This is a genomic window from Campylobacter concisus (assembly GCF_002913045.1).
Classification (GTDB): Bacteria; Campylobacterota; Campylobacteria; order Campylobacterales; family Campylobacteraceae; genus Campylobacter_A; species Campylobacter_A concisus_AP.
Map to the genome: position 1 here is coordinate 57,672 of NZ_PPAF01000008.1, position 110,626 is coordinate 168,297.

Consider the following 110,626-nt stretch of genomic DNA (forward strand, 5'->3'; position numbering starts at 1 on the left):
ATCTCAAATGTATCGCCGCTAAGGTCATTTGCTTCATTTAGCGAGATTGTAGCCAAATTTACATCTAGTCTAGCAAGATATGTTAAAAATTCAGCCAACGCGCCTTTTCGGTTCTCAAGATTTAATAAAATTTTATATCTATGTGGGGCATTTCTAGTCCATTTGACAAAGATGATTTCATTGCCCTTATCCATAAGCTTTCCAGCACGCTCACAAAGTTTGTGGTGCACTGTCACATTGTGCCCATTTTTAAAGCCAACTATACTATCGCCTCTTTTTGGATTACAACAATAGTCAAACTCGACATTTGAAATTTTATGATTTGAATAGATTACGATATTTTCAAATTTTTGCTTTTTAACCTGATATTTATCGCCCAAAGAGATCATAAAAGGACGCTCTTTTTTTATATACTTTTTAAGCATATTTACGACCTCTTGCAAAAAATCGCTTTCAGTTGCAGCACGAAAAACTTTTTTGCCTAAATTTTCATGCTCTATCCAGTCTAAAATTCTATCTTTAGAAACGCCAAAAACTGACTTTAAAATATCAACTGCGATTTTATAATTTATATCTTTTATCTTTTGCTTGCAGTATGTCCTTATCGTAGCTCTTGCTTTACCAGTTCGAACGCTATTTATCCACGAACAGCGAAATTTTGCCTCTTCACCAGTTACGATCCTTACAATATCGCCGTTTTTTAGCTCTGTTAAAAGTGGCATTCTGACGCGATTTATATAAGCTTCTTTTGCGTAAAGTCCGATCTCTGTGTGAATCTCATAAGCATAATCAAGTGCAGTAGCCCCACGTGGAAGCGTAAAAACTTCACCTTTTGGCGAATAGACCGCAATATCTTCTATATAAAGACTATCTTTTGCATATTCATAAAGCTCTTCGACGTTACTTTCAGCTTCATTATTTTGCATACCAATGTCGTTTAGCCAGTCAAGTTTTGGATTAAGTAAACTGCCCTCGCCGTTTTTGTATTTCCAGTGAGCTGCGACACCGTATTCGGCGGTTTTGTGCATATCGTAAGTACGAACTTGTGCCTCAAAAATACTCTTATTATCAAAAATAGTTGTATGTATCGTTTGATAGCCATTTTGCTTTGGAAGTGCAATATAATCCTTAAATCTCGAAATAAGAGGATTAAAATTTATATGCAAATTTCCAAGCGCAAGATAGCAATCAAGCGGTTTTTGCACAAGAATTCTAATAGCAAGCAAATCAAGCACCTCTTCAATCGAAATACCTTTTCTTTGCATTTTTAAATAAATCGAATAGTAATGCTTTATACGTTTTTGAATCTCGAAAGTACCCTCAATAAAGCCATTTTCAAGCAAAATTTGATTTACTTTCTCGTAAAAAGCATTTAGCTTAAGGCTAAGCTGCTGTTTATTTTTATTTAAAAAGCTATCGATCTTGGCGTATTCTTCTGGCATCGCATATTTAAAGCTTAGATCTTCAAGTATATTTTTAATCGATGAAATTCCAAGCCTATGAGCGATCGGAGCATAGACCATAAGCGTCTCTTCAGCAATACGTTTTTGTTTTTCTACTTTTAATGCATCAAGGGTTAGCATATTATGAAGTCTATCACAAAGCTTAACCACAAGAACTCTAACATCTTCAATGGAGATTAGAAGCATTTTTCTAAAGGTTAGTGCCGAACTTGCTAGTTTTTCGTTACTACTTGAGCTTGCAAGCTTGTTTTCTCTTATAGCAACTATCTTTGTAAGCCCCTCAACCAGCTTTGCCACTTCATCGCCAAATTCAGCCTGGACTTCACTAAGCGTAACTTCAGTATCTTCAACTACATCGTGAAGTAGTGCAGCTATGACCATGCTCTCATCTCCACCCATATTTGCTACTATTGATGCTACCAATATTGGATGGATTGCGTATGGCTCGCCACTTTTGCGGTATTGACCGGCATGAGATGTGACACAGCTATCTATAGCTTTATCTAATTTCTCGCTTCGTTCGCAAAGAGAAAAGAGCAGCGTTATAGCTTCTGAAACATTTTTACAAGGTAAAATTTGTTCTATTAGCTGCTCTAAAAAAAGACTATTTTCCTTCAACTATTGCCTCTAAGCCTATTTTGCCCTCAGCTACTTCAAGTAGCGCAATGTCAGCAAATTTCATCTTTGAAGTATCGGCTTCTACAAGCACTACTGCTCCATTTGCTAGTGCTTCTGCACGCTTTGCTACGATAAGTGAAAGTTTATATCTATCATCACCAACCTGTTTTAACGCTCTTGCTGTTATTTGTTCTGTTCTCATATTTATCCTTTTTAAAATTTATTTTACTACTGAGTATAGGGCTGCTTCTTCTTCATTTATTATTTTTAATAAATTTCCAGCCTTAAACATATTACAAACCAAAATCGGCAGTGAGTTATCTTTAGCTAAAGCTATGGCAGTATCGTCCATAACCTTGATATCATCACTCATCGCCTTTTCGTAGTTTAGTGATTTTAGAAGTTTTGCATCTTTGAATTTTTTAGGGTCTTTATCATAAACGCCATCAACTTTTGTCGCTTTTATGATCATATCTGAGCCGATCTCAATAGCTCTTAAAGTTGCTGCTGTATCAGTTGTAAAGAAAGGATTGCCGGTACCTGCAGCAAAGATGACAACTCTGCCTTTTTCCAAATGGCGCTGCGCACGTCCAACGATGAAAGTCTCACAGATCGCCTCCATCTTGATCGCGCTTTGCACTCTTACCTCTAGCCCGCTTCGCTCTAAAGCTTCACGCATCGCGATTGAGTTTATTACAGTTGCTAGCATGCCCATGTGATCGCCACTCGTTCGTTTAATGATACCATCTTTTGCGGCACTCACACCGCGTATAATGTTGCCACCACCGATAACGATGCCAACCTCGATACCATTTTCGACAAGCTCTTTTATCTCATTTGCTATAAATTTAAGCACCGCCGTATCTATGCCAAAACCATTTTCTCCCGCTAAAGCTTCGCCTGAAAATTTAACCAATACGCGTTTTCTTTTACTCATTGTCTTGCTCCTTAAAATTCACGCATTCTAGCCAAAAAGGCTTTAAATTTAGTTAATAGCACTTGCAAAGCGGCTATTTTGAGATCATCTCAAGTGGATCGATGTGGTAGTTTCTTTGCGTCACTTCAAAGGTTAGATCACTTCTAACTCGGCCTATAACGTAGCCTTTTTGCACAACTGAGCCGACTTTTACGGTTGGTGCAATTTGACTTAGGTGAGCGTAGATCGTGTGGATGCCATTTTCGTTTTCTATAATGACTACATTTTCAAGCATTGGAGTTGCTTTTGCAAAGACCACTTTACCATTTAGCACGCTTTTGACCTTGGCATCTGGCGTGGTTGAGCGAAGTATGACTGACTCGTTAAAAATTTTGATGTTATATATTGGATCTACATAGTTACCAAATTTTTGCTTTACAGTGTAGCTATCAAGAGGAGCGATTGTCTTTGCACCTGAATATTTTTTAACTGAGCTTGTTTGATAGCCTCCACCCATTGGCTGGCTTTTTTCGCCTTTTTTACCACCTTTGCTTGTGGCTGCTTTTTCTTGTTTTTCTCTAGCAGCACGTGCGGCTTCATCTTCTTGTTTTTGCATGATAGCAAGCTGCTCCAGCGTCTTTCTTAGCTCATCTTGCTGAGCTTGAAGCTTGGCTAGCTTTTTGCTGTAAATTTCCTTATCACGTTTTAGTCCGTTTATAGTATTTTTCTGCGTACTCTCTAAATTTTGCAAGTCACTTTGCTTGCGTCTATAGTTTTTGATGCTTGAGTTTATCTCGTTTATTTTGTTTGATTTATTTTTTATCTTTTCGATCGTATCTTCATAGTTCTGGCTAAGTCTTTTAAAATCCTCTTTTGCAATAGCATTTAGCTTGGTTAAAATTTGAGATGAGATGATGCTCTCCTCGCTTTGCTTGTCCTCAGTTGCAGACATCAAAAGATCAAACGACAAATCTTCTGCGATGATCCTTATCATATTTTGCTCAAGCTCTTTTTGTGTGCGCTCTAGCTCTTTGTTTTGCTTAGTTAGATCATCAAGCTCAAGAAGTGCCTTTGAAGCATTTGTTTCAAGGACTGAAATTTGACCCTTTAAATTTGTGATATCGCCACTTATACCGCGAAGTTTTTTCTCGCCATTTACGATATCACCAGCCAAATCATCTAACTTTTTACTAAGCTGCTCGCTCATCGCTTGACTCGATCTTAGCGAGTTTTTGGAGTCTTTGATCTTCTCTTTGGTATTTGACGCAAAAGCTAAGCTAAAAGCTAGCAAAAATGTAAAAATTCCTTTTCTCATATCGTGCTTTTTCTAGCCTTGCTCATCACCAAACTAACAGCAAAAATGCTTAAAAACATAGCCACGCCAAATAAAATAAAAATATCCCTTGAAGGATCAAGGCTAGGCAAAACTACATCGATGCTTGCAGCATTTTCTCTAAAAATTTCAATACTAGGCAAGAAAAAGAAAAATGCACCGACTGCAACGGTAGCAACTAGGCTATCAACCATAGCCGATTTGTAAAGCATGGCTGATTTTAGCCAAAATGGTGCTCCAAAAAGCGTCATGATCTCGATACGCTCCCTATGCTCAAACAGCCAAATTTTAGCCTGCTTTAGCATAAGCATAAGTCCAACAACACAAAGTATCGCCATAAAAGCATACGATATGCTTTTTGCTAAATTTAGCATTTTAAAGACCTTGTCATGAGTCTTTGAAAATGTCTCGACCTTTGTGATGCCATCAAATTTTAAAAGTTTTTGCTTTAGCTCATCCATGTACTGCGGTGTCGGAAATTCGCTAAGTTTTAGTGAGTAAAATTTAGGTAGCGCATTTTGCAGTATGGATAAATTTTTAGCAGAGATGTCATTTGATAGGCGGTCGATTATTTTTTGCGGACTTAGTGGCTCGAGGCTAGATAGATTGCTAACCACCGGCTTTAAAATAGCATCACTAAGCTCTTTACTTGAAACTATGACGATGTTGTAGTCATTTCCCATGAGTCTTTCATAATCTCTCACAATCTTATCGGCAGTTAGACTAAACTGCACTGAAAACAAAAGCGCGATCAGCGGCAGGATGAATCCAAGATGATTTTTAAGCGATCTCATGTACGCCTCCATTTTCTATGACGAAGTGGCGGTATGGGATACGAAGTGTCGATGGGATATGGTGCGTGACAACTACCACGCTCGTGCCTAAAAATTCCCTAGCTGATTTTAAAAGTGACCAGATGACGTCGCTTGAGTATTCGTCTAAATTTCCAGTTGGCTCGTCGCATAAGAGCAAATTTGGATTGTGCGCTAGAGCTCTTGCCATGGCAACTCTTTGCTGCTCACCACCACTTAGCTCACGAGGATATTTATCGGCTTTATGAAGCATATTTACATGTTTTAAAAGTTTAGCCACTTGCTTTTTGCTCACATTTTGATTGATGCCTTTGATGATGAGGGGCAACATAACGTTTCTTTCCACATTCCATTCATTTATCAAACGATAATTTTGAAATATAATGCCAACTCGCTGCCTAAGCTCACAAAGTCTTTTATCATCGATGTCGTCCATTTGTGTCATGCAGACATTTAGCTCTCCAGCAAGGGGTGAAATTTCTCCGTAAAATGATTTTAAAAGCGTGCTTTTTCCACTTCCACTCTTGCCTGTGATAAAGACAAAATCATTTGCATAAATATCTAAATTGACACTATTAATTACAATTTCATCGCGTTCATAAGCTAGGCTCAAATTTCTTGCACTAATTATCTCTTGCATCAGCCAAATACTCCTTCAAAAGCTCGTGTGCAGCTAAATTCTCACGAATTAAGATCGGTTTTTTTATAAAATATTCGCTTTTTTCATCGCTTATTTTGATAAAACATTGCTCAGGTTTATTAAATGCTCCAAAAGCAACTTTTAGCAAAATTTCACCTTCGTTTATGGTGTAAATTTCTTCAAAATGTAAAAAATAATCTTCTTTTTTGATGATAAAATTTTTAAAATTTTTAATGATATTTTTTACGCTTGTCTTTTCTTTAAAGCTAAAATCTCCAGCTAAAACACTCTCGCCACTTTCAACCTCGCAAGTATAAACGACATCGTAAATATCCTTATCTTGACGTCTCCAGCGGTCTTCGTACTTACTAGTTACTTCTAAATTTCTATTTTTGAAAGCTTCTATTTTTGAGTTTGTAGGCTCTAAAAATTTACTCAAGCTAAAGTCGCAATACTCCTTGCTATCAGTCCTTAGCTCAAATTTACCGCCTACTTTTAGTATCCTCTCGCACTCAAGTGCAAACGCCGATGAGACCACACGTCTATGCTCTGCTTTGTCCCATGGCACTGGAAAGTGTAAAAAGACTCTATCAACTAAATTTGAGCCAATAAGTGAGAGTAAAAGTCTGGCGTCAGTGTTTATTAGACGCACGTTTTCTAGACCATTTGCCCTAGCTAGCTTTGCTACTTGCTCGATGCTTGGTTTATAGACTTCTATTCCGATAACTAGGGCATTTGGATTATTTTTAGCTTGATAAAGCAAGTGTCTGCCAGAACCAAAGCCGATCTCGATGAAAATCTCTTTAAATTTATCTTTTAGCTCGCAAAATGCTGGCGCAAATTCTTCAAGGCTTAAAATTTCGCTCACTTTTTTGGTTAAATTTGTCTTTTTTACAGCAAATGCTTGACTGATGATGCCGTTGCAATTTTGCTCTTTAAAAAGCTCCAGTGCCTCTTGCAAAAGACCAACTTTAGCTGGCTTTGTAAGCTTCTCCCCCTTTACAACAACGCCATTTTTACCGGGCTTTACAACTAGAAAAAAGCTCTCTTCTTCATTTTTTGTGTAGATGAGCCTCTCGTTTCGCCCATTTGCCTGCCAAAGAAATTTGACTTTGTCATTACCAAATGGAAATGAGAGCTCTTTTAAAGACGAAGCGATGAAATTTGGCATTATTTTATGCTAACTTCTGCTTTTGATGACTTATCAGAGGCGATGCCGTACTCATCGATAGCTACGACGCTGTAAGAATAGCTAGCTCCTTTTTGCACGCTATCATCTCTAAGTCCAGTACCATCTATGCCACTAAAAATTTTCTCACTTGCACCACTTCTATAAACCGTGTACGAACTGGCTCTATCAACTGCACTCCAGTTTACATTTACGCCGACACCATCGTAGCTAGCGCTAATATTTGGAGTCTTTGGTGCACTAAGCGTTATCCCCACGATTGGCTCTTCTTGTTTTAAGCTCTCAAGGCCGTCTTTATCGACTGCTGTGACTCTGTAATACCTTGTTGCCGCATTTGTATTTATGAGATCTTCATAGGTGTTGCTAGTCGTTTTTGCCAGATATGTGTAAGGCAAAATTTTACTCACTGTTCTATAAACCTTAAAATAAGCAAAATCCTCAGCTGGCGCGTAATCCCAAGTTAAAATTATCTTTTTTGGCGCATTTTTGGTCGCTTGGACGTTTGTTACTGATTTAGGGTAACTCCTTTGTTGTGGCGCTTATGTTTTGGCTTGGTTTTGAGATGACGCCAGAAGAAGTTTTAACTAAGATCCTATACTCATAAGATCTGCCAGGTTTTACCTCAGTGTCGATATACTCGGCATTTAGTCTGCCATTTACCTCTGCTACTTGGCTAAATTTATTAGCTCCTGCATCGCTTCTTTGGATGATGTAGCTAGCTACTGTGCTATCAGGATGTGGTCTCCAGATCACTTTTACGCGGCCTGGAAGTCCGGTGATAGCTTGTGCAAATGGCACAGAGTCAAGTAGTGGCTTAGTTGTCGCAGTTGCGATCGCACCTGGTTGAGAGATGGCGTTGCTTGAGTAGGTTCTCATTTGGTACGAGTAAGTCGTTTCTGGCGCTAGGTCGCGATCCACATAGTGCGTAGCAAAGCGGTCTTTTATGTTTGCAACTAGTTGCATTTTTGAATTTGCATCGTTTGGATTTGAGCGGTAAAGGTAGTAGCCAACGACGCTCTCATCGGTCACTGGGTTCCACTCGAAGCCAACTTCTGTCATATCTGAAATAGTTTTTAAGCTTGTAATAGTTGGCAGTGACGTGCTTTGCTGAGTCGGTACGCTAGAGCCGCATCCCGCTAAGAAAGCTACTAAAAATGGTGTCAATATGCGTAGGGCAAATTTTTTCATCAAAAATCTCCTTGGGAATTTTTTTGTAAATTATTTGGTTAAAGTCATCATACGTTTTTGCGGTAAATTCTACCCTTTTGCCAGTTCGCGGATGGATAAAATAGAGCATATAAGCGTGAAGCATAACCCTGCTTATTTTATCGCCTTGGCTCTTAAATCCGTATAAATCATCACCTAAAATGTGGCGATTTATGCTAGCAAGATGCACTCTTATCTGGTGCGTCCTGCCTGTAAAAAGCTTTGCCGCTATCAAATTTACTCCGCCTTCGCTTAGCAAATTTACAAAGGCGCTTTTTGCAAATTTAGCGTCTGCAACGATCGCTTTTTTTAGGCGGTTGTTTGGATTTCTACCGATTGGCTTATCGATGATGACGTCCTCTTTTAGAGGCAGGTCGGTCAGCGCTAGATAAATTCGTCCCATGCTCTTATCGCTTAGCTGCTCGCTTAGTTTTGCGTGGGCGAAGTTGTTTTTTGCAACGACGATAGCGCCACTCGTGCCCTTATCTAGGCGGTGGACGATGCCAGCTCTTACGTCGCCGTTTAAATTTGAGAGCATAAAGCCCTTTTTATTTAGCCACTCAACAAGTGTCGCCTTTTTGACGCTTGGGGCTTGGTGAACGACGATTTGAGGGGGTTTGTTTAGCACTATGAGATCGTCGTCCTCGTAGATGATCGGGATGTCAAAATTTACTTCGTATTCGTTTTGCACCTCTTTTTTTGGGGCAAAATTTACGCAAACTTCATCATTTTCGCTTAGAGCAAAGCTTGGTTTTGAGACTGGTTTTAAATTTACGCTTACGAGAGAATCTTTTATCAAATTTAAAGCTTGATTGCGTGAAATTTGAAGCTCATGCGCTACTGCTACGTCGAGTCTTGAGCTGTTTAAAACATTAAATTTAACCAAAATCAAAGCCTTGTTTGTGATATAATCTAGCCCAAAAATTAAGGTTTGCTTCTTGATAAAACTAGATCGGCGTATTTTAACACATTTTGATTTTATTCAGCCGTTTTTAATAATCCCAATAATCATAATTTCATATATCCTAGTCTCCGAAGCAAACGACATTTTAGCAAACAAACAACTTATATATTTTGGTATAGGTTTTGCATCATTTTGCGTAGCATTTTTACTGCCCATTAGACGTATAGACTGGATCATTCCGATGTTTTACTGGGTCTGTATCGTGCTACTTTTAAGCGTCGATCTCTTTGGCGTTAGCAAACTAGGAGCTAGGCGCTGGCTAGAAATTCCCTTTGTTCACTTCACACTTCAGCCATCAGAACTGATGAAGCCAGCCTTTTTGCTGATGCTAGCCTATCTCATCAAACAGCGTCCTCCAGAGGCTAATGGATACGGAGTAAAAGATTTTTTAAGACTTAGTTTTTACATACTTTTGCCATTTGTACTCATCATGAAAGAGCCTGATCTTGGCACTGCACTCATACTCTTAATAGTTGGCTACACCATCCTTTTTGTAATCGGCGTAAATAAGAAAATTTGGATCACTATCATCCTTGCGATAGGCTTTTTGGCGCCAGTTTTGTATGAAAATTTACATGACTATCAAAAAAAGAGGATTCACGATTTCATCGCTGAAGAGCCAAGCTATCACGTTAAACAAAGTATCATCGCCATAGGCAGCGGCGGATTAAAGGGCAAGCCAAAGGACGAAGCGACACAGACACACTTTAAATTTTTACCAATCGCCACTAGTGACTTCATCTTTGCCTACAATATCGAGCGTTTTGGCTTTTATGGTGGATTATTTTTGCTTGGACTTTATGGAGCACTTATAACACATCTTTTAAGTTTAAATTACGGCCTAAAAAACGACTATTTTACACAAGTTACCACCACGGGGATTGCTGCGCTAATCTTCGTTTATGTGGGTGTAAATGTCTCGATGACGATCGGTTTTGCACCAGTTGTAGGTGTGCCACTGCCATTTTTTAGTTATGGCGGAAGTAGCTTTGTTACATTTATGGTGCTTTTTGGAATTTTGCAAAATTTGCTAACTTTTAGATTTGATAGAACCTATAGCTTTATAAAAATTCACTTCTAAAATTTTCTCCACAAATATCCAGCATATAGTTTTACCCTATCCTTCTTTGTATTTTTTGATGCAAGATTTTATGGCATTTATAAGATATTTTATATCCTCTTTTGTATGCGTGTAGTGAATGCTAACACGTACCCAGCCAGGTTTTGCTTCAAAAATGGTATTATCTTTTAAATTAAGCAGATCATGTCCATACGGCCCAGCGCAATCACAGCCTGCACGCGTTTGTATACCAAAATCACTACTTAGGCTCGCAGCAAAATCATAAGGTGAAATACCTTTTACATTAAATGCAAAAATAGGTAATCTGTCTAAATTTTCAGGGCAATAATTTATCACCTCATCTATCTTTTCTAGCTCTTTGCAAAACATCTCACCTAGCTCACATTCAGCCTCTTTTATATTATTAAGTCCGATTTCATTTCTTAGTTTATAGGCTAAATTTGTACGTATTAGCTGCATTATCGGCGGTGTACCGCCCTCCTCTAAATTTTCAACTTCATTAGTAAAAATATGCGATGTCCTGCTTACGTACTTGACTGTGCCTCCTGCTGCAAATGTAGGCAAATTTTTACAAAGCTCTTTTTTGATAGCCAAAAGCCCGCAACTCCCAACTCCTCCAAGTAGTTTGTGAGGCGAAAGAAACAGTGCGTCAAAATATCTGCAATCAACATTTTCATAAGCACTAAGAGTGGCCACATCAAGTACTAAAATGCCATTGTATTTTTTGATTAGTGAGTAAATTTTTTTATAATTAGTTTTAACGCCAGTGACGTTTGAGGCGGCACTAAAACTAGCTATTATCTTTCTTTTTGCATTTTGCTTTAATGTATTCTCAAGCATCGCGTAATCTATCTCATTATTTTCATCAAGCTCTATACGTTTTATATCACAAAGCCCTTCTCTTAAGCTAACTTCAACAGAGTGATGCTCATAAGGGCCAATGATCGCTAATGGCAAGTTTAAACTTCTTAAATTTGCATCGCCGATCAAGGCTCTTGTAGCTGGTGAGATATAAATTCCCATTATCTCCTGAAATTTCTTTATCGCAGCCGTTGCTCCTTGACCAGTCGCGATAAGATAAAAACTATCGTCAAGGCCTAATAAGCTTTTTAACTCAGCTCTTGCATTTTCATAGCATTTTTGCGTTAACACCGCGCTTGAACTACTATCTGAGTGAGTGTTTGCGTAGGTTTTTAAAAATTTTAAAATTTCATCTTCAATGGGCTTATAAGCAAGACCTGAAGCCGTGTAATCAAAATAGTAAAGGCCTTCTTTTAAAATGATATTTTTTCTTACTTCATCGATATTTAGCAATGTTTTCCTTTTTTAAAGCAGGGATTATAATTAAATTTTCATAAAAAAGCTTGCAAAATAAGCATCTTTTAAAGCAATAAATTTCTTTGTAAATTTTCTATATTTTTCTTTATTGTGCCATCTTTATAGATAGCGGATATTAAGGCGATCATGTCTGGCTTTACTCTAGCGACACTTGCAATGTTGCTAGAGTTTATGCCACCTATGACACACACATTCATTCCCATTTCTTTTGCTTGTGATATAGTTTGAGCCTTGCAAAGTGGCGCATTTGGTTTTGTTGGGCTTTTAAACATCGCTCCAAAAGCTACGTAGCTAGCGCCATTTTGTTTTGCCCTAATGGCAAGCTCCAAGCTATCATAGCAGCTAACCCCCACGTAAGCATCATCTCCTAAAATTTCAAACGCCTCTTTTATGCTCGCATCATCTTTTCCCAAATGCACGGACTTTGCCCCTATATTAGCAGCAAATAAAATATCATCATTTACGATAAATCTGGCTCCAAATTTTTCGCATAAATTGAAAATTTCACTAGCTAGCCTCTCATCTTTGGGTATTTTTTTAGAGCGAAATTGAAAAAATTTAACCCCACACTCTAAAATTTCTTTAGTGTATTGCAAGGCTAAATTTTCAGGCATCAACACATCGTCGCTAATCGCGTAAATTTCAATCACTTATGCCAACTTTATGATTTAGTAGACGTTTGCCAAATTTTGTCGTAATTGCATTTTTAATAGCATTTAAAATGTATCTTTTGGCTAGTTTTATGGCCTCTTCTTTGGTGTGTCCATTTGCCAGTAAGCAGGCCAGCGCACTTGCAAAGCTACACCCAGCCCCATGCATGATCTCTGGTTTTATTAGTGGCTCTTTAAATTTAATTACGTCACCATTTTTTTTAAAAAGAGTATCTTCACAAATTTCTGCAACCGTGCTTCGCTTTAAGATCATATCGCAAGGTAAATTTTTACTATCAAGCTCCAAAACTTTGGCTTCATCGATATTTGGCGTGATAATGTCTGCAAATTTAAAAAGTTTTTTTAAGCTTGCTATCGCGTCATTTTCAAGAAGCTTTGAGCCTGATTTTGCTACGCAAACTGGGTCTATTACTATTTTAATGCCTTGCTTATAAAATTTTTCAAGCCAAAAACCAACGCAAGATATAAGCTCTTTATTAAAAAGCATTCCAACCTTGATAGCGTCTATATTTAGCTCCTCGTCTACCATTTTTATTTGTTCATTTAGATTTGTAACATTTGTAGCAAAGATATTGCTAACGCCATTTGTATTTTGTGCTGTAAGAGCCGTGATAGCCGTCGCTGCGTAGCAAGAAAACGCCTCGCATGTCTTTATGTCAGCCTGCACGCCAGCACCACCAACACTATCACTTCCTGCAATTATTAATATATTTTTCATCTATCTCCCATACAACCTGAAATTTTATCAACACTAAAAGGATCATCGACCTTCCAACTACTTGAATACTTCTTAATGCTATTTTTTAATGCGTCCACTAGATAATTCACATCTTCTAGTGTATGCGTATAGTGAAGTCCAGCTCTGACCCAACCTGGCTTGCGAGTAAAGAGTGAGTCCTCTTTTAAATGAAGCAGATCATGTCCATATGGCCCAGCGCAAGAACACCCTGCACGCGTTTGAATGCCATATTCTTTGCTTAAAACTTTGGCTAGTTCATAAGGCGAAACACCAGTCACGTTAAAAGAAAATATCGGCAAACGCTTTGCATTATTTGGATGATAGCAGGTAAGCTCAGGAATTTCTGCTAGTCTTTTTTCCAAATACTCTCCAAGCTCGCTCTCGTTTTCATATATTGCCTCAAATCCTATCTCATTTCTTAGTCTATAAGCCAAATTTGCCCTTATAAGTCCTAAAATAGGCGGCGTACCGGCCTCCTCTAGCTGTTCACTATCTTTTACAAATATAGCATAGTTTTTGCTAACATAACTTACCGTTCCACCACCAGCAAATGTCGGCTCATCTGAGTTTGCAAGTATCTTTTTTATAGCAAGAAGCCCACAACTTCCTACTCCACCAAGCAGTTTATGTGGCGATAAAAAAAGAGCATCAAAATAGTCACAGTCAATATTTCCATAAGCGCTAAAGCTTGCAGCATCAAATGCCACAATGCCACCATAAGATTTTATAAGAGTATAAATTTTTCTATAATCGCTCAAAACCCCAGTCACATTTGAAGCCACGCTAAAAGTTGCGATAATCTCACGACCAACATTTATCCTTAAAATTTGCTCCAAATGATTAAAGTCGATCCCTCCATTTTTATCAAGCCTGATATGCTCAACCTCACAAAGGGCTTGCCTAAAGCTTATCTCATTTGAATGATGCTCGTAAGGCCCAAGTACTACAAGCGGAGAATTTTCATTTGGCTTTAACGCATATCTTTTTTTTAATGCTGGCGGTGCATAAATTCCTAAAATTTCTTGAAATTTCTTTATCGCACCGGTAGCTCCATTGCCACAAGTAAAAAGATAAAAGCTCTCATCAAGTCCTAGTAAGCTTTTTAATTCACGTCTTGAATCTTCATAAATTTGAGCAGTTTTATAAGCATTTGATGAGCTGATAGAGTGCGTATTTGCGTATGTTTGGAGTATTTTTGCCATCTCATCTTCGATAGGTTTATAAGCTAGCCCTGAAGCTGTAAAGTCAAAATAATAAATGCCATTTTTTAAAATTATATTTTCTCTAATATGCTCTAAATTTACCAAACCACAACCCTTGTTTTTTGCGTAGCATTATAGATTACTTTAGCTAAAATATACTACAATGCCCAAATAAAGGAGCCAATATAAAAGCTTTAAAATTAACATTTGAGCGAATGAAACACCTTGATATAAATGAACTTATTAAATTTCATCTCGTCTTTGATGAGTTTGATTTAAAGCACTCATACTATGATGTTTTTGAAGCGATCGAGGCTGAAATTTTAAACAACTTCTTAGCTTTGATGCCAAAATTTTACTTCGAATCCGATACAAACGATGCTATAAAATCTGCCCTCATAAAACTTGCGCGAAGTGATAGAAAAAAATTTAACGTACATAAAATTTTACCTCAAAGCCTAGCTAGCAAAGTCTATGCAAAGCTTTTTGAAAAGAATTTTTTACTGCTTGAAAAAAGTAGAGAAGTTTTACCAAAAAGATCAAAAAACCAAATGCTAAAAAAAGAAGAAAGAGGCTATAAAATTGAGGATAAAATACATTTTAATAGCCATTTTTCAAGGTTTTGGTTTAGATTTATAGAGCCAAATTTAAGCTTGCTAAAAGCTGGTAAAAATGATGAAATTTTAGCCATCATAAAAAAGGAATTTGACGAATATGCAAGCCTTGGATTTGAAATTTTATGCGGTGAGCTTATGGCAAAAAAATTTCTGATTAATGGCATATTTTTAAGTAGCTTTTGGAGCAAAAACATAGAGCTTGATATGCTATTAAATATAGGTGGCAAGATCATAGTCGGCGAGGCAAAATATAAAGAGAGAAAGGTTTGTAAAAACGTGCTAAATTTACTATTAAAAAAATGCGAAAAACTAAATATCAAGCCAGATATTATTGCTCTTTTTTCAAAGAGTGGATTTAGTAGCGAGCTAAGAAATCTAAAGGATGAAAGGCTAAGACTTTATGAAATTAGCGATTTTGAGGAACTTTTAAAATGAACGAACACGATATCCAAGCTGGCTTAAAAAGCCTGATAGAGCAGACTTATCTGATAGAAAACGAATATAAAAATTTAACATCATCTTACGCAAACTTGCAAAATTTCATTAAAGATATTGTGGAAATTCTGCCAAATGCTATCTGGGTGTTAGATGAGAATGATGAGATCTTTTTACAAAACTCAGAAGCAGTAAGACTTGGTAAAATTTTTAAAGAGATACCAAAAAAAGAGGGCGAGATAAATGTAGATGGGCAAATTTATCTTTTTAAAACAAGCTCTAAAGACAATAAACTAATAATCTCTGCAACAAACATAACAGTAGAAAAACGCACCGAGCGCCTTGCCTCTATGGGCCAAGTAGCAGCTCACCTAGCCCACGAGATCAGAAATCCAGTAGGCTCTATCTCGCTTTTAGCTTCAACTCTACTTAAAAGAGCTGATGAGCGCACAAAGCCTATCGTAAATCAAATACAAAAAGCTACATGGCGAGTCGAACGCATAATCAAAGCCACTCTACTTTTCACAAAAGGCCTTAACATAAATGCACAAATTTTTGACTTTTCGCAGCTTAAAAAAGAGTGCGAAGAGGCTATAAATTTTTACGACTATTCAAAGGATATTAAATTTAGCCTAGAATTTCCAGATGGCAAATATATGGGCGACCTTGATCTACTAGCCATTGTCTTTCAAAATATTTTATTTAACGCCATTGATGCCATTGAAGAGAGCGATGATGATGAAGGAGAGATCATTTTAAGCTATGAAAAAACACCAAGTGAGCATAAATTTATCATTTATGATAGTGGCGAGCCTATCAAAGACAAAGCCATAGTTTTTGAGCCGTTTAAAAGTAGCAAGCTAAAAGGAAACGGCCTTGGACTGCACCTTTGCTTGCAGATCATAGAGGCTCACAAAGGCAGTATCGAGATCACACTAAATCCAAAAACATTTTGCATAAATTTACCAATAAAGGAGTAAGAATGAACATACAAAACGAACTTGAGGCTTTTAAAAAATCTCTTCAAACGCTTGATTTAAGAGAAATTTCAAACGATGGAGCAAAAAACGTTGCATTTATCTGTATCGATATGATAGAAGCATTTGCTGGAAGTGGTGCGCTCGCTAGTCAAAGAGTGGCCGCCTTATCAAAAGGGATCGCGACACTTTTTGATAGAGCGTGGAGAGATTTTGGCTTTAGAAATTTTATCCTTATAGAAGATAGGCACACCAGTGATTCAAAAGAATTTGAGAACTTTTTGCCACATGCCATACTTGATACAAATGAGATAAAAACCGTAAAAGAGATAGAAAATCTAAGCTTTTTTAAAGAGTTCAAGACATTTTATAAAAACTCTTTAAGCATTGCGTTTAATAAAGAATTTGAGAAATTTTTAGAACAAAATCCACAAATTGACACTTTTGTTATTACTGGAGATTGCACTGATATGTGCGTTTATCAGTGCGTTAGTTATCTTAAACTACGAGCCAATGAATATAATAAAAAAGCAAGAGTTATCGTGCCGTTTGATCTTACGCAAACATATGACATACCAGGACACAATGGCGATTTTTACCACGAGATGTTTTCTCTTCATATGAAGCTAGCACTTGGCGCTGATGTGGTAAAGAGTATTAGATTTTAAAGCTTACTTGAAATATTTATGAGCCTATTTAGCTCATCAAATTTAAAACTAAGCTCGTTTTTACTCACTACGATCTCATTAGGACTTTCGCTAAATTTTATATCGCAGCTTAGCAAAAGTCCTTTTATAAAGATTTTGTGATCTAGCTCGTAGCTACTTATACACTCATTTACTATGCTCAAAAGCTCATTTGCTAGCACTGGCTCCTCAAAGACCACATCTGATCTAAAAGCCACATACGCCGCTCCGCCCTCGTACTCTATCCTATAATAATTTTGCTCATCAAAAGTGGTGCAAAGAACCATGCTAATCGTGTAACCATTAAAATTTTCATCCAGCTCAAATCGTGGCGTGCTAAATGCGCTAAGTCCAAATTTCTCGCCAAACTCACGTGCTTTATTTGCAAGCTTGAGCAACTGCTCATCAAAGCCATTTATATTTTCATAACCCCAAAGCCACGTATTTGACGATAAGCTTTCAGAACCAATAAACTGTATGTCAAACTCACGCTCATCAAAGTAAATTTTACCACTATCAAAATCAACCTGCCAGTTGCTACCTTCAACAAGTAGCTTAAATGCACGTTTTTGAAGTAATGTCGCTTTGCCAACACATGCGCTAAAAAGCTCGCTCCAGTTACTTTTATCTACGCCAAGCTTATCTAAAAACATCGCTTCACCAAGGTCTTAGCAAGCTATTGCTTGAAGTGCTTTTTCTTTAAAGCTGTCATTTACAACAAATTTTGTCTTATAGACAAAAATTTGAGCCGTACTTTCATTTTTTATCTTAATAACAAGACGTTTATCGTTGTTTGTGCCACTTTTTATATGTTCGTTATAGCCAAGATTATAAAGGCTAGTTATCTTATCTTTGCTAAGCTCACTAAGGCATAAAAGTACCTCTAGCTCAGCATACTCTCTTGCTTTTTGAGGGGCGCTCACCTCTTCATTTTTAGAAAATTTAGAGTTTTGTTTTAGCTTTCTTGTTTTAAAGTCTAAATTTTGCGCATCTTCTAGGCTATAAACCTCGTTTAAATTTGTCCTTACAAATTGATCATCTTTTGTGATATTTATCCTAAAAGCATAAGGCAGGTCGCGCTTTGCTTCATCTTTTACTATATCTTCGATGTTGCCAAGCTCTCTTTCAAAGACTGCGATCTCGATGTTGCCGTGAAAATCAAGCACGTTTATAGTGCCCATTTTCTTGCCACTTTTGGTTATCCTTGTGCTAAAGTCTTCGATCTTGCCAACGACTAAAATTTCAGCGCTTTGCGGCAAGCTCTCAAATTCTGAGCTTAGAGTGTATTTTATCTTGTTGATCTCGTCTTTATAATCATCAAGCGGGTGGCCTGAGAGGTAGATACCAACGCTCTCTTGCTCAAATTTTAAAATTTGCTTGATGTCAAATTCGTCATTTATCGTGACAAAATTTATCTTCACATCGTTCATGCTCTCATCTTCGCCAAATAAGCTCTCAACTGCATTTTTACGGATCTGAGCAGCACTCTTGCAAGCTTCTATGATATTTTCTACATTTTGCATAAGCATCTTACGACTAAAGCCAAACTCATCAAAGCAACCAGCTTTTATAAGGCTTTCAAAGACCTTTTTATTCACTTTAAATGGATCGATCCTTGAGACAAAGTCGTCCATACTCTTAAACTCACCATTTGCTTCACGCTCAGTGATAATGTTTTCAATAGCCGCTCCACCAACACCTTTAATCGCCCCAAGCCCAAAGATAATGCCGTCATGATCGCCATTTTTAACAACGCTAAATTCTTTAGCTGATTTGTTGATAGATGGTGGCAAAGTGTCTATATTTATGCGTTTTATCTCATCAATATAGCGAACGATCTTATCGACGTTGCTCTCCTCGCTTGTTAAAAGTGCCGCCATAAATTCAGCCGGATAGTAAGCCTTAAGATAAGCAGTTTGAAAGGTGACATAAGCGTAAGCTGCGGAGTGAGATTTATTAAAACCATATCCTGCAAATTTTACAATTAGCTCGAAAAGATCGTCTGCTTTTTGTCCATTTAACCCTTTTGCCTCAGCACCTTTTACAAACTCACCCTTTAGTCTGTCCATCTCTTCTTTAATCTTTTTACCCATCGCACGGCGCACAAGGTCCGCCCCACCAAGGCTAAAGCCGCCTATGGCTTGAACGATTTGCATAACTTGTTCTTGATAGACGATGACACCGTATGTTGGCGCGAGGATTGGCTCAAGCTCTTTAAATGAGTAGGTTATCTCTGCCTCGCCATGTTTTCTTTTGACAAAGTCATCAAGCATGCCACTCTCCATCGGTCCTGGGCGGTAGAGCGCTAGCATCGCGACGATATCCTCAAAGCAGTCTGGACGCAAGCTAGTTCCTAGCTTTCTCATGCCCTCGCCCTCGATTTGGAAAATTCCTATCGCTTGGCCGCTTTGTATCATTTTATAAACATTAGAATCGTTTTTATCGATCTGCTCCCAAATGATATCCTTGCCAGTTCGTTGTTTTACCAGCTTTATGGCATTATCGATAACCGTTAGTGTTTTTAGTCCAAGAAAGTCGAATTTAATTAAATCCACATCCTCAAGATACTTAAGGCTATACTGTGTAACATAGCGATCTTCTGGGCTGTTTGGCTGACGAAATAGCGGAGTTTTATTCCACAGCTCCTCATTTGAGATAACGACACCTGCTGCGTGCTGACCGGCGTTTCTATTTAGCCCCTCAAGATCAAGTGCAAATTTCCAAATTTTAGCTGCCTTTGGATTTTGGCTGATGAGCTCAGCTATCTTTGGCTCTTTTTCATAAGCATCTTTTAGCGTAATACCAAGTTCATCAGGTATTAGCTTTGCCATCGCATCGGCTTCGGCGTAAGGCATATCACAAACCCTAGCAACATCTCTTATAACACCTTTTGCGAGCAGTTTACCAAATGTAATAACGCCAGCAACGTTAAATTTTCCATATTTTTGCGTAACATAGTCGATGATCTCGCCACGCCTACTTTGGCAAAAATCCACGTCTATATCTGGCATGCTGACACGCTCTGGGTTTAGAAACCTCTCAAAAAGTAGGTTGTATGGGATAGGATCAAGGTCGGTGATCTTTAGCGAGTAAGCGACCAAGCTACCAGCCGCAGAACCACGTCCTGGACCAACTGGCACACCTCTACTTTTAGCCTCATTTATGAAGTCCCAAACTATCATCATATAGCCTGGGAAATTCATTTTATTTATGATGCCAATCTCTATCTCAAGACGCTTTTTGTATTCGTCATGTAAATTTTCAGGGACAAATTTTAGCCTCTCTTCAAGCCCCTTTCTACATTCATATTCAAAAAATACAGCATCATTTTTAAAACTATATCTATTTTCAGGCTCTGGAAGTGTTAAATTTCTCTCTTTGGCATACTCAAGTGTAAATTTAAAATTTGGAGGAGTTGGGTTGCCAAGCTTGATCTCAAGATTGCACTTATTCACGATCTCTTGGGTATTTTCTATCACTTCAGGGATATCTAAAAATAGCTCACTCATCTGCTCTTTGCTTTTTACAAAAAACTCATGAACGCTGTGGCGAAGTCGGTTTGGATCATCTAAAGTTTTGTTCATCGCGATACACATAAAAACCTCATGCGCGTCGGCTCGCTCTTTAAAAGTGTAGTGAGTATCGTTTGTGGCGATGACCTTTATGCCAGTCTCTTTGGCGATGCGTAAAATATCATCATCAATACGTTTTTGATCGCCGATGCCGTGACGCATGATCTCAAGATAAAAGTCATCTCCAAAAATTTCTTTATACTCAAGTGCGACCTCTTTTGCTCTCTCGTAGCCTTTAGCGCCAAATTTCACATTACGGTCACTTAAATTTAGATGCCAACTCACCTCGCCCTGCAAGCAAGCAGAGCTACAAACCAAGCCCTCGCTGTGCTCTTTTAAAATTTTTTTATTGATACGAGGATAGTAGTAAAAGCCCTCGATGTAGCTCATGGAGCTAAGATACATTAAATTTTTATAGCCAGTCTCGTTTTTGGCGATTAGTATGAGGTGAAAACGCTGCTTGGTGCTCTTATCATCAAGCTGCTCGCCGTTATGCACGTAAGCTTCGATGCCAATTAGTGGTTTTATCCCCTCTTTTTTCATCGCTTTGTAAAAATCTATCGCTCCAAACATATTGCCGTGATCAGTAATCGCTGCTGCTGTGTCGCCTCTATCATGAAGCACATGAGCTAGCTCTTTTATCTTGTTCGCTCCGTCAAGCAGGGAGTATTCGGTGTGTAAATGTAGGTGCGTAAAGTTAGATTTTTCACTCATTTTTTATCCTTTTTTAATGAGTGGATTTTACAAAATTTTGGCTAATAAGGTGCTTGATGAAATCTTAATGGGAGCTTTAAAATTTATATAATTTGTAGTTTGTGGCTAAGAACGAAGCGCGCTGCCATCTGACGCACTATGCTATTAAGGTCTTGTAAATTTTAAACTAGTAATTTCGGCTCTAAAATTTGAGCTAAGCGGTCAGTGAAGCCAAAATTTAGTAGTCAATTCTTGCGAGTGAATGGAATTTTAAAATTTGCAAAAATAGTAAAATTCTATTTTTGAAATCCAGATTTTAAATTTATAAATTCTTTTATTCAAAAGGGAGACAAGGGGACTCGAATTACGAGGCCGTCCCCTTATCCCCCTTTTTAAATCCCCCAAACCCCTCGCACGTTCAAGGTGCATGCAATGGTGCTGGCGCACTGCATGCGTTCTATTCAAAAAAGCCTCCCTCGAATTTTAAAATTTCGTAAACAAGTAATTTCGGCTCTAAAAGTTGAGTTAAGCGGTCAGTGAAGCCAAAATTTAGTAATCATTTCTTTAGAGTGAATGGAATTTTAAAATCTATAAAGTGAAAAAGAATTAGATCGCGGACTAAGCCGCAATCCATTATAGATAAACTGGGATATTTGTGTGTTCTAAGAAAAATCTCGAAGTGCCACCAAGCACCATTTCCATAAGACCATTTTCACCATATCTGCTAGCAACGATTAGATCAGCATTTCTATCAATAGCTGCTTTCAAAAGTGCTTCACCAGGTATCATCGTAGTAGCGATTACTTCAAAAGTGGCTGATATGCCATGAATTTTGAAGTACTCTTCAAGCTTTTTAAGATTTAGTTCAGCATTATCGCCAAGGCTTGCTTTTGAGGTAATGCACTGAACCTTTTTTGCCTTTTTTAAAAGATCGATCGAGCCTGTTAATGCCCTTGAGCTTTGTGTCGTACCAGTCCAGCTAACAAGGATATTATCAGCTTTAAACTCACGCATTTTTCTAGGGATTACAATCGCATTTTTACCGCTTTTTAGAACAGCTGACTCAAATGTGCCAGTGATCTTTCCATCAAGTGGCACAGCAGCCACTACAAGATCGCAAAATTTACTCTCTTGCTCCACTATCGCGCTTCTTTTACCACTGTGAATCGTAAAATTTGCAGTGCAAACATCTTCAATGATTTCACTAGTTACTTTTATGCCAAGCTCAGCACAAATTTTATTAAAAATTTTCTCATTCTCTTCATGCTCGACAGCTAGTTCAGATTTAGCTGATTTTAGAAATTCTTCAAAAAGCACTCCTCCACGAAGCGTCATTTTCATATTATAAACTACGCTTGGGTCAAGCTGACAAGTCATAATTTCCATATGTGTGTTAAACCACTGAGCAACCTTTAGGGCACCATAAATTCTTGGCTCGATATCGTCTCCTGCTCCTATTGGAAAAAGCAACTTTTTGTATTTCATCATCTGTCCTTTAAAATTTATTCAACCAAAGAGAGCGAAATTTTATTTCCTTTTTGCTCGCTCACACACACTTTGACCTGATCACCTACATTTAATGGAGTTTTTATCTTTGAGATATGAAGCAAACCATCAATGCCATCTTTTAGCTCGATAAATACACCAAAATCAACCACACTCTTTACGGTTCCTAAAAACTCATCACCGATATTAAAATTTGGTTTTGAACGCTCTTTGTCGTGTTTAAACGGCTTTTTGCCAAATGAACGTCCATTGTCTTTTGAAGTGATAGAGATGATGTAATCTTTTGCGGCATCAACATTTTTCTTTGCACCACCTGCGATTTTAACTTCACCTTTTTCTCTATCAAGATCGATTGAAACTTCAAATTTCTCAATGATCTCTTTTATGGTTTTTCCAGCTTGTCCGATGATGTCTACGATCTTGCTTGGATCAACACTAAATAGTTCAAGCTTTGGAAGCACATCTTCATTTATTTTTATATTTTTATCCGCTTCTGCCATCAAAGATAAGATATGCTCTCTACCACGTTTTGCTTGATAAAGTGCCTCTTTTAGCACTTCTAAACTAATGCCACCAAGCTTAATGTCCATCTGAAGTGCTGTGATACCATCACTTGTACCTGCTACTTTAAAGTCCATGTCGCCGTCATGATCTTCAAGTCCCATGATATCTGTTAGCACTGCATGCTTATCGCCTTCAAATATTAATCCCATAGCGACACCTGCAACAAGTTTTAAAGTATTTACGCCAGCTGCTCTAAGTGCGAGCGAGCCACCGCAAACGCTAGCCATCGAGCTTGAGCCGTTGCTCTCTAAAATTTCTGAAACGACTCTTATTGTATATGGAGAAGCTAGATCGATACTTGGTGCAAGGGCACGTTTGGCTAAATTTCCATGTCCAAGCTCACGTCTACCAGGAGCTTTTAGTGGGCTTGCCTCACCTACGCTAAAGCCTGGGAAGTTGTAGTTAAACATAAATTTCTCTACAAAAGGTACTTTTTCAGTGAGGATGTCATACATTTGAGCATCACTATCAGTGCCAAGAGTAGTGACAACTAGAGCCTGTGTCTGTCCTCTTGTAAAGAGGCATGAGCCATGCGCATTTGGAAGCACATTTGTTTCGATACTAATAGGTCTAACCTCTTCAAGCCCGCGTCCGTCGGCTCTAACGCCCTCGTTTATGATCTGCTCTCTTACTATTTTCTTTTTATATTTACCAAGGACATTTGAGATGACGGCCTCGTCCCAGCCCTCTTTTTGAGCTACCTCATCGCTTGAAATTTGTTTAGCGATCTTGCTAAGTTCGCTCGCTCGCTCGCTTTTTGCCATTTGATTGATCGCGTTTTTGACTTCAGCTTTATAAAATTTATCGATATAAATAGCTATATTTTCATTTTCTATCTCAGGTTTTAGCTCAAGCGTAGCGTCCTCTTTTTTATGCTCTTTGAAAGCTTCTTCGTAAGCACTACTAGCTCTTAATATCGCCTTACCAGCAAAATCAATCGCTTCAACCATCATATCTTCGCTAAATTCGTTCATTAGCTGTTTTTGAGCCATGCTATCACTTAAGCTCGGATCTATCATCGGCTCGATCGCAACCATCGGGATAAGCTGCGTAGTTTGCTGAGGCAAGCTTCTCATCTCGATCATCAAAAGCTCATCTTTTGTACCAGCTACATAAAGATCTATCGCACTTTGTTTTAGCTCAGAGTTGCTTGGATTGATCACAAATTTTTCATCTATATAGCCAACTCTCACGCCACAAACTGGGCGATTTACAGGGATGTCGCTAAGATATAGTGCAACTGAAGCCGCATTTAGGCTAACAACTTGCAAATCAACCTCAGGATCAGCTGAAAGCACCATTACAACTATTTGAGTTGGATATGCGTAACCTTTTGGAAAGAGCGGTCTAAGAGATCTATCGATGATGCGAGCTGTTAGCGTTTCAAAGTCGCCTGGCTTTGTCTCGCGCTTAACATAACCGCCAGGAATTTTTCCAGCGGCGTAAGCTTTTTCGATGTACTGCACCGTTAGAGGTAAAAAATCCTCCTCAACTTGTGTGTCTTCTCTGGCAACAGTTGCTAAAACGACGGTATTTTTTACCCTTAAAAGCACTGCTCCGCTAGCTTGTTTTGCTACTTTATTAAGGTCAAAAATTTCAACCTGATTATTGACTTCTATACTATATTGCATTATTTTTATCTCCTTGTTGTTTTTGTAACGGCAAATAATAAGGGCTCTCTTCTAATATTGACATGATACGCTCACTCGTAGCTTCGATCTTTTTCTCGTAATATGAATCCACATCGATAAAATCGACTATCTTATTTATCGTGTAAATTTCATCGACCATATCATTTAAATTTGTAAAGACATCAGTAGCAATCACTGGCGTTGCGTATGAGATGGATTTTACCTTCACATCAAGCAACGTCTTTATGCAAATGAGTGCCGTCATACCAGTCTCGCACCCCTCATCGATTAGTAAAATATTTTTATCTTTTAGCTCTCCTATCAAATTTCCTTTTCGGTATTTATAAACATTTTTTAAAATTTTCTCTTCATATTTTCTATGTGCTTCGCCGTAAATATAGTCATAGCTTATACCAAAAGCTTTTATAAGTTTATCATTTAATACTATATCTTCTGTCTCGCTAACTATTGCAACGTCGCATTCGCTATTATTTGGCGCAGGTATTGGCTCGCTAAAAAGCATCTCGTAGCTTAAATTTAAACTTCTACAAACTGCATCTGTGAGTATAACTGACTCAAGCGACATACAAACGATTATCGTCTTTTTATCTACGAGCTCTTTTTTTGGCAAAATTTCAATTAGTTTGCTAGCTGCTTCTAATTGATCCTTAAATTTAGCCGTTATCATTTAGTTGGCACTCGATTTTGTGCTGCTTTGCGAAAAGTCATAGTGCAAACCGCCCATTGGATAGAAATTTATCGTGAAATAGATACCATTTTTTCTAGTTGACGCTGAGCCGTTTATTGTTGTTGTTGGCTCTACATCTTGTTGATAAATTATCCCGTAATTCCAGCATTTTCTTTGATGAAGCACACCAACTCTCCAGCTTTTTGTGTAGCTTCGCTCAATATCATATTGCCAGCCGCCAATAAGGCTGTATTGATGAGGTAATTTTACTCCAAGACCGCTTGTAAAATAGCTATCTTTTGTTGCGCTATTTTTTATTTTGCTATCATTTTTCTTCATAGTGTGAAGCATATTTAGCCAAAATAAATCATTTGTGTATGAAAATCCACTTTGTATCTTTTTAAGCTCTTTGCTCTTGTGTGAATACTCAAGCTTATTATAAAGGCTTAAATTTTCAAATGGATATAGATAGATAGCATTTTTTAAATTCGAATATTCATCTTCTTTTGTGTAATATCCTTGAGAAATACTATGTTTTATAATCTTTCTACCATTAGAGTTAAAGAAATACTGAGTCAAATAACCAGAAATTTCTTCCTTACTCTGCTCTTGAGTCAAGAAATTTTCATACTCATTTAGATTTTTATCATAGATAAACTCATCATCTAAATTTCCTTTTCTATAGCCTGGTAGTAGGTATTCAGCTCCAAAATTTAGAGTGTGATAAAAGCTTTCATACGCTTTTGCAAGGTCAGTGTGAAGGGCAAATTTATGGTAATTATTTACAAAATTTGTATGCTTATCTTCTCTTTTATCATCAAATGAATTTATCTTATTCTCGTAATTTATTCTTGAAGCGTATAGGTACTCGTAAAATGAAAACGTTAAACTATCATCAAGCAGTGGCACATGCACTGAAGCTGGAAGTGTAAATTCATACTGAGTCGCTCTAACGCCTATTTTTCTATCATATCTATGTGACTGAAGATCGAGTGAATATAAGATATTTGGCAAGACAATATCATCTGTAAATTTATGATACTGAAGCGATGGAAGCTCTTGAAGCGTGTCTTTGTTCTCATTTTTTGAGCCAATTTTTTCAGTATCTATGTAGTATTTTGCATAAGCACCAAAATAATGATCGTCACTTGCGATGAAATAGTTAAATTTAGAAGTTACAAGCGAATCATAATCATCATCTCTGCCCTTTAAATTTAAATAATCTATATCATTTAGCTTCGTTGCATCTATCCAAATTCCCTCTTGTAAATCTGCTTCGCTAAGGTATCTTATAAGCTTATCTCTTTCGTATTTTAGTCCAATGCCTTTATGTGTTTTATTTTTTAGTTCGGCCTTATTTGAAGTCTCTCCTTTTTGCTTGGCTTGGTAGCTGTTTTTATCAGTAAATGAGCCAAAGCTGATTTCGCCCCTTGAATCAGGCGACTCAGTAAATCTAAACGCACCATAAATTCCAGCACCTCTGTTTGTTCTTATCTGCGGATCAAGCTCGAAGTCCCACTCATTATAAGGTGCAAAATAAATCGGCTGCTTGTAATAAAAACCTTCAGATTTTCCGTATCCAAGCTCAGGCGGCAAAAGACCTGTTCTTCTTGTGGTATCTGTTGAAAAACCAAAATATGGCAAATAAAAAACTGGCACATTAGCTATACGAAAGACTGGATTAAAAAGATGTAAAAATTTGCTTTGTTTATTTAGCATAGCTGAGCTTGAGGTGATACTCCAGTCAGGATCTTGAACATTACAGCTTGAAACCATCGCTTTTTTTACTCTATAGTACTCACTGTCAGAGCTGCTCTCATCGCTTCTCATCCATACTTCCATGTCTTTATTCATCATAAAAAGCGATTCAAAAGCAGTGTCATTATTTTTTAAATTTAGCTTTGCATAGTTTGAGCGAGAGACTTCACTTTTGCCCTTCATCATATTGACGTTACCAAATAGCTCGATAACCGAATTATTTTGATCATACACAGCACAATCAGCTGTCACAAGATAATCTTGTGAATACACAACAACATTTTTATTAGCCGTTACGATGCCTTTATCTTGCTTTACATCATCAGCCAAAAGCTGCACATCTTGCACAGCTGCACTTAGATTTAAAATACAAACCGGAACTAAAAATAAAATTTTACGCATTTATCACCACTGTTTTTGCTATTTTGTCTTGCCAAGTCTGCCTAGCTGAATTTGCAAATGCCCATGCAAAACCAAGATAAAAACAAGCTTCGCTAACCAACCTAAAAATCGCTCTTACCAAGCTTGAAATAAAATTTGGTCTATCTAAAATTTCTACATTAATGCACATCGTCTTTGTTAGCATTTGCCCAAGACTCGCACCATAATACCAAACAAAAAATGCATGATATATAATCTTTAATGCGACTATTTGCCAAAAGAAATTTAAAGTCAAATTTCTGGCTTCATCATAGCTCATAACCGACAAAAAGGCATCCCAGTAAATGATCAAAAACAAAAAAGAAACGATACATTCATCAATTGAATAGGCTAGCACTCTTTTTGAAAATGGTGCTAGCGAAATTTCTTCTTTTTCAAGTTTTTCAACTATCTGCATACTCATTTTAATGCCTGCCAGGCAATATCTTTTCTATAATGTGCTCCGTCAAATTTTACATTTTCGCAAAGCTCATAAGCTCTATCACGTGCCTCTTTTATACTCTTCGCAGTGGCCACGCAGACTAATACTCTGCCACCATCTGCATAAATTTCTCCGCCTTGCTCACTAACACCAGCATAAGCGATGTGAGCATCTTTTACATCATTTAAAACTGAAATTTTAGCTTTTGGACTACTTTTATACGGATAGTCCTTACTAGCCATTACGACACCAACTGCAAATTCATCTTTTAAACTAATAGGCTTTAGTTCGCCCTTTGCAGCATTTAGTAAAATTTCGCTTAAATTTCCGTCAATTAATGGCATCAAAACCTCGCACTCAGGATCGCCAAACCTCACGTTAAACTCAAGCACATAAGGCTCATTTTTCACGATCATCAGTCCCACAAAAAGTACTCCACAAAACGGACTGCCCTCGTTTTTCATCCCATTTAAAGTTGGCTTTACAATCTCTTCTTCGACCCTTTTTATAAGTTCTTTTGAAGCAAGCGGACTTGGAGCATAAGCACCCATACCGCCAGTATTTGGACCTTCGTCATTATCAAGCAAGCGTTTGTGGTCTTGTGCCACTGGCAAGCTTACAAAATTTTCGCCGTCACAAATAGCAAAAAAGCTCAGCTCAAAGCCATCTAAAAACTCTTCAACCACCACAAATTTACCAGCCTCGCCAAAGCTGGCTCCGCTTAGCATGTCACTAACTGCCTCTTTGGCCCCCTCTTTAGAGTTTGCGATTATAACGCCTTTTCCAGCACAAAGGCCATCGGCCTTTACGACCATCGGCGCGCTTAGGGTATCAATAAATTTAAATGCTTTTTCTTTATCGTCTGTGTTTAAATATCTTGCAGTTTTTATATTATTTCTAGCTAAAAAGTCCTTCATATAGGCCTTGCTAGCCTCGAGTCTAGCAGCTGCTTTGCTTGGTCCAAAGATGAGCAAACCCTCTTTTTTAAATATATCCACCACGCCTTCGCTAAGAGGTGCTTCAGGTCCCACGATAGTTAGCTCAATACTATTTTTTTTAGCAAATTCAGCTAGTTTATGAAAGTCTTTTATGTTTAAATTCTCGCCAAGGCGTGAGGTCGCACCATTTCCAGGCGCAAAGTATAAATTTATATTTTTTTCGCTTTTTAGTTTTAGAGCAATGGCGTATTCGCGGCCGCCACTTCCTATTATGAGAATATTCATTTCATCTCCGTAAATTTAAAAAACCCGAGTGGGCGTCGCATAGAAGAGTGGCCCATAAACAAAGCCAATCTTGCAAATAGATGGATACCAAACGGTTGCAACTTCTCGCCTTTTCAGACTCAAACGAAGCCACATCACAAGGCACCCATACCTTTTCGCTAACAAAAAAGTGTTGGACCCCGTAAAATGCTGACTCGCTTCACTCAGGCTTAGAAATTATATAAATTTTTTGCTTAAAATAACGTTTTGGCAAGTGCGATACAAGCGTTTATATCTTGATTTTGGCTTACTATTGGCTTAGTAAATTTTAACTCTTTTGCGGTAACCCTTCCGATGCTTATCGTCTGATAGCTCTCGTCCCAGCCAAAATTACTAAGGAAATTTCTTACATTTATCGGAGATGCAAATATCAAAATGCTACCCTTTGGCGGTTTTAGCTCTATTTTACAATGGTTTAAAACGTTTTTATAAGCAACAATTGCTTTTATATTTACGCCACCATCTTGCAAAATTTCCAAAAAATTTGAAGCGCTATCTTTACCTTTTAGATAAAGAACCTTTTTGCCCTTTAAAAGTGGTAAAATTTCTCTTGCAAAGTCATCCCCGTGAGCATTTTGCCCAGTGTAAATTTGAGTAAAACCGAGCCCCTTTGCAGCCGCCGCACAGCCACTTGCTATGGAAAAAACTGGCAAATTTTCTAGCGCGCTGATCTCATTAAATTTTAAAGCATTGAAGGCATTTTTTGAAGTTGCTACAAGCAGGTCAAATTCACTCAAATTCAGATCAAATTTTAAAAATTCAATCCTACTAACACTTAAATTTATGACGCTCTCATCAGCAGTTTTTGTGTTTGAGACAAGATAAATTTTACGCAACTCTTTTTAACCTCACAAATGATGTAAAAGCAAGCAACGTGCAGGCTAAAATGACAATAGATGTCGAGTAAAATATATCGCCAAGCCCAACTAGTGGCGAGACAATGCCTCCTAAGAAAAATGGGCAAAATCCAAGCACCGCCGAAGCCGAGCCCGCATACTCCCTACCCTCATTCATCGCTAGTGAGGAGGCTGTTGGCAGGATAAATCCCATAAAAAGCAGCAGCAAGAAAAATGCGATGATGACGCCGACCACTTCAAATTTAAAGCAAAGCATGAATGCTATTAAAATACTTGCAAACAAAATACCAAATACGCCTGTTTTTAGGGCTTTTCGCTCATTTAGCAAGCTCGCTAGCCTAGCTCCTATGACTATGCCTAGACCATTTGCCGCAAAACAAAAGCTGTAGCTTACTGGGCTTAGCGAGTAAAAATCCTGAAATATAAATGACGATACCGCGATATAAGCAAACATCGCGCCCATCGCAAATGTCTGAATGCTTACGAAAAGCATAAATTTTTTCTTTCTTAAAATTTTGCCAAAAACACTATAAGTCACTAGTAAAGGCATTTTTAAGCGATTTGACTGACTTAAGCTCTCTTTGAAATAAAAATTTGCGATAAAAAGCAAGATACCAATGATAGTAAGTGCCATAAAGATGCCACTCCAGTCGGTAAATTTAAGTAGAAAACTACCGCCAATTGGTGAAAGTATCGGAGCAAGGCCATTTACAACCATCATAAGACTAAAAAATTTAATCATTTCATGACCCTTATAAAGGTCGCTCACAACAGCCCTTGAAATAACCAAACTGCCAGCACTTGCTAGCCCTTGAATGATGCGCATAAAGATAAAAAACTGGATATTTTGTGCAAAAAATATAAAAATCGTACTTATCGTATAGACGATGAGTGAGATGGTAAGGGGCAGTTTCCGGCCAAATTTATCGCTTATTGGACCAACTATGAGCTGACCTATGGCTAAGCCTGCCATCGATGTCGTGATCGTTAATTGTGTAGCTGTGACGCTTGTTTTAAACCACTCAGTAATAGCCGGAAGTGCTGGCAAATAAAGATCTGTCACAAATGGTCCAAAGGCAGAGAGAGCACCTAAAAATAGCAACAAAAATAGTTTGGAATTTTCTTTTTTCATAGTTTTTCTTTAAATTTTAAAAGAGATTATATTATGACTTTGCTTTTTAGGTTATTAAGGGTAAATTTAACGTGATTTATAAAATGTAAAAGCCCTAAAAATAGGGCTTAGTATTACATTTTGTCTTTGGTTACGATTAAGAGCATTTTAAATTTATCTTTTATCTTTAATCCGTGTGGTATTTTGCCTGGTAACACGATGGTATCGCCTTTTTTGATATCAAAATGCTCATCACCAATAGTTAGCTTCATCTCGCCATCAAGTGCGATAAGTAGTGCATCGCCTGGAGCTGCGTGAGTTGAGAGCTCTTGGTCTGTGTCAAAACTAAGCAGCGACATCGAGCCGTTTTCGTTCTTTACGAGCGTTTTGCTCACGATTTTGCCTTTTTCGTATTCGACTGCATCAACTAAGCTAAAAATAGCTGCCTTAGGTAAATGATCTATCATTAAATCCTCCTTAAAATCTATTAGTAAATATTTTGTTTTCTTTGTAAATTTGAGTTTTCGCCAGGTTTTTGCCTCGATAAGGCAGGCTTCATCGTACCCAAGCTTCATCTGCTTTTTGCCATACTCGAGCTGCGCTTCGCCGTCTATCACCCAGGCAAGGCTATCTATAAAAAGCATCTCGTGGTCTAGCTCCTCACCTTCGTCAAATGCGTATATATCGACGCTTGCATTTTTATTTTGAAAGAGCCTTTTACTAACGACGCTTTTTTCAACTATATTTGTATCTTTGGTGAGACTATAAATTTGACTCATTTTATATCCTTTTTTGCAAAATTATAAAAGGTTAAGAACTAAATTTCATTGACCAATGTTAATAAAAAGATAAAATATATCCTAATTAAAACCAATGCGTATAAAGAAGTTCCATTTACAGAAAATTTCATAAAGGGATTTTTGTGTCTACTCCCACTCAATAATTACCATATCATATTTGTTTCTTTTATTCTATAACGGTATCTTTTTAGTTTCTGTTTTTAATATGCGTAACCCGACTTCCTTGCCATAGTTTTGTAAGCTTCGTTAAGTACTGATCCAACACCCATTTAATGGAATTTCTTTTCTATGCCAATTACAAAAATATCTGCGCAATCCTTGCCGGTTGTATTAATACAACAAAACCAACCGACTCATCATTCATATGGCAAGCAAGAAAAGGCTTTTACCGTGAATCACGAATATACTCTTCTGTGCTTTCTGGTATTCCAAACCATTCTGAAAGGTCATATAATATTTCTTTTGACACAGCTTACTTTTCTAATTTATCTTCAACTTCTTTTATTTTTATATCAATTTACTCTTCCACAACTTCTATACTTTTAAATGTATACCTTTGTTTCTTAAATTTTCTATGCAATCAGCTAGATATTCGATATTGTGCTCTTTGTAAATTGGACTGCTTATAATTTCCTCTTTAAGATTATCGTACTTTTCTGCTGTCCTTCCTCTATAATTTTTATCTTTCCATTCCGCAGAAACTTTATATCCTCTTTTTTCCATCTCCTCCATAACCAATACATGGTAAATAAAAAGATGGTACGGAGAATATGAAAACACATAGTCCACAGTTTTATGTTTCTTTTTCCATCCATTGCCCCTCAGAGCACAACATTCCCTATGTTGCCCAAGAAGCTGACTTTTGGGCAATAAGTGGATAAGTTTTTCATGCCATAGTCTCATATTTTTCTCCTGTTAACAAGGTTGATTTTTCTAAATATTCATTAGGGTATTTCTTTAGTAAAGTGTTAATGTATTCAATTACAACCTTCTGACTATTTTCCCCTTCCATATATCCATTTAATATATCAAATAATACCTGTTTTTCAATCGTACTTGCGTCTTTTTTAAAATATCCCCATATATGAAGAATGGCATTACTAAAATCTTTTTTGCTCTCCTTCATATCTCTTGTTTCCTGTATTTTTTCATTTAGCCATACAACATCCAGTTCTTTTTCCCTCAAATACGCCCTTATCTCCAAATATGCTTTATGCGATTTGCTTAGTACAAAATATTTATTTTTTGCCCATAACTCTTCACATTCTATTCTTGTATCTTTGTGTCTCATGTTGACGCTTCTTTCAAAAAATTCAAACCAAAACAAATCCCATACAATGTATCACCATTTAAGCATTTATTAATAGCATTTAAATTTTTGTTTAGGTAAGGTATAAATGAATATCCTGCATTATTAGTATGTTAAAGTGGGCTCAGATACAAATAATTTTTATTACTATAACCTATTCAAATTTATTAACCGCTTTTTCCACAAAAGCCTCCCAGCAAAATAATGGGAGGCTCTCTAAACAATTTATCTAAATTTAAAACTCTCTTTTAAACCTACTTTTTCTCATTTTTAGTATAAAAAGAGCTTTTTGCTTCCGTAAACCGTTGCAATATTGTATCTTCAATGATTTTACAGCAAAAATATTTTTTACTCTATTCCCACTCAATAGTTGAAGGTGGCTTACTTGAGATATCGTAAACTACGCGGTTTATGCCGTTTACCTCGTTTATGATGCGGCGGCTTACGTTTTCAAGTAGATCATAAGGAAGCCTTGAAAAACTTGCAGTCATGCCATCGCTCGCATCGACCACACGCACACAAACAGCGTTTTCATAAGTACGGTTATCCCCCATAACACCAACAGAATTTACATTTAAAAGTACGCAGAACGCCTGCCAAGTTTTGTTATACCAGCCACTACTTTTTAGCTCATCGCGTAAGATCACGTCCGCTTTTCGAAGTAGTTCTAGGCTTGGTTTATTTACTTCACCCATTATGCGGATAGCAAGGCCTGGTCCTGGGAAAGGATGGCGGAATACTAAATCACGGCTTAGCCCAAGCTCAAGACCTAGCTTTCTAACCTCATCTTTAAAAATTTCTCTTAGCGGCTCTATTAGCTCAAATGTCATCCAATCAGGCAACCCACCAACATTGTGGTGGCTCTTTATCGTCTTACTTGAGCCAACTACGGAGCTTTCAATAATGTCGGTATAAAGAGTGCCTTGAGCTAAAAATTTCACATCGCCGTGCTTTTTAGCCTCTTGCTCAAAAATTTCTATAAAGGTCTCACCTATGATCTTGCGCTTTTTCTCAGGATCAACCACACCAGCTAAGCGACCAAGAAAGGTCTCGCTCGCATCTATGCTAACTAGCTCAACGCCAAGCTTTGTTCTAAATGTAGCTTCAACCTGCTCTCGTTCATTCGTTCTAAGAAGTCCGTTATCAACAAAGACAAGGATCAAATTTTCAGGTACAGCAGCCGCTAAAAGTGCCGCAGTCACAGAGCTATCCACACCACCGCTAACTGCACAAAGCACCTTATGAGTGCCTACTGTTTTTCTTATCTCTTCTATCTTATTTTTAGCGAAGCTTCCCATGTTCCATGTGCTCTCACAACCGCAGATATATTTAGCGAAATTCTTTAAAATTTGCGTACCGTATTCGCTGTGTTGCACTTCTGCGTGAAACTGGATCGCATAAAATTTGCGTTTATCATCGCCAAAAGCACAATAAGGCGAATTTTCACTAATAGCGATCACTTCAAAGCCCTCTGGCAAGTCCTTTACATAGTCACTATGACTCATCCATACGATTTGTTTTGAAGGTGTATCTTTAAATAGCTCATGCTCTTTAATAACGTTAAGCTCTGCTTTGCCATACTCTTTTTGATCAGCCGCTAAAACCTCAGCCCCATGTGTGTGAGCAAGTAGCTGCATGCCGTAGCAAACGCCAAGTATAGGGATATTTAGCTCAAAGACGCCGTTATCGCAAAAATAAGCATCTTTAGCATAAACGCTAGCTGGACCGCCACTTAAAATGATACCTTTTGGCTCTTTTGCCTTTATCTCACTAAGCTTTGCATTAAATGGCAAAATTTCAGTATAGACGCCCTCTTCTCTTAGCCTTCTTGCTATTAGCTGAGTGTACTGCGAACCAAAATCCAAAACTATAATCGTATTGTTCATTTATAACCTTTTAAAAATAGATATGAAAAATTTCAAACTGCACATACCAAACAATGATCGATACGATATATCCTAAAACCACCATCCAAGCGTATTTCATATGTGCACCAAAGGTATAAATTCCTTTTAATTTACCCATTACTCCAACACCAGCTGCTGAACCAAAGCTGATCATCGAACCGCCGATACCAGCAGTTAGTGTCACTAGTAGCCACTGACTCATCGCCTCGCCTACATCAGCTCCCATTGCTGGATTTGCTTTTAAAACAGCTGACATAACAGGGACGTTATCAACGATCGCTGAAAGGAAACCAACTCCGATATTTACAGCAGTTGAGCCAAATTTATCATAAAGTGATACAGCGTAATTTAAAAATCCAGCAAAATGAAGAGCGCCAACTGCAGCTAAAATTCCAAAGAAGAAAAATAGTGTGTTGTTTTCGATCTTTGACATATAGTGAAATACATGCATTGGCTCTTCATTTTTGTGAGCTTTTTTGAAATAGTAAGTATAAAGACTAAGTAGCGAGAAGCCAAACATCATTCCCCACATCGCTGGCAAGTGGAAAAGCTGATGCATCATAACTGCACAAAAGATAGTAAATGCACCTATAAAAATAACCGCTTTACCGCCCTTTTTCATAACCACTTTTGGCTCGTTTGCCACATCAAAATGCGGTGCAGTACTTGGCACCACGCGAGAAAGTAAAAATGCCGTTACAAACCAACCTACGATAGATGCTGGAAAAAGTGCGAAAAAGTCGACAAATGGTGCTTTTCCAGCAGCCCAAGCCATAAGCGTAGTGATATCGCCAAATGGACTCCATGCTCCACCTGCATTTGCTGCAACGACGATGTTTATCGCACCAGCAACTAAGAAATTTGTATTATTTCTATCTATTGTTAGAAGAACGGTTGAAAGAATAAGCGCTGTTGTTAGATTATCAGCTACTGGACTTATAAAAAATGCCAAAATACCAGTTAGCCAAAACAGCTTTCTATAAGTATAGCCTTTTGATACAAGATTATATTTAAGTGCATTAAATACGTCTCTTTCGATAAGTGCTTCGATAAATGTCATCGCCACCATCAAGAAAAATACGATCTGAGCAATCTCTAAAATCAGGTGATTTACCTCATGTTCAAGCGAATGCACATCCATGCCATTTATAAGCATATAAACACCGATAAGTAGGAACATAAACGTGCCGATAAAGATAGCAGGTTTTGCTTTGTCGATATGGAAATTTTCTTCTGCTGCTATGAAAAAATATCCAACAACAAAAATTATAAGCGATAAAATTCCTGCCCATGTAGTAGTTAAGTCAATAGCTGCGGTTTCTCCATCAGCACCAAAAGCCATCGCGAAAAACAAGCCTAGAAGTCCAAAAAACCTCATTATACTCTCCTTGTAGAATAAAAAATCTTGGTATATTACTTAAATGAGCCTAAAAATTAGGTTAGTTAAAATTATTAAGCTTACATTACATTTTTATTTAAATACGAAAATTTACTAGATTTTGTTTATCTTGTCAGTTTTCTTTTCTTTTACGGGAGCATTTCCATAAAATGGATCATCTTTATAGCCACAACCGCTAAATGCAAAAAGAGTAAAAATTAAAATAAAAAATGATAAGATAAGCCCATGAAAAACGCTAAATTTTTGATAAATACTATTCACGAAAATCCTTTGTATAAAGAAAAATTAAGCATGGCAAATGAGTGCCAACAGCTTTTAGAGCTTATGGGGAAAGCAAAACGATTTTATATAGCTTTTTGCTACGTTAGAGAAGGTGTTTTGACCTTTGTTCTTACTCATCCCACTGGGCTTTTAGAGCTTAGGCGTGATAGTAGTATAAATGATATAAAAAGGTTATTAAAAACCTTTTGCAAATTTAATAAAAATAGCGTTTTTAACAGTATTCTTGCTCCAAAGCCTATTAACGAAATCAACTATACAAAAAACAAAAAAGAAGAAAATATAAGATTTGTCGTGAGCAAATTTTTAAAATTTTTTAATCAAAAAGAGCAAAGTGCCATCTTTTATGCGCCAGCTAGCAAAGGCGAGTTTAAAAATTTAGCAAAAGACGAGCAAATACACCAGAAATTTGAAGAGCTAAGAGAAATTTTGCTCAAGAAAAATGAGCAGGCAAGATGCTAATAGACGAGATAAGAACGCTTCCAAACGAGCCTGGCGTATATCAGTATTTTGACACGCAAAATAGGCTCTTATACGTTGGTAAGGCCAAAATTTTAAAAAATAGGGTCAAAAGCTACTTTAAATTTACCCCAAGCCTAGCTCCGGCTGAAAAACTAAGCCCAAGAATTTCAAAGATGATAAGCGAAGCTGTGCATCTTGAATACATCGTCACACCAAGCGAAGCAGACGCGCTCATACTTGAAAATTCATTCATAAAGCAGCTTAAGCCAAAATACAACATCTTGCTTCGTGACGACAAGACCTATCCTTATATCTTTATAAATTTAAATGATGATTTTCCAAGATTCGAGATCACTAGAAAAGTAGTAAAAGGCTCGAATATCCGCTATTTTGGGCCATATTTTAGCGGAGCTAGCGAGCTGCTTGAGGCGCTTTATCTAAATTACAATCTCGTTCAGAAAAAGTCCTGCATCAAAGGCAAAAAAGCCTGCCTTTTTTATCAGCTAAAACGCTGCTATGCCCCGTGTGAAGGTAAAATTTCAAAAGAAAACTACGCTAAGATCGTAAACGAAGCTATCGCGGCCTTACAAAATCCAAATTTGCTCATCGCTCGCCTTGAAGAGCTCATGCTAAACTACGCCAGGGCCGAAGACTACGAGCAAGCAGCCACGACTAGAGATAAGATACAAACACTTAAAAACATGCAAACAAAGGTTGAAGTTGATCTAGCCAAGCTTGAAGACTTTGAGGCATACTCGGTCGCTTGCGCACACGATATGATCTGTGCGGTGAGATTTAGTGTGCAAAGTGGCAAGATAACAGGCGTAAAAACTGACATCACGCAGGCCAAAAATGCTCAAAAAGATGAGATAAACGAAGCTTATAAGCAGGCTATTTTAAAAAGCTTCATAGCTGGACAGCCGATAATTAGCACCAAAATTTATGTGCATGAGAGCTTTGAAGATAGTGAGCTGGTGGAGGAAATTTTAAACGAAAGATTTGGGCGTAAATTTAGCATCACTTGCCCTAAAATAGGTGATAAGCGTAAAATTTGTGAGATCGCTACAAAAAACGCTGAAGTTAGCATCGAAAAATATCTAAAAACGCACGATAACGTGCTATTAAACGAGATAAAAGAGTACTTTGACCTAGCTCACACGCCTTACGTGGTCGAGGCTTACGACAACTCACACCTTTTTGGCGAGGCAAGTGTCGGAGCGATGGTGCGCTACGAGCATGGCGAGTGGGCAAAGCAAAACTACCGCCACATGCACTTAAACTCCAAAAACGACTACGATCAGATGAAAGAGAGTTTGACAGCCAGAGCGCTTAGATTTGACAAGCTTAGCCCGCCTGATCTTTGGGTGATTGACGGGGGCGAAGTGCTTTTAAACTTAGCCTGTGAAATTTTAGCAAGCAGTGGCGCAAACGTAGATGTGATAGCCATTTCAAAAGAGAAGATCGATGCCAAAGCTCACCGCGCAAAAGGCGAGGCGAAAGATAAAATTTACACAAAAAATGGCAGCTTTAACCTAAGCACGAGCGATAAAAAGCTACAGTTTTTCCAAAAAATGCGTGATGAGAGCCATAGATTTGTCATTAGCTTTCACAGAAAAACAAGGCAGAAAAACGATATGCAAAGATCAATTCTAAAGCAAGCTGGCGTATCCGAGGGCAGTATCGCGAAATTAATCAGCTTTTACGGAAGTTTTGATAAAATCAGCGAAGCGAATTTAGACGAAGTGGCAAAAATAACAAATAAAAGCGTAGCAGAAAAGCTTGCAGTACTCAAAGAAGGAAATTTGAAGTGATAATATATGATGAAAATTTAAAAATATCTGCGATAACGCAAGATTCACTTGAGCTATTAGGTTTTGATAGTCTAGATGATTTTTTGTTGCAATACAAAGATATAAGTGAGCTAGTCATAACAAGCCAAGAAAGCACAAACTACAGCTTCTTAGAATTTTTACAAAATACGAAAGATAATAGCGCTAGAGTAAATTTAAAAAGAAAAGATGGTGGTGCGATCTTACTAGAAGCGAGATTGCAAAATGCTATTTTAAAAAATGGTGAAAAATTTTTTATCGTGCTTTTAGAGAAGCAAGACATAATAAACAACCAAAATCTAATAGCAGCAGTAAAAGTAAAACCTACACTAAGACTGCCTGTTTTTAAACTAAACGCATGGTATCTTTTTGATACACAGACACAATCACTTATCGATGATTCCTGGTTTGAAACATCGCTTAAAATACTAAATTTAAATAAAAAAGATTTTGCATCCTATTTAAATATATTTTTGCACAACGCAAGAGAAATTCTTATCCAGATCCAATCAGCCACAATCGCAAAAGACGAGATAATGCTCAAAAAATACGTAGATGAGATAAGAGAAGCTGCATTAAATTTAAAGCTTAATAACCTTGCAAATGAGCTTAACGCTTTTTTAGATAACAATCAAAATGGAAAAATGAAAGAGATGTCTCTTTTTACCAAAAGACTAATTGAGATAGAAAATATCGTCAAAAAATATAGCAAAAAGAGTATCCATGAAAAATAATAAATTTTATATATTGTTAGCGCCAATAATAATTTCAGCGATCTTTTGCGCATATAGCGGAAATGAAAGCTATAAAAAATTCACAGATCTAAAAGATCTAAATGAAAAACTATATAAACAATCCTTAGTATTTCAAACTATAAAATCTGTAATACAAGAGCACGATACGCTAATAGGCAAAAGCCAAGAAGATATAAAAAGGTTGCGGGATAACACATTAAAAAATACACAAAAATTTATAAATTCTATAAGAAAAGACGATCGCACTGAGATACGAAATATAAATAAATTAAAAGAATTGCTAGCAAATATAAATCAAAATGATAAATTTGATGAACTATTTTACGAATTTTTCCAAAATATAAATGGAGAAATAGATAGCGATTTTAAACAAGACTTAGACCGAGACTTTCCGCTTATAATAAAAGCTTATGCCGCAACTTTAAGTAAAATTTACAATCAACTCTCTTTAGCAAACAACACTAAATACTACGTAAAAAATATCTTTATAAATGGCCCTTTATTTTCGATAAACAATAATGTGAGAGAAAATATATATTCCGTAAAAGACAACGCGCCAAATCTTGATATGCTTCCAAAAAGTGAGCTAAAAGAGAATATTTATAAAGACTTTAACCAGTTTGAAGCCAACTATCAAGCTAAAAAAATAAGAGAAGCTAAAGCCAAGATCGCATTTTCTGAAAAACTAAATATCGAAGATATTATCTTAATCAAACAGTATGAAGATGATAAATTTATACTTTTATTAGATAGTGCCATAAACATAAAAAATGAGCTACTAGAACTTACCGAGAGCGAGAAAATAAGCTATGGTATAAAGACCTTTTTTGAGTTTTTGCTTTGTGGCTTGCTCATTTTATCTTTGCTTAGCATTTCTGCTAGGTTGAAATTTTTAAAGACACTTATCGATAAGTCAAAATACATATCAAACTATATCCTATCATCAAAAGAGACAAGTGCGGATAATGCGATATCAAAGCTCATAAAAACTTATGAAGATCTAAAAGAAACCTATATAAAAGATAGCAGCTTTTTTCAGATAAAAGATAGATATATTTTATCAGTGAGCAAGAAGCTAGAGTCCATTAATAAAGAAATTTTTACATCGACTGCGGCTTTAAAAATAGAAACAAATAATAGCAAAAAGCAAGTATTTATAGATACGATAGAAAAAAATGCAAATATCATGACTTCGCTTTATAACAATGCTAAAAATATCTCAAATGTTAAAAAATATAGCGAATGCAATAAAACCGAGATATTTGATCCTCAAAAAAGCTTTGAAGAAATTTTGCAAGCAAATATTGTCTATTCGCAAAGCAAAAAGATAAATTTTATAAGCTACCTTGATCCAAGCCTTGCAAATGAACTAGAAGGAAATCTAAATTCATTAAAAACCGCATTTAACTCTATCTTTTTGGCATCTTTATCAATGTCTTTAAGACATCAAAATATTATCATCGCTATCAAAAAAGTTCAAAAAGAGTTTGATAGAAGTGGACTTTGTTCTGTAAGCTTTAGCATAAAAAATAGCTCAGCTGCCATGAGTGAAAAGCAAATTTCAGATATATTTTCAGATGATGAGAATAGCTTAAATAATGATGAGAGCGAGTTTTATCTAAAAATCGCTCAAATTTATTTAAAAAATTTAGAAAGTAAGCTGGAGATTAACTCGTTTCCAAGTATTGGCAATGAGTTTAAATTTGTAGTCATTTTTAAAACAACATCAAACTATAAAGACTTTGATATAAAATGCAATCATAAATTAGCATTCTTGCAAGATGTAAATGTCGCTTACAACGAAGCTTTTGAGCAGACTACAAAAGACCTTGGGCTCAAAGTAGATATGCTAACAAGCACTAGTCCATCTATTACAAAAAATTATGATGCTATATTTTTAAGAAACACCAATAAGCAAGGCCAAGATATTAAAAATCCGCTCATTTTAAAAGATCCGCTAACTCCGTTAAGCATCACAAGGCTACTTTGCTTAGACGAAGCTGATATTATGAATAAAAATTTAAACGATAAACCAAAAATTTTGATCTGCGATACTAATGAAATTTACATAGATATAACAGCAAATGGCTTTAGTAAATTTAACTGCGAAGTTGTTGGAGTTTGTAATAAAAAAGATCTAAAACAAGCCATAAAGCAAGGCGATTTTGACCTTATCTTTGTTGGCTCGAAATTTTTCGAAGCTGAAAAAAATAGCCTTCAAAAAAATCTTGATCTTATAAAAGCGGCCATACAAAATGCAAAAATTCCAATTATACTAATGCTTTCAAATACTTCAAATATAGATGGAGACAGCGTCAAAGAATACTTCAATGCCTATATAAAAACGCCAATAAATAGCGACGAACTGGCTCAAATTTTTAGAAAATTTTTGCCAAATTTTGGCGAGATTGCAATAGATGAAAGCTATCTGGCAAAAAGCGAAAATATTATTTTATTTAAGAAATCACCAATGGAAAATAAAATATTTAGCTCAGCTTTAGGGGAATTTTACAACACACTTGAAACCACAAATAGCTTTGATGAGCTATTAACAAAGATAAAAACCAAAACTTACGGTATCGTTCTTATAGATGAAAACGTAAAAGGCTTCAACTACGAAGAGCTAACAAGAGTTGTTGATAAGATAAGACAAAGCCAAAAGGTTGATACAAGAGTGCTGATATTTGGCGCACAAGAAAGAAGTGAATTTTCTTTTGTAAAAGTGTTAGCCAAAAATATCACAAAAGCAGAGCTTTCAGCTACAGTAAGAGAGCAAATCGATTCTATGGGCACTAGCTATGCTAAAAGCTCTTATGAATTTATTAAGTTTAACGCCTAAAACTCTTTTGCGTTATTTTTAAATACATTTAGCACGCTTGCTCGCTTATGACAAATTTCGGCGTATTCTCTTTCGCTCTTTGAGTCATAAACTATACCAGCTCCAGCCCCCACAAATACATCACTAAATCCATTTTCACCTGGCACAAAGATGGCTGAGCGAATAAGAATAGCAACCTGAGCATCGCCATTAAAATGTAAAAATCCAATGCCGCCGCCATAGATATTTCGCTCAGAAATTTCAAGCTCATTGATTATCTGCATAGCTCTTATTTTTGGGGCTCCGCTTAGCGTGCCAGCTGGGAAAATACTAGCTAAGACGTCAAAAAGATCAAGCCCTTTGGCGCACTTGCCATAGACATCACTTACGATATGAATTACTTTTTCATATTTTTGGATATGCATCGCATTTCTTACAGCTACACTTTTTGGTTCTGAAACCCTGCCAATGTCATTTCTAGCAAGATCAATTAGCATCTTGTGCTCAGCCAGCTCCTTTTCGTCACTTAAAAGCTCATTTTCAAGTGCCGCATCTGCATTTGCATCACTTCCTCTAGGTCTTGTGCCCGCAATTGGTGCCACAAAAATTTGCCCACTTTTCATCTCAAAAACAAGCTCTGGCGAAGAGCCAACCACATCGCCATAAGGTGTAGGAAAATGAAACATATATGGGCTTGGATTTGTAAGTGAGAGCTTTTTATAAAATTCCAAACTGCTCATATTCGTTGAAATTTCAAGCAATTCACCAAGCACCACCTGAAAGACATCGCCACTTCTTATATACTCTTTTGCTAACTCAACCATATCCTCAAAGTGTGTCTTTTCTTTACCAAGATCAGTTTTTATACTAAATTTACTCTGCTCTTTGCTTTTACATTCAACTTTCGCATCAAGCAAAAAGTCATAATATTTATTCTTATCTCCATAAAATGTATAAATTTTACTCATCTTGTCAAAGTGCAGATAGGCCTTTGCATCGGCATAGATAAATTTTGGAAATTCATACTTTTTAGCTTTCTCTTCTCTGATATATTCAAAATATCTCACACCATCATAAGCAAAAACACCAAATAGACCTGCAAATGGAGCTAAAGATTTATTACGATTTGTATCAAAATAACTTCTAAGCCCATAAAAATCCATATCCTTTTCATCGATGTATTCACAATCAATGCCTATAATCGTTTGCGTCTTATCCTCGGCTAGGTAGCTATTTTTAAATTTCTCTCTGATTGCTTCGTAATAAAAAAGTGGTTGTTCTAAGAGCATTTTTTTCCTTTAAATTTTAAATGATTATAAAAAAAGTTCGCTTTTAGTTTTTAAAATTTTTATCAAATTTCTAAATTTATGCCCAAATTTCACCTTTTTACTATTTTTTTAACACCGCTTGGCTAAAATTTGGCACTCGTAAAAGGAAATTTATGCTTTTTGTTGAACTTTTTATAATTGGTATCGGCGTTGGATACATCGCTGGCTTTTTTGGCATCGGTGGCGGCACAGTCGTTGTTCCTATAATGGTCGCCTTTGGATATGACGTGAAAACAGCTATTGGTATAAGCGTCATGCAGATGATATTTAGTGCGACTTTTGGCTCATACCTAAACTATAAAGCTGGGCTTTTAAAACTAAACCGCGGCGTATTTTTAGGTCTTGGAGGATTGGTCGGAGCTAGCTTTAGTGGCATAATCGTATCTCATACACCTGAGCTCTTACTCGAACTGCTCTTGCTTGCAACTTTTATCTTTTCACTCATAAAACTATACTTCACACCAAATAGTGACGGTACAAATGCGAACAACTCAGTGTTTTTACTATTTCTAGTTGGTTTTTTCATAGGTGCACTTGCCATTAGTATAGGCATAGGCGGTGGGGTTTTTATAGCTCCTATTTTAGTTGGCTTCTTGCGCTATGATATGAAAAAAGCCGTTTCAATAGGAGTATTTTTCGTGATGTTTGCAGCCATTTCAGGCTTTATCTCACTATCTTTAAACGGCCACATCTCTTATTTAGAGGGTACATTCCTAGGACTTGGCTCACTAATAGGAGCTTACTTTGGCACCAAGAAAACACAAGCTATGGACAAAAAAGCACTTAAAAAGTGGTTTTTACTCTTTTATATTTTGATGATAACTCTAATCTTAAAAGATATGATATTTGGCTAAATCAAAAATTTAAGGCTAGGCTAGCTAGTCTTAAATTTCTTCAAAAAAGTAGGCTTCGCTTAATTTAAAAGCAAGCTTATCTAGCTCATCTTTACTTAAATTTACGCTCTTTGCGATATCTTCTAAACTAGCTTTGCCATCAAATTTTAAAGCGGCCTTGATCTCTTCATGGCTTAAATTTAACTTGCCATTTAGCTCATTTGCCAAAGAGATAACTGGCGAGCTAGCATTTAAAAAATACTCAAGATACGCAGCAGTTCTAGGCTTTAGTCTAGTTTTGCCGGGCTCATAGATAAGTGCTGCAAGTTTTGAAGAAGAAATTTTAGTGTTTTGATCGTTTAAAATTTCAAGCAGTCCCACAAAAGCTTCATTTGCATTCTCACCAAGTGCCGTTTTTACTTCGCTTAAATTTAAGCTTTGTGGATAGCTTTTGCTTAAAATTTCTTGCGTTTTAGTCCTTGACTGCTCACTAAAATATGCAAAATAAATCCTATCAAGCTCACTCTCTCCAAGCACTGCATCAAAGTCCTCAGCACCACCAAGCCTCTCCTTGTGAGCGATGAGACTTTTTCTAAATGATCTATTAAACAAAAAGTCGTTTAGTTGCTCTTTTTTGATGCGAGAGTTGTAATTTTGCTCGATATGTGCATCAAAGCGGTAAATCCCAGTTGAGCTTGCAAAGATATCATTTAGCGAAGCGTCTATGACGTAGCAAAGTCCGTGCTTGTCGATATGTTTAGCAAATTTATGAAAGTAGATTGGCTCGTTGCTTGCCTCTAAAAAGTCATGCAATATATAATAATCATTGCCCTTTGCGATGATACCTTGTAAGAAATTTAGCTGTGTTAGAAGAAGCTTCATGCTATCTTTGTATACGACATCACTTTGGTTTTGCAGGCTAAATTTCAAATAATCCTGCAAAAAATTTAACTCACCTTTCACATGAGCAAGTGCTTCTTTGCTGTCGTTGCCTGAACTTACAAAAAGCATAAAATCTCTTAAAATATCAAGGCTCTTCCAGCCAGGATAGGTATTATACGAAACATAAGCGATGCCATCCTTGCTAAGTAGTGCCTTAATCGTGGCAAGCAGCGCATCTCTTACATTTGGGCTCACCCAGCTATAAACACCATGAGCGATAATATAGTCAAATTTTCCAAGCTCTTTTATATCGCTTTCGTTCATGTGCAAAAAATTTCGCTCAAGCAGAGTAAAATTTTCTAAACCTATCTGCTTTGCTACTTTGTTACCTTCAGCCACTTGATGGCTTGAGATGTCGATACCAACGACTTTTGCATTTTTATGTGAAATGGCAAATGGCAAGATGTTACCGCCATATGATGAGCCAAGCTCAAGCACTCTAGCCTCTTTTAGGCTAGCTGCTTTAAGTCCCAGAAATTTAGCAACCGCTTCTATCCTAACTGGCGAGCAGTCGCTAAATGCAGCCGAGAAATAAGGAATTTCATCGTAAGCTTTCTTTGTTTTATTCATCAGCTATGTTTTCTTGCAAATTCTCTCATAAACTCACCAAGTTTCTCAACGTCGCTTTGGCTAACGGCGTTGTAGATAGATGCTCTTATGCCACCAAGATGTCTGTGACCTTTTAGCCCTAGCATGCCCTCTTTTAGTGCTTCTTCGACAAAAACTGGCTCAAGCGCATGATCTTTTGGTATCGTAAAGCTCACATTCATATCTGACCTGCTTAATTTTTTGGCATGTCCCACGTAAAAGCCATTTGAGCTATCTATGATGTCATAAAGCGTGCTTGCTTTTTTCGCATTTATCTTCTCAACCTCGGTAAGTCCGCCAAGATCTAGTAGGTGCTGCATGGTTAAATTTAAAAGATAAATTCCAAAAGTTGGCGGTGTGTTATAGAGTGAGTTTGCCTCTACGTGCGTTTTGTAGCGCAAAAACATAGGGACGTTTTGGCTGCTCACGCGATCAACTAGGTCTTTTCTTAAAATGACGATAGTCACGCCGCTTGGACCTGCATTTTTCTGAGCACCACCGTAAAGCAAGCCGATACTGCTAAAATCAAGCGGTCTAGCGAAAAAGTCGCTCGAAGCATCGACAACAAGTGGAGATTTTGTCTTTGGCATAGCCTTATACTGCGTGCCGTAAATCGTGTTGTTTGAGCAGATGTAGGCGTAGTCGGCATCGTCACTAAATTTCACATCAGGGATGTAAGAGAAATTTTCATCCTCACTGCTTGCTACGACATCTACATTTACGCCAAGCACTTTTGCCTCTTTGATCGCCTTGTTTGTCCAAACGCCAGTGTTTGCGTACTGCGCCTTGCCGCCTTGGCATAAATTCATTGGTATCATGCTAAATTGCAAGTGTGCGCCGCCTTGCAAAAATAAAATTTCATACTCATCGCCGATGCCGTAAAGCTTTCTTATCTTCTCCATCGCGCCAAAATGGATCTCTTCAAAGGTCTTGCTTCTGTGGCTGATCTCCATGATCGAGTAGCCCTCGCCTCTGTAGTCGGTAAATTCGGCCTTTGCATGCTCTAAAACGCTTAGTGGTATCGCGCTTGGACCTGCGCTAAAGTTGATTTTTCTACTCATTTTTACTCCTTGATTATTGCTTTTTTATGTGTATTTTGCGAGATGAGCTCTATCTCATCGTCTATTTTTAAATCCCTAAGATCGGCTCTCTTGCCATCTTTTCTAACCTCAATAAGTCCCTTCGTTCTCTCAAAAAAGAGCTCTCTCATCTCATAAGCCTTCTCTAGCGAGCTAAGAGCCGAGCCAAGGACTAAAATTTTTCTTTGCACGGCATTTGCTAGGGCGTTTTGCTTATTTGTCACCTCGCTAAATTTTAGCTCGATCATAGCTTTTAGAGCATTTGATGAAAATTTAGAAAGAAGGACATTTAGCAAATTTTGCTTTTTGGTGATCTTTAAATTTAAAGCGCTATCAAGATCGTCGCTGAGCCTATCAAGATACTGGAAAAACGCCTCTTCATCAGGCAGCAGATCAAGCATAGCTGCACTTGGCGTAAGCGACCTACGATCTGCCACAAAGTCGCTTATAACATAGTCTATCTCGTGTCCTATAGCGCTTACGACTGGCGTTTTGGTGGCGTAAATTTCACGCGCCAAGCCCTCGTCGTTAAAGCACCAAAGATCCTCTTTACTACCACCTCCGCGAGCCAAAACTATCACATCAACGCCGTATTTATCGGCTCTTCGTAAAGCCTTTATGAGCGAGCTTGGGGCATTTTCACCCTGAGTTAGCGCGTCAAAAATATAAATTTCGCTTAATTTCCAACGACTAGTCACGACCTTTAGCATATCCTGAAGCGCCGCCGAAGTAGCGCTTGTGACAAGGGCTATTTTCTTAGGTAAATTTGGTATCTCTTTTTTTGCAGCAATGTCAAAAAGGCCCTCATTTTCGAGCTTTTCTTTAAGCTGCCTAAACGCAAGCTCAAGCTCACCCTCGCCATCAGGCAGCATCGCACTAGCCACTAGCTGATACGACCCACTTGGCGAATAAATGGTCACTTTGCCATAAATTTTTACTTTTAGGCCATCTTTTGGTAAGAATTTGACCTTTTGGTTATTCATGCGATACATCACGGCTGAAATGCTTGACTTCTCATCCTTTAGCGTGAAGTACCAGTGCCCAGAAGCGTGCTTAGTAAGGCGCGAAATTTCTCCGCTTACCTCGACGTAGTCAAGTGTGGCTTCAAGCAGTGCCTTTGCTTTTTCGTTTAGCTCAGAAACACTAAGCATTGACTTATCTTACCTTTTTAGCGATAAATAGTGTCGAGATATCCATGCTAAAGCCCTTGCAAAGCTCTATCTCAAAGCCAGCTTCGGCTAGCTCGTCGCAAAAGCTCTTTGCGTCCAAGAAATTTTCGATCGAACTAGGCAGATACTCGTATGCCTCTTTGTTTTTTGAGATAAAGCCACCAATTTTTGGCAAAATTTTACTTAAGTAAAAATCTCTTAGCGAGGTTATAAGGCCCTTTTTCTGGCGTTTTGTAAATTCAAGTACAACTACGTAGCCATTTAAATCAAGCACTCTGTTAAACTCCCTAAGTGCCGCCTTTCGCTCGACCACATTTCTGATGCCATAGCTTATGCTTAAAATTTGAGCCTCACCGCTTGCGAGCGTTGTGTTGTCAGCGTATGCCTCTATAAATTTAAAATTTGGAAATTTCGCCCTAGCCTCTTTTAGCATACCACTTGAGGGATCGATGCCAGTGAGGCTTTTTATCTGCACGCCAAATTCTTTTGAAATTTCACTCCAAAGCCCCATCATATCGCCAGTGCCACAAGCCACATCCACGATATTTATGCTTTTATTTTTAAAAATTTCTAGCATATATCTGCAGGCAAATTTCCTCCAACTCACGTCCACACCAAGACTTAGCACTCTGTTTGCGACGTCATAAGTCGGAGCGATCTGGTTAAACATATCAACGATTTTTTCTTGTTTTTGCATAAATTTGCCCTTTTATATGTAGTAAATTTTTAAATTTCTTGAAATTTTGCGAGTTGCTTTTATAAATTTAAGACGCTTTTTTAGTATCTCTTCTCTACTTTTATAAATTTGCTTGTAAATTTTACTCTCGAGCCTCTCTTTATCTGGCATTTCTGGAAGCCTTTTAAGGATACCAAGCCAGACGTCATAGTCTTGAAGATTGCCAAAAATTTCTTGCATCTGCTTTAGCTTCTCTTCATACTTTTTAAGCCCTTCAAAATAGAAAACTTCACATAAAAACTCGTATGTATATCTCATCTTTTTAAGCTCTATCCTAAGATCATGAAAGCTCTCATTTGGGCAGTCTTGATTAAGGCTTTTTAGCCTTTTTTGAGCTAAAACTAAAAGCATTCTAAGCTTAAACGAACCAAGGCGCGAAAGGCTTACATCAAAGAGTTTTGACTTATAAAATTCACCCTCATTTAAAAATATCTCCCACTCTTTTAAAAATGCGTAGTTTTCTTCGTTACCAAGGTAGCTTTTTACATTTTCATACTCTAAATCTAGAGCCTTTTTCACAAAATATATAGGCTCATTTGCATGTTTTTGCTCGTTTAAAAAGCTCAAAAATACATCCAAATCTCGCTTTTTGTTTGTCGAGTTTGCAAGCATTTTAAAATTCTCACCAAAAAAAAGTGTCACTTTCTCATCAAAAACGCCACTAAAAATTTTAAGGATCGATCTAACCTTTCTTAAATTTACGCGAAGCTCATGCAAAACTTCTTCATCTTTGTCTATCAAATACTGGTTTTTTAGCCTTTTTATTACTTTAAAAATACTAACAAAAAGGACTCTTAGCGCCTCGCCGCTTTTTAGATTTGCAGCAAAATTTGGAAGAATTTCTTTTTCTTTTATGATCTTATAGGCTCTTTTGTAGTCGATTTGTTCATTTTCATTAGCATGGATGGCAAGAAATTTGTTTTTATATCTTTTATCGCAAGTTACATCACTTAGGCAAAAATTTTCTAAAAATGGTGGCAGCTTGAAAAAGACGGCTTCATTTTCATCGCTAAATTCGATTTCAAATGTACAAAGCCCGTTTAGTTCATTTTTAAAAATATCGATATTGCAAGGATTGTTATTTAGTTTAAAAGTGTATCTATCTTTTAAGATGACGCTACCGATGCGGTTTTTAAGAGCCTTTTTAAACTCCACTTTTTCGCAAAATTCTTCATTTTCTTCTCTGATTAGATCTTTGCCGATCTTTACAGTTTTTATAAATTTATCCTCTTCACTTCGAAAGCGAATCTCTTCATTTTGCGTTATCTTGGTATAAAATTGAGAAATTTCAAGATGTTTAAAGACTACTCCAGCTTCTTTTAAAAAATCTAGAATTTGAGAATTTTTGAGTAAAAATTTACGCTCTATCTCCAAACTCACATTTTTCTCCAAAATTTTTTGTTCATTTTAGCAAGTTAGTGCTTAAAACAATGAGAAAAATGCTAAATCTAGGTTTATTTTAAAAGTATTTTTATAAGAAAAAAGATGGAATTTATGCTGCTAAATAGCAACATAAATTCTACTTACAGTGTTTACAGCTTTTTACGCTAGCTACGATATTTAGACGTTCTATTATATTTCCGATCTTCTTTTCTAGTGCCTCTTGATATTTGCCAAGCTCAGCATCATCGTAGCTCACGTCCTCAACGCTTCCACAGCTTTCGCAAACTACATGAATATGTGGATATTCGTAGATGTCGTATCTAGCTTTTTGATTGACGATATTTACTTCGACTACGAGACCTTCGTCTTTTAAAGTATTTAAATTTTTATAAACTGTCGCAAGAGAAACTGATGGGCTCTCTTTTAAAATCTCATCATAAAGCTCATCAATCGTTGGATGCGTGTGGCGATCAAGAATTCTTAAAACGCTAAGGCGCTGTGGCGTGACTTTTAGCCCAGATTGCTTTAATAATGATACGTATTGCATAATGCTTTTCCTTGTTTTTATTTTGGCTTATGCTAGCAAAAATAATATTAAACGTTACTTTATTAAATGATATTAATTATTTTCTAGTAAATTTTTGGTAATCTGCTCGGCACTTATACCAAGATACTTTTCAACATCAGCAGTTGAACCATGTGGGATAAATTTATCTTCATACTCAAAGCTAATGACGCTTATATTTGAAATTTTATTTTCTTGTAAAAATGCACTTACTATCTCACCAATACCACCTTTTTTGGCACTATCGCTAAAGATGTACCATTTTTTAGTGCGTTTTGCAAGATCCAGTAAAAGCTCACTATCAAGCGGCTTTGCAAAGACAAGATCAACCAATATCGCATCAAGCTTGCCACTTAGTAAATTTCTAACCAAATTTGCCCTACCAACGCCGTTACCATAGCCTAAAAATGCGATATCACTCTTTGCGTCAGCTAAAATTTCACCCTTGCCAAACTCAAGTGGCTTAGCTTCAAACTCATCTCTTAAGATAAATGCCCCACGCGGATATCTAAATGCGCTAACACCCTTGTAAGAGTAGGCAAATTCCATAACATTTTTCATACTCTCTTCGCATCTTGGGGCAAAAAGAACCATGTTTGGCACAGCGTTTAAAAAGCTTATATCAAACGCACCCTGATGCGTTTCGCCATCCTCACCTACGATACCAGCCCTATCCATCGCAAACGTGATGTTTAAATTTAAAATAGAAGCATCGTGAATGACCTGATCGTAGGCTCTTTGCATAAATGTCGAGTATATCGCGACAAATGGCTTAAAGCCCTCTTTTGCCATGGCTGACATAGATGTGACTGCATGCTGCTCAGCTATCGCTACGTCCCAAAAGCGGTCTGGAAATTCTTGTATCAAGGCGTCCATACCAGTACCTGTTGGCATCGCGGCCGTTACGCCAACGATGTCACTATGCTCTCTTGCCATCTTTAAAAGCCGCTCGCTAAAGATCGCCGTGGCTGACTTGTTTGACTGTCTTTTGATAAATTCGCCACTTTTTAGATCAAATGGCCCAACTCCGTGCCAATTTTCATAGCACCCCTCAGCAAATTCATATCCTTTGCCCTTTAGTGTCTGCACATGAACAATGACTGGTTTTTTCATACTTTTTGCTGTCTCAAATGTGCTAAGAAGTGCGCCTAAATCGTGTCCATCAACTGGCCCAATATACTCAAGTCCAAGCTCTTCAAAAAACATGCCAGGAGTTATAAGCCTTATACCCTCTTCGATACGCCTAGCCATATATGCAGCTGAATCTGGCATATAGCTTAGAAATTTCTCAACCCTGCCCTTAAATTTTTGATAAAACTGCCCTGCCATCATCTGGCTTAGATACTTGCTAAGCGCGCCTATGGGCTTGCTTATGCTCATCTCGTTGTCGTTTAGGATGATGACGCAAGGGTACTTTCTATCGCCTAGCTCATTTAGCGCCTCGTACGCCATTCCGCCACTTAGTGAGCCATCGCCTATGACAGTTACTGGGATACGATCTTCGTTTTTAAGTTTTATAGCCTTTGCAGCACCAACTGCAAGCGAAATGGATGTCGAGCTATGACCTGCCACAAAGTAGTCAAAGTTACTCTCGCTTGGCTTTGTATAGCCACTGATGCCGTTAAATTTTCTAAGCGTATCAAAGCTCTCCCAGCGTCCAGTCAGCAGCTTATGTGCATAGCTTTGGTGGCTCACATCAAAAATAAATGGATCTTTTGTCACATCAAAAATTTTATGCATCGCCACAATGATCTCAACTGCACCGATGTTTGAGCTAAGGTGACCGCCATTTTTGCTAACGGTGGCTAAAATTTTATCCCTGATGTCATGACAAAGTGCGTTTAGTTCATCAACATCTAAACTTTTAACGTCTTTATTCATTATTTACCAGCATTTTTAGTTTTTCTAGCCTTGTTTGTATAGTCGCATCGATATTGCCACCATCACTTATAATAACCACACCGCCTTTGCTTATAGCATCATCAGCACTTATCTTGACGTGTTCATTCTTGCTAAATTGCTCTTTTAGATACTCACTATCTTCAGGATTTACACGAATTTCTATATTTTTGACATTACTTAGCTCTTTTATAAGCGAGCTTGCTAGATGATGAGCGATCTGATTTGAAGAGGTTGAAATTTCTTTATCGATTACTTCTTTTGCGATTTTTATAGCAGTTTGACCAAGCTCACCCTCGATCTTATTTAAAAACTCATCAAATTTAACGTACTGCTCTTCAAGTTTTGCAGCTGAAGTGCTAAATCTAGCCTCTAACTCATTTATCCTTGCTTCATTTGCCGCATTTGCTTGGGCGATACCCTCATTTTTGCCATCCTCTTTTGCACGAGAAATTTCAGCCTCAAGGCGTTTAGCAAATTCGCTCTCTTGATTTTCTATTTGCATTTGAAGTTTGATGATATTGCTACTTAGCTCATCTGTTTTTTTAAGCAGTTCTTCGACAAAGCTCGACTCACCTGCTTGCTGTATTTGTGGACTTTGAGCCTGAGGAGCAAAGTGATTTTGTGAGTTTGCCTGCGTTTGGTGGCTAGTTTGAGGAATGAAATTTTCACCCTTTTGCCCAAAATTTTGCTCACTTAGCTCTTCACTAAGATTATTTTCTTCTATCAATACAGGAGCACTATCTGCGGCTCGCTCTCCAACTCCAAGCACCTTAAATCTGTAATTTTCTATAAAGTGAGCTGGAGAAGTTTCACTGGTTATTACGCTGCTTTTCATTCTATCATCTCATCTGCTTCGCCGACTTGGAACACACCTTGATCAGCTAGAGTTTGCACTGTCTCTACTATGCGTCTTTGAGCCTCTTCAACATCTTTTACACGCACCGCACCAAGATATTGCATCTCCTCTTTAAAAGCTTCTGCTGCACGCTGAGACATATTTGATAAAAATTTATCCTTTATGCCGTCGCTTGAGCCCTTAAATGCGACCATAAGGTCTTTTTTGTCGACATTTTTAAGAATTTCTCTAATCGCAGTTGCGTTAAGGTTGATAATATCTTCAAATGTAAACATAAGCTCTTTAATCGTTGTTGCAAGCTTATCATCGCTTTGCTCAATACGCTCAATCGTGCTTTTACTAGCTTTTTGCCCAAGTCTATTAAGCACTTCTGCCACAGCTCTTGGACCGCCAACTTCGACTTTATAAGATGTAAGACTTTCGAGTTTACCCTCAAGTACGGTTGAAACACGCTTAATTACCGATGGGCTAATATCACCAAGATTTGCCATTCTAATAACGACTTCGCTTCTTAGCTCATCTGAGAAAAAGCTAAGCGTTTCAGCAGCACTTGTTGAGTCCATGTGAGCTAGTATTAGCGCTATGGTTTGAGGGTGCTCTTTTATGATAAAGTCTGCGAGTTGCTGTGGTTTTATCTTATCAAGATAGCCAAAGCTTTTTGAGTTTTCCATGCTTTTTGCAAGCTTGTCTAAAATTTTCTGAGCTGCCTCTGGACCAAATGTGCGGTACAAAATTTCTTTTGCGTACTCTAAACCGCCACTTCTCATATATTGATTTGACTGCATTAGCGCGTAAAATTCTTCTAGTACGGCACTTGCGACTTGTTTGTCTATGTTTTTCGCGGTTGCGATATAGCCTGAAATTTCAGTGATGACATCAACATCCATGTGAGAAAATATAAGAGCAGTTGCCTCTTCGCCAAGCTGAATCAGCAAAATAGCAATCTTTTCAGGCATCGATAGATCATCATAAATCATTTTTTGCTTGTCATTTAGCTTTATTGACATCAAATTTCCTTACGCATATTAAAGTCGCTGTCATTTTTTACCATATCTTGAAGTAGCATTGCTATCTCTTCATTTCTTTCTGTGATGATCGCTCTCATTTTCTCAAGTAAAACATCGTATTTTAATTCATCTTCATTAAAATCGCCACTAAGTCCTAGTTGCTCTTCGACCTTTTTGCGAGCAGCTTTAAATTTCTCAAGTGTATCTTCAGCATCTACCTCAATATCTTCAAGACCATCTTGAACTTGCTCCTCTTCTTCTTTTGTCTCTTCAAGCATCTTTTGCATAAATGGCACAATGACTTTTTTATAGAAAATATAAAGCAACAATGCTGCAAAAATATATTTTAGTAGTGGCATAAATGGCACCACATAGTTATTCACAAAGCCATCCATTTTCTCACTAGCGCTTATATCTTTGCCGGTTTTAAACTCAAAGTTATCTAAGCTTACTTCATCGCCTCTATTTTGGTTATAGCCGATTGATTGTTTGATTAAATTTGTGATTGATTCTCTTTGCTCTTTAGAAAGTGGAGTAAATTCCACCTCGCCAGTTGGCTTGCCGTTGCTATCTTTTTTACTCTGATAAAGTCCGTCTATAACGACAGCCGCACTCACTCTATTTATGCTAGCAAACTGTCCTTTGATGCTTGTTACTTTCTTTGAAATTTCATAGTTTGTCTGCTGTGAGCTTTTATTGTACTGCTCTTTTAAAGTGTTATCATCAAGGCCTTGAACAGGGCCTATGTTGCTAACCGCACCTGGTACGCCGCCCACTTCATTTGGTGCTGAGCCTTGGCGTTTTTCCTCGATATTGCTTTCACTTCTTACGACGTTATTTGGGTCATAAACTTCACTTTTTGTATCTTTTTTGTCAAAGTCAAAGTCGATATTTACCTTTGCTACGACCTTGTCCGCACCGCCCACGATAGGAGCTAGCACATTTACGATCTTTTGCTCATAGTTATTTTCAAACTCACGTTTATAGCGTATCTGCTGGGCTATAGCGTCACTATCAAACTCACCATCTTCATCGCCAAGTGCGACGCCGTCTTGATTTACTATCTTGACATTTTCTGTGCTTAAATTTGTAACTGAGGCAGCAACTAGGTTTTTAATGCCAAAAATTTGCTTCGCATTTAAACTAACGCCTGGCTTTAGCTCAACGACGATAGAAGCGGTTGGCAGTGCTTGTCTTTCAGTAAAGACGCTCTCTTTAGGGATAGCGATACGAACAGTCGCTTTTTGGATAGAAGAAAGACTCTCGATCGTTCTAGCTAGCTCACCCTCAAGCGCTCTTTGAAATTTTACTCTCTGCTCGGCATCAGTCGCACCAAATTCTTGCTTATCAAAAATTTCAAAGCCGATTTTGCTCTCTTTTGGTATTCCAAGCGTTGCAACAGCGATACGCTCTTTATAGACATCACTCGTTGGCACAAGAATAGTGCCTTCGTTTGCTAATTTATATTTAATTCCATCTTTGTTTAGCTGATCAAGTATTAAGGCAGAATCATTTGGGCTAATGTTTTCAAAAAGGACGCTATAACCTGCAAAATTTTCATTTTTGCTTTTATAAAGTGTTAAAAACACTAAAAATGCCACGACCAAGATGATAGAGCTAGCTGCAACGATTTTTTGCTTTAATGAAAGCTTTTGATAAATTTGACTTATTTGATGAAGTAATGCCTTAAAATCCATATCCCTACTTTAAAATTTGCTTTAATTCTTCAAAAACCCTATCGTTTTGCCATGCCTGACCGATGGTGATTCTCACCGCATTTAAGGCATAGCTTTTTAGATCTCGCAAAATTATACCCTTTTTTAGCATCTTTTCGCATATCTGGCTTGATTTTGGCTCGTTAAATTTAAAAGTTATGAAATTCGTATAGCTTGGGATAAACTCAATGCCATTTTGCTTTGCAAATTCTTCATATCTCTTCATTTGCTCAAAGTTATTTTGCATGGTTTGCTGCACAAACTCATCATCACCAAGTGCCACGATCGCAGCTCTTAGGCTTGGAGTTGTGATGTTAAACGGAGCTCTTAGTTTTGAGAGAGCACCTATGATCTCTTCATTTGCCACACCATATCCCACGCGCATACCACCAAGCGCATAAGCTTTAGAAAATGTTCCAAGATAGATGGCATTTTTAAATTTCACCACCTCGCTTGGCCTTATCTCTTTTTTGCTATCTTTAAATTTTGCAAATTCATTGTAGGCACAATCAAGCACAACAAGCGTGTTTTCACCAATATTTTTTATAAATTTATAGACCTCATCGGCATCGATGCACTCGCCCAAAGGGTTGTTTGGCAGGCAAAGAAAAATGATAGAAATTTCATCTTTGTGCGCGTTATAAATTTCTAAAAACTCACCCAGATCATGCTCTACACTCTTTGTGCGGTAAATTTTAGCTCCAGTTTGTTTTGCATAAATTTCATACATCGCAAATGTCACACCAGCCATCAAAACGCCACTTTGCTTATTTGTCTTTGCGTGAAGTGCGTATTCTATGATCTGGTCACTTCCAGAGCCGATGATTAAATTTTTGCTAGTTACGCCAAATTTCTTAGCCAGCCCTTCTTTTAGCTCAAAGTAACTATCGTCTGGATAGAGATGCGCTTTTTTAGCGACCTCTTTTAGCGTCTCCTCTACGCGTTTGCTCGTACCAAAAGGGTTTTCGTTACTAGCTAGCTTGATTACATCTTTTGCCTCGATACCAAATTCTCTAACTACAAGCTCGATTGGCTTTCCAGCCTCGTAATTTACTAGATCATCTAAAAAGTCATTAAATTTCATTACTCATCTCCGTTTAAATAGCTTCCAAGCCATGTTATCTCAGCGCCACTCTCTTTTGCGAGTTCAAAGGCGTTTTGCACCTTCTCATCGTCGATATGCCCTTCAAAGTCAAGGTAAAAAATAGACTTAAATTCGCGTTGCTTAATAGGGCGTGACTCAAGTTTTGTGATATTGATATTTTCATTTTTAAAGATAGAAAGCAGATCAGCAAGGCGTCCTGGACTATGATCAGTTTTTGCTAGGATCGAAGTTTTCGAGCTTTCAACTCTTGCATTTTTAAAATCGCTTAAAATCAAAAATCTCGTTCTATTAGCCATATTGTCTTCAATCGTCTCATAAACGATCGGTACGTTATAAATTTTTGCTGCGATCTTTGAGCAAATGGCAGCTGAATTTCTATCCATTGATGCCATATATGCAGCTGCTGCGGTTGATTTTGCTGGGATAAATTCGACCTCATTTAACAGGTGATCTTCTAAAAATTTACGGCACTGGTTGTAGCCTTGCGGATGCGAGTAAATTCGCTTTATCTCTTTTAAATTTTCATTTATGCTAACAAAGCTATGATGGATATCCACATAAAGCTCAGCAACTATTTTTATATCACTAAATTTACTCAAACAATCAAGCGTAGCGCCAACAGCGCCTTCGGTATTATTTTCAATAGGCACAACGCCATATTTCGCCTCTTTTTGAGCTAGCTTTGTAAAAACCGCCTCGATGGTCGCAAGTGGCAAATATGAACTCATCGCACCAAATCTACTCTGAGCCGCCTGATGCGTGTAAGTGCCTTCAGGCCCTAAATAGACGATCTTTTGAGGCATTTCTAAATTTCTACTTACAGCAAAAATTTCAAGATAAATGGCTTCAATAGCAGCTTTATTTAAAGCTTTGTCTTTGCTAAGACTAGTTAGTCGGTTTATGATGGCTCGCTCACGCTCAGGACGATATATAGGCGTCCCACTAGTTTGTTTTAGCTTGCCGATTTGCTCAACTAAAATCATCCTTTCATTTAGTTTATTTAAGATGAGATCATCGATCGCATCGATCTCTTTTCTAAGCTCATTTAGCTCTTGCATCAGCGCTCTCCAAAAATTCTCTCTCAAGTGCCACGACATCTTCAAAGCTCTCACGTCTTCTTATGAGTCTATCTTTGCCATCAAGCACGCAAACTTCAGCGGCTCTGTTTCTTGTGTTGTAGTTTGAACTCATACTAAAACCGTAAGCTCCAGCACCTTTTACCACGATGATATCGCCACTATCGCACTCTGGCAGCTCTATATCTTTTGCTAAAAAGTCGCCACTTTCACAAACTGGACCAACCACATCGCATGGGCCTAAATTTTTATCTTTGCCACAAACAAAAATTTCATGGTGAGCACCATAAAGGCTTGGTCTAATAAGATCATTCATCGCGCCATCAGTGATGACAAATCTCTTTTTGCCATTAAATTTTTCATATAAAACGCTTGCGACAAAGTAGCCAGCATTACCTACGATAAAGCGCCCTGGCTCGCAAACGATAGTTGCGTCTTGACCCTTTAGTGCGCCCAAAATTCCTTGTGCATAGTCATATAAATTTATCTCTTTTTCATCGTTATAGATGATGCCAAGTCCGCCACCAACATCAAAAAATTTGATATCAATCTCAAGTGCTCTTAGCTCTCTTAAAAGCTCGCTAACGATATTTGCAGCGTCTATTATCGGGCTTAGCGAAGTTAGTTGCGAGCCGATATGAAAATGTATACCAGTTGGCTCAAGAGAGTCTGAAGCTTTAGCGTGGATGTACATTCTTTTAGCTGTTTCAGCATCAACGCCAAATTTATTTTCATTTAGCCCTGTCGAGATATATGGGTGAGTTTTTGCATCGACACCTGGATTTACCCTAATGCTAATTCTTGCATTTAAGTTTAGCCCTTTTGCGATCTTTTCAAGTCTTAAAAGTTCAGCAAAGCTCTCGACATTTATGAGTAAAATCTCATTTTTTAAAGCTTCTTTTAACTCTTCATCGCTCTTGCCAACACCGCTAAAAATAATCTGATATCTCTTTGCTCCTGCTAAAAGTGCTCTTTTTACTTCACCAATGCTAACACAATCAAATCCAGCTCCAAGATTAGCTAGAAATTTCAAAACACTTAGATTTGAGTTTGCTTTTACAGCGTAGCAAACTAGAGATTTTCTAGCAAAAAATGCATTTTTTAGTGCTTCATAGCGGTTTTTTATGTGGTTAAAATCATAAATGTAAAGTGGGGTTTTGTATCTATTTGCAAGCTCTTTAAAATCCATAAAATAGCCTTTATTAAAATGGCTTGATTTTACAAAAAGCTTACCAAAATTTGGCTTAACGATGCGATTTTATGAGATAAATGGCGTATGCAAAAAGTAAAATAACTGGTAAAACTATGCCGATTTCTGGCAAGATCACAGAAGTTTGTGCAAATTTTGCAAGAATAAAGAGCAGTCCCCAAACGACAAGGGTTATCACAACAAAGATAAAAGTCGAAAGTGCAAGATTAAAAAATCTACCAGTTACAGGTAAATGATAGTAAAAAATGAGCAATAAAAATGGTGCAAAAAATGGTGCGATAGCAAGGTTGTAAAAAGCTGTTTTTGCACTATCAAGGCCAATACCTTCATTTTTAAATGTTTTTATAAAATTTATCGCATCTGGGATATTAAATTTTGAGTTTTCAACACTAACAGCGCTTTCAATACTCTTTGGCTTAAAGCCTTTTAACGCATCTAAGCTATCACTTTGTATTTTATTAAAACCAGCCTCACCAAGCTCTAAAATTTGCGGCAAAAGAGTTTGATTAACATCTTTTAAAATCCACTCATTGTCTTTAAAATTAGCGTGATTTGCAAATGTAGTTGAGAGTAAATTTGTGCCATTTATCTCAAAAATTCTAACATCATTTGCTATTTGATTCACAGAATTTAGCTCTTTTATGTAGATAAATTTGCCTTCAAATTTTAAAAACGAATCATTTGTGCTTTTTGAGAAAGCCGTATTTTTAGCGATGCTTTTTTGATAGTCGTGCGCATAGGCAAATGGAGTAAAATTTAAGCCAACATAAAAAATAGTTACAAAAAGTGCAATAAAAAATGGTGGAAAAATTAAGCTATTTTTACTAATGCCAAGCGCATAAAAACTGATTAGCTCATTTGATCTGACCATATTTACATGTAAAATTATTAGTGCAAAAATGAGCGAAAGTGGCAAAACGTATCCAATAGCACTAAGCGATGTAAGCCCAACATAAAGGAGCTGAAGGTTTGCAGATGGTGGCAGATCTTTTAAATTTGTAAGTAGGTCGATACCAACATAAAATAGTTCAAGCGCTAAAAATACGATAAGAAAAGATTTTATATAGACCCAGCCAACGTATCTGGCGTATAGTTTCATTTGATAAGACCTTTTTTTATCGTAAATTTTTGCGAAATTTCGTTGATGTCGCTCTTTAGTAGCTCGCAAACTGCATTTTTTGTGTAGGCCAAAATTTCATCTAAAGCCTTTTTCTCCTCATCACTAAACTCACCAAGGACAAAATTTTTAGCATCACCAAGGTGTCCAATGCCAACACGTACCCTTTCATACTCGTTACCTATTAGTCCATCGATTGATTTTATGCCGTTATGCCCACCACTACTGCCACCTTTTTTAAATTTAACTGCACCAAAACTAAGATCAAGATCATCGTGTATTACGATTATCCTATCTGGTTTATAAAAGTCTTTTACCGCTTTAACACTTTGACCTGAGAGGTTCATAAAGGTTGTTGGTTTTAGCAAGATAATGTCGTTAAATTTAAAAACTTCGCCTTGGAATTTGGCTGAGCTAACATCTTTGTAATTTGAGTCTTTTAGGAGATCTATAAGCATAAAGCCTATATTGTGTCTAGTGTTTTCATATTTGGAGCCAGGATTTCCCAGCCCCGCTATTAGTGTCACAAAAGCCCTTTTTATTTAGCTTTAATAACTCCAAGTACCGCAACACGGTCAGCGTCTACAATGGTAACGCCTTTAGGAGCTGTGATATCACGAACCAAAATAGTATCGTCGATGTCAAGTTTGCTTACATCAACGTCAAATGAATTTGGTAAATTTTCAGCTGTGCATTTTACGCAAAGACGTCTTTTCGATTGGATCAAAACGCCCTTATTTTTAAGACCAATAGGTGTTCCAACTGGCTTAACTGGGATCATATATTTTGATAAAACGCCTGGAAGTGCTACTTTTAGATCTACGTGTTTAAGATCGCTTGTAACAACATCTCTTTGGTAATCAACAATAACGACATTATAAACTTTTCCGCCTACTTTTACATCAAAAGCAAGGCTCTCTTTTTTGCGTGCTTCTTTTATAAAGTCATTTACTTTAAAAGCAGCTGCAACATTCTCTAATCCCTTGCCATAAATGTTGGCGATTAGATAACCATCTCTTCTCAAAGCCTTTGCAGACTTCTTACCGATACTCTCTCTAACGATTCCTTCTAACATCGTTTTCCTTTCATAAAAAATAGGTGCTGATTTTATCCAATGCTTTATAAATTTCACATAAAGCTTATTTAAGAATGATCACTTTTACTGTTTGTGTATTAGCTTGGACTTCTTTGTCTAAAGTGATTTCATAATATCATCAAATGCTGATACAAACTGCTTTAAACCATCGCTTAATAAATCTTTATAAACGACATTTATATCTATCTCGTTATTTTTTATAATCTGAAAAAAGCTTGAGATATTTTCTTTACTAGGTACATTTTTTACCTCTGCTTTTTCTTTTATAAATTCTTTTATTGTTTCGATAGGTGCTGTATTTATAGAATTTTTATACATTAGCTCTCTAATATAATAATCCCCTCTTAAACTACCACCTTTTACGCCTGTGCTTGCAAAAAGTGTTCTTACATTTTCTAGTCCAAAATCTTCAATCAAGTGGTATATATTTGCAGCATTCATTATGCCGATTTGTCCCGTTGGCAAGCTCTTTGCAGCCATAACCTCATCAAGCTTTCTATCAAATCTACTTACGAAAACGCTTATCACACCTTTTGGCATAGTAGTATCTATAAAGCGACTTGTATAAGCCTTACTACCTTCTTTAAAAGCTTCAAGGCAGTTTTTAGCCTGATCTGGCGAGAATATAAGCGTAGCATTTACACTAATTCCCCTTGCCATAAGCGCACTCATCGCCTCATAACCATCTTTTGTAGCTGGAATTTTTATCATAACATTTGGCATTGATATTAGATTATGAAGTCTGATACCTTCCTCTATCGTTGCGGCTGTATCGTCACTTAAATTTGGATCAACCTCAATACTTACAAAGCCATCATTGCCATTTGCATAATTTTTTAACATTTTACATGCTGCGATTTTTATATCTTGAGTAGCCAAAATTTCATAAAGATCTTTTGGATGGCGTTTATTGCTAGTTTCTATTATCTTTTTATAAGCAGGTGAAGCAAACGCTGTTTTAAAAATAGCTGGGTTGCTTGTAGCACCGTTTATAACATTATTTTCCAATAAAGAGTTAAATTCGCTTTGTAAAAAATTTCTCTCTATAAAATCACACCAAAGAGAGAATTTAGCTTCGTTGTCATACATTAATTTCTACCTTATAAATTTTAAAATTTCACGCAAGTCTTTAACATCAACACAATGTGTCGCTTCTTTTTTTAAGATATCTTTTGCACAAAATGCAATGCTAAGGTCACACTTTCTAAACATCGATATGTCATTGGCCCCGTCCCCAACACACATTATCTCGTCCTTGCCTAAATTTAATAGTCCACATAAGCGGTCAATCATATCTCCCTTTGAACTACTAAACATCATTTCTCCGCCAACTTCGCCTGTTAAAATTCCATCTTTGTGGTGCAAAATATTTGCAAAATTTGCATCAAAATTAAGTTTTTTTTGCATTACATCGGTTGCATTGTGAAATCCACCGCTAAAAACCACAACTTTGATACCTTTTTGCTTTAAAGCTTCTATTAGCTCGCCAGCTCCTGGCATTATGGGTAAATTTTTGCAAATTTCATTTACTTTTAAAAGCGGCAATCCTTTTAAAAATTTTACTCTTTTTGTAAGACTTTCAAAAAAATCAAGCTCGCCATTCATCGAACGCTTAGTTATATTAGCCACTTCTTCACTAGCATTATTAGCGGCGGCGAGAATATCTATCGTCTCGCCGTCCATTATTGTAGAGTCAAAATCAAAAACACAAAGTTTTATCAAGTTATACCCTAAAAATCACGTTTCAAAAGGCTTTCGACCTTCAATATCGTAAGGATATTTTGGTCGCGCTTACCGATACCATAAATCATGCCTTTGTCTTTTACTAAAGTCTCTGGTGGCGGATCGATCCTATTACGGTCTATTCTGATAGCCTCCGTCAAGCGGTCTATCACAAAGCCAGCGATATTATCCGCATCTTTCATAACGATATATCTTGTGCTTGGGCTTTGTTTTGTGACATTTAGTGAAAAACGCTTACGCAAATCAATAAGCGGAATAACATTTCCACGTAGGTTAAACACTCCAAGAACGTAATCAGGCACACTAGGAACACGTGTATATTCAATAGGTTTGATTATCTCTTGGATATTTAAAATAGGTATTGCGTACTCTTCCTCACCGACAACAAATCCTACTAGCTGAACTATATCTTCGTTATTTTTTAGCTCAGTTCCATTCATTTGCTGCTTTTGTTTGCTTAAAACTTGATTTAGTTTATTGTTCATCCCTTACCCCTAAGCTAATTTTATATTCTTTCTAACGACATTTTCTAAGTACTCGGCTGAATATGGTTTTGTAATATACTCAGTCATTCCAACTTCTACGCCACGCAATCTATCTGTTTTTGAGGTCCTTGATGTAACAGCAATAAGCGGTAAATTTCTGTACTTAGAGTATTTTCTAATTTCGCCAGCTAGCGTATATCCATCCATTCTTGGCATCTCAATATCTATCAAAATCGCATCAAAGGAGTGCTCTCCGGATTTTACGATATTTAGTGCCTCAACACCGTTTGTGGCTTCTATTATCGTTACCCCGGTTGGTTCAAGCGCTTTTTGCATGATAGTTCTATCCATTTTTGAGTCATCGACTATCAAGACTTTATAATCGCTTGGTTTTTCCTTTGCTTTTGTGCTATCTTCTATTTCAGCTCTAATATCTACCTTGATATCTTTTGCCATCTCCATCATAGCACCAACATCGATAATCAATGTCACACGGCCATCACCTCTAATAGTCGCACCGGCAATACCTGGGATATTTTGTAAATAATCACCCATTGATTTAATAACAATCTCTTCTTGTCCAACCAAAGTATCGACGATAATACCTAGTTTTGCTTCAGCAACACCGATTATTACGACATAAGTTTGATCTCCACCATCAAAAGCTTTTTCTACACCAAATACGTCAGAAAGCCTAACAAGAGATAAGACTTCATCTCTTAGTCTTAGTACATTTTTACCATCGATCGTGTAGATATCGTCAATAGGCACACGAACAGTTTCAAGAACACTAGCAAGTGGAATAGCATAAAATTCTTCTTGCGTTCCAACAAGTAGCGATTGAATAATCGCAAGTGTAAGTGGAATTTTAAGCTTCATAACTGTGCCTTTTCCAACTTCACTTTCAATATCAATGATACCATTTAGCTTTTCAATATTTGTCTTAACAACGTCCATACCAACACCACGACCAGATACGTTTGTAACTTTTGCCGCAGTTGAAAATCCTGGTCTAAAGATAAGTCCAAATGCCTCTTTTTCACTCATCGCATCAGCTTCGCGTTCAGTTATGATGCCTTTTTCTATCGATTTAGATTTAAGCATATCCGCATCTAGACCCTTACCATCATCAACTATCTCAACAACGATGTGATTACCTTCATTGTAAGCTTTAAGTTGTACAAGGCCTTTTTCAGGCTTACCTGCTGCCTTTCTTGTCTCAGGATCCTCGATACCGTGATCGCATGAATTTCTGATGATGTGAACTAGTGGATCGCCGATCTCTTCTACGATTGACTTATCAAGTTCTGTCTCTTCACCTGAAATTTCAAGATCGATTTGCTTACCAAGGTCACGGCTAAGATCGCGTATCATACGTGGGAATTTATTAAAGACTTTTGCTATTGGAAGCATTCTTGTTTTCATAACAGCAAGCTGAATATCAGTCGTCACTAAGCTTAGACTTGAAACTACTTGATTTAGCTCTTCAAGGAATTTCTCACCCTCATATCTCTCTTCCACGTCATCATAAATTTTTAACAAGCGGTTTTTACCAAGAACAAGCTCGCCTATTAGGTTCATTAAGTGGTCAAGTCTTTTTACCTCAACACGTATAGTTTGTTCCTGAGCCACTGCACCGCTACTTGCCGCTGGAACCTTTTTATCTCCGTCTTTTTCCTTACTCTCTGCTTTTGCAGCTGGAGCTGAAGTGCTACTTGCAGCTGGGGCTATCTCGCTAGGAGATTTTGGAGCTATACCTTTTGAAGCACGCCTTGCTTGATCCTCAGCCTTTCTAACCTTTAAGAGTCTTTCTATCTCTGCTTCGACTTCTGAATCACTTAGCTTTGAAAGCTCAGCATCACTTATCTCTGGTGCCTCTTCGGCAGGTGCAGCTGGCTCTGGCTCTTGTGCCGGTTCTGGTGCTGGCTCAGCTACTGGCGTGGCAGAAGCTTCAGGAGCTGCTGCTGGAGCCTCACCTTCAGAAATTTGAGTAAGTCTTGCGCAAATGTTTTTAATATCAATGCCAGCAGCTGTATCATTTCCATGATCTCTAATGCTGCTTAACAAGCCTTTCATCATATCAACTGACTCAAGAACTACGTCCATAATGTCTGGAGTGATCTTTAGCTCGCCTTTTCTAGCTTTATTTAAAACATCCTCCATATGGTGAGTAAGCTCTGTTAAAACATCAAAATTTAAAAAGCTTGAACTACCTTTTACTGTGTGAGCAACGCGGAAAATTCTATTTAATAATTCCAAATCTTCAGGGTTTGACTCAAGCTCAACAAGGTCATGATCTATCTGCTCAATAAGTTCGAAAGCTTCTATTAAAAAGTCTTCCATTATTTCTTTCATATCATCCATGTTTCACCTCATTTTGCAGATTTAGAATGTGCTTCAATAACTTTTAGCACTTCTTGATAAAATATGCTTGCGTCAAATTTTGTAAGATACGCCGCACCACCAGCTTCTTTACTCTTGATTTCACTAAAATCATTACTCAATGAGGAGTTAAATACTATTGGTACTTCTTTAAATCTTTCATCATTTTTAAGAGTTGAAGCAAAGCGGTAGCCATCCATCTGTGGCATTTCGATATCACTTAAGATAACCCTGAGCTCTCTTGATAAGTTATCTCCGTATCTTTGATAAAGCTCTTCCATTCTCTCCAAGCCCTCAACGCCGTTTTTAGCCTCAACCACGCTAAGTCCCATCTTCTCAAGTGCGTCTTTTACTAGTTTTCTAGCAGTTGAACTATCATCTAAAACTAAAGCAGCACCTTTTAATTTTTGATCGTCTGTTACATCAAATTCGATCTTTGGCGAGTAAATTCCAAGCTCTTCAACAATGCTTTCAAGATCAAGAATAAGCAAAACTTCATCATTTTCTATTCTTGTTACGCCTGTTATTTTACCTTTGTCTAAAGCGCCAGAACCTGAAGCAAAATTTGCAGGCTCGATATCTTTCCAGCTTATACGCCTGATCCTTTTTGCCTCATGGACGATAAAACCGATCAAAATACCACTAAACTCAGCAATAATAACACGTGGCTTTATAACTACGCCTTCAGTTGGCTCAATAATATTCATCCATCTTGCCAAATTTATGACAGGGATCACCACGCCCCTTAAATCAAAAATTCCCTCGATATACTCAGGAACGCCTGGAAGCTCTGTAAGATTTGGCATCTTAATGATCTCCCGCACCTTTGCGACATTGACTCCGTATATTCCTTCATATACTTTGTTTTCGGTCTTTTTAAAGATACGAAAATCAACAAGTTCCATCTCGTTTGAGTCCGTTTTTAGTACGTTATCTCCAAACATCAATGTCCTTTCAAACTCATTTTGAGCAAATTTAATTTTTGCTGGGCGTATTCTACAACAAAATAACTTTGCTCACATGCAAAACAAGGTAAATTTATATAAAACTTATCGTAAATGTTAAATTGCTCGCCTTGATGATAGTGTCCTTCTATCACGATATTAGCCTCGTATCCCTGCAAATGCTTGCTCATTAGCTCCTTAAAATTAGGAATTTTATAGTCTAAATTTTTTTTGGTAAGTTTGGCTAGTATTGCTTTTGATATTTTAAAATGTAAAAATTTATCCAAAGCATTCATAAATTTTAAAAACCATTTTAAACGCAAAAATCTAAGTGCATATTTATCTACAAAAGGTAAAAATATATCGCCATGCGCGATCTGGACGTGCTCTTCATTGATCGTTTTGAAATTTGCTGGCTGATCGTAAATATCATAAACCCTAACGCTTTTATAGCGCAGCATCTCGTGCCCATCCCAAATTTCTCTTGTTTTATTAAATAAATTTGAAAGTCTAAAATCGTGATTGCCCTCGAAGTAAAAAATTTCCACATTTTGTGAAATTTTATTTATAAGGCTTAAGTGCTCAGAGTAAAATTCTCTTGTGTATTCGCCATCGCCCGTTAGAAAGTCAAACATATCGCCTAACAAAAAAATTTGTGGCGGCTCTTTGATCTCCCTGCTATCAATGGCTCTTAAAAATTTTAAAAAGCCATTTCGGTTTACATTTTCATGCGCATCAGCTATAAAGATCGCGCCTTCTTTTATAATGGGGGCATATAGATATTCGCTCAAATTTTGCCTTAATTAAAAATTAGCAGAGCCAAAAAGCAGTTTCTAGCTCTTTGCATCATCTTTTTAGTCAAATTTTATAGGCTTGTAGCAAATTTTTACGATCTCAACGTCGCTTCTGCCTTTTGGTAAATTTAGCACCACTTCATCGCCCTCAGCCTTACCCAAAAGCTGCTTTGCAAGTGGCGAGTTTATCGAGATATAGCCTTTGTCGATGTCGCTTTCGCTAATGCCAACTATCGTATATGTATGCTCTATTTCGGTTTCCTCGTCCATTATCGTAACGCTTGAGCCAAACCTAACTCTATCGTGCTCATAGCTACTTGGATCGATCACTTCTGCGTTTGCTAGAAGCGCGCTAAGCTCAGCGATCCTAGCGTCTATAAAGGCTTGCTTTTCTTTTGCTGCGTGATACTCAGCATTTTCTTTTAGATCGCCGTGGCTTCTTGCGATATCTATCTCTGTTACGATTTGAGGGCGTTGCACCAGCCTTAGATCTTTTAGTTCAGCTTCTATCTTCTCGTATCCGTGCATTGTCATTGGTTCACTCATTTTTTTACTCCATATTCTTTAAAATTTTTACTACATTTTTACTGCTGCCATGCCCTAAATAAGCCCTTAGTTCATCGCAGCCTTTTAAGAATTTTTGCCTATCGCAGCTCTCATAAGCTCTTAGCAAATTTTCAGCCGTTGCAAACTCTTGGATAAATTCCTCATGAAGTGGCTCTTTGCCCATGAAGTCAAACATTATATTTGCAAGTCCTGCATGCTTGATCTTTACAAATTTCCTAGCGATGAAAACGTCTATCGCTTTTGCCTTGTAAGCTAGCACAAATGGCGTACCAATGAGCGCTGCTTCAAGCGTAGCAGTGCCAGAGCAAACAAAGGCAAAATCACTCTCACACAAAGCTTCAGGCGTATTTGAGACGACCTCAAAATCGCTCACATCGCCATAAATCTCACTCACTTTATCAAGCAAAAATGGTGGCACGACAAGTAGCCTTTTTGCTTCTATCTTTTTAGCAAGTTCTCTATAAACTGGCATCAGCCTTGAAATCTCTGACCTTCTTGATCCCGGTAAAAACGCCACTTTGCCACTGCTACTTAGACTAGTTTTCTTAAGCTTTATCTCATCCATCAAAGGATGGCCCACGTAGGTCGAGCGGCTATAAAATTTCGCATCAAATGGTAGGATCGAAGCAAGATTGTCACAATATCTCTCAACCACGCTCACTCTTTTTGGCTTCCACGCCCAAACTTGAGGCAAGATGTAGTATGTCACGGCTGCTTTTGCGCCGGCCTCTTTTATCGCCTTTGCAAGTGGCAGATTAAAGGCTGGACTGTCTATTAGCAGCACTGCATCAGCCTCTTTTGCCATCTGGCTCATCACTTTCATCGCCTTTTTTGCCTTAAAAATGAGTGGCAAAACCTCGACAAAGCCCATCGCTGAAAACTCGCTGCTTTTCATATATGGCGTGCCAAGCTCCTCGCTAAAAATTCCCATTAGCTCAAATTCGCCCTCGAAATTTTTCAAAATTTCTTTTAAATGCAAATTTGCCGATGGCTCAAGAGCGGAGACTAAAATTTTCATTTACACACTTTCATCAGGTCTTTTTTTGGGGGCATTATACGCAAAAATTCTTTAAATTTTTAAGAAAGCTGTGATAAAATCCAAGCTTCTAAAGGATAAAATTTGAAAGAAATTTTGATAACAAATGACGATGGATTTGAGGCGGCTGGCTTGCTTGCTTTAAAAGAAGCTTTAAGCGATCTAGATGGTATGAATGTCACGATCGTAGCTCCAAGCTCTGAAAAATCAGCCTGCGCTCACTCTTTGACACTCACAAGACCGCTTAGGTTCATAAAACTTGATGATGGCTTTTTTAAACTTGACGACGCAACGCCCAGCGACTGCGTCTATCTCGCACTTCACGCACTTTATAACAAAAAACCAGATCTAGTGATAAGCGGCATAAATCACGGGGCAAATTTAGGCGAAGATATCACCTACTCTGGCACGTGTGGAGCGGCGATGGAGGGCGTTTTACAGGGCATTAGAAGCATCGCTTTTTCGCAGTTTTATGCAAATAATTCATTAAATGAACTTGGCTTTGAGCTAGCAAAAGAGGTGGTGAAATTTATCGTACCAAAGGTGCTAGAGGGTGAAATTTCGCTAAATCAAAGAGAATTCCTAAACGTAAATATCCCAGCCGTAACAAGCAAAAATTTCAAAGGCTACTCCGTCGTACCAGCTGGCAAACGCACCTACGCCACGCATGCCACGCTTAATCGCAACCCAAGAGGTATTGAGTACTACTGGCTTGGAAATGCTGCGCTTGAATACGAAAAAGGCGAGCCAAGCGACATCAGTAAGGTAAATGAGGGCTTTGCGACGATAACGCCCATAAAACTAAATATGACTTCATACGAGAGCTTGGAGAGCTTAAAAGGGAAATTTGATGCAAAATGATAGATTTACAAGGATAAGATGGCTCTTTGGCGAGGATGGTTTTAGCAAGCTTCAAAGCGCAAAAGTGCTAGTTTGCGGAGCTGGTGGTGTAGGCGGAATGTGCGTAGATGCGCTTGCTAGAAGTGGGGTTGGAAGCATCACTTTAATCGATAAAGATATCTTTGACGTGACAAATCAAAACCGCCAAATTTACAGCGAAAACGTGGGTGGTGTAAAGGTGGAGGAATTTGCCAAAATTTATCCTTGCATCACGCCTATACAGACGCTGATTACGTCTGAGTTTATTGCTGGATTCGACTTTAGTAAATTTGACGTGGTGATCGATGCAATCGATGATATCACTGCTAAGATCGCTCTTGCAAATGCGGTAGATCCTAGCAAATTTATAGCTTCGATGGGTGGGGCAAAAAGGATCGATCCAACCAAGATAAAGGTGGCTAGCGTTTGGAAAACTTCGGTCGATCCACTAGCTAGAAAATATAGATATGAGCTCAAAAGATCAGGCTTTAGCGGTAAATTTGACGTGGTCTTTTCGACAGAAGAGCCACTTTGCAAGCCGCTTGGAAGCTTCATGGGCGTGACTGCTTGCTTTGGACTAAATTTAGCTTCACTGGCTGTTAAAAAGATAGTTGGGCAGTAAGTCAAACATTTATTATCCGAGCAAAATTTCAAATTAAAGCTGGCATTTTTTGGATATAAATTTAATAGCTAGCTCTACAAAATACGAATTTAACAATCCAAGATGAGAATCTATCAAATTTTAAAATTTACGAGCGAGCATATCACGCTTCTAAATTTAGTGGCGAATGTTTATGAGTCCTAAAATTAGTAAGTTGCTAAGGCGAGTGAGTAAGATTTTAAAATTTGTAAAGATAGTAAAATCTATTTTTTTAAATAGAGACTTTGAATTTTAAAAATTTATATAGTTTTCGGATTAAATTTAAAGTAGCCAGCTGCAATTTTAACAGCCGGCTAAAATTTTAGTTTTTATGTATGCGAAGATAGCTATTTAGTGCGCCAACATAGGCTTTTGCGCTTGCCATCATAGTATCTATGTCAAGTCCATGGCCTATTACAGCCGTTTTATCCTCAAACTCGACCTTTACATCAACCTTTGCAAGTGCGTCCTTACCTTGAGAAACGGATGCCACTTTATAGTCTTTTAGCGTGCCACTAATGCCACTAATGCGATCAACTACCTTAAATATCGCATCAGCAGTACCATTTCCTAGGGCTGAGTCGCTGATAATCTCATCATTGTGTTTTATGCTAATTGAAGCACTTGCAAGGCTTCCACCGCTACTTTGAAGAAGAGCCGTGATCTCATAAGCTTGTGGAATTTTTGTAATCTCTTCAGCCACAAGAGCCCTAATATCATCATCAAATATCTCTTTTTTCTTATCAGCTAGCTCTTTAAATTTTTCAAAAGCCTTATTAAGGGCATCGCTATCAAGGTCAAATCCAAGGCTAGCAAGCTTATCTTTAAACGCGTGGCGACCACTATGCTTACCTAAAACAAGAGAATTTTTCTCAAGGCCTATACTCTCAGCGCTAATTATCTCATAGGTCTCTTTATGCTTTAGCACGCCGTCTTGATGTATGCCACTCTCGTGCGCAAAGGCGTTTTTACCAACGATAGCTTTGTTTGGTTGAGGCTCAATGCCTATAATACTAGCAATCAGTCTTGAAGTTGGATAAATTTCTTTTGAGATAATCTCTGTATAAAGTGGAGCAAAAACGTCTTGGCGAGTTTTGATAGCCATCACGATCTCTTCAAGCGCAGCATTTCCAGCACGCTCACCTATGCCATTTATCGTGCCTTCAACCTGCCTTGCACCAGCTTTTATGGCTGCTAGTGAATTTGCTGTAGCCATGCCTAAGTCATTGTGATTATGCACAGAGATTATCGCTCTATCGCCTACAAATTTTACTATTTCACTAATGCGAGCAGTTATCTCTTCAGGATATAAATAACCAACCGTATCAGGGATATTTAAAGTTTTTGCACCCGCATTTATGGCAGCATCACAAATTTCTTTTAAAAAGCTCATTTCGCTTCTACAAGCGTCCTCGCAGCTAAACTCTACATCATCGCAAAAGGTTTTCGCGTATTTTATAGACTCGACCGCACGTTTTATTACTTCATCTGTGCTCATTTTTAGCTTGTACTCCATATGAATTGGGCTTGTCGCTATAAATGTATGAATTCTCTTATTTTTAGCTGGAGCCAATGCCTCGCCAGCTGCCTTAATATCACGCTCAACTGCGCGTGCAAGAGAGCAAACCGTGATATTTGAGGCTTGCTTTGCTATTTGATTTACCGCGTCAAAATCTCCTGGGCTTGCTGCTGCAAATCCAGCCTCCATAACATCCACGCCAAGCCTTTCAAGCTGAAGTGCGATCTGTAGTTTTTCAGCTGTATTCATCGATGCACCAGGGCTTTGTTCGCCATCTCTTAAAGTCGTATCAAAGATTATAATTTTATTCTTATCCATTTTTGTCCTTTTTTGTTTTTATATTTAAATTTGATGAGTTAAATAAAGAGAAATTTGCTACCTAAGTAGCAGCAGTAGAGAGTTTTTGATTTCGATTTTTGGTAAAAATTTACGTGATTTTATGACGCCATTTTCGCTCATTCGCTCTCCTTTTTTTTAGAATTTTTACTAAACATTATAGTGGCTCTTACTATGCCATAAAGCATATAGACGCTCATAACCAAAGTCGCACTCTCAAATGGATATAGATAAAGCATTGAAAATGCAACTACAAGAGCTACTAAAATTCTTATCACATGGGTTTGTTTTAAATTTATTTTTTTAAAGCTTGGATAGCGAATGTTACTAACCATTAAAGCTGCCAAAGTAGCTTCAAGTAGCATCAAGCACCACTCAAATCCCTCTAAAAAAGTATAGTCGATATAAATTCCAACCCAAAGTACGCTCACAATAGCTGCTGATGGTATAGGAAGTCCGATAAAAACATTTGGCTCATATGTACCAGTAGTGACATTGAAGCGAGCAAGCCTGATAGCTCCAAAAACCACAAACATAGCAGCTATAAGTGCTCCAAATCTGCCAAAATTTTTACCAATAGTCAAATAAAATAAAATCGCTGGCGCTACACCAAAAGCAACAAGATCTGCAAGACTATCAAACTCTACGCCAAATTTACTAGTTGTCTTTGTAAGTCTAGCCACACGCCCGTCAAGTCCATCTAAAATAAGCGATAAGATTATATAAACAATGGCTTTAAAATAGTTACCTTGAATAGATGAAATAATACTAATAACACCCAAAAAGGCACTAGCTGCTGTAAATAAATTTGGCAAGATATACATTAGTTGCATTTTTTGTATGTTATTCATCTCTTTTTCCCTCTTCAAAATATCCCAAAAGCGAAGCAGCCTTTACGCTTTCTCCAACACTTACACATATCTTAGTATCTCTTGGTAGGTATAAAATCACCTCACCACTTCCTAAAAAACCAAATTTTCTAGATGCTTTTAGGCTAGTAACATTTGAAATTTCTAAACTTCGACTAAAAGCTCCAGCTATAATTTTCATAACAAATTTTATATTTTCTTTTTCAAAGCGAATAATCGCTCTTTCATTTAAAAATTCTGAAATTTTCATAGCTTGACACAAAAATAAGCCATGTCTTTTGCGTATTTCAGCTACTTTTACATCACTTACAGCCCTTAATGTACCAACATCAAAAAAAGATTTTTTTATAACGATCTTAGCTACTTCATTATTATCAAAATTTGAAGCACTAATCTCTTTTATCTTGCCATCAATCGGCGATAGTAAAGCCAATTTATCATCAGAAAATGGCTCCCTCTCAGGATCTCTAAAAAAATAAAGGCCCAAAAAAAGTAAAATAGCAAAAAGTAGTGGCAATATCCCAAATAGCAAAGATAAAACAAATAAAATTAGAAAAAATAATATAAATTTATATCCTGCTTTCGCGATATAGCCACTCATTTTTATTCCTCTTTTTTGCTCTTTTCGTCTTCTTCTGTCTCTACAAGTCTGCTCTCTAAACTATTTTCGATCTCATAGTTTTTAATGATCTCTCTAACTCTTTTTCCTTCGATTGTTTCTTCTTCATAAAGTGCTGATACCATATTTTCAATAGCACCTTTATAAATTTCAAGCAAACCAAGTACAGCTGTGTATCTTTCATGAAGAAGCGTCTTTACAAACTCATCAACCTTTTCAGCCATCTTATCACTGTAATCTTTGATGCTTTGACCACCATTTAAAAACGTAGCACGTTGCTTTTCAAGTACCATAAGACCAGCAACATCGCTCATGCCATACATACTAACCATAGCTTTTATGATATCAGTCGCACGCTCTAGGTCGTTGCTAGCTCCGGTTGAAATTTCTTTAATAAACACCTCTTCAGCAGCTCTACCAGCCAAAAGCACATCCACTTCTGCTATCAATTCATGCTTTTGCATCATAAATTTATTCTCTTCAGGTGTGTTTAGAGTATAGCCAAGTGCCGCAAGACCACGTGGTACGACTGAGACTTTTGTTACCCTTTTTGCACCTTTTGTTAGCTCAGCTATCAAGGCATGACCGCACTCATGATAAGTGACGATTCTTTTTTCTTTTGGATTTACGCGGCGAGACTTTTTCTCAAGCCCAGCGATCGATCTCTCGACAGCCTCTACAAGATCGGCCTGCTCAACAAAAGTCTTTGACTTACGTCCTGCAAGAAGTGCAGCCTCATTTATGATATTTTCAAGATCAGCACCTGCTAAACCGGTAGTAAGCCTTGCGACATCCTCGATATTTACATCTTTACCAATCTTTACATCTTTCATGTGAACTTTTAAAATGTCGCAGCGTCCTTTAAAATCAGGCTTATCAACAAGTACTTGCCTGTCAAATCTACCCGGCCTTAAAAGCGCAGCATCCAAAACTTCAGGTCTATTTGTAGCCGCTATAACGATGACTGGCGATTTATCCGCATCAAAACCGTCCATCTCAGAAAGAAGCTGATTTAGCGTTTGCTCCCTCTCGTCATTGCCGCCCATCGGACCAGAATTTCTACTTTTACCGATCGCATCGATCTCATCTATAAAAACGATCGCTGGAGCCTCTTTTTTAGCATTTTCAAAAAGATCTCTAACCCTACTTGCGCCAACACCGACAAACATCTCTATAAAGCTTGATGCTGACATAGAGAAAAATGGAACACTAGCCTCGCCTGCAACTGCTCTTGCAAGAAGCGTTTTACCAGTACCTGGAGGGCCAACTAGTAAAATACCTTTTGGAATTTTTGCCCCAAGTCTTAGATATTTATCAGGACTTTTTAGATAATCAACTATCTCTTGAACCTCTTCTTTTGCCTCTTCAACGCCTGCGACATCGTCAAATTTAACTTTTGGTTTTTCAGAATTTATAAGTTTCTTTGCACTTCCTATGCCAAGTATGCCACCGCCAATGTTCTTTTGCATACGACTAGCAATAAACATCCAAATGGCAAAAAATATAAATACTGGGATGATCCATGAAAATATAAGATCACCAAACCAGTTATTTTCGCTATAAACACTATAAGTTATGCCATTTTGCTCAAGTATGCCAATGAGCGTTGGATCATTTATGCGTTTTGCAAGGTAGATAGTTTTGTCACTGCCTATGCCTTTTATGGTAGTTTCAGAGATAGCAACCTCATTTAGCTGCTTATTTTTTAACATATCTTTAAACTCAGAATAAGCTACCATTTTACTCTGGGCATTACCATTTAGCCCAAAAGAGCCACCAAGTCCATCTCCACTAAAGCTTCTAAAAGCTAAAACTATAACTATTGCAAAAATGGCAAAAATAAAAATAGGATTTTTATTAAAAAAACCGTTATTGTTGCCATTATTTTGGTTATTATTTTGGTTATTCATCTATTTCCTTATAAACAAAGCTGCTCCAATCGTTACTTTGTTTTATCTCAATTAGCTCCAAATCCTTAAACGTATCTTTAATCCTATCTTCGTATTTGTTTAAAATTCCTGACAATACCAAGTAGCCGCCTTTTTTAAGCGATTTTTTTAAGTCATTTGAGAGCATAAAAATGACATCAGCGATGATATTTGCTACAACAATGTCATATTTTTGCTCTAAATTCGCGATAGAGCCTGTCCAAATTTTATTAAATTTAATCCCATTTAACTCAGCGTTACTAAGTGAACTTTGTGTAGCTTGCTCGTCTGTATCGCAAGCATCGACCTTGCAACCAAGCTTTGCCAAGGCGATACTTAAAATTCCACTTCCGCAGCCCACGTCTAAAGTAGTATTGCCACTTTTTGCATATTTTTGTAAAAGCTGCAAGCAAGAATTTGTGCTTTCATGGTGCCCTGAGCCAAAGGCTAGAGCTGGGTCAATTATGATATTTGTTACGCCATTAAGTGGCTCTTCCCAGCTAGGTCTAACATAAATTTTATCAACCAAAATAGGCTTAACTGCCTTTTTATATTCACCTAGCCAGTCTTTATTTTCTTTTAAATTAAGAGAAATTTTTAAATCATTTGAAATTTTACGAACACTAGAGAGCCCTTTTGCATACTCTTCAATACCCCAAGCTATATCTTTTAGATCATACTCTTCCCTGATGATGATCTCGTGATCTAGCTCTTCAACACAGGTAACTCCAAAAGAGAAAACTAGCTCTAAAATTTCATCATAAAAATTTGATGTTTTTATGCTTAATTCGTAGAATTTATCTTTCATTAACCAAGAACGTCTTCAAGCTTCTCTTTTAAGACTTGTGGCGTAAAAGGTTTAACGATGTAGTTATTAACACCTGCTTTTAAAGCTGTTATAACTTCGGCTTTTCCGCCCTCTGTTGTTACCATTATGATAGGCATATCAACATATTTTTGCTCAGCCCTTACCTTTTTAACAAGCTCAAGGCCATTCATCTCAGGCATGTTCCAATCAGTGATAAGAACTTCGATACCTTCATTTTGAGTTAAGATATTCCAGGCCTCAAGACCGTGCTCAGCCTCAAGAATTTCTTGATGTCCTAACCTTTGTAAAGTATTTTTTATGATTCTTCTCATTGTTGAACTGTCATCTACAACCAAAATCTTCACATAATATCCTTTTAGTAAAAATTGCCCTATTCTAGCTAATTTAAATTTATAAAAGCTTTAACGCTATCTAAGTAGTTTAAAGGCCTCTTTTAAGTCAAGCAACCCCTCATAGTAGGCTTTCCCAACTATTACGCCACTAATCTCATTTGTGGCTTTTAGCATCAAAATATCATTTATATCACTCACGCCACCACTTGCTATTGTCTCAAGCTTACTATTTCTAGCTATTTGCAAGCTAAACTCAACATTAACTCCGCCAAGCATTCCATCCTTGTTAATATCAGTGCAAATCACAGCTTCCACGCCAACATCTGCAAATTTTCTTGCAAGATCGACTGCTTTTATATTTGAGATCTCGCCCCAGCCTTGCACGGCCACGTAGCCATCTTTTGCATCAATACCAACTACAACTCTATAAATTTCAGCCATTTTTGCTGTAAATTCTGGATCTCTAAGAGCAACTGAGCCAAGGATCACTCTGCTAACTCCAAGGTCTAAATAGCGTTTTATTCGCTCTTCATCTCTTATGCCACCACCCACTTGGACGCTTAAATTTGTAGCCTTTGTAATTTTTTCAATTGTTTTAAAATTTATCGTCTCTCCAGCAAATGCACCGTCTAGATCAACCACATGAAGCCATTTTGCGCCATAATCTTCAAATTTCTTAGCAAGTTCACTTGGCTCGTTACTATAAATTTTTGCACTTTGCATAAGACCTTTGCTTAGCCTAACTGCTTGTCCCTCTTTTAAATCAATCGCTGGAAAAATTTCCATCATAACCTCGCAAAATTCTCTAAAATTTTAAGTCCAGCTTCATGACTTTTTTCTGGATGAGGCTGAAAACCAAAGATATTTTCATGCCAAACCGCACTTGTAAATTCATATCCGTAAGTCGTCTTTGCAAGAGCAAATTTATCATCACAAACCACATGATAGCTGTGTACAAAATATAAATACTCAAGCTCTTTTAGTCCTAAATTTAATGGACTATTTTGCTTAAATTCCAAAGCGTTCCAACCAATGTGAGGTATTTTTAATGACTTATCGAAATTAGCTTCATTAAATTTTACGACCTCACCAGGCAAAAGAGAGAGCCCCTCATGCTCGCCAAACTCAAAGCTTCGCTCAAATAAAAGCTGCATGCCAAGGCAAATACCAATAAAAGCTTTGCCGCTTTTTACAGCTTCTTTTACGGCTTCGTCCATGCCGTTATTTTTTAGCTTTGTCATCGCCTCACCAAAAGCTCCAACGCCTGGCAAAACAATATGCGAATACTCTTTTAAATTTTCAGGCTTACTTACTAAGGCACATTTTTTGTCAAGAATATCAAAAGCATTTATCACACTTTTGATATTGCCCGCACCATAATCAATAATAGCAATCATCTGTTCTCTTGCCTTTTTACGCTAAAAAGATAAAAGCTAAGTGCTACCATCAGCATCGCCACGCCGCCTATTAGATAGATAGCGTTTATGATATTTTCAGGTACAGTAATAGCAAATTTAAAGACTAGCATAAGCGCTTCGATCGCAAGTGCGATGATAATTGAGCCGATAAATCTCACCATCGTCTTATAAATAACGCTATTTTCTTCGTGATTTTTACCTAAAACCTCTTCTTCAAATATCGTCTTAACAAGATCAAAAATGGCAAGAGCCAGCGTTAAAATGATGGTTGATTCAAAAATTTCTTCGACATTTATATGCTCGATACTTTTTGAGATAAAGCTCTTTACCCCGTGCCAAAATAAAAATGCACAAATCATAAAAAGTGATGCACAAAAGAGCGCATAGACTGTCTTTAAAAATCTACCAAAATGCTCCTCGACAAAGCCGCTATCGACCATATTTAGGATATTTTCTAGGCTTATGTCGATGCAGGCGATAAATTTAAGCTCATTTTTTTCATTATAGATAGGCACACTTGCTGTGACGCATAAACCTCCATTTAGGCTTGATGGATATGGATCGCTTAAAACGCATCTTTTCTCACGCACTGCAGTGTAGTAGTAGGCTTTATTTGCGCGGTTTTCGCCCTTTGGAATTTTATACTTCTCATTTAGGCTGATCGAGTCTTCAATCTGCACGCCATTTTCGTCTAAGATATACAATGCGTCAAAATTTTCTATCTCGTGGCTGATCTTGTCAAAACCAGCTTTTATATTCTCTAAACAAACTCCGGGCAGTCTGTTTGGTAAATTTCTACTAAATAGATAGCAGATATACGCCCTTGCCTTGTATCTCGTGTCACTAAATCTCTTAATATCTTTTATAACCAAAATTAGCCTTTTAAATTTAATGCATGATTAAACTCTGGCACGATCACCTTAAGAGCAGGTGCCACCTCGTCATCTTCAAGCTGCAAAAGCCCATTTATCTGTGAATTTAAAAGGGTCAGATCATAAGGCTCTGAATGCGTTACAAAGATCGACTCATATTTTGTTTGCACATCGTCTTTGTTGATAAGTAGCTCTTCATAAAGCTTCTCGCCTGGTCTAAGACCCACAAATTCTATGCCCAAATGCTCTTTGTTTGAAAGAAGAAGCATCTTTTTAGCAAGATCAACGATCTTAACAGGCTCACCCATATCAAGCACGAAAAGCTCGCCACCTTTTGCGATAGAGGCCGCTTGAAGGACTAGCTGACAAGCTTCTGATGTAAGCATAAAATATCTTGTAATCTCTGGGTGCGTGACGCTTAGTGGCCTATTTGCAGCGATCTGCGCTTTAAATTTAGGTATGACAGAGCCGCTTGAGCCAAGGACGTTACCAAAGCGCACGCAAACTATCTCGCACACACCTGCTTCGTTTGAATTTAGTGCGTAAAGCTCACAAACACGCTTGGTTGTGCCCATTATGTTTGTTGGGCGCACTGCCTTGTCTGAAGAGATCATGACAAATTTCTTTACGCTATATTTTTTAGAAAGATCGACTGCATTTTTTGTGCCAAGGATGTTGTTTTTAACTGCTGAGCGAGGATTTAGCTCGCAAAGTGGCACGTGTTTATATGCTGCGGCGTGGATAACAATCTCAGGTTTAAAGTCAGCAAAAACTTCTTCAAAGTCCTTTAAATTTGTGATGTTTACAAGCTTACTGATAGTTCTTTTATCTTTTGTATCTTCGCCTATTTTATAAAGGTTAAATTCGCTGTGCTCAACCATTACAAGCTCACTTACACCAAATTTTAAGCATTGCTTACAAATTTCACTTCCTATACTGCCTCCAGCTCCAGTGACAAGCACTCTTTTATCTTTTAAAAAATTTGAAATAGCTTCTGGATTTAAGTCTTTTGGCTTTCTAGCTAGCAAGTCTTCGATCGAGATATCCTTGATCGGCTCATTTTCGATAAGCGAAAAGAGTTTCATATCTCTTATGCCATATCCAGTTAGCTCATCAACCAAGGCTTGAAGCTCGTCTTGATCTAGCGCAAGCGCAATGATAGCGGTCTTTGCGTCGTAGTCTTTTATAAGGCTTGGTATTTCTTTTTTATCTTGAACTAAAAATCCATCACAATATGTGCCAACAAGGTCACTTCTGCCATCTACCACACCAACTGCGTAGTAGTCAAGATAGCCCTGCTTTAAGCCACGCAAGACGTGAAGCGCTTTTGATGTCGCACCTATAACGATACAAGGCTCACCTTTGTGAGGTTTGTTTGAAAAGTCAAGCACCATGCGTTTTGAAATTCTTAAAAGCCCAACAAGTAAGCATGAAATAAGAAGATCAATGAAAATAACGCTTCTTGGATATGGATTTAAAAAATCTTGAATGATAAAAAATATGATTGTAAATAAAACAGCTGAGCAAACGTGAGCTAAGAAAATTTTTCTTGCTTCATTTAATCCAAAAAACCTCCACGGCACCTTGTAAATTTTAAACATCCACATAAAAAAGAGCTTAAATACGATCAAAAATCCAGCCGTTACAAAAAGCCCTTGCACGTAGATGTCTGGGATGTTTGCGTTAAATCTCAAAAGATAAGCCGCATATATTGAAAACGCAAATATAAAAACATCGCCAGTAAGGAAAAATATAAGCCTTTTTAACTTTGTCGCATGAAACATTTAAGCGTTTTCCTTAACTATTTTGATCACTCTTGCCTGCGCTTCTTCACTCATATCACTACCACTTGGCAAGCAAATTCCTCTTGAAAATAGATCTTCGCTATATCCATCGATAAAGCTTAACGCACCTTTAAATACAGGCTGTAAATGCATAGGCTTCCAAAGTGGACGACTCTCAATATTTTCATCAGCTAGTGCTTTTATAACTTTTAAATGTGTATCTTTTTTAGCAAAAACGCCAGTTGTGAGCCATCTATTGCCACGAGAATTTGGCAGTTCTGGCATAAATTCTAAAATATCGCTAAGCTCTTTTTCATAAATTTCAAATACTCTTCTCTTTTGCTCGACTCTTTTTTCTAAAACTTCCATCTGAGCCACGCCAATAGCGCCTAGGACGTTACTTAAGCGGTAGTTGTAGCCATAGTCTTTGTGCTCGTAGTGAAGTAGTGGCTCTCTAGCTTGAGTGCTATAAAACCTAGCTTTTTCCACAAATTCCTTGTCACCAACTAGCATACCGCCACCTGAAGTGGTGATTATTTTATTGCCATTAAAACTATATGCGCCCATCACGCCAAATGTGCCAAGTGCCTTACCGCCGTAAAATCCGCCAAGTGCTTCAGCTGCATCTTCAACTAAAGCAATGCCCTCGTTTTGGCAAATTTCACAAATTTCTTTCACCTTTGAAGCTTGCCCGTAAAGATGAGTGACGACCAATACCTTTGGCTTTTTAGGTAAATTTGATATTGCTTTTTTAAGTAGTTCTGGGCTTAAATTCCAACTCTCATCGCAGTCTATGAATACTGGAGTTGCTTTTTCATAAAGTATAGGCGAGACTGAAGCCATGAAAGTAAAGCTAGAAGCTAGTACAAAATCACCCTCTTTTACGCCAAGGACGCGAAGTGCTAGGTGAAGCGCCGCAGTTCCAGCGCTTAGTGCAAGAGCATCTTTTGCTCCGGTGTAGCTTTTTATACTTTCTTCAAATTTATTTACATACTCGCCAAGTGGCGCTATATAGTTGCTTTCAAAAACTTTTTTTATATATTCCTGCTCTTTTCCGCTCATATTTGGTGGAGATAAAAAAACCCTATCCATTTCATCCCTTTCGTGATTTTTTGGCGATTTTAGCACTTATTTTTAAATTTATATCTTAGCGCGCTCGCATGCTGGCACGCCGTAAGCCTTTGTGCAATCTTTTATATCTCTAACGACCACACTTCCAGCGCCGATAATGCAGTTGCTGCCGATACTTATGCCTTGAATGACGCTTGAACTTATGCCAACATGCGTAAATTCACCCACGCTAACGTTTCCAGCAAGGGCTGCATTTGGGCTGATGTGAGCAAATTTACCTATCACGCACTCATGCTCTATCACCGCACCAGAATTTATGATAACGCCCTCTTTTATACAAGCTTTTGCGTTTATAACGGCATTTGGCATGACAACTACGCCTTTTTCTATCACGGCACTTTCGCTCACAACCGCGCTTTTATGGATCAAATTTACTATTTCAAAGCCAGTAGCTTCCACCTTTTGGCTGATCTTTTGCCTAGTTTTGTTTTCACCAATAGCTATTATAATGTCAGCTTTTTCAAGCTCTGGGCTAAATTTACGCTCGCTAGCGTCATCTAAAAAAACTATCTCTTCATAGCCATTATCTCTAGCGATGTCAGCGATCACAAGTCCATGCCCACTCGCTCCGTAGATGTAAATTTTCTTAGTTTTTGCCATTAAATTTCTCCGTCGTAGCCTGCCCCTCTTTGCTGACGCCACTTCGTTTTAGTACTTTTTCGATGGTCTGTAATGCGATCTTTACATCAAGCATAAAGCTTAAATTTTTAGCGTAATAGACGTCATACTCAAATTTTTTCTCCCAGCTTATGTCGTTTCTGCCATTTACCTGTGCTAGGCCCGTGATACCAGGGCGCACGTCGTGGCGGTGCTTTTGCGTTTCGTTGTAGATGGGTAGGTACTCGACCAAAAGCGGCCTTGGTCCGATGAAACTCATATCGCCTTTTAGCACGTTAAAGAGCTGTGGTAGCTCATCAAGGCTAAGAGAGCGGATCAGTTTGCCAAATTTACCAAGACGCTGCTCATCTGGCAAGAGCTCGCCATTTGCGTCACGCTCATCGCTCATCGTCTTAAATTTATAAATTTTAAAAATTTTCTCATTTAGCCCTGGCCTTGCTTGCGTAAAAATGACATCGCGGCTTACCTTAAAATAGATAAAAATAGCCGTTGCTATAATGATAGGTGATGTTAAAATGAGCAAAAACAAAGCTCCCAAAATGTCAATCACCCTCTTTAAAAAATTTCTATACATCTATAAATTTCCTATAAATTTCTATATATCTTTTTGCGATTTGCTTCTCGTCAAACTCGCTAACCGCCCAGTTTCTACCGTTTTGCGCAAGTCTAGCACAAAGCTCCTCGTCATCAAGCAAAATTTTTATCTTATCAGCAAGATCATTTGCGTCTTTTACCTTGCATAAAAGCCCATTGTATCCATCCTTTACTGCCTCATTGCAGCCTGTCACGTCACTTGCAACGACTGCTTTTGCCATGCTCATCGCCTCTAAAACCGTTCTTGGAAAGCCCTCTTTGTAGCTAGGAAGTGCTAACAGGTAAGAAGCCTTTAAAAGCTGCGGTATGTCATTTCTAGCGCCAAGATATCGCACCTTGCCACCTTTTAAAAAGCTCTCGTCTGCGGTTGATTTATTACCAGCAAAGCCCTCGCCCACAAAGACAAATTCGCAGTTTTTATATCCATTTAAAATTTCTGCTGCCTCGTAAAATTCACGAACGCCCTTGTGCCACATAGCTCTTGCGATCATCAAAATCACCTTTTTATCGCTAAGATCAGCCGCCTGCGTGATAGCTGGGTCAAATTTAGCAGTATCCACGCCGACACTTTTTATGCGGTACGCCTTGCTTTTATCTATTAATTTTTTTGAAATCATATAATCAGCATCCGAGTCGTTTACAAACACGCAAGCATCGGCCTTTGCAAAGGAAAATTTATAAAGACTCTCCATGACAAAACGCACAGCCTTTGTCTTAATATCATCATCGATATAAAAGCTACCAAGGCCTTCAACTAAATTTATCACATGCTTTATACCAGCGTTTTTAGCGGCAAATGTGCCAAATACATTTGACTTATGAGCGCCAGTTTGCAGCAGGTCCAAATTTAGCTCGCCCAAAATTTGAGATAATTTTTTTGAGTTATTTATCACGGTTAGCGGATTTAGGCTCGCCTTATCAAGCTCGTATGTAACAGCGTGAAAGCTTTTAGCAAGCTCGCCAGTGAAGTCGCCTTTTGGGGCGATAGCAAAAACCTCATGCCCCATATCTTTTAAAGCCTGCATAATAGGGCGTCTAAAAAAGTGTATGCTCATATCAGCGTGGCTTAAAAACCCTATCCTTGCCATTTTTACCTCTTTAGTTTATAAATTTTTGCCGCCCCGTCAAGTATAACTGGCTCAAAAATTTTTGGATCGTACCTTTCAAGTACAAAAAGCTGGATATATGCGCTATTTAAGATGCTTTCATCAAGGATGATAAACCTACCATAATCTCTCATAAAAATGACAGAAATATTTGAACTTTCGTTATTTTTATACTCTTTGACATTTAGCTTGCCAGCCTCGTTGTAATCAGTCTCTATGAAAGATTTAAGAGGCAAGATATTGCCATCATAGATTAAATTTGTGACATCACTTGTGAGCGTAAAACCACCATTTAGCCTAATGCCATTTTCATTTTGAGAGATCGCTCTTGTGACGATAAAAAGGCCATTGTTTAAATTTTTACCGCTTTTTAGATCGATCTTGCTAAACTGCAAAATGGTTGGAAAAATACCAAGCATCCTATCTGGAAGATAGTAATAAATCTCCCTTGTCTTTGCTGGCAGGCTAAGATTTGCCTCTTTTATATCGCTAAAAAACTGATCGATGCTTTCATTTCTCTCTTTTAAAATTTGAGCCAAATTGCCATTAAATCTCTCTTTAAAATTTCTCTCTGTATACTCAACATCAAGCCTTGCCATATTTGCCGAGCTCATCTCATCGCTTCCAAGCGCAAAACTCACGGCAAAATTTTCACGCCCAAGGTGCTTTCCGCCATCAATTAGCGTCTTAACATCGCTGTAATATCTGATCGGATATCCATAGTCCCACCACGCAACCACGTAGTCCTCGCGTCCTGCGATACTTTTTAGCTTGTTTAAAATTTCAACCTCTTTGTGCACAAAAACCGGCTCAGCTTTGTAACCATAGATATGAATGAGCGCTGGAGTTAGAGCGAGCACGGTTATAAAAGCTCTCGCAAGATTTAGCACCGCTCCTTTTAGCTTTAAATTTAAAAGTATAAACTCCACCAAATAGCCAAATCCAAGTGCCATGATAGGCACAGCATAAATAGTAAATCTAAGGCCACTTTTAAAGGCTAAAAAGCCAAGTGCTAGCATACCAAGCGAGACGGCAAACGAGCGGTGTTTGTAGCAAAAAAGAGCAACGCCAGCAAGTGAGATCAAAAATGTGATGACATTTGCGCTGATCCTCTCGCAAAATAGCGTAAAATCAACGATACTTGACTCTTGGATAGTTTGATTAACATTAAAAAAGTGAAAACTCATACCGCCAACTTCAGGCGCATCTCTAAAGACGTAGAATTTAAGCTGAAAGATTATCGGATTTAGTCCGCCACGAATTACAAAAACAATAAAAACAACTGCCAAAATACCAAGAGCAAATTTTAAATTCATCACCTCTTTTTTAAAAAGACAAAACGCATAAATAGCGATGATAGCAATAAATTTAAGCATTAGATCAAGGTTCGAAATAGCAAGTAGAAGCAGCAAAATTTCAAGATAAAAAAGAGGATTTTTCCTATCAAAAATGAGTGTGTAAAACAAAAATAACGCCGTTAAAATGCTAATAAGCGAAAACGCGCTCGCATACCACCACATATAAATAAGCACGCTTAAGGGTGCGATTATTAGGCTATTTGCGTCCTTTTTCTCAAGCACTCTAACAAGCCCCCAAACGACAAAGACGCTAAGTGGGATGATGAGCATATCAGTATCGTAGTAGCCTGCCATAGTGCGGTTGTAGTAGCTATTTGCGACCACTGCAAGAAGTGCAGCGATAAAGCCAGCAATTTTTAGCTTATACTCATTTGCGATTAAGATAACTGGCACAGCCACAAGCGATGAGAAAAATACGCTCATATAAATCATCGCCGTCTCAAGCTTGACACCTAGAAATTTCACGATCCAGTAAGTAAGCGTCGAGAGCGGATAGCCATAGTAGCTAAGGTCGTTTTCTTGGTGAAAGCCAGCCAGCATGTCCCTTGCACCCTCGGCAAATGCGTAGCCGTCGTTTGTGCTAATCATCAGCTCGTTGTTCCAGAAAAATACCGGATATTCACTCGCCCAAAAGATCCAGTAAAGCCTACAAACCACGCTAAAAAGGACTGCGACAAATATCATCAAGTATAAAGAGTAATTTTTAAAAAATAAATTTCTATTCATTAGGATTTTCCAAAAAATTTATAAGCTCGCTCGCTATGTTTTCACTATCAAAAAATTTAGCCCGATTATACGCAACATTTTCAAAATTTTGCCTTATTTCAGGCGCATTAAGCACCTTTATCATCGCCTCTTTCATCGCATTTTCGTCATCAACAGGCACTAAGATGCCAAACTCACTCTCGCCCAAAAGCTCCTTTGCGCCGCTCTTGTGCTCGGTTGAGATGATAGTTTTCTCGCATGCTAGTGCTTCAAGCAAGACGTTTGAAAAGCCCTCAAAACGCGAAGCACAAAGCAAGCAAGAGGCGTTTTTTATGTGCCTAAAAGGATTTTTATCAGTGCCAAGAAGCCTTACTCGATCACTAACGCCAAATTTATCTATCAAATTTTGTAGCTCGTCCCTCAAAGGCCCCTTGCCAAGGATGCCAAGCGTGGCGCGAGGGTCGTTAATGGAGGCGATTATTTTTATTAGCATGGCTTGATTTTTACCGCTATCAAGGCGGCCGATATTTATGAAAAATGGACTAAAACCACTCTCAAGCGACTCATCTTTTAGCAAATTTATAGTTTTTAGATCAAGAGCGTTGTAAAGTACCTTTGTTTTTGCCTCGCTCATGCCAAAATTTCGCACTAGATCATCTTTGTTGCCAGCTGCATTTGCGAGGATTAGATCAGCCTTTTTATAAAGATGAGTGAGTAAAAATTTATTAACCCTGCCGCTTAGATCGTCTTTATATAAGATAGATGGACAGCTTCTCTCACTGATAACTAGCCTCTTTTTAAAGCCCAAAATTCTAGCAAGCCCAGCAATATAACAAGGGCGGTTCATCAGCACAAACTGCGTGTCAATGCCTAAATTTTGACAAAGCTTTTTATACTTAAACGCGAGCATTGGCATCGCTAAAAAGAGCCTTGCAAGCTTCTTTAGCCCACTTTCATAAGGATCGCTATTTTCTATAAAGTGGATTTGCACCTCACTTGGGATCTCGTAAGCGATGACCTTGCTCATTAAGATGAGATGAACTTCATATCTTTTAACCAAAAATGGCAGCAAATTTGCCACATTTCGCTCAGCCCCACCAGGCCCCATCGAGTATAAAAAAACGGCTAATTTTTTCACTTGCTAACAACCTTTTTTATAAATTCTCGCCACTGCTTGATGATATTTTCTTTGCTAAATAAATTTGCACTTTCGCTGGCATTTTTTGCTAGTTTTTTCCTTAAATTTTCATCTTTTAAAAGCATCTCAAGCTTTCCTTTTAGATCATCGCTGTCGCCATTTTTAAAGATAAGTCCGTCTGTGTCGTCATTTATAAGCTCTCTTGCACCCACGGTGTCGCTACTTAGCCTAGCGCAACCAAAAGCGCCTGATTCTATTAGCACATTTGAAAGCCCCTCGCTTCGTGAGCAAAGAGTGAAAATTTTTGCCTCGCTGTAAAGTTTTGTGACATCACTCATGTGACCTAGAAATTTGATATTAAGCCCTAAATTTGACGCCATTTGCTTTAGCTGCGCCTCCTGCCTACCACTGCCTGCGATCTTTATCTCCCAGCCATCAAGCAAGCTCTTATCCGCCTTGCTAAGCGCCTCAAAATAGATATCATAGCCCTTTACCGCCTCCAGCCTTGCCACGCTTAAGATGACATTTTGCTTCTCACAAATTTCAGGCACATCGATAAAAAGTGGATTGTGGATGATCTCGCAGTTTTTAGCAAATTTATAGTAGTCGTAGTCACTTTTGCTTAGCACGCTTAAGCCATCTACAAATTTATACGAAAAGTCACGCATAGCGCTTGCGATTTTGCTTTTTAAGTAGCTATGCTCGTGGTGCTCGGTTGCTATTAGTTTGCTCTTTAGCCCCAAATTTGCCAGCACGCAAGCGACATTTGTCCAGTCGATAAAGCTAATTATCAGATCAGCTTTTTGCTCCTTAAAAAGCGCTCTAAGAGCCAAAATTTTCTTAAATTTCAAAGCCAGCCCAGAGCCACTCACATTAAGGTTTATGATCTTTATCTTTTCACTAAATTTATAAAGTCCAAGATCCTCTTCAAGCAGGGCGATAGTGATCTCATTGTCCTTGCAAAGCTCGTTTGCAAGGACATTTAGCACGCGTTCAGCCCCACCATTTCTAAGTGCGGCGATGACAAAAAGAATTTTCACTTCACACCTCCAAGCCTTAAAAGCTCCAGCCATTTTTTATAAATTTGCTCCACGCTAAACTCATCAAGCCTAGTCCTTGCATTTTTAGCAAATTCGCCCATTTTTGCTTCATCTTGCAGCATTTTTGCAAGCTTCTCACTCATCTGCCTATCGTCATTTACCTCGCAAAGCAAGCCATCAAAGCCATCTTTTATAAGCTCTTTTGCCCCGCTAGTTTTTGTCGCAACCCTTACGCAGTCATAGTTTATAGCCTCTATCAAAGTGTTTCCAAGACCCTCGAAATTTGAGCAAGAGATCAGCACCTTTGCTCTTTTATAAAGTGAGGCGATGTCGCTAACGTTGCCTAAGAATTCGACATCAGCGTCCAAGCTCTTGGCTAAATTTTCTAAATTCGCTCTCTCGCCACCATCTCCAGCAACGGCAAATTTATAGCCGCTTTGTTTTAAGTTTGCAGCCACTCTTACAAACATTTCGCAGTTTTTTATCTTATTTAGCCTGCCAACAAAGATAACTAAATTTTCTTTATCAAAGCTCTCACTGCGTATCTCTTCAAAGAGTGGGTTATAAATTTTCATCACATTTTTGCAAAATTTCGAGTAATGCCCTAGATCCTCGTCGCTTAAGACACTAAGTGCGTTTGCAAATGGGTAGCTAAGGCGTCTTAGCACCTTAAAAATGGCTCTTTTTGGCGCAAGGTAGTTTGTGTGCTCGCTTATTATTATAGGCGTTTTTAACCCAGCTGAGCTAAAGAGCACCAAGGTATTTACGGCGTCTAAAAATGATATCACAGCGTCAAATTTGCCTTCTCTTATGAGCGCTCTTAAGGCAAGCACCTTTAAAACTCTCTTTTTTAAATTTCCAAAAAACCCAAGCTCATCAGCCCCAACGCCTAAATTTATGAGCTTTACGCCACTTGCTAGCTCGTAAAATGGCTCGTCCTTGTCAAATTTAACAAGGCTTACATCGTGATCCAAGCTAAATCTTGATGCGATCACCGCACAAACTCGCTCCGCACCGCCACTTCTAAGCGTTGATGTGACAAATAATATCTTCATACGCCAAACCTTTGCTTTATCTTTACTCTAAGCCTTGAGAGTGCTGGTAAAATGCCACTTGGAAGCGGACTAAGCAAAAAAAATATAAACGCCTCTTTGCTAAATTTAATGCTAAGACTCTTAAAAATACAGCTTAGCATCAGCCCATATTCGCCTGCTATTTTGGCGTAGTAAGCGGCGTTTTTATACTGCATAGCTAGAAATTTTGGCTCATTTTTTATAGCGATGTCGTAGTGCAAATTTGCTGTTTTGATGTAAGCGTTTGCAACGTTTAACGCGTGCTTGCCGGCATTTAGCGTAGCACTGTCGCTTCTTGCGATACGGTAGATGTAAAGTGGTTTTTTAAGATAAAAGACATTTTTTTCAAAAAAGCGGATGTAAAGCTCATTTTCGCCGCCAAAACTGCTCTCATTAAACCTAAAATCATCTATAAATTCGCGCGAAAAAAGTTTAAAATACTCGCCATTTATCCGCCCACAGTGATAATCAACCTTGCTCATCGCCCCACTCTTGTTATATGGGCTTCTACCGGCCACGACCTCGGTCATCACACCATCTTTTTCGCAGATAGCGTCTGCAAAAACGCACGAATACTCGCCATTTTTTAAAATTTCATAGCACTCAGCAATCGCCTCTGGCAAAAGCTCATCGTCATCGTCAAGCAAGCAGACAAACTCGCCTGTTGTGTTGTCAAAGCCGTTATTTTTGTTGCCGTTTGGGCTCTTTTTATGAGTGCTGTTTTTTACAAATTTGATCCTTGCGTCGTTAAAACTCTTGCAAATTTCACTCGCACTCTCGTCATCACCGTCGTCTGTTACTATGATCTCTAAATTTTTATAGCTTTGAGCTAGGGCGCTTTTTATGGCTTTTTGTAAAAGCTCTGGACGCTTATAAGTCGCGGTTACGATGCTGATTAATGGCTCGCTCATTTAGCCCCTTTTAAAAATTCTCTCATAGCCTTGAAGCTTTTCAAGACGTGAGAAAAGTATAAATTTAATTGTCTTGATGCAGGCCTTTAAATTTGCGCTATATCCCCTCTCAAGGCGTTCACCCTCGATGTTTGAGCCACTAAGATCAGTTGGATGCGAAAAAAGGTCGCAAAAATACATCTGCATATCATTAACGCCAAGCAAATAGTCCCAAACATCGGTCGTACAAAGCGCACGCTTATGAATTTCAAGCAAATTTTTAGCACTTTTTTTAGTTAGCACATAAGCCCCTGCTCTATAAATGCTTGAAAATGAGTGCTTTGAGACCTGCCAAAGCGGCTTGCTTAGGCTGGTATCCACCTTTTTGCCAAAGGCGCTAAACCTGCCCTCTAGCCCATCTTGCATGCCACATATCAGCACGCTATTTTCAGGCATCTTGCTAGCTGCCAAAAAGGCCTCTTTTATGTCCTCATCACCCCCTATCACGTCGTCTTCAAATATAAGGGCAAATTTCGCCTCGCTTGCCAAAAACGCTTCGTAGGCTTTTACGTGGGAGAGCGAGCAGCCAACTTCTGCTGGGCTTAAAACCTTGCCGTAAGCTTTAAATGATGGCGAAATGATCTTGTAGTACTCCCTTGCATTTAGCTCCCTGCCATCGACTGCGTCTATTAGCTTAAAGCTATCATAAGAGCTAAATTTCTGCTGCAAAAGCTCGCGCCTTTTGGTATCTTTAGCCAAAGAGATCAAATAAATTTCATTCATTTAAAACCTTTTAAATTTTTTTAAAATTTTACGCCAAACTATGCCTCGCTCGTAAGCATTAAAAAACAAAAAATATCCCAAAACATAAGCTGCGCCGGCGTAGATCGCAGCAAAGATAGCAAATTTTAGCCAGTTATTTAGGCTCACAAAGTCCTTGCAGGCAAACATCGCAAGCACGCATAGCGCAAAAACGGCTAAATTTTTAAAATAAACCCCGTAAAACGTGGTGAGTTTCACCTCTAAATTTAAAGCGGCATTTATGAGGTCAAAGCCAAGAATTCTTATGCTATAAAAAACGGCTGCGACGACGACGATGCCATAAACTCCGTAGTCACTAAATTTAAGCAGTGCGATCTGCGCTATGATCGTGCTAACGCCAAGGATAGTGTTGGCAATGGCTGGTCGGCGAAGCTTGTTTGTCGCGCTATCAAGGTTAAAAAGCGAAAAAACAAAGCTTATAAAGACGATCGGCACAAGCGTGATCATCGAGACATTGTAGATAAATTTGACCTCATCTGCGCTTTTAAAAGGTAGCCAAAGCGTGTAAAAATCAAGCCCAAAAACGACGAAAAATGCGGCTGGAGAGCTCATCACAAAGGCGATCACCTTCATTGAAAATTTGGCCTCTTTTATGAGGTCAGTGATCAAATTTTTAGAGTAAAGCTCGACAAATTTTGGCGCAAAGATACCGCTAAGCTGCGCTACAAAGCTCTCCAGTATGATAGGGGCGGCCTTGGCGACTGAAAGAAGGCCAGTGGCGTTTGCACTTACAAAAATGTTGCAGATAAAAAGATCCATGCCTGTTAAAAGTATGCGATTTAGCGCATTAAAACTATTCCAAATGCCAGAGCTTAAAAGCTCTTTGATCTTAGAAAAGTCAAATTTACTAAGGCTAAATTTTAGCTCTGGTGTGATGCGAGCCGACATAAAAATGGTGCTAAAAAAGACAAAAAGGCTAGCAACTAGCGCTGAGATAGCGATGTAAGAAATAAATGGCTTAAAAAAATAAAAAAGTGCGACGATAAGGGCTGCTAGGATCGCGCTTGAGATGGCGTTTCTGATGGAGAGTAGATAGAGCTTGTTTGTCACAAAGGCACAAACCGTTAAAACGCCGTTAAATAGCCCAACGCAGAAATTTATAAAGTAAAAAACAAGGGTCATTCTCACGTCAAAGAGTAAATTTTCAGGGACATTTAAAAAGCTTTGCAAATTTAGTATGAAAACAGAGCTAAGCACCACGACAACGGCGCAAAAGAAGATATTTACAACAAGCACTGATGAGTAGTAGGTGTTTGCAAGGCTTAGGTCTTTTTTATGCCACGCATGAGCGACAAAGCGGCCGCTCACTGAGTTTATGGCTACACTTACGACTGCGGCATAGCTAACGATGGCGTTGCTAAGGCCTACAAAGCCAAATGCCTCGTTGCCAAGGCTTTTTAGGATAAATGGCGTAAGAAAGAAATTTATGCCCATTGATACGACAAAAACGACGATCGAGCTTATTAGATTGATTAGCATTAGACTTTTAACCTGTAAATTTTTACGCCACTTGAGATAATAAATGGCTCAAAGTATTGCTCATCGGCTCGCTCAAATATAAAAAGCTGCACAAGAGCTGAATTTAGGGCATTTTCATCAACTAAAACCACGCGCGCATAGTCCTCTAAAAATAAAACAGAAATTTTCGCCTTTTTGTCAATTAGCTTCTCATCTACACGTAGTTCTTTACCAGAGCCTTTTATCTTATAAAAGGACTTTACCGACACTTTTTCGCCGTTTTGTGTGATAAATTTTGGCTCTTTTAGTGGCAAGATATAGCCATTTCCAAGGTCTATGCCAGCCTCGCTAACGCTATTTATAGGGCTAATGTAGTAAAAAAACTCTTCTTTTGGCTTCTCGCCACTCATAACGTCGATGTAGCTATATCTAAAGACATTTGGGGCGATATCTATCATATCTGGCACAAGATAGTAAAAAACCTCTTTTTTTGCCATTGGCAAAGTGAAATTTGCGCTTTCAAGCTGGCTTAAAAAGAGGTTTAGATCGCTTGTATTGTGATCTTTTAAAATTTCTTCTAGCACTCTACTTTTTTTCTCAAACGAGATGTCGTTGTACTCGCTCACTACTCTGGCTAGCTTAGCTGAGATTGTCTCATCTTTTCTTAAGGCAAGGCTAACAAAGTAGTTATTCTCGCCGCCTTGCCTACCAGGATCATTTAACGTCTTAACATCGGCAAAGTATCTTATCGCATATCCATAATCCCACCACGAAAACACGTAGTCATCGCGCTTGGCTACCTTTTTTAACTGATCAAGCGCTGTTGCCTCTTCATGCGTGATCAAAGTATGAGGTCTATAAGAGTAGGCGATATCTAAATTTGGAGCAAGCGCAGCAGCCGCAAAGATAAAAAAGGATAAATTCTTAAGAGAATTTCTAAGATCAAATAAATTTAAAAAAAAGTGCAAGAAATACCCAAAACCAAGTGCAATAAGTGGCGTTATATACATAGCAAATCTAACTCCGCCAAATAGCGATAAAGCGCCAAGTCCAAGTAGTGGCAAGCTAAGTAAAAATGGGCGAAATTTAAAACAAAGCACTAAATAACCAATCGCTGCAGCCAGCAATATAAGGATATTTCCAGCCATGAAATAGACAAAATATAATGGGCTAGCGCTTTTTACCTCATCAATTAGCGTGTATTCACTTATAAAGTAAAATTTACTTGCAACCTCTGCGCTGCTTTTTAAAACGTAACTGCCAATCTTTGAGATGATAAAATCAAAACCACCAAAATAGATAAAAACAGCTAGCATAATAGCTAGAAAAATGCTCAAATTTCTAGGCGAAAGCAGTTTTTTATATTTGCAAAAAATGGCGTAAAATAAAGTAATGACCACTAAATTTAAAATCAAAATTTTATTTGCAATGAGTGGATCTTTTGAAAAAATATTAAAGCTAACGATGCTTATAAACATAAAAAATATCACTTGGTAGTTTTCTGTCCTGCTTCGCATAAAAGCAAGCGTGTAGAGAAAAAAGATAAAGATAATGTTTAAAATAAGAGCATAAGAGCTTTGATACCACCAAAGATAAAGCGATACAAAAAGCCCTGGTAAAACGATAAATTTTTGTTCATTTGTGTTTAAAAGCCTGATCAAAAGATAGATGATAAAAAGCGCAAACGTGACATTTAGCATATCGCTATCAAAGTAACCAAGCGACGTTCTTACAAGATAGCCTGGCAATATCGCGCTCATAAATGCCGCCACAGCCCCAGCTTTTAGAGCTTTAAACTCATTTGATATCAAGATAACTGGAAGCGAGATAAGTGGTGCTAAAAACGCACTCATATAAAACATCGTACTTTCGATCTTGAAAGGAAAAATTTTACAAATATAAAAAACTATTGTTGAGATTGGGTGATTAAAGGGACTAAAGTCATTTTGCTGGTGAAAGCCAGCCAGCATATCTCTAGCGCCCTCTGCGTAATAATATGCGTCATTTGTCGTAAGCATAAATTCGCCATTAAAGTAAAACTCTGGCATATCCTTTGCCCACAATACCCAAAGCATCCTAGCTGCAAATCCAAACAGATAAGCAACTAGAAAGATAAGTAAAATTTTACAATTTACGCTTACTTTGTGCACTAAATTCCCTACAGCCTAGCGTCAGCCTCTGGGTAGATATTTTTTATATCATAAACCAAGTGGCCTTTTAGGTTGAGCTTTTTAAATTCATTGTGAGCTACGGCGATCACGATGCAGTCGTAGTCGTCTAGGTTATACTCTTTTACTAGATCAAAGCCGTACTCATGTTTTACCTCAGCGCTATCAGCCCAAGGATCAGTCACATCGACCTTGCAACCAAAGTCTTTTAGCTCATCAACCACGTCTATAACGCGAGAGTTTCTTATATCTGGGCAGTTTTCTTTAAATGTCATGCCAAGAACAAGCACGCGCGCTTTGTTGATAAGCACGCCTTTTCTTATCATTAGTTTTATCACTTGATCGGCTGCGTATCTGCCCATATCATCGTTGATGCGGCGACCTGCTAGGATCATTTCAGGGTTGTAGCCTACCTCTTGAGCTTTGTGAGTTAGGTAGTATGGATCTACGCCGATGCAGTGACCGCCGACTAGACCTGGGCGGAAATTTAAGAAATTCCACTTAGTACCAGCAGCCTCAAGCACGTCTATGGTGTTGATGTGAAGCTTTTCAAATAGCATCGCAAGCTCGTTTATAAAGGCGATGTTGATGTCGCGCTGGGTATTTTCGATGACCTTTGCAGCCTCTGCTACTTTGATGCTTGAAGCTTTGTGAGTGCCTGCTGTGATGATCGAGCGGTAAATTTCATCGACCTTATCAGCGATCTCTGGAGTTGAGCCGCTTGTGATTTTTTTGATTTTAGTTACGGTGTGCTCTTTATCGCCTGGGTTTATGCGCTCTGGAGAGTAGCCGCAGAAGAAGTCTTTGTTAAATTTAAGCCCACTTTTTTCAAGAAGTGGCACGCAAATTTCTTCTGTAACGCCTGGATAAACAGTGCTTTCATAGACCACGATATCGCCCTTTTTAAGCACTTTTGCCACACTCTCAGTCGCTTTTACGACTGGAGTTAGATCAGGGCGCTTGTTCTTATCTATCGGAGTTGGAACGGTCACGATGAAGAAGTTGCAACTTCTAATATCATCTAAATCTAGGCTAAATTTCATGCCATTATCGATCGCTTTTTTCATCTGCTCGCTGCTAAGCTCAAGCGTTCTATCATACCCACTTTTAAGCTCCTCTATACGCTTTGTGTTTACGTCAAAGCCTACTACTTCGTACTTTTCGCTAAAAGCTGCTGCAAGTGGAAGCCCCACATATCCAAGTCCTACTACTGCTATTTTCATTTATTTTTTCCTTTCTTTTTTGCTTCTATCTTTTTTACGCGTTCATACATTCTTATTTCCGCACTTACACCTTTTGGAATTATGATTCTAATAGGGCTAACGCCTGGTAAAATTTTAGTGAATTCATAATAGACCCGCCTCTTTTTATTTCCGTCCTTGCATAGCATCATCGTTTGCGCTAGCTCATCCCCGCCGTTAAATTCGTAATAAATCCCGTGTGCGTCTTCTTTTTCCTCGAGCTTTCCACCGAGCAAAAAGGCGAAGTTGCAGTCGATTTCTATCTCTTTAAAAAATGCGACTTCGTATTTAAAATAATCAGGCGGCATCTTTGAGATAGGTAGCTCAAAGATATTTTCCTCGGTTTTTGGCGCGTTTTCGCCTGCTAAAAGTGCAAAGGGAAGCACGCAAGCTGCGATAAAAAGTAAAAATTTTCTCATACCTTTACTCCGATTTGAAAATACTTAAATCCATGCTCGGCTAAAGCTTTAGCGTTATACTGGTTGCGTCCGTCAAATATGACAGCATTTTTTAGCCTCTCTTTGATCTCCATAAAATCAGGCGATCTAAACTCGCTCCACTCAGTCACAAGCACCATAGCATCGGCGTTATCAAGAGCGTCATATTTATTTTTGGCGTATTTTATATCTAAATTTGGCATATATTTTTTAGCTTCTTCGCTCGCTTTTGGATCGTAAGCGACCACTTTTGCGCCAGCCTCGTCTAAAAGCTTTATCAAAGTTAGCGAGCTAGCCTCTCTCATATCATCGGTATTTGGCTTAAACGCAAGCCCCCAAAGTGCGATCGTCTTGCCCTTTAGATCGCCGCCAAAAAAGTTATAAATTTTATCAAATAGAACTCTTTTTTGAGCCTTATTTCTTGACTCGACCGCGTTTAAAAGCTCTGGCTCAAAGCCATTTTGTCTAGCTGTGTAGATGAGCGCCTCGACGTCTTTTGGAAAGCAGCTACCACCATATCCGCAGCCTGGGTAGATGAAGCTATATCCGATCCTTGAGTCGCTGCCGATGCCTTTTCTCACTAAATTTACATCAGCGCCCACGCGTTCGCAGATATTTGCTATCTCGTTTATAAAGCTTATTTTGGTTGCCAGCATCGAATTTGCAGCGTATTTTGTCATCTCGGCTGATTTTACATCCATGCAAATGAGCCTGTCGTGATTTTTCATAAATGGCTCATAAAGCTCCCTCATCACGCTAAAGCCCCACTCGCTACTAGCTCCGATAACAACGCGATCTGGCTTTAAAAAGTCCTCAACCGCCGCACCCTCTTTTAAAAACTCTGGATTTGAGACGACTTCAAATTTAACCTCTACATTTCTCTTTTTAAGCTCAGCCTCGATCACCTCATGCACCTTGGCTCCAGTGCCCACTGGAACGGTTGATTTATCGACAACTATTAGCGGTTTGCTTAAATTTTCTCCGATTGACTTGGCAACTGATAGGACATATTTTAAATCAGCCTGCCCATCAGCACCCATAGGTGTGCCAACTGCGATAAATAGCACATCTGCATGCTCTAGCGCCTCTTTTATCTGCGTGCTAAATTTAAGCGAGCCATTTTTGTAGCACTCACTCACGATATCAGCAAGCCCTGGCTCATATATCGGCACGACGCCGTTTTTTAGCGCCTCGATCTTTTTGCTATCGACATCGACGCAGATCACGCTGTTGCCCATTTTCGCAAAGCATGCACCACTTACTAGCCCAACATATCCAGTTCCAATTACTGCTATTTTCATGCTTATCCTTAAATTCTCTTTTCCCACTCAAGGGCGGTTTTTATGATGAGCGCTAGATCGTCTCTTTTTGGCTTCCAGCTTGTTAGCGAGCGAAGTTTGCTTGCGTTTGAGATAAGGATAGCTGGGTCGCCGTCCCTTCTTGGCGCATTTAGCACTTTAAAATTTACTCCACTTACTTTTTTTGCGGTCTCGATGACCTCTTTTACGCTAAATCCCCTGCCATATCCCACATTAAAAGTTTCGCTACCATTTTGACCGATATACTCTAGCGCGCTGATGTGAGCGTCTGCTAGGTCGCTAACATGGATGTAGTCTCTAACGCATGTGCCATCTTTTGTTGCGTAGTCATCACCAAAGATACCCATGCTATCGCGCTTGCCAAGGGCTGTTTGCACGGCTACTTTGATAAGGTGCGTGGCATTTGGATAGTTTTGACCGATAAGTCCCTCTTCGTCTGCGCCTGCGACGTTAAAATAGCGCAAAATCGCAAATTTGAAATTTTCATTTGACGCAGCATAGTCTTTGATGATCTGCTCGCTCATTAGCTTGCTTCTGCCGTATGGATTTATCGGATTTGTAGCTGTCGTTTCGCTCACCTCCGCCACGTCTGGCTCGCCATAAACTGCAGCAGTTGAGCTAAATATAAATTGATTTACGTTATAAGTTTTTGCATATCTTAGCACCCTTGCGACATTTGCGGTGTTGTTTAGATAGTATTTTAGCGGCTCGCTCATACTCTCAAAGACCTCTATAAACGCTGCAAAATGGATGATCGCATCAAATTTACCACTTGCAAAAATTTGGCTCAAATCATCCTCTAAATTTGCGTTTATAAATTTGAAATTTCCTATCTTTTGGAGTGCCTCAAGTGCTTTTTGTGAGCCTTTGCAGAGATTGTCGATGATAGTTATCTCATCTTTACCTTGCTTTAAAAGTGCTTTTACTACGTGGCTGCCGATATATCCAGCTCCACCTGTTACTAAAATTTTCATCATCTATCCTTATTTTCTAAATAATCCTTTATATCTTCTATGTCTTTTATAGCATTAGAAAAATCATTCTGAAATTGTGGAGAAATTGTAGCATGAGAAGATGCATTGCCAACAATATCTTTATGCCACACCAAATTATGCAGTAGTTTATTAATCTCTTGTAAATTTTTCTCTTGTTGGCATATTATATCATTAATCTTGCTTTCATTGGGATTATTTACATCCAATTTATTTTTAATATCTAATATCAATTTATGTGGTTCAAGAAAAATACTTTTATATTGCAATTCTAAAAAATTTTTCATCATATTATGTAGTTTCCCATCGCGTCCAATACAAAAATCAATCTGCATTTTACAAACCATACTCTCTAGCTCTTTACGCAAGTTATTGCCACATTCATCCAGTTTGCCATCATTTAACTGTTTTTTTGCTTCCATTAAAAAGCTATTATCTGAATAATTAAACAATACGTTATTATCATTATTCACAGCATACATAAAAATCAAATTCCAATCAGTATGACATATTTGTTGTTTGTTGTAATGATGCTTGATACGCTCTTGTAAGTGTTTTAGAAAGAATATGTCATGAGTAAATATAAAAACCTGATAATCACTAAAATTATCCAATATATAATCAATAATCTTTGTTCTATTTGACATATCCATACTAAGCAAAATATCATCTAGCACTATTAGTTTTAGTATATTTGGATTGTCCTGAGGTAACTTCTCTTCTTTAATTGACACAAAAAACATCATTATAGAAATTAGCTTTAATCTAGCCTCGTTTATTTTAAATTTAAAGTCCTTAAAGCCATTTATTTCAATGTTGATTTTAGGTTCTTGTAATATTATTCCTTCTTCGGCAGGGTGTAGCTCTGCACGAAATCCTTCTTTTTCTTCTATCTTAAACGATATTTTTAAATCGCCTTGAATTTTACTTAGATTATCATTGATTAAATTTTCGAATTTATTTAAGCTATCCATCAACTTATTATTAATATCTTCTGTATTTATTTTTGAGCTATCATTTTTAAATTTATTAACTTCTATATTAAGTTCACTAAATAAATCAAATTTTTCTACAAAGTATTTCTTTAAAATATCATAAAAATTACCCTCTAATATTTTTAGCAATTTATTATGATTGATAAAATGCATAAATTTAGCAGATGCTCCACCTATTATGCTCAAATTATCTATGCCGTCCTTTGAAATTTTTATAGAACCGCCATTATCAAAAGTTAAATTTAATACAGCATCTTTTTCGTTGTGGTTACATAAATTTTCATTTGGATTATTATGGTCAAGTTTTTTACAAAAATCGCAATCATTGCCCTGAATAAGAATTTTATGTATAGTATGTAAAGCATAATACAACGAGCTTTTTCCGCTTCCATTTTCTCCAAAAAGAATTATATTTTTACTATTCGCATTAAAACAACTTTTTTTATGAAATTTAAAATTATTAATCTCTAATTCTTTTATTTTCACTCTTTATTCCTTAAAAAATTATCTATGGTTGCTTTTATCTCTTTTTCCCTATTTATCATCAAACTTTCATCCCAATTCTCTATCTTATCTGCTATATATTCTTTTAATTCTATAATTGAGGATTTTCTAAAAACTTGTTGCCTAGAATGAATGCTTTTTTTTCTACTAAGATATGATAAACGATCAGCAACTAAGTAATTGCCGATATTTCTTGGATTATCACCAATACTATCAATAAAATATTCAGAAATCAATCCCTGCCCCCATCTTTCATATAAATATATAAGTAAAAATCCCTTTTTTAACTTACCATAAAATTCCAATTCTTTATTTGGCATTTCATATTCATGCGAATAACCATCCATAGTATCTTTTATTACTTTATATATCTCAAATTTTACGGTAGTTGTTGCACCCATTTTATATACATATCTAATTAAATTTTTAATATATAATATAAAATCATCTATGTTTTTATTAGGCAAGTTATCTTCTTGTATATTTTTAAACAGATATATAAAGATTGCTATTTTTGGGATATTATTTGAATATACATTAATAATTTCAAGCCACTTAGAAATTTCTTTGTCCGTATCACTACTTGGCTTTTTCAATAAAATACAATAATACTCTACACATAAAACTATTTTCTCTAAATCGCTCATAATTTCACTATAATTTTGCTTTTTCAATGCCTTTGTATATTCACCATCAGTTGTAAAAAAGACCCTTAAACTCTTTTCGACCTTTATATCCGCATTTTTTCCACGAATTATATGCATATAAACACGAAATACATCATCTATTTTATAATTTATAGCATCACATCTTTTTGCCATCTCATTCCATCGCTCTATAAAATCATCTTGCTTGGATATGTTAATAGCGGCACTATAAATTTGTGCTTTAAATATATCGGCATCAGATAGATCAAGTCCCCTATTGTTAATGGTTTCAAATATCGTTAATGCGCTATTTCTAGCTTTATCTTGAGTGCTTTCCTTTGTCTCTATTGGCAAAAGAAATACTTTATCTAGTAAAAAATCTATAAACTGTTGCAAATCAAATTTATCACGTTGTTTTTTAAGCTCAGATAGAAAATATGTAATATTTGCATGAAATTTTGATTTTTTATTATCAAAATTTATATCTTCTATTTCTAAACATTCTTTAAGATTATCATTATCAGACTCCTCAAAAACAGCCGTTTTTACTCGTTGTTTCTTATCACTTTCGTCTCTTCTATTTTTAGCCCATAAAATATTCTCTAATGCTGTATTTTTATCATCATATAAGGATAATGCCTTCGCTAACAACACAATAGTAATAAGACGCTGTTGCCCATCTATAACCTCACAATATCCTTTGTTGTCATTGCCTCTGGCTAAAACTATATTTCCTAAAAAGTATCCATCATCCTTTTCGTTACCCATAGAACTATCTTCAAAAACATTAAACAAATCATCCCATAAAATTTGACAATTTTGCTCATCCCAAGAATATGGACGTTGATAGTTAGGAATTAAATATTCTACATTAGCAAAAATATTTAAAATAGATTTCTGCTCTGCATTTAGATTAAGTGCCATTTTGTCTCCTTTAAGTTTGTCTAGTCCTCCCTGACCCGCAAAAATACGGGAAATCTCGGAAGTCCTTTTGCCGTTAAATTTTGATATTTATATGTTATGACCGAGCCGATCTTTGGTGGGTTTGCGCGCTCTTTGTCACTAAAACCAGAGCCTATTTTAAAGCGTTTTTTATCGCTTAAATTTTCGCAAACGACCGAGCCAAGAAGCCCGCTAAATTTGCCCTGCCCTACCTTATGTGCGACCACCACGCACTCGGCGTCGTTAAATTTTTTATATTTTAGCACGTTTTGACTGCGACCTCGCTCATACGCAGCGTTTGGTTCGCGCACGACCGCGCCCTCTCCGCTTTTTGCGATGACAGCCTCCGCAAACGCCTCAAATTCGGCGTTATCTTTTACTTTTACCTGCTTGATTATCTTTAAATTTTGCCCTGCCTGCGGATTTTGCAAGATAAATTTTTCAAGCTCGCTAAGCCGCTCTAAAAGCCCGCCACTTGCCTCTGGCACGTCAAAAACGTGAAATTTAAGCCTGTTCCACGCCTTTTCATCTGGCAGCTTATCCATCACACTTGCTTGAATTTCTTCAAATTTAAGCTCCTTTGCGTAAAGCTCACCATCAAGTGCAAATTTAGGGAAATTTTTAGTAAAACTTAGTGGTGCATTTAGCTTTTTGCCCTGCCTTGAGAGCAAATTCTCTCCGTCCCAGTAGGCACGCACGCCATCAAGCTTCTCGCTAGCTAGCCAGCCACTGACGTTTTGATCTTTATACTCGCTAAGGCGTAATAGTTCAAGAGAAAATGCAAAATTTAAAAGCACCAAAAGTGCAAAAACTATCCTAATCAGCCTTTTGCCTTGCAAAAACAATAGTCCATATGATCATCCACCACGCCCACGCTTTGCAAAAAGGCATAGGTGCTAACAGAGCCTAGAAACTTAAACCCTCGCTTTTTTAACTCCTTTGCCACAAAATGAGACATAGGCGTAGTTGCCGGCACTTGCTTGATATTTTGGTAGTGATTGATGATCTGCTTGCCGTCAAATTTGGGGTCAAATTTTCTTAGTAAATGTCCCCAAAGATAGTAATAAAAGCTGCCAAATTCTTTCGTTACTGATAAAAATGCAAGGGCGTTTGTGGCAAGCGATTTTAGTTTTAATCTATTACGTATCAGCCCTTCGTTTTGCATAAATTTAGCTATCTCAACCTCGCCATAAAGCTTGATCTTTTCAGGGTCAAAGCCGTCAAACGCCGCTCTCATAGCCTCTCTTTTTTGAAGCACTCCATGCCACGAAAGTCCTGCTTGAAAGCCCTCTAAAACTATCATCTCAAAAAATTTTCTATCATCTTTTACGACCTTGCCCCACTCATTATCGTGGTAGGCTATGTCAAGCTCGCCCTTGGCCCACTCGCAACGTCTCATTTAAATTTTGATCCCGTAAAACTCGCTATACCACTCGACAAATTTAGCCACGCCGTCGTTTACTTTTGTATTTGGCTTGTAGTCAAAGTCAGCCACAAGGTCGCTCACGTCTGCAAATGTCGCTGGCACGTCGCCTGCTTGAAGTGGGAGAAAATTTTTCTTGATCTCACGGCCTATCTTTATCTCAACTGCCTTGATGTAGTCCATGAGTTCAACAGGGCTATTATTGCCGATATTATAGACTTTAAACGGCGCTTTTGAAGTGGCAGGGTCTGGGTGCTTTGCGTCCCAAGCTGGGTTTGGCTTGGCAGGGTTATCTATGCATTTAATTATGCCCTTTACGATGTCGTCCACATAAGTAAAGTCGCGCTTCATCTTGCCGTAGTTGAAAACGTCGATGGTCTTATCTTTAAGCGCCGCATCAACAAACAAAAATAGCGCCATATCAGGGCGTCCCCATGGTCCATAAACCGTAAAAAAGCGAAGTCCAGTCGTTGGCACGTTAAATAGGTGGCTATAAGTGTGCGCCATCATCTCGTTGCTCTTTTTAGTCGCTGCGTAGAGGCTTATAGGGTGATTGACCCCTTCGTGGGTAGAAAATGGCATGTTTTCATTTAGGCCATAAACCGAGCTAGAGCTTGCATAGACTAAATTTTTGATCTCATTGTGGCGGCAGCACTCTAGGATATTCACAAAGCCTGTGATGTTGCTATCGATGTAAGCTTTTGGGTTTATTAACGAGTAGCGAACGCCAGCTTGTGCGGCTAAATTTACCACTACGTCAAATTTTTCTTTGGCAAAAAGCTCTTTCATCGTCTTTTCATCAGCGAGGTCAGCTTTTATAAATTTTAAATTCGGATGCGTTTTTGAGGCGATAAGCTTGCCGTAGTCTATCTCACTCACGTCAAAGCCAGCCGTTTTTAGGCGTGCAAGCTTTAAATTTACGTCGTAATAGTCATTTATCACGTCATATCCGACGACATCATCGCCTCTTTTTATGAGTGCATTTGCCAAGTGAAATCCTATAAATCCAGCTGTTCCAGTTACTAAAATTTTCATATTTTTCCTTTCATTTTTGGCTTATTTTAGTGCAAAAATGTAAATTTACGTATTTAGATCAGGGTGGTCCCAGGTGTTAAATTCGGCCTTTATGTCATCATCTTCTTGCCCTTTGCAGCATAGCCACTCAAGCCCTGCACGTCTTTCCATAACGACCTCTTCGTCAAGTCCAGCAATCTTTTTGCCATTTATCCTAGCATCTACACACGCCCAGTGGTAGCGATAAACTAGGTCAAGTTTACTTAAAATTTCATCCAAACTGCGAAGTTTTGAGCGGTTTTTGAGTCCGCCCTCTCTAAAGACATCCATCACAAACTCGCAGTCGCAAATTTTATCCATCTTACCGATATCTTCAGCTATGCCAAGTGCCCAAAGCAAGATCCAAAGTGACTCATACTTCCAGCCCATATTTACGGCCAAATTTATATCGGCTCTACCCTCTACGACCTCTTTTTCTTTTACACTTAGGTCATTATAAAAATCGCCCAAAAAGTCTTTAGCCCAAGCTATCTCATCTTCACTTAGGTGGCCATTGTCGCGGATAGTGCAAGCACACATAATGGCCGTAAATGAGCAAACCGCACGAGCAATGATCTCATCAACGCTTCTTGGCGTAACTTCACTATTGTCATACCTTAGCGGCAGACTTTCAAGCACAGCCACGCCCTCTTTTCTTAAAATTTTTATACTCTCATCTTTTCTTTGTTGCGCTGTTTTTGGCATATCCGCACCTTTTTTAAAAATATCAAACACTCCCATTTTTATTCAAAAAACTCAGCGTTAAATTTCTCTTCGTTAAAATTTTTACCTAAAAATTTACAGGCTTCGATCATATCAGTTCTTGCTATTTCAAAGCAACTCGTAGCCCCAGGACTTGGAGTCATATTAAAACTTATGCCCTCGCCTGTGCTTATCTTGCCTTCGCCAAGCTCAAGGCACTTTTTATTACGGTCGATAACTTGTGGCCTTACGCCGCCAAAATTTACAGCATAGCTTAGGTCATTTTCACTTAGGCTTGGTACGATCTTTCTAGCATCTTTTACAAATTCTTTTTTATTGATAAATGGCACTTCAAATAAGAAATTTCTTAAAATATAAGATCTGATGTCGCTATCTTTTAAGAGATTTGTAAAGACTTCAAAGACGTTTTTATCAAATTTTAGGCATTTACAAAAGTCAAAAAAGCTTGAACAGCCGTGGTATCTCTCTAGTTTTGGTATGACTAGGGCTGTTGGTCCAAAGCGAGTGTTGCCGTTAGCTAGGATATCTGGATCGCCATGAAGCGCGGCAAATGGTAGCTTATCGTTTTGCACCATATAGACTTTGCCGTTTAGTAAGCGTTTTTTTGCGAAATAAAAGCTTCCAGCAACGGGCAGTGTGCTAAGATGAAGCCCATAACCCATTTTGTGAGCCAAAAATAGCGAGTGTCCTCCAGCATCTACTACGACGTAGTTTGCAGTGATCACTTCGCCATCATTTATCTTTATGTGAAATGTATCGCCAGCCTTTTTTATATCAGTTACTTCTGAGTTTAGGCTGATCTCATAGCCATCTGCGCCTAAATTTAGCGCATTTTGCACAAGTGAGTTTGCTAAGCCACCAAAGTCCATCGTCGTAAACTGCCCATTTTGCGTGCCTATGGCGATGATGTTTTCTAGCCTCTCATTACCATTTGCGTCAAAAACGACGTTTGGCTCGATCTGTTTTAACTTCTCTTTGTCATAAATTTCAAGGTAAGGAAAAAGCTCCTTAAAACTCTCATATCTCTCTTTCATGCGCTCTACTTCGGCATCTCCGATAGCTAGTGCCATTTTTTGATGAGCGAACATATATTTGCCATCAAGATTGTATTTTAGGGCATATTTTACTGGCATATTTGCCACACGAGAGACTTTTTTCGCCTTTTCTAGTGTGTAGTTTGTCTCGATATCGCCACAATGAATGGTTTGTGAGTTGCCTTTGCCGTTTGAATTTAGAGTAGCTACGCCGTCATATTTTTCTAAAAGTGCGACCTTTTTTATGTCGCTAAATGCAGCCAACTCATAAAAGAGCGCCGTCCCACTAATGCCTGCTCCGACAATTACCACTTCAAAGTGCTTCTGTCTCATTTTTTCTCCCAAAAAAGTTTAGTCGCTAAAATGATACTATATTAATTTTAAAACAAACAGCGTGGTGAAAAAAGCTAGAATTTTTATATAAAAGAGAAATTTGGCAAGGTTTTCACCTTGCCTTGAAGTTAAAATTTATAAGAGACATTTACCTTGAAATTTCTACCTGACTCCCAGTCTACATAGTTTGGATCGCCTGTATAATCAGCCGTTCTTTGAGACTGTGAAGCATAAGTTTTATTAAAGAGGTTATAAATTCCAGCATTTATCTCTAGCCCTTTAAATTTACCACTGCTTGGTGAATAGGTAGCGTAGATATCGCTAACTGAGTAGCTTGGTATATTAACATTTTTGTCATCACCAGCCGAGATGGTATTTTTTGATGCAAAGTAGATTAGGTTGTAGCCTACTAGCGTATCAATGCTAGAAAATGCATACTCTGCGTTAAATGTATATTTATCGCCCTGATCGCGGTAGCCGATGATATTTGAGGTGTAGTAGCCGCCGTTTGCTTTAGCAACCCTATCTTTATATTTTACATTTTGATGAGTGTAGCTAGCTGCTAGGCTTAGTGCATCTAAATTTAGCCTTGCAAGTAGCTCAACACCGCTTATATCAGCACCACCAGCGTTTTTTCTAATCATTATCGGATTTGTTCTACCACCTGCTGCGTTGTTATCGACTATTAAATTTTTATATTTTGTCATGAAGTATTTTGCAGATAAGCTATATGAGCTAGCTTCACTTATATCGCCGTGGTATTTAAGACCAGTTTCGTAGCTGTTACCAGTTGTAGGTTTCAGATCTTTGTTAGCTTCCCAGCTTCTGCTTCCGCCTGCCATCATCGACTCCATGACGTCAGGCCCTCTAAAGACTCTTGCGTAGCTTGCAAGTGCGTTAAGCCCTTTAATGATCTCATAATCAAGCGCAAGCGCTGGGGTAAATTCATTAAATTTATAGGTGTAGCTCTTTACATTTCCAGCTCTGCCGTCGTAGCTTTTTAGCTCGTGGCTAGTGTATCTGATACCTGGAGTAACAGTTAGCGAGCTAAAATTTAGCGCATCTTCCACATAGATTGAGTAGTTATTTACCTTTTCAGGATAGTGATTATTTGGCTTGTTAAAATTTTTACTTTGGTAAAACTCAGCGCCGTATCTAAGCGTCTGCGTCAAAGCGCCGGTCTCGACTATACTCTTAGCCTTTGCATTTATGCCGTTTGTCTTTACGCCTAAAATTTTTAAGACCGGATCATCTTTTTTATGCTCGGTATTATATGCCGTTACCTCTAAATTCAAAAGATTACTAGGCTTGTATTCGTATTTTAGAGTTGTCGTATCGCGCTCGTATTTGCGGTGGTCATCATTTGCATGCGAACTACCAAATTCTGCTCTTAAAGGATAAAGACCCTTAAATTCATTATGCTCTCTTGAGATAGAAATTCTATGCGCATCAAGGAAGCTATAGCCAAGCTTTAAAAGATAGCTAAGGTCGTTGCCATCGCCGCCTATCTTCATTTTATTGCCACTTTTGCCGTAGTCATAGCCTTTGTGATTAATAGCTGCTATAAAGTCAAGCCCTTCAACTGGGACAGTAAAGAGCATAAGACCTTGCGAAAATTCGTCGTTGTTTGAGGCGTAGCCCGTTTTGATTTTTGCGCCGATGATCTCACCACTTTCTAGCAAGTCTTTTGCGTCCACCGTTTTAAAGGCGACCGAGCCACCAAGTGCGCCTGAGCCATTTACGACTGACCTTGAGCCAACCTCGACGTCAATAGCTTTTATAAGATCAGGATCGATCAGCAAGTCAGCATTGTGGTGAAATGTGTTTCCATTTTGTTTTGCACCATCTATCGTGATATTTAGGCCGCGGTCGCTCACGCCTCTCATATAAATTTTTTGGTTCATGCCGTTTGTGCCGCCCACATAGACGCCAGGGATGTCCCTCATCACGTCTTTTGCTAGGTCAGCATTTCTAGTTGAAATTTTGATGTCATCAACGCCGTATCCGCCACTACTACTTGTTACCTCAACTCCGCTTAATACGCTCTCGTCTGCCCCATTTGCACAAACTGCTATGCTTGCTGCAAGAGAGAGTTTAAATAAGCTTTTAAATCTTATATTTTCTCCTAATTTAGTTATTAAAGTTACTATTTTAATTTTATAGCATAATTTTGATATTGAATATTATAATTTTAAGTATAAATTTTAGATAAATTTTTGAGTTTTTAGATAAAAATATAAACTATTTTTA

At 37.9% G+C, this 110,626-nt stretch carries 100 protein-coding genes (1 of these 100 running past the window's edge); 11 read left to right on the plus strand and 89 right to left on the minus strand.

What is annotated here, in order from left to right; all coding sequences use genetic code 11:
- The 10 genes from CYP43_RS01465 to CYP43_RS01510 all read right to left on the minus strand — a co-directional run.
- On the minus strand, positions 1–2,081 hold the 5' portion of the coding sequence (locus CYP43_RS01465) for a RelA/SpoT family protein (protein WP_084041542.1). The gene continues 109 nt to the left of window position 1, outside the view; 2,081 of the gene's 2,190 nt are visible here — the first part of the coding sequence; the start codon lies at positions 2,079–2,081; its stop codon lies beyond the left edge, outside the window.
- Positions 2,068–2,283: a DNA-directed RNA polymerase subunit omega gene (locus CYP43_RS01470; protein WP_021091717.1), complete on the minus strand. Its 216-nt coding sequence runs from the start codon at positions 2,281–2,283 to the stop codon at positions 2,068–2,070. Before CYP43_RS01470 ends, CYP43_RS01465 begins: the two co-directional genes overlap by 14 nt.
- A gap of 18 nt (positions 2,284–2,301) precedes the next feature.
- Positions 2,302–3,018, minus strand: coding sequence for a UMP kinase (gene pyrH / locus CYP43_RS01475; RefSeq protein WP_054196984.1), 717 nt, complete (start codon positions 3,016–3,018; stop codon positions 2,302–2,304).
- 73 nt (positions 3,019–3,091) lie between these two features.
- Entirely contained in the window at positions 3,092–4,312 is a 1,221-nt protein-coding gene (locus tag CYP43_RS01480; protein ID WP_103582242.1) for a murein hydrolase activator EnvC family protein, read from the minus strand.
- Positions 4,309–5,124, minus strand: coding sequence for an FtsX-like permease family protein (locus CYP43_RS01485; protein ID WP_103582243.1), 816 nt, complete (start codon positions 5,122–5,124; stop codon positions 4,309–4,311). The genes CYP43_RS01480 and CYP43_RS01485 overlap by 4 nt, the downstream gene beginning before the upstream one ends.
- A complete protein-coding gene (locus CYP43_RS01490) occupies positions 5,111–5,782 on the minus strand; it encodes a cell division ATP-binding protein FtsE (protein WP_021091805.1) in 672 nt (223 codons plus the stop codon). Before CYP43_RS01490 ends, CYP43_RS01485 begins: the two co-directional genes overlap by 14 nt.
- Positions 5,766–6,953: a tRNA (guanosine(46)-N7)-methyltransferase TrmB gene (trmB, locus tag CYP43_RS01495; RefSeq protein ID WP_103582244.1), complete on the minus strand. Its 1,188-nt coding sequence runs from the start codon at positions 6,951–6,953 to the stop codon at positions 5,766–5,768. The genes CYP43_RS01490 and trmB overlap by 17 nt, the downstream gene beginning before the upstream one ends.
- Positions 6,953–7,378: a hypothetical protein gene (locus CYP43_RS01500; RefSeq protein WP_258032122.1), complete on the minus strand. Its 426-nt coding sequence runs from the start codon at positions 7,376–7,378 to the stop codon at positions 6,953–6,955. Before CYP43_RS01500 ends, trmB begins: the two co-directional genes overlap by 1 nt.
- Before the next feature lie 106 nt (positions 7,379–7,484).
- Positions 7,485–8,159 (minus strand): fibronectin type III domain-containing protein, encoded by a 675-nt coding sequence (locus CYP43_RS01505; protein WP_180385121.1) that lies wholly within the window; start codon positions 8,157–8,159, stop codon positions 7,485–7,487.
- Entirely contained in the window at positions 8,092–9,063 is a 972-nt protein-coding gene (locus tag CYP43_RS01510) for an RluA family pseudouridine synthase (RefSeq protein WP_103582245.1), read from the minus strand. The genes CYP43_RS01505 and CYP43_RS01510 overlap by 68 nt, the downstream gene beginning before the upstream one ends.
- A gap of 52 nt (positions 9,064–9,115) precedes the next feature.
- On the opposite strand from CYP43_RS01510, the gene CYP43_RS01515 reads away from it, so the two are divergent.
- Complete coding sequence (locus CYP43_RS01515) at positions 9,116–10,222, plus strand: FtsW/RodA/SpoVE family cell cycle protein (RefSeq protein WP_103582246.1); 1,107 nt, start codon at positions 9,116–9,118, stop codon at positions 10,220–10,222.
- Positions 10,223–10,258: 36 nt separating this feature from the next.
- Here the strand turns inward: CYP43_RS01515 and CYP43_RS01520 are convergent, their stop codons facing one another.
- The 4 genes from CYP43_RS01520 to CYP43_RS01535 all read right to left on the minus strand — a co-directional run bounded on the left by CYP43_RS01520 (position 10,259) and on the right by CYP43_RS01535 (position 14,277).
- The gene (locus CYP43_RS01520) at positions 10,259–11,536 is read right to left on the minus strand and encodes an aminotransferase class V-fold PLP-dependent enzyme (RefSeq protein ID WP_103582247.1); all 1,278 of its coding nucleotides are present in this window, start codon (positions 11,534–11,536) and stop codon (positions 10,259–10,261) included.
- A 68-nt stretch (positions 11,537–11,604) separates the two neighbouring features.
- Positions 11,605–12,210: a thiamine phosphate synthase gene (gene thiE / locus CYP43_RS01525; protein ID WP_103582248.1), complete on the minus strand. Its 606-nt coding sequence runs from the start codon at positions 12,208–12,210 to the stop codon at positions 11,605–11,607.
- Entirely contained in the window at positions 12,203–12,949 is a 747-nt protein-coding gene (locus tag CYP43_RS01530) for a hydroxymethylpyrimidine/phosphomethylpyrimidine kinase (RefSeq protein ID WP_103582249.1), read from the minus strand. Before CYP43_RS01530 ends, thiE begins: the two co-directional genes overlap by 8 nt.
- The gene (locus CYP43_RS01535) at positions 12,946–14,277 is read right to left on the minus strand and encodes an aminotransferase class V-fold PLP-dependent enzyme (RefSeq protein WP_103582250.1); all 1,332 of its coding nucleotides are present in this window, start codon (positions 14,275–14,277) and stop codon (positions 12,946–12,948) included. Before CYP43_RS01535 ends, CYP43_RS01530 begins: the two co-directional genes overlap by 4 nt.
- A 110-nt stretch (positions 14,278–14,387) precedes the next feature.
- Between CYP43_RS01535 and CYP43_RS01540 the strand changes: the two genes are divergently transcribed.
- From CYP43_RS01540 to CYP43_RS01550, 3 genes are read left to right on the plus strand one after another with little or no spacing between them, the layout of a single operon-like run.
- On the plus strand, positions 14,388–15,224 hold the full coding sequence (locus CYP43_RS01540) for a DUF234 domain-containing protein (protein WP_103582251.1): 837 nt from the start codon (positions 14,388–14,390) through the stop codon (positions 15,222–15,224).
- Positions 15,221–16,204 carry a sensor histidine kinase gene (locus CYP43_RS01545; RefSeq protein WP_103582252.1) on the plus strand — a complete coding sequence of 328 codons (984 nt, stop codon included), beginning with the start codon at positions 15,221–15,223 and terminating at the stop codon, positions 16,202–16,204. Before CYP43_RS01540 ends, CYP43_RS01545 begins: the two co-directional genes overlap by 4 nt.
- Before the next feature lie 2 nt (positions 16,205–16,206).
- The gene (locus CYP43_RS01550; RefSeq protein WP_103582253.1) at positions 16,207–16,869 is read left to right on the plus strand and encodes a cysteine hydrolase family protein; all 663 of its coding nucleotides are present in this window, start codon (positions 16,207–16,209) and stop codon (positions 16,867–16,869) included.
- Here CYP43_RS01550 and CYP43_RS01555 read toward each other — a convergent pair.
- The 16 genes from CYP43_RS01555 to CYP43_RS09455 all read right to left on the minus strand — a co-directional run bounded on the left by CYP43_RS01555 (position 16,866) and on the right by CYP43_RS09455 (position 37,067).
- On the minus strand, positions 16,866–17,540 hold the full coding sequence (locus tag CYP43_RS01555; protein WP_103582254.1) for a DUF6882 domain-containing protein: 675 nt from the start codon (positions 17,538–17,540) through the stop codon (positions 16,866–16,868). The genes CYP43_RS01550 and CYP43_RS01555 overlap by 4 nt on opposite strands.
- Before the next feature lie 15 nt (positions 17,541–17,555).
- Complete coding sequence (dnaE, locus tag CYP43_RS01560; protein ID WP_103582255.1) at positions 17,556–21,173, minus strand: DNA polymerase III subunit alpha; 3,618 nt, start codon at positions 21,171–21,173, stop codon at positions 17,556–17,558.
- A gap of 612 nt (positions 21,174–21,785) precedes the next feature.
- On the minus strand, positions 21,786–22,637 hold the full coding sequence (locus tag CYP43_RS01570; RefSeq protein ID WP_021091781.1) for a universal stress protein: 852 nt from the start codon (positions 22,635–22,637) through the stop codon (positions 21,786–21,788).
- A 17-nt stretch (positions 22,638–22,654) separates the two neighbouring features.
- Positions 22,655–24,853 carry a polyribonucleotide nucleotidyltransferase gene (locus tag CYP43_RS01575; RefSeq protein ID WP_103582256.1) on the minus strand — a complete coding sequence of 733 codons (2,199 nt, stop codon included), beginning with the start codon at positions 24,851–24,853 and terminating at the stop codon, positions 22,655–22,657.
- Entirely contained in the window at positions 24,843–25,541 is a 699-nt protein-coding gene (locus tag CYP43_RS01580) for a sodium:proton antiporter (protein ID WP_103582257.1), read from the minus strand. Before CYP43_RS01580 ends, CYP43_RS01575 begins: the two co-directional genes overlap by 11 nt.
- Positions 25,542–27,701 (minus strand): LPS-assembly protein LptD, encoded by a 2,160-nt coding sequence (locus CYP43_RS01585; protein WP_103582258.1) that lies wholly within the window; start codon positions 27,699–27,701, stop codon positions 25,542–25,544.
- Entirely contained in the window at positions 27,694–28,143 is a 450-nt protein-coding gene (locus CYP43_RS01590) for an RDD family protein (RefSeq protein WP_103582259.1), read from the minus strand. Before CYP43_RS01590 ends, CYP43_RS01585 begins: the two co-directional genes overlap by 8 nt.
- Positions 28,140–29,384 (minus strand): phosphoribosylamine--glycine ligase, encoded by a 1,245-nt coding sequence (gene purD / locus CYP43_RS01595; RefSeq protein WP_103582260.1) that lies wholly within the window; start codon positions 29,382–29,384, stop codon positions 28,140–28,142. Before purD ends, CYP43_RS01590 begins: the two co-directional genes overlap by 4 nt.
- 233 nt (positions 29,385–29,617) lie before the next feature.
- On the minus strand, positions 29,618–30,259 hold the full coding sequence (locus CYP43_RS01600; RefSeq protein ID WP_103582261.1) for a uroporphyrinogen-III synthase: 642 nt from the start codon (positions 30,257–30,259) through the stop codon (positions 29,618–29,620).
- Positions 30,252–31,412: a multidrug effflux MFS transporter gene (locus CYP43_RS01605; RefSeq protein ID WP_103582262.1), complete on the minus strand. Its 1,161-nt coding sequence runs from the start codon at positions 31,410–31,412 to the stop codon at positions 30,252–30,254. The genes CYP43_RS01600 and CYP43_RS01605 overlap by 8 nt, the downstream gene beginning before the upstream one ends.
- A 113-nt stretch (positions 31,413–31,525) precedes the next feature.
- The gene (locus CYP43_RS01610; protein WP_103582263.1) at positions 31,526–32,170 is read right to left on the minus strand and encodes a cupin domain-containing protein; all 645 of its coding nucleotides are present in this window, start codon (positions 32,168–32,170) and stop codon (positions 31,526–31,528) included.
- A gap of 555 nt (positions 32,171–32,725) precedes the next feature.
- A complete protein-coding gene (locus tag CYP43_RS01615; RefSeq protein WP_103582264.1) occupies positions 32,726–33,094 on the minus strand; it encodes a TIGR02328 family protein in 369 nt (122 codons plus the stop codon).
- Positions 33,078–33,482, minus strand: coding sequence for a YbgA family protein (locus CYP43_RS01620; RefSeq protein ID WP_103582265.1), 405 nt, complete (start codon positions 33,480–33,482; stop codon positions 33,078–33,080). The genes CYP43_RS01615 and CYP43_RS01620 overlap by 17 nt, the downstream gene beginning before the upstream one ends.
- A 371-nt stretch (positions 33,483–33,853) precedes the next feature.
- Positions 33,854–35,386: a glutamine-hydrolyzing GMP synthase gene (gene guaA / locus CYP43_RS01625; RefSeq protein ID WP_103582266.1), complete on the minus strand. Its 1,533-nt coding sequence runs from the start codon at positions 35,384–35,386 to the stop codon at positions 33,854–33,856.
- A 10-nt stretch (positions 35,387–35,396) separates the two neighbouring features.
- On the minus strand, positions 35,397–36,785 hold the full coding sequence (gene nhaD, locus CYP43_RS01630) for a sodium:proton antiporter NhaD (RefSeq protein WP_103582267.1): 1,389 nt from the start codon (positions 36,783–36,785) through the stop codon (positions 35,397–35,399).
- A 114-nt stretch (positions 36,786–36,899) separates the two neighbouring features.
- Entirely contained in the window at positions 36,900–37,067 is a 168-nt protein-coding gene (locus CYP43_RS09455; protein ID WP_167496277.1) for a hypothetical protein, read from the minus strand.
- Positions 37,068–37,076: 9 nt separating this feature from the next.
- Here CYP43_RS09455 and CYP43_RS01635 point away from each other — a divergent pair, with 9 nt between their 5' ends.
- The 4 genes from CYP43_RS01635 to CYP43_RS01650 are packed head-to-tail and all read left to right on the plus strand — an operon-like array spanning position 37,077 to position 42,970.
- Positions 37,077–37,547, plus strand: a complete 471-nt coding sequence (locus tag CYP43_RS01635; RefSeq protein ID WP_180998626.1) for a hypothetical protein — start codon at positions 37,077–37,079, stop codon at positions 37,545–37,547.
- The gene (gene uvrC, locus CYP43_RS01640) at positions 37,541–39,358 is read left to right on the plus strand and encodes an excinuclease ABC subunit UvrC (protein WP_103582268.1); all 1,818 of its coding nucleotides are present in this window, start codon (positions 37,541–37,543) and stop codon (positions 39,356–39,358) included. Before CYP43_RS01635 ends, uvrC begins: the two co-directional genes overlap by 7 nt.
- The gene (locus CYP43_RS01645; RefSeq protein ID WP_103582269.1) at positions 39,355–40,110 is read left to right on the plus strand and encodes a hypothetical protein; all 756 of its coding nucleotides are present in this window, start codon (positions 39,355–39,357) and stop codon (positions 40,108–40,110) included. Before uvrC ends, CYP43_RS01645 begins: the two co-directional genes overlap by 4 nt.
- A complete protein-coding gene (locus CYP43_RS01650; protein ID WP_103582270.1) occupies positions 40,100–42,970 on the plus strand; it encodes a response regulator in 2,871 nt (956 codons plus the stop codon). The genes CYP43_RS01645 and CYP43_RS01650 overlap by 11 nt, the downstream gene beginning before the upstream one ends.
- On the opposite strand, the gene CYP43_RS01655 is transcribed toward CYP43_RS01650, so the two are convergent.
- Positions 42,967–44,238, minus strand: a complete 1,272-nt coding sequence (locus CYP43_RS01655) for an anthranilate synthase component I family protein (RefSeq protein WP_103582271.1) — start codon at positions 44,236–44,238, stop codon at positions 42,967–42,969. The two genes, CYP43_RS01650 and CYP43_RS01655, sit on opposite strands and share 4 nt — an antisense overlap.
- A gap of 152 nt (positions 44,239–44,390) precedes the next feature.
- Here CYP43_RS01655 and CYP43_RS01660 point away from each other — a divergent pair, with 152 nt between their 5' ends.
- Positions 44,391–45,131 (plus strand): sulfite exporter TauE/SafE family protein, encoded by a 741-nt coding sequence (locus tag CYP43_RS01660; RefSeq protein ID WP_103582272.1) that lies wholly within the window; start codon positions 44,391–44,393, stop codon positions 45,129–45,131.
- 30 nt (positions 45,132–45,161) lie between these two features.
- Here the strand turns inward: CYP43_RS01660 and CYP43_RS01665 are convergent, their stop codons facing one another.
- From CYP43_RS01665 to lpxB, 24 genes are all read right to left on the minus strand, one after another.
- Complete coding sequence (locus CYP43_RS01665) at positions 45,162–46,622, minus strand: class I SAM-dependent methyltransferase (protein WP_103582273.1); 1,461 nt, start codon at positions 46,620–46,622, stop codon at positions 45,162–45,164.
- Positions 46,622–47,701, minus strand: a complete 1,080-nt coding sequence (serC, locus tag CYP43_RS01670) for a phosphoserine transaminase (RefSeq protein ID WP_103582274.1) — start codon at positions 47,699–47,701, stop codon at positions 46,622–46,624. The genes CYP43_RS01665 and serC overlap by 1 nt, the downstream gene beginning before the upstream one ends.
- Before the next feature lie 2 nt (positions 47,702–47,703).
- Positions 47,704–48,870 carry an exodeoxyribonuclease VII large subunit gene (gene xseA / locus CYP43_RS01675; RefSeq protein ID WP_103582275.1) on the minus strand — a complete coding sequence of 389 codons (1,167 nt, stop codon included), beginning with the start codon at positions 48,868–48,870 and terminating at the stop codon, positions 47,704–47,706.
- 4 nt (positions 48,871–48,874) lie between these two features.
- Positions 48,875–49,585, minus strand: coding sequence for a bifunctional demethylmenaquinone methyltransferase/2-methoxy-6-polyprenyl-1,4-benzoquinol methylase UbiE (gene ubiE, locus CYP43_RS01680; protein ID WP_103582276.1), 711 nt, complete (start codon positions 49,583–49,585; stop codon positions 48,875–48,877).
- Positions 49,586–49,597: 12 nt separating this feature from the next.
- Positions 49,598–51,004, minus strand: a complete 1,407-nt coding sequence (locus tag CYP43_RS01685; RefSeq protein WP_258032123.1) for a CHAD domain-containing protein — start codon at positions 51,002–51,004, stop codon at positions 49,598–49,600.
- Between the two features lie 139 nt (positions 51,005–51,143).
- Positions 51,144–51,554 (minus strand): Fur family transcriptional regulator, encoded by a 411-nt coding sequence (locus CYP43_RS01690; protein ID WP_054197019.1) that lies wholly within the window; start codon positions 51,552–51,554, stop codon positions 51,144–51,146.
- A 72-nt stretch (positions 51,555–51,626) separates the two neighbouring features.
- A complete protein-coding gene (dxs, locus tag CYP43_RS01695) occupies positions 51,627–53,453 on the minus strand; it encodes a 1-deoxy-D-xylulose-5-phosphate synthase (protein ID WP_103582277.1) in 1,827 nt (608 codons plus the stop codon).
- The gene (gene fliH, locus CYP43_RS01700) at positions 53,446–54,309 is read right to left on the minus strand and encodes a flagellar assembly protein FliH (RefSeq protein ID WP_103582278.1); all 864 of its coding nucleotides are present in this window, start codon (positions 54,307–54,309) and stop codon (positions 53,446–53,448) included. Before fliH ends, dxs begins: the two co-directional genes overlap by 8 nt.
- The gene (fliG, locus tag CYP43_RS01705; protein ID WP_021091747.1) at positions 54,306–55,337 is read right to left on the minus strand and encodes a flagellar motor switch protein FliG; all 1,032 of its coding nucleotides are present in this window, start codon (positions 55,335–55,337) and stop codon (positions 54,306–54,308) included. Before fliG ends, fliH begins: the two co-directional genes overlap by 4 nt.
- A complete protein-coding gene (gene fliF, locus CYP43_RS01710; RefSeq protein ID WP_103582279.1) occupies positions 55,337–57,034 on the minus strand; it encodes a flagellar basal-body MS-ring/collar protein FliF in 1,698 nt (565 codons plus the stop codon). The genes fliG and fliF overlap by 1 nt, the downstream gene beginning before the upstream one ends.
- 4 nt (positions 57,035–57,038) lie before the next feature.
- Complete coding sequence (gene hisC / locus CYP43_RS01715; RefSeq protein WP_103582280.1) at positions 57,039–58,136, minus strand: histidinol-phosphate transaminase; 1,098 nt, start codon at positions 58,134–58,136, stop codon at positions 57,039–57,041.
- Complete coding sequence (pheA, locus tag CYP43_RS01720) at positions 58,136–59,215, minus strand: prephenate dehydratase (protein ID WP_103582281.1); 1,080 nt, start codon at positions 59,213–59,215, stop codon at positions 58,136–58,138. The genes hisC and pheA overlap by 1 nt, the downstream gene beginning before the upstream one ends.
- Positions 59,199–60,422, minus strand: a complete 1,224-nt coding sequence (lysA, locus tag CYP43_RS01725; protein WP_103582282.1) for a diaminopimelate decarboxylase — start codon at positions 60,420–60,422, stop codon at positions 59,199–59,201. The genes pheA and lysA overlap by 17 nt, the downstream gene beginning before the upstream one ends.
- A gap of 55 nt (positions 60,423–60,477) precedes the next feature.
- Complete coding sequence (locus CYP43_RS01730) at positions 60,478–61,542, minus strand: LptF/LptG family permease (protein WP_103582283.1); 1,065 nt, start codon at positions 61,540–61,542, stop codon at positions 60,478–60,480.
- The gene (pth, locus tag CYP43_RS01735; protein WP_103582284.1) at positions 61,539–62,087 is read right to left on the minus strand and encodes an aminoacyl-tRNA hydrolase; all 549 of its coding nucleotides are present in this window, start codon (positions 62,085–62,087) and stop codon (positions 61,539–61,541) included. Before pth ends, CYP43_RS01730 begins: the two co-directional genes overlap by 4 nt.
- 11 nt (positions 62,088–62,098) lie before the next feature.
- Positions 62,099–62,635 (minus strand): 50S ribosomal protein L25/general stress protein Ctc, encoded by a 537-nt coding sequence (locus CYP43_RS01740; RefSeq protein ID WP_021091684.1) that lies wholly within the window; start codon positions 62,633–62,635, stop codon positions 62,099–62,101.
- Between the two features lie 117 nt (positions 62,636–62,752).
- Positions 62,753–63,745, minus strand: coding sequence for a transaldolase (locus tag CYP43_RS01745; protein WP_103582285.1), 993 nt, complete (start codon positions 63,743–63,745; stop codon positions 62,753–62,755).
- 6 nt (positions 63,746–63,751) lie between these two features.
- The gene (gene serB, locus CYP43_RS01750; RefSeq protein ID WP_084109470.1) at positions 63,752–64,378 is read right to left on the minus strand and encodes a phosphoserine phosphatase SerB; all 627 of its coding nucleotides are present in this window, start codon (positions 64,376–64,378) and stop codon (positions 63,752–63,754) included.
- Between the two features lie 8 nt (positions 64,379–64,386).
- The gene (locus CYP43_RS01755) at positions 64,387–64,884 is read right to left on the minus strand and encodes a chemotaxis protein CheW (protein WP_021091642.1); all 498 of its coding nucleotides are present in this window, start codon (positions 64,882–64,884) and stop codon (positions 64,387–64,389) included.
- Between the two features lie 9 nt (positions 64,885–64,893).
- Complete coding sequence (locus tag CYP43_RS01760; protein ID WP_103582286.1) at positions 64,894–67,248, minus strand: hybrid sensor histidine kinase/response regulator; 2,355 nt, start codon at positions 67,246–67,248, stop codon at positions 64,894–64,896.
- Between the two features lie 8 nt (positions 67,249–67,256).
- On the minus strand, positions 67,257–68,210 hold the full coding sequence (locus tag CYP43_RS01765) for a chemotaxis protein (protein ID WP_021091802.1): 954 nt from the start codon (positions 68,208–68,210) through the stop codon (positions 67,257–67,259).
- Entirely contained in the window at positions 68,210–69,001 is a 792-nt protein-coding gene (locus tag CYP43_RS01770) for a UDP-2,3-diacylglucosamine diphosphatase (protein WP_103582287.1), read from the minus strand. Before CYP43_RS01770 ends, CYP43_RS01765 begins: the two co-directional genes overlap by 1 nt.
- 63 nt (positions 69,002–69,064) lie before the next feature.
- Positions 69,065–69,550: a transcription elongation factor GreA gene (gene greA / locus CYP43_RS01775; protein ID WP_072594430.1), complete on the minus strand. Its 486-nt coding sequence runs from the start codon at positions 69,548–69,550 to the stop codon at positions 69,065–69,067.
- 4 nt (positions 69,551–69,554) lie between these two features.
- Entirely contained in the window at positions 69,555–70,589 is a 1,035-nt protein-coding gene (gene lpxB / locus CYP43_RS01780) for a lipid-A-disaccharide synthase (RefSeq protein ID WP_103582288.1), read from the minus strand.
- A 102-nt stretch (positions 70,590–70,691) separates the two neighbouring features.
- On the opposite strand from lpxB, the gene surE reads away from it, so the two are divergent.
- Both surE and CYP43_RS01790 read left to right on the plus strand, forming a co-directional pair.
- Positions 70,692–71,468, plus strand: coding sequence for a 5'/3'-nucleotidase SurE (surE, locus tag CYP43_RS01785; protein WP_103582289.1), 777 nt, complete (start codon positions 70,692–70,694; stop codon positions 71,466–71,468).
- Positions 71,458–72,108, plus strand: coding sequence for a tRNA threonylcarbamoyladenosine dehydratase (locus CYP43_RS01790; RefSeq protein WP_103582290.1), 651 nt, complete (start codon positions 71,458–71,460; stop codon positions 72,106–72,108). The genes surE and CYP43_RS01790 overlap by 11 nt, the downstream gene beginning before the upstream one ends.
- Before the next feature lie 340 nt (positions 72,109–72,448).
- Here the strand turns inward: CYP43_RS01790 and CYP43_RS01795 are convergent, their stop codons facing one another.
- The 34 genes from CYP43_RS01795 to CYP43_RS01960 form a co-directional block, all read right to left on the minus strand.
- Positions 72,449–73,963, minus strand: a complete 1,515-nt coding sequence (locus CYP43_RS01795; protein ID WP_103582291.1) for a 2-isopropylmalate synthase — start codon at positions 73,961–73,963, stop codon at positions 72,449–72,451.
- Positions 73,964–74,100: 137 nt separating this feature from the next.
- Positions 74,101–74,832, minus strand: coding sequence for a CDP-diacylglycerol--serine O-phosphatidyltransferase (pssA, locus tag CYP43_RS01800; protein WP_103582292.1), 732 nt, complete (start codon positions 74,830–74,832; stop codon positions 74,101–74,103).
- A complete protein-coding gene (locus CYP43_RS01805) occupies positions 74,825–75,451 on the minus strand; it encodes a phosphatidylserine decarboxylase (protein WP_021091662.1) in 627 nt (208 codons plus the stop codon). The genes pssA and CYP43_RS01805 overlap by 8 nt, the downstream gene beginning before the upstream one ends.
- A gap of 2 nt (positions 75,452–75,453) precedes the next feature.
- A complete protein-coding gene (ftsH, locus tag CYP43_RS01810; protein WP_103582293.1) occupies positions 75,454–77,379 on the minus strand; it encodes an ATP-dependent zinc metalloprotease FtsH in 1,926 nt (641 codons plus the stop codon).
- The gene (locus CYP43_RS01815; protein ID WP_103582294.1) at positions 77,372–78,205 is read right to left on the minus strand and encodes a 50S ribosomal protein L11 methyltransferase; all 834 of its coding nucleotides are present in this window, start codon (positions 78,203–78,205) and stop codon (positions 77,372–77,374) included. The genes ftsH and CYP43_RS01815 overlap by 8 nt, the downstream gene beginning before the upstream one ends.
- Positions 78,205–78,570: a chemotaxis response regulator CheY gene (locus CYP43_RS01820; protein WP_002939933.1), complete on the minus strand. Its 366-nt coding sequence runs from the start codon at positions 78,568–78,570 to the stop codon at positions 78,205–78,207. Before CYP43_RS01820 ends, CYP43_RS01815 begins: the two co-directional genes overlap by 1 nt.
- A gap of 63 nt (positions 78,571–78,633) precedes the next feature.
- Positions 78,634–79,344, minus strand: coding sequence for a 1-(5-phosphoribosyl)-5-[(5-phosphoribosylamino)methylideneamino]imidazole-4-carboxamide isomerase (gene hisA / locus CYP43_RS01825; protein WP_087579121.1), 711 nt, complete (start codon positions 79,342–79,344; stop codon positions 78,634–78,636).
- Entirely contained in the window at positions 79,344–79,955 is a 612-nt protein-coding gene (hisH, locus tag CYP43_RS01830; protein ID WP_103582295.1) for an imidazole glycerol phosphate synthase subunit HisH, read from the minus strand. The genes hisA and hisH overlap by 1 nt, the downstream gene beginning before the upstream one ends.
- Positions 79,952–80,848, minus strand: a complete 897-nt coding sequence (locus CYP43_RS01835; RefSeq protein ID WP_103582296.1) for a PDC sensor domain-containing protein — start codon at positions 80,846–80,848, stop codon at positions 79,952–79,954. Before CYP43_RS01835 ends, hisH begins: the two co-directional genes overlap by 4 nt.
- A gap of 2 nt (positions 80,849–80,850) precedes the next feature.
- The gene (pglF, locus tag CYP43_RS01840; RefSeq protein WP_103582297.1) at positions 80,851–82,632 is read right to left on the minus strand and encodes a UDP-N-acetylglucosamine 4,6-dehydratase (configuration-retaining); all 1,782 of its coding nucleotides are present in this window, start codon (positions 82,630–82,632) and stop codon (positions 80,851–80,853) included.
- Positions 82,633–83,724: a UDP-N-acetylbacillosamine transaminase gene (gene pglE / locus CYP43_RS01845; protein ID WP_103582298.1), complete on the minus strand. Its 1,092-nt coding sequence runs from the start codon at positions 83,722–83,724 to the stop codon at positions 82,633–82,635.
- Between the two features lie 48 nt (positions 83,725–83,772).
- Entirely contained in the window at positions 83,773–84,363 is a 591-nt protein-coding gene (gene pglD, locus CYP43_RS01850; RefSeq protein ID WP_103582299.1) for a UDP-N-acetylbacillosamine N-acetyltransferase, read from the minus strand.
- The gene (gene pglC / locus CYP43_RS01855) at positions 84,350–84,955 is read right to left on the minus strand and encodes an undecaprenyl phosphate N,N'-diacetylbacillosamine 1-phosphate transferase (RefSeq protein WP_103582300.1); all 606 of its coding nucleotides are present in this window, start codon (positions 84,953–84,955) and stop codon (positions 84,350–84,352) included. The genes pglD and pglC overlap by 14 nt, the downstream gene beginning before the upstream one ends.
- The gene (pglA, locus tag CYP43_RS01860; protein WP_103582301.1) at positions 84,948–86,063 is read right to left on the minus strand and encodes a N,N'-diacetylbacillosaminyl-diphospho-undecaprenol alpha-1,3-N-acetylgalactosaminyltransferase; all 1,116 of its coding nucleotides are present in this window, start codon (positions 86,061–86,063) and stop codon (positions 84,948–84,950) included. Before pglA ends, pglC begins: the two co-directional genes overlap by 8 nt.
- A gap of 2 nt (positions 86,064–86,065) precedes the next feature.
- A complete protein-coding gene (locus tag CYP43_RS01865; protein ID WP_103582302.1) occupies positions 86,066–88,165 on the minus strand; it encodes an STT3 domain-containing protein in 2,100 nt (699 codons plus the stop codon).
- The gene (gene pglJ / locus CYP43_RS01870) at positions 88,158–89,282 is read right to left on the minus strand and encodes an N-acetylgalactosamine-N,N'-diacetylbacillosaminyl-diphospho-undecaprenol 4-alpha-N-acetylgalactosaminyltransferase (RefSeq protein ID WP_103582303.1); all 1,125 of its coding nucleotides are present in this window, start codon (positions 89,280–89,282) and stop codon (positions 88,158–88,160) included. The genes CYP43_RS01865 and pglJ overlap by 8 nt, the downstream gene beginning before the upstream one ends.
- Positions 89,279–90,322 (minus strand): glycosyltransferase, encoded by a 1,044-nt coding sequence (locus CYP43_RS01875; protein WP_103582304.1) that lies wholly within the window; start codon positions 90,320–90,322, stop codon positions 89,279–89,281. The genes pglJ and CYP43_RS01875 overlap by 4 nt, the downstream gene beginning before the upstream one ends.
- A complete protein-coding gene (locus CYP43_RS01880; RefSeq protein WP_103582305.1) occupies positions 90,319–91,377 on the minus strand; it encodes a glycosyltransferase in 1,059 nt (352 codons plus the stop codon). The genes CYP43_RS01875 and CYP43_RS01880 overlap by 4 nt, the downstream gene beginning before the upstream one ends.
- On the minus strand, positions 91,374–92,306 hold the full coding sequence (locus tag CYP43_RS01885) for a glycosyltransferase family 2 protein (RefSeq protein WP_103582306.1): 933 nt from the start codon (positions 92,304–92,306) through the stop codon (positions 91,374–91,376). Before CYP43_RS01885 ends, CYP43_RS01880 begins: the two co-directional genes overlap by 4 nt.
- A complete protein-coding gene (locus CYP43_RS01890; protein WP_103582307.1) occupies positions 92,307–93,068 on the minus strand; it encodes a glycosyltransferase family 25 protein in 762 nt (253 codons plus the stop codon).
- Complete coding sequence (locus CYP43_RS01895; protein ID WP_103582308.1) at positions 93,069–94,586, minus strand: MATE family efflux transporter; 1,518 nt, start codon at positions 94,584–94,586, stop codon at positions 93,069–93,071. It abuts the gene before it with no gap.
- Positions 94,586–96,715 (minus strand): STT3 domain-containing protein, encoded by a 2,130-nt coding sequence (locus CYP43_RS01900; protein ID WP_103582309.1) that lies wholly within the window; start codon positions 96,713–96,715, stop codon positions 94,586–94,588. Before CYP43_RS01900 ends, CYP43_RS01895 begins: the two co-directional genes overlap by 1 nt.
- Positions 96,716–96,723: 8 nt before the next feature.
- Entirely contained in the window at positions 96,724–97,956 is a 1,233-nt protein-coding gene (locus CYP43_RS01905) for a nucleotide sugar dehydrogenase (RefSeq protein ID WP_103582310.1), read from the minus strand.
- Positions 97,953–98,393 carry an ecotin family protein gene (locus CYP43_RS01910; protein ID WP_103582311.1) on the minus strand — a complete coding sequence of 147 codons (441 nt, stop codon included), beginning with the start codon at positions 98,391–98,393 and terminating at the stop codon, positions 97,953–97,955. The genes CYP43_RS01905 and CYP43_RS01910 overlap by 4 nt, the downstream gene beginning before the upstream one ends.
- Positions 98,390–99,712 (minus strand): UDP-glucose dehydrogenase family protein, encoded by a 1,323-nt coding sequence (locus CYP43_RS01915; RefSeq protein WP_103582312.1) that lies wholly within the window; start codon positions 99,710–99,712, stop codon positions 98,390–98,392. Before CYP43_RS01915 ends, CYP43_RS01910 begins: the two co-directional genes overlap by 4 nt.
- Before the next feature lie 8 nt (positions 99,713–99,720).
- Positions 99,721–100,704 (minus strand): UDP-glucose 4-epimerase GalE, encoded by a 984-nt coding sequence (gene galE, locus CYP43_RS01920; protein ID WP_103582313.1) that lies wholly within the window; start codon positions 100,702–100,704, stop codon positions 99,721–99,723.
- Entirely contained in the window at positions 100,704–102,203 is a 1,500-nt protein-coding gene (locus CYP43_RS01925) for a hypothetical protein (protein ID WP_103582314.1), read from the minus strand. Before CYP43_RS01925 ends, galE begins: the two co-directional genes overlap by 1 nt.
- Positions 102,200–103,792, minus strand: a complete 1,593-nt coding sequence (locus CYP43_RS01930) for a DUF262 domain-containing protein (RefSeq protein WP_103582315.1) — start codon at positions 103,790–103,792, stop codon at positions 102,200–102,202. Before CYP43_RS01930 ends, CYP43_RS01925 begins: the two co-directional genes overlap by 4 nt.
- A gap of 20 nt (positions 103,793–103,812) precedes the next feature.
- On the minus strand, positions 103,813–104,631 hold the full coding sequence (locus tag CYP43_RS01935) for a DNA ligase (protein WP_103582324.1): 819 nt from the start codon (positions 104,629–104,631) through the stop codon (positions 103,813–103,815).
- On the minus strand, positions 104,631–105,209 hold the full coding sequence (locus CYP43_RS01940) for a DNA-3-methyladenine glycosylase I (RefSeq protein WP_103582316.1): 579 nt from the start codon (positions 105,207–105,209) through the stop codon (positions 104,631–104,633). Before CYP43_RS01940 ends, CYP43_RS01935 begins: the two co-directional genes overlap by 1 nt.
- Positions 105,210–106,268 carry an NAD-dependent epimerase gene (locus CYP43_RS01945; protein ID WP_103582317.1) on the minus strand — a complete coding sequence of 353 codons (1,059 nt, stop codon included), beginning with the start codon at positions 106,266–106,268 and terminating at the stop codon, positions 105,210–105,212.
- Positions 106,269–106,313: 45 nt separating this feature from the next.
- Positions 106,314–106,991, minus strand: a complete 678-nt coding sequence (locus CYP43_RS01950; protein WP_258032125.1) for a DUF4272 domain-containing protein — start codon at positions 106,989–106,991, stop codon at positions 106,314–106,316.
- Positions 106,992–107,029: 38 nt separating this feature from the next.
- Positions 107,030–108,376: an FAD-dependent oxidoreductase gene (locus tag CYP43_RS01955; protein ID WP_103582319.1), complete on the minus strand. Its 1,347-nt coding sequence runs from the start codon at positions 108,374–108,376 to the stop codon at positions 107,030–107,032.
- Between the two features lie 128 nt (positions 108,377–108,504).
- Complete coding sequence (locus CYP43_RS01960) at positions 108,505–110,553, minus strand: TonB-dependent receptor domain-containing protein (RefSeq protein ID WP_345917493.1); 2,049 nt, start codon at positions 110,551–110,553, stop codon at positions 108,505–108,507.
- Positions 110,554–110,626 lie beyond the last annotated feature (73 nt).

What these genes read in the sequence shown, in the direction of transcription:
- CYP43_RS01470 (WP_021091717.1), bottom strand. Translation starts at nt 2,283, where the DNA reads ATGAGAACAGAACAAATAACAGCAAGAGCGTTAAAACAGGTTGGTGAT.
- pyrH (WP_054196984.1), bottom strand. Translation starts at nt 3,018, where the DNA reads ATGAGTAAAAGAAAACGCGTATTGGTTAAATTTTCAGGCGAAGCTTTA.
- CYP43_RS01480 (WP_103582242.1), bottom strand. Translation starts at nt 4,312, where the DNA reads ATGAGAAAAGGAATTTTTACATTTTTGCTAGCTTTTAGCTTAGCTTTT.
- CYP43_RS01485 (WP_103582243.1), bottom strand. Translation starts at nt 5,124, where the DNA reads ATGAGATCGCTTAAAAATCATCTTGGATTCATCCTGCCGCTGATCGCG.
- CYP43_RS01490 (WP_021091805.1), bottom strand. Translation starts at nt 5,782, where the DNA reads ATGCAAGAGATAATTAGTGCAAGAAATTTGAGCCTAGCTTATGAACGC.
- trmB (WP_103582244.1), bottom strand. Translation starts at nt 6,953, where the DNA reads ATGCCAAATTTCATCGCTTCGTCTTTAAAAGAGCTCTCATTTCCATTT.
- CYP43_RS01505 (WP_180385121.1), bottom strand. Translation starts at nt 8,159, where the DNA reads ATGAAAAAATTTGCCCTACGCATATTGACACCATTTTTAGTAGCTTTC.
- CYP43_RS01530 (WP_103582249.1), bottom strand. Translation starts at nt 12,949, where the DNA reads ATGAAAAATATATTAATAATTGCAGGAAGTGATAGTGTTGGTGGTGCT.
- CYP43_RS01540 (WP_103582251.1), top strand. Translation starts at nt 14,388, where the DNA reads ATGAAACACCTTGATATAAATGAACTTATTAAATTTCATCTCGTCTTT.
- CYP43_RS01545 (WP_103582252.1), top strand. Translation starts at nt 15,221, where the DNA reads ATGAACGAACACGATATCCAAGCTGGCTTAAAAAGCCTGATAGAGCAG.
- CYP43_RS01550 (WP_103582253.1), top strand. Translation starts at nt 16,207, where the DNA reads ATGAACATACAAAACGAACTTGAGGCTTTTAAAAAATCTCTTCAAACG.
- CYP43_RS01555 (WP_103582254.1), bottom strand. Translation starts at nt 17,540, where the DNA reads ATGTTTTTAGATAAGCTTGGCGTAGATAAAAGTAACTGGAGCGAGCTT.
- dnaE (WP_103582255.1), bottom strand. Translation starts at nt 21,173, where the DNA reads ATGAGTGAAAAATCTAACTTTACGCACCTACATTTACACACCGAATAC.
- CYP43_RS01570 (WP_021091781.1), bottom strand. Translation starts at nt 22,637, where the DNA reads ATGAAATACAAAAAGTTGCTTTTTCCAATAGGAGCAGGAGACGATATC.
- CYP43_RS01575 (WP_103582256.1), bottom strand. Translation starts at nt 24,853, where the DNA reads ATGCAATATAGTATAGAAGTCAATAATCAGGTTGAAATTTTTGACCTT.
- CYP43_RS01580 (WP_103582257.1), bottom strand. Translation starts at nt 25,541, where the DNA reads ATGATAACGGCTAAATTTAAGGATCAATTAGAAGCAGCTAGCAAACTA.
- CYP43_RS01585 (WP_103582258.1), bottom strand. Translation starts at nt 27,701, where the DNA reads ATGCGTAAAATTTTATTTTTAGTTCCGGTTTGTATTTTAAATCTAAGT.
- CYP43_RS01590 (WP_103582259.1), bottom strand. Translation starts at nt 28,143, where the DNA reads ATGAGTATGCAGATAGTTGAAAAACTTGAAAAAGAAGAAATTTCGCTA.
- purD (WP_103582260.1), bottom strand. Translation starts at nt 29,384, where the DNA reads ATGAATATTCTCATAATAGGAAGTGGCGGCCGCGAATACGCCATTGCT.
- CYP43_RS01605 (WP_103582262.1), bottom strand. Translation starts at nt 31,412, where the DNA reads ATGAAAAAAGAAAATTCCAAACTATTTTTGTTGCTATTTTTAGGTGCT.
- CYP43_RS01610 (WP_103582263.1), bottom strand. Translation starts at nt 32,170, where the DNA reads ATGAGTCAAATTTATAGTCTCACCAAAGATACAAATATAGTTGAAAAA.
- CYP43_RS01615 (WP_103582264.1), bottom strand. Translation starts at nt 33,094, where the DNA reads ATGAGACTATGGCATGAAAAACTTATCCACTTATTGCCCAAAAGTCAG.
- CYP43_RS01620 (WP_103582265.1), bottom strand. Translation starts at nt 33,482, where the DNA reads ATGAGACACAAAGATACAAGAATAGAATGTGAAGAGTTATGGGCAAAA.
- guaA (WP_103582266.1), bottom strand. Translation starts at nt 35,386, where the DNA reads ATGAACAATACGATTATAGTTTTGGATTTTGGTTCGCAGTACACTCAG.
- nhaD (WP_103582267.1), bottom strand. Translation starts at nt 36,785, where the DNA reads ATGAGGTTTTTTGGACTTCTAGGCTTGTTTTTCGCGATGGCTTTTGGT.
- uvrC (WP_103582268.1), top strand. Translation starts at nt 37,541, where the DNA reads ATGCTAATAGACGAGATAAGAACGCTTCCAAACGAGCCTGGCGTATAT.
- CYP43_RS01650 (WP_103582270.1), top strand. Translation starts at nt 40,100, where the DNA reads ATGAAAAATAATAAATTTTATATATTGTTAGCGCCAATAATAATTTCA.
- CYP43_RS01655 (WP_103582271.1), bottom strand. Translation starts at nt 44,238, where the DNA reads ATGCTCTTAGAACAACCACTTTTTTATTACGAAGCAATCAGAGAGAAA.
- CYP43_RS01660 (WP_103582272.1), top strand. Translation starts at nt 44,391, where the DNA reads ATGCTTTTTGTTGAACTTTTTATAATTGGTATCGGCGTTGGATACATC.
- CYP43_RS01665 (WP_103582273.1), bottom strand. Translation starts at nt 46,622, where the DNA reads ATGAATAAAACAAAGAAAGCTTACGATGAAATTCCTTATTTCTCGGCT.
- serC (WP_103582274.1), bottom strand. Translation starts at nt 47,701, where the DNA reads ATGAGTAGAAAAATCAACTTTAGCGCAGGTCCAAGCGCGATACCACTA.
- xseA (WP_103582275.1), bottom strand. Translation starts at nt 48,870, where the DNA reads ATGCTTAGTGTTTCTGAGCTAAACGAAAAAGCAAAGGCACTGCTTGAA.
- ubiE (WP_103582276.1), bottom strand. Translation starts at nt 49,585, where the DNA reads ATGCAAAAACAAGAAAAAATCGTTGATATGTTTAACCAGATCGCTCCG.
- CYP43_RS01690 (WP_054197019.1), bottom strand. Translation starts at nt 51,554, where the DNA reads ATGCAATACGTATCATTATTAAAGCAATCTGGGCTAAAAGTCACGCCA.
- dxs (WP_103582277.1), bottom strand. Translation starts at nt 53,453, where the DNA reads ATGAATAAAGACGTTAAAAGTTTAGATGTTGATGAACTAAACGCACTT.
- fliH (WP_103582278.1), bottom strand. Translation starts at nt 54,309, where the DNA reads ATGAAAAGCAGCGTAATAACCAGTGAAACTTCTCCAGCTCACTTTATA.
- fliG (WP_021091747.1), bottom strand. Translation starts at nt 55,337, where the DNA reads ATGTCAATAAAGCTAAATGACAAGCAAAAAATGATTTATGATGATCTA.
- fliF (WP_103582279.1), bottom strand. Translation starts at nt 57,034, where the DNA reads ATGGATTTTAAGGCATTACTTCATCAAATAAGTCAAATTTATCAAAAG.
- hisC (WP_103582280.1), bottom strand. Translation starts at nt 58,136, where the DNA reads ATGAAATTTAATGACTTTTTAGATGATCTAGTAAATTACGAGGCTGGA.
- pheA (WP_103582281.1), bottom strand. Translation starts at nt 59,215, where the DNA reads ATGCAAGAGCTAAATGAGCTTAGAAAAGAGATCGATGCGATCGATGAT.
- lysA (WP_103582282.1), bottom strand. Translation starts at nt 60,422, where the DNA reads ATGGATTTTAAAGAGCTTGCAAATAGATACAAAACCCCACTTTACATT.
- CYP43_RS01730 (WP_103582283.1), bottom strand. Translation starts at nt 61,542, where the DNA reads ATGAAACTATACGCCAGATACGTTGGCTGGGTCTATATAAAATCTTTT.
- CYP43_RS01740 (WP_021091684.1), bottom strand. Translation starts at nt 62,635, where the DNA reads ATGTTAGAAGGAATCGTTAGAGAGAGTATCGGTAAGAAGTCTGCAAAG.
- CYP43_RS01745 (WP_103582285.1), bottom strand. Translation starts at nt 63,745, where the DNA reads ATGTATGACAACGAAGCTAAATTCTCTCTTTGGTGTGATTTTATAGAG.
- CYP43_RS01755 (WP_021091642.1), bottom strand. Translation starts at nt 64,884, where the DNA reads ATGAACAATAAACTAAATCAAGTTTTAAGCAAACAAAAGCAGCAAATG.
- CYP43_RS01760 (WP_103582286.1), bottom strand. Translation starts at nt 67,248, where the DNA reads ATGGATGATATGAAAGAAATAATGGAAGACTTTTTAATAGAAGCTTTC.
- CYP43_RS01765 (WP_021091802.1), bottom strand. Translation starts at nt 68,210, where the DNA reads ATGTTTGGAGATAACGTACTAAAAACGGACTCAAACGAGATGGAACTT.
- greA (WP_072594430.1), bottom strand. Translation starts at nt 69,550, where the DNA reads ATGAGTGAACCAATGACAATGCACGGATACGAGAAGATAGAAGCTGAA.
- lpxB (WP_103582288.1), bottom strand. Translation starts at nt 70,589, where the DNA reads ATGAAAATTTTAGTCTCCGCTCTTGAGCCATCGGCAAATTTGCATTTA.
- CYP43_RS01790 (WP_103582290.1), top strand. Translation starts at nt 71,458, where the DNA reads ATGCAAAATGATAGATTTACAAGGATAAGATGGCTCTTTGGCGAGGAT.
- CYP43_RS01795 (WP_103582291.1), bottom strand. Translation starts at nt 73,963, where the DNA reads ATGGATAAGAATAAAATTATAATCTTTGATACGACTTTAAGAGATGGC.
- pssA (WP_103582292.1), bottom strand. Translation starts at nt 74,832, where the DNA reads ATGAATAACATACAAAAAATGCAACTAATGTATATCTTGCCAAATTTA.
- CYP43_RS01805 (WP_021091662.1), bottom strand. Translation starts at nt 75,451, where the DNA reads ATGAGTGGCTATATCGCGAAAGCAGGATATAAATTTATATTATTTTTT.
- ftsH (WP_103582293.1), bottom strand. Translation starts at nt 77,379, where the DNA reads ATGAATAACCAAAATAATAACCAAAATAATGGCAACAATAACGGTTTT.
- CYP43_RS01815 (WP_103582294.1), bottom strand. Translation starts at nt 78,205, where the DNA reads ATGAAAGATAAATTCTACGAATTAAGCATAAAAACATCAAATTTTTAT.
- hisA (WP_087579121.1), bottom strand. Translation starts at nt 79,344, where the DNA reads ATGGAAATTTTTCCAGCGATTGATTTAAAAGAGGGACAAGCAGTTAGG.
- hisH (WP_103582295.1), bottom strand. Translation starts at nt 79,955, where the DNA reads ATGATTGCTATTATTGATTATGGTGCGGGCAATATCAAAAGTGTGATA.
- pglF (WP_103582297.1), bottom strand. Translation starts at nt 82,632, where the DNA reads ATGTTTCATGCGACAAAGTTAAAAAGGCTTATATTTTTCCTTACTGGC.
- pglE (WP_103582298.1), bottom strand. Translation starts at nt 83,724, where the DNA reads ATGGATAGGGTTTTTTTATCTCCACCAAATATGAGCGGAAAAGAGCAG.
- pglD (WP_103582299.1), bottom strand. Translation starts at nt 84,363, where the DNA reads ATGGCAAAAACTAAGAAAATTTACATCTACGGAGCGAGTGGGCATGGA.
- pglC (WP_103582300.1), bottom strand. Translation starts at nt 84,955, where the DNA reads ATGTATAGAAATTTTTTAAAGAGGGTGATTGACATTTTGGGAGCTTTG.
- pglA (WP_103582301.1), bottom strand. Translation starts at nt 86,063, where the DNA reads ATGGCAAGGATAGGGTTTTTAAGCCACGCTGATATGAGCATACACTTT.
- CYP43_RS01865 (WP_103582302.1), bottom strand. Translation starts at nt 88,165, where the DNA reads ATGAATAGAAATTTATTTTTTAAAAATTACTCTTTATACTTGATGATA.
- CYP43_RS01880 (WP_103582305.1), bottom strand. Translation starts at nt 91,377, where the DNA reads ATGAAGATATTATTTGTCACATCAACGCTTAGAAGTGGCGGTGCGGAG.
- CYP43_RS01885 (WP_103582306.1), bottom strand. Translation starts at nt 92,306, where the DNA reads ATGAGCGAGCCATTAATCAGCATCGTAACCGCGACTTATAAGCGTCCA.
- CYP43_RS01890 (WP_103582307.1), bottom strand. Translation starts at nt 93,068, where the DNA reads ATGAATGAAATTTATTTGATCTCTTTGGCTAAAGATACCAAAAGGCGC.
- CYP43_RS01895 (WP_103582308.1), bottom strand. Translation starts at nt 94,586, where the DNA reads ATGCTAATCAATCTAATAAGCTCGATCGTCGTTTTTGTCGTATCAATG.
- CYP43_RS01905 (WP_103582310.1), bottom strand. Translation starts at nt 97,956, where the DNA reads ATGAAAATAGCAGTAGTAGGACTTGGATATGTGGGGCTTCCACTTGCA.
- CYP43_RS01910 (WP_103582311.1), bottom strand. Translation starts at nt 98,393, where the DNA reads ATGAGAAAATTTTTACTTTTTATCGCAGCTTGCGTGCTTCCCTTTGCA.
- CYP43_RS01915 (WP_103582312.1), bottom strand. Translation starts at nt 99,712, where the DNA reads ATGAAAATAGCAGTAATTGGAACTGGATATGTTGGGCTAGTAAGTGGT.
- galE (WP_103582313.1), bottom strand. Translation starts at nt 100,704, where the DNA reads ATGAAAATTTTAGTAACAGGTGGAGCTGGATATATCGGCAGCCACGTA.
- CYP43_RS01930 (WP_103582315.1), bottom strand. Translation starts at nt 103,792, where the DNA reads ATGGCACTTAATCTAAATGCAGAGCAGAAATCTATTTTAAATATTTTT.
- CYP43_RS01940 (WP_103582316.1), bottom strand. Translation starts at nt 105,209, where the DNA reads ATGAGACGTTGCGAGTGGGCCAAGGGCGAGCTTGACATAGCCTACCAC.
- CYP43_RS01945 (WP_103582317.1), bottom strand. Translation starts at nt 106,268, where the DNA reads ATGAAAATTTTAGTAACTGGAACAGCTGGATTTATAGGATTTCACTTG.
- CYP43_RS01950 (WP_258032125.1), bottom strand. Translation starts at nt 106,991, where the DNA reads ATGCCAAAAACAGCGCAACAAAGAAAAGATGAGAGTATAAAAATTTTA.
- CYP43_RS01955 (WP_103582319.1), bottom strand. Translation starts at nt 108,376, where the DNA reads ATGAGACAGAAGCACTTTGAAGTGGTAATTGTCGGAGCAGGCATTAGT.